We start from the raw sequence: 115343 nt of genomic DNA, 5'->3' as shown, positions 1-115343 counted from the left end.
AGATATAACAGCCGTAGCTTAAAGCGCAAATATGAGCTTTTTGAATGCCTTCTTTTTCGTATAAATTCAATAATTGATCAACGAGACGCTGTAATGAAAATTCGATAGCTTCTCCTTTATCATCGCCGTGACCCAATAAGTCATAAGTGATAATGTTGTAAGAGGCGGAAAATCGTTTATGCTCTTTTTTGAAAGCACGACGATTGCCGACTAAACCATGAATAAAAATAATTGTTTCCTTTTTAGAATGTATATTTGTTTGCAAAAAGGATACTCCTTTCAATAACTGGAGATTTATATAGTATTGTAAATTAGTTATCTATCATTCACATAGAATAATATTAAGTACCAGGTAATAATATCAGATATTTATATCTGTTGTAAAGATGAGTTTTTATGTATATTTTGTAAAAATAGAAAAAGTGTGTTTACATTCAGTTTACATTTGTATTGTATTCTATTTTTAGAAAGAACAGTTTTGTTTAACACGAGGAGATGACAGAAATGGAAGTTAGAAATGAAATAAAGAAAAAAGGGAGTTGGAGGCAGTTTTTACGCCTTATTCAAGATACAAATCCTCCGAAAGGGATTCTTGTTTTTGCGTTATTCATGAGTTTGCTTTCTACGGGAGCGAGTTTATTTATTCCGATGTTAACAAAAGGATTAGTAGATAATTTTTCACTTTCGTCAATTAGTACAGGACAAATTGTTGGGCTAGTTGCATTCTTTATTATGCAAACTATAGCTGCAGGATTATCTATATATTTACTAAATTATATAGGACAGAAGATTGTAGCCGGACTGAGAGAACGTTTGTGGAAAAAGGTACTTATATTGCCAGTATCTTATTATGATCAAAATAGAACAGGCGATACAATTAGCCGAATGACAAATGATACAGGTGTTGTGAAGACATTAATTTCTGAGCATTTGTCAAATTTATTAACAGGCGGTATTTCAATTGTCGGATCATTAATCGTATTATTTGTTTTAGATTGGAAAATGACACTTTTACTTTTAACGGTTATTCCATTATCAGTACTGATCTTAGTTCCACTAGGACGAAAAATGTATAAGATTTCAAAAGCACTTCAAGATGAAACAGCTTCTTTTACAAGTGTGCTAACGCAAGTATTATCAGAAATTCGTTTAGTGAAATCTTCGAACACAGAAAAAAGAGAATATGAAACTGGAAATAAAGGTATCGAGAAGTTATTGCAATTTGGTTTGAAAGAGGGAAAAGTGCAAGCGTTAATTTCACCAGTTATGTCGTTTGTTTTAATGGCATTACTTGTTATTATCGTAGGATATGGCGGGATGCGAGTTTCTAGCGGTGCATTAACAACTGGGGAACTAGTAGCGTTTATTTTATATTTAGTTCAAATTATAATGCCGATGAGTCAATTATCTATGTTCTTTACACAATTCCAAAAGGCAATTGGTGCAACGGAAAGAATTAATACTATTTTAGAATATGAAGTAGAAGACCATGAAACTGGTGTGAAAGTCACAAATGCTAAGCAACCAATTGTTCTTGAAAATGTACATTTCGAGTATAACGAAGAAGAGCAAGTGTTAAAGAATATTGATTTCACAATTGAATCAGGAAAAGTAACAGCGATCGTAGGGCCAAGTGGTAGCGGGAAAACGACATTATTTTCACTATTAGAACGTTTTTATGAGCCAACTAGCGGTGCTATTAAATTAGGGAAAGATGCAATTACGAACTATTCATTACAATCATGGCGACGTCAAATTGGTTACGTTTCACAAGATAGTCCGTTAATTGATGGAACGATTCGGGATAACATTTGTTACGGCGTTGAGGGAGAAGTGACAGATGAAGAAATTGAAAAAGTAGCAGCGATGGCATATGTGGATGCATTTATTCATGACTTACCAAATGGATATGCAACAGAAGTTGGAGAACGTGGTGTGAAACTTTCTGGAGGACAAAGACAGCGAATTGCCATTGCCCGGGCGTTACTTAGAAATCCACAAATTCTTATGTTAGATGAAGCAACTTCTAGTTTAGATAGTAAATCAGAGTCTGTCGTTCAAAAGGCATTAAATAACTTAATGAAAGGCAGAACAACGTTAGTTATTGCACATAGACTTTCTACTGTAGTAGATGCAGATAAAATTATCTTTATAGAAAAAGGAAATCTTACAGGAAGCGGTACACATGATGAATTGTTACGCACACATGACATGTATCGTGAATTTGCAACGCAACAATTGAAAATTAAAGAGGGCGTATTATAAAATGAATCATCAGTGGGGCTTATACTCCGCTGGTGATTCATTTTTAAAAGTTATATAAAAGATGCTACGTAGAAAGGAGAGGTTTTCTTTGCTACCAAAAATTTTAATAGTAGATGACGATCCACATATTAGAGAACTTGTTTCTGTATTTTTAGAGAGGGAAGGATTTCAAACATATGAAGCAATTGATGGTCTAGATGCACTTCAAAAAATAGATGAAGTGAAAGTTGATATGGTTATTCTTGATATCATGATGCCGAATATGGATGGATTTGATGTATGTTTTGAATTAAGAAAATACTATGATATTCCGATTTTGATGCTAACTGCTAAAGGAGAAACATCTCAAAAAGTAAAAGGGTTTCATCTTGGTACGGATGATTATCTTGTAAAACCATTTGATCCGATAGAACTAGTAGTGAGGGTTAAGGCGTTATTGAAACGTTACCAAATTACAGTGTCGCAATCAATTCAAGTTGGAACTGTACTGTTAAATCGTAAAACATTTGAAGTTACAATTGGAGAACAAACGGTTACGTTACCGTTAAAAGAATTCGAATTGCTCTTTACTTTAGGCTCTAAAGCGGGGAGAACTTGTTCGAGAGAGCAATTAATTGAAGATGTATGGGGATATGATTTTGAAGGGAATGAGCGTACACTAGACGTTCATATAAATCGGTTACGTGAGAAGTTCCAAGAAGAGAAGTCGAAATTTAGTATTAAAACGATAAGAGGCTTAGGATATCGCTTAGAGGTAAGTAAATGAGAAAAAGAGAACGAATGAGTAAATTCAAGATGCTGAAAGTAACGGGAGCGATAATAGCACTCTTTTCTTTTCTTACTATTATTTGGTCTACAGCATTTTATGTATTATCTAGTATATTGGATGCCCTTGCAATACATTTATCTCCTTTTGTTACCTATCTCATTAGTGACATACTCAGTTTTATATTTATGATTCTTCTTTGGATATTAATTGCAGTATTAATGAGACCGAAGCGAGAGGCGATGATTTGGACTATTATTGAACCGATACAAAAAATTGCAAAAGGGGACTTCTCCGTAAAAATACGAAATGAAGAGAAATATGATGGAGAAATTGGTGTGCTCGTAAAAAGCATAAATGATATGACAGATGAACTGAATGCGATGGAGAAAATGCGCCAGGAATTTGTATCGAATGTTTCTCATGAAATACAGTCACCATTAACTTCTATAAAAGGATTTGCTAGAGCACTACAAGATACTAATCTTCCTGAGGAAAAAAGAGAGCATTATCTTACCATTATTGAAACAGAAACGACGAGATTATCTAAACTAAGTCAAAATTTACTGAAACTAACTCTTTTAGAGTCGGAAGAATATACACCAGAAAGAGTAACTTATCGATTAGATCAACAGTTAAAACAAATTGTATTAAATAGTGAACCGCTTTGGGCTGAGAAAGAAATTGAATTAGACCTTGATTTAGAAAAAGTGCATATAACTGCTGACCAAGAAAGTATGAGTCAAGTTTGGATTAATTTAATTCATAATAGTATTAAATTTACTCCAAGTAGCGGTACGATTTCAATCAAGCTAAAAGAATATGAGACATTAGTGGAAGTGCGTATTCGCGATTCGGGAATTGGAATATCTGAAGAACAGAAACAACATATTTTTGAGCGTTTTTATAAAGCAGACTCTTCACGAAATCGTGCTTATGGAGGAAGTGGCTTAGGTTTAGCGATTGTGAAAAAAGTACTCGATCTTCATCAGGGGGAAATAAAAGTCGAGAGTGAGGAAGGGAAGGGTACGGAATTTATTGTTTGTATTCCTAAGTATAAAGAGAAATAGTGTTAGGGGCATATCTTCTAACACTATTTTTCTTTATACATACATTTACCATTGCTGCAGCTATACTGATAAGCTTTTCCTTCACTATTCATACGGTATGAGTAATCAGATTCTTTATCTTTTTTAAAGTCAACGTATGCTTCTGCACCGTTTTTATCATCATCAATATCAACGAATTGAACATGGCGTATAGAATAATCTTTCTTTTTACTTAAACCTCTTTCTTGCAAGTTTTTATGAATACCCTCTACTAACTCGTCAAACAATGACCAGTTTAAATTAAGATTTTCAAATGACTCAGTATGTCTTCCTACAATGCCGTTGTCTTGTATTATTTTATTATTATCGTATGTATAAGAGTATGTAAAATAAGGTTCGTCTTTATATACGACTTCCGCATAATAGCCGATATTATAAAGAGGAGTATATTTTCCGGTTATGCTTTGTATTTCTTTTTGCTTATATCCTTTTATAGTATGGAGATATTCGTTAGTATCTTTTTCTATTACTTTATAATGTAGTGGATTACCAAATATAAAGTACATAGCCAAAAATATGATGCATAGTCCGACTGCAGTTAGTGACAAGAACCACTTCTTTCTTTTCATACACATACACCCTTCTGTGTGGGATTTATTGCTATTTTACATGAATTATGGAAAAAACATGAGAATTATAAATAAAAAATTTCTGTAGTTACCTACAAGTAACCTACGCACATGAAAGTGCATCATTGCCTTTTTACATAAACATAGATACAATTTTAATATAATACATAATTGAGATGATTAAGGAGTGTTATACTTGGCAGAATTATTACAAGGCAAAAATGCTTTAATTACAGGAGCAGGTAGAGGGATTGGTCGCGCTGTAGCGATCGCATTAGCGAAAGAGGGCGTAAATGTCGGTCTTTTAGCTCGTTCAGAAGAAAACTTAAAAGCTGTAGCGAAAGAAGTAGAAGCAGAAGGCGTAAAAGCTGTTATTGCGACTGCTGATGTTTCCTCATATGAAGAAGTCACTACTGCAATTGAGACGTTAAAAAACGGTTTAGGATCTATCGATATTTTAATTAATAACGCTGGTATTTCTAAGTTCGGTAAGTTTTTAGAACTAGACGTTGCTGATTGGGAAAAAATCATTCAAGTAAACTTAATGGGTGTATACTATGCAACTCGTGCAGCTTTACCAAGCATGATTGAACAACAATCTGGTGATATCATTAACATTTCATCTACAGCGGGACAAAAAGGTGCACCTGTAACAAGTGCATATAGTGCTTCTAAATTTGGTGTTCTTGGCTTAACAGAATCGTTAGCGATGGAAGTTCGTAAACATAACATTCGCGTAACTGCTTTAACTCCAAGTACAGTAGCAACAGATATGGCTGTAGATTTAGGATTAACTGACGGAAATCCTGATAAAGTAATGCAAGCAGAAGATATTGCAGAGTTTATCGTAGCGCAGCTGAAATTAAATAAACGTACATTTATTAAATCAGCAGGACTTTGGTCTACTAATCCGTAAGGGATACATGTATAAACAAAAGAAGGGATATCTATTTTGTAATGAAGTAGATGTCCCTTCTTTATTTTTTGTATATGAGACAGAATTTTCGGTATAATCAAAAGTGGATAGTAGAAAAGCATGCTGACATTGCGCGTAGCAATATTGAACGCGCTAATTTGAATGATAGAGTTGAAGTGCGAACAGGATTAGCTTTAGATTCTTTACAACAAATAGAAAATGAGAAGTATGAACCATTTGATTTTATCTTTATAGACGCTGATAAAAAAATAACCCTGCTTATTTTGAATGGGCACTGAAACTATCACGCCCTGGTACTGTAATTATTGGGGATAACGTAGTACGTGAAGGAGAAGTTATTGACAATACGAGTAATGACCCTCGGGTACAAGGGATACGTCGCTTCTATGAGCAATAGCTACTGAGCCACGTGTAAGTGCTACGGCGCTTCAAACAGTCGGAAGTAAAGGGTACGATGGATTTATAATGGCAGTCGTAAAAGAATAACGAAAGGAGATAAATAGAATGAAAAAGATGTTTGAAAAGTTATAACATGTATCGTATACAACGCAGTTAGCTCGTGGACCTCCAACGTACTTCAAAATATAAGTTTATATTAAAAATTGGAGGTTAGGAATAGATGAGAACTGAAAAAGAAATGCTGGACTTAATTATAAATACAGCAAAAGAGGATGAAAGAATTCGAGCTGTCATCATGAATGGATCGCGTGTAAATCCAAATGTGAAAAGAGATTGTTTTCAAGACTATGATATTATGTATGTTGTAAAAGATATACAATCCTTTATGTCTAATCATAATTGGATTCATAGATTTGGAGAAATAATGATTGTACAAATGCCAGAAGAAATGTCATTAGTTCCACCAGATGGAGACGGGAAGTTTCCGTATTTAATGCAGTTCATGGATGGAAATCGGATTGATTTAACATTAGTTCCGGTTGATTTAATAAAAAAGTTCGTTGGACAAGATAGCTTAAGTAAATTACTTCTCGATAAAGATAATTGTATGGAAGAATTCCCGCCAGCAAGCGATAAAGATTACTTAATAAAAAAGCCTACAAAAAAAGAGTTTTTAGATTGCTGTAATGAGTTTTGGTGGTGTAGTACGAATGTGGCAAAAGGGTTATGGAGAGAAGAGCTTTCTTATGCAAAAGGAATGCTTGAAGGACCAGTGCGAGATATGTTCATCGTAATGCTAGAATGGCATATTGGTATGAAAACAGACTTTACAGTTAATGCAGGTAAATTTGGAAAGCATTTTGAGCAATATTTTGAAGAAGATATGTGGGAGCAATTTAAAAAGACATTTTCTAATGCAGAATATGAAAACATATGGGAATCATTCTTTGTCATGGGTAATTTATTTAGGGAAGTGGCGAACGAAATTGCTAACGCTTATGGATATCCGTACCCGCAAGGTGATGATGACAGAGTGACAAGTTATTTAAAACATGTGAAAGCTTTACCGAAAGATAGTACATCAATTTATTAATAATAGTCAGCAGTAAGACTGTCCAAATGACGGACAGTCTTATTTTTGTTTATGAATAACAATTTCTCTAACAAAGTGCAGAGGAATCACATATGAAAATTTAGGGAGGTTTTTATCATGTATTATTTTTATTCGCCACAAATGTTTACTCCATATCAATGGGGACTAGAACGAAATGTTTCGTATGCTTATATGCCATATAACTCATTTTATTATGGAGACTATATAAACTCATTGCCATACGCATATACCCCTCAAAATTATGAAGTACAAATGAAAGCAGATGAGCGTGGATCGTGGACGCCATTTTCTTGGGTTGAAAAATATGCGTACGCATTTTCAGGACCGTACAATAAAGCGGAAGTTGCTCTTACATTTGATGATGGACCGGATTTAGAATTCACGCCAAAAATATTAGATAAGTTAAAACAACATAATGTAAAAGCGACTTTTTTCCTGCTTGGTGAAAATGCAGAAAAGTTTCCAAATGTAGTAAAGCGTATTGCGAATGAAGGGCATGTAATTGGTAATCATACGTATAGCCATCCTAATTTAGCGAAAGTAAATGATGCTGAGTACCGTAATCAAATTATAAAAACAGAAGAGATATTAAATCGTTTAGCTGGGTATGCACCGAAATTTATTCGCCCACCGTATGGTGAAATACTTGAAGATCAATTGAAGTGGGCAACTGAGCAAAATTTTATGATTGTACAGTGGAGTGTTGACACGGTTGATTGGAAAGGTGTAAGCGCTGATACGATTACAAATAATGTGTTAGGGAACTCATTTCCTGGTAGTGTCATACTTCAGCATTCAACTCCAGGTGGACATTTGCAAGGGTCCGTAGAGGCGCTAGACAAAATGATTCCGCAGTTAAAAACGAAAGGGGCACGTTTTGTAACACTTCCAAGTATGTTCCAGACATCGAAAGAAAGAAAGTGAATGTGTTATGAATTGGAAAAAATAGGGTCGTATCGTATAATAAAAGTGTAAGTTAGGGGGGATATAATTGAGCTATGCATTAGTAAACATAGGAATGAGCATATTGATTGGTGTTATATTTATACTTGCTGCACTTATTCTTCGAAAAAATCCACCAACGGATATTAACGCTGCATATGGTTACCGTACGAAACGATCTATGAAAAATAAGGGACTATGGGATGCGGGGAACAGATATAGCGCAGAAGTGATGAAACAAAATGGATTCATTATGATGTTGATAGGAAGTTTTATTAGTATACTGTTTAAATATCCCCATACAACGTTAGCGATAATAATCTTTATGCTAGTACTAATCATTCGCTTATTCATACGAGTAGAGAAAAAGTTGAAGACACTTGAGCAATAATGAAAAATAGGACTCCCGACCGATATTAGTAGGGAGTCCTATTCTATTTACAAATCATTATTTTTTAGTAATTCTTTTCCTTGCTCTATAACAAATTCATAGTATGCAATATCATATGGATAAATATCTTCAAATGTTATCGTTATCGGTTTATTGTTTAAGACAGAAATAGCTGTAAAAGATGAAATCTCTCTTTTTAATAGTTGTAGAAAAGAAGTTGCATGTACTTTCATCACATCGTCTACTTCTTCACCTGGTGCGAATGGAAGTGGATCGATGACATTGTGAAAATACATATGGCAAAACTCGCGATCCGTAAGATTTGAAATTTCATAATCTATTGTAAAGATTCCTTTGTATGCTAAATCGGTCGTTTGAAAGGAAAGGCCTAATTCTTCTTCAATTTCACGAAGACCGCCAATTTGTACATCTTCATCATGCATTATATGTCCAGCTGAAGTAATATCCCATATAAGTGGAGCTTCTTTCTTATTTTTAGAGCGTAATTGGAAATATATAAAAATATCTTCATCATCTTTTTCTACAAACCAACAATGAAATGTTTCGTGCCAATCACCGTCACGATGCACTTCATCACGTAATTTCTTCCCAATTGTATTTCTTTCAGAATCAAATATCGTTAACCACTCTGTCATTTTAATTCCCCTTTCTGCAAATTTTATTATACAATATTTGTATTGAATTTTGGGAAAATAAAGAAAAAAGGGGGTCGGTATTAGTGGGAATAGAGAGTAAGGAAATAAAATCGATTATTTCAACTGAGGTAGAATTACGGAAAATATTAGGGGAACCAAGTGAGCGCGCTTTGAAAAAGGTTATTTCATCATTAGACCACCATTGCGTAGATTTTCTTTCTAAATCTCCTTTTCTAGTACTATCTACTGCAAATCAATTAGGAGAGTGTGACGCTTCGCCGAGAGGAGATGCACCTGGATTTGTATTCGTATTTAATAATAATAAAATTATCATTCCAGAAAGACCAGGCAATCGTCGTATAGACTCCATTTTGAATATTATTTCCAATCCACGTGTAGGATTAATCTTTTTTATCCCAGGCCTTGGGGAGACACTCAGAATAAATGGCCGAGCGTATATAACAAATGACGAAGAAATTTTGCAAGAAATGCAGGCAAATGGACGCAATCCGTTACTTGGAATTGTGGTTGAGGTAGAGGAATGCTATATCCATTGTGCAAAAGCTTTTATTCGTTCAAAAATGTGGGATCCAGAATTTTGGTTACATAAAAAAGAGTTACCTTCAGCAGCAAAAATGTTGCTGGAGCATGCGAAAGTAAATACTTCAGAAGAAGATGTTGCACGTTCTTTAGAAGAAAGTTATACGAAAAGATTGTATTAACAAAATTATATTAATATATTTTTTTGCAAGTATCTATGTGTTTTAAAATGGGATATTTATATATAAACTGTTAATTTATAAGTAGAGAAAATTACAAATAGGTAAATCAATCTGTAGATGAATAACGCTATTGTAAAATATAATAAAAGAAGTTTTTGAAAATAGTTAGTAAAAATAGGCTTGCTTTTTAAAAAGTTGATAACTATAATAAATTAACAAATAGACATGAACGAAAAAGTAACGATAAGGACACGAAATCATTTTTACGGTTTACAGAGAGGGAAGTCAAGGGTGTGAGCTTCCTAACACGAGAAATGATTTTACCACCTTTGAACTTCAATAGTGAACGAGTAATCTAGTAATTATTGACGGAATCAGCCGTTATCTGAACTTGAGCAATCTAGGGAGAAATATGTCTAGGTTGGAACAAGGGTGGAACCACGAAAACACATTCGTCCCTTTCCTAGGGATGAGTGTGTTTTTTTATAGTTTTAGAGATTGAAAATTGAAAATAATTAAAAAATAGTATTGATTTTGTTTTTTATGCGAGTATAATGAGTTAACAAATAAACATGAACGAAAAGTAACGATAAGGACATGAAATCACTTTTACGGTTTACAGAGAGGGAAGTCAAGGGTGTGAGCTTCCTAACACGAGAAATGATTTTACCACCTTTGAACTTCAATAGTGAACGAGTAATCTAGTAATTATTGACGGAATCAGCCGTTATCTGAACTTGAGCAATCTAGAGAGAAATACGTCTAGGTTGGAACAAGGGTGGAACCACGAAAACACATTCGTCCCTTTCCTAGGGATGAGTGTGTTTTTTTATTACTTTGAAAGGAGGTGCTGTAACATGAAACGATTTGTACGTACGGAAATAACCACCACCTGCATGATTGAAAAGCAGAGCAAGGTGATTGATAAAGATAAAAAATAAAATTGTAGGAGGAGATTAGAAGATGAATAATGTTGTTAATGTAGGGGTGTTAGGATTAGGTACGGTCGGAAGTGGTGTTGTCCATATTTTGAAAGAACATTGTAAAAAAATTGCACTTGATACAGGGTATGAAGTGAAAGTGAAGACAGTTGTTGTACGTGATTTAGAAAAAGAACGTGATGTTTGTATTGATGGAATCGTAGTAACAAGTCATGTTGATGAAGTTCTAAATGATTCAAATATTGATATTGTAGTAGAGGTAATGGGCGGAATTGAAGAAGCGAAGCAGCATATTGTTAAGGCTTTACGAAATAAGAAACATGTCGTGACAGCAAATAAAGATTTAATGGCTGTATACGGTGCAGAACTTCTCCAACTGGCAAATGATAATGATTGTGATTTGTGTTATGAGGCAAGTGTAGCGGGCGGTATTCCGGTGTTAAGAGGGTTAACAGACGGATTAGCATCAGATCAGATTGAAAAAATAATGGGAATTGTAAATGGTACAACAAATTACATGTTAACAAAGATGAGTCAAAATGGATGGTCGTATGAAGAAGCTTTACAGGAAGCACAAAAATTAGGTTTTGCAGAATCAGATCCGACAGCGGATGTAGATGGGCTAGATGCGGCGAGAAAGGTAGCGATTCTTGCAAACTTAGGTTTTTCGATGAATGTTTCTTTAGATGATGTGCAAGTAAGAGGGATTCGAAAGGTCGAAAAAGAAGATTTACAAATGGCTGAAAAGTTAGGGTTTACTATGAAGTTAATTGGTAAAGCAGAGAAACAGGGATCAGCTATTCATTTAAGTGTAGAACCAACACTTTTACCAAGTCATCATCCATTGTCAAATGTAAATAATGAATTTAATGCGGTATATGTTCACGGTCAAGCAGTAGGAGAAGTAATGTTTTACGGACCAGGAGCTGGGAAATTACCGACTGGTTCTGCAGTAGTAAGTGATATTATTTCAATCGTTAAAAATATGAATCAAGTTCCGAAAAATAAAAGTGCGTTAAAAGAGCCAGAACCATATGAATTACAGGGAGATGAAGAAGTTGTTTCGAAATATTTCTTACGTATTTCATTACGAGATGAACCTGGGATGTTGCAAAAAATAACAGAATGTTTCGTTAATTATTCTGTAAGTTTAAAAGAAGTTATTCAGTTACCTTTAAATCGTGAACTTGCAGAAGTCGTTGTTGTGACACATCAAACTTCAAAGTATCAATTCGAACAAGTTTTAGGAGCGATAGAAGATGTCGCAAGTGAAATAAACAGTTACTACATTATTGAGGAGGAAAAACAATATGTATAAAGGATTATTAAAACAGTATGCTTCTTATTTACCGGTCAATGAAAATACACCTGATGTGAGCTTAATGGAAGGGAATACACCACTTATCCCGTTATTAAATATATCAAAACAATTAGGAATTCAGTTATACGGTAAGTATGAAGGAGCGAATCCGACAGGTTCTTTTAAAGATCGAGGTATGGTAATGGCAGTTGCAAAGGCGAAAGAAGAAGGGTCAGAGGCAATTATTTGTGCATCAACTGGTAATACATCAGCATCGGCCGCAGCATATGCGGCACGCCTTGGAATGAAATGTATTATCGTAATCCCAGAAGGGAAAATTGCACATGGAAAATTAGCGCAAGCAGTCGCTTACGGAGCTGAAATTATTTCAATAGAAGGGAATTTTGATGATGCACTTAAGGCTGTAAGAAATATTGCTGCGGAAGAGCCAATCACATTAGTTAACTCGGTAAATCCTTATCGAATTGAAGGGCAAAAAACAGCAGCGTTTGAAATTTGTGATCAGTTGCAACGTGCACCAGATGTTCTAGCGATCCCTGTTGGGAATGCTGGAAATATTACAGCATACTGGAAAGGTTTCTGTGAATATGAAAAAGAAAAAGGCTATAAGAAGCCAAGAATTCATGGATTTGAAGCGGAAGGAGCAGCTGCTATTGTAAAAGGGCATGTAATTGACGAGCCAGAAACAATTGCAACAGCGATTCGCATCGGTAACCCAGCAAGTTGGTCATATGCAGTAGAGGCTGCTGAGCAATCTCACGGTGAAATAGATATGGTATCAGATGAAGAAATTTTACATGCGTATAGATTATTAGCAAAATCGGAAGGGGTTTTCGCTGAGCCAGGATCAAATGCTTCATTAGCTGGCGTAATGAAACATGTTCAATCTGGAAAAATCAAAAAAGGAGAAACAGTTGTTGCAGTTTTAACTGGAAACGGCTTGAAAGATCCTGATATCGCAATCTCTTCTAATACATTAGATATTGCAAGTGTTTCAAATAATATAGAACAAATTAAAGAGCATATTAAAGGGGTGATTATGTCGTGATACCATTAAGTATTCGTGTTCCTGCTAGTACAGCGAATGTTGGACCTGGATTCGATTCAGTAGGAATAGCTTTGTCATTATATTTACATGTAGTAGTTAAAGAAAAAGCTGATAAATGGCAAGTGATCCATTCCTTTGAAGATTCAATTCCGATAGACGATAAAAATTTAATTGTTAGCACGGCATGTAAAGTATGTCCTTCTTTATCACCCCATATAATAGAAGTTACTAGTAACATCCCACTAACAAGAGGTCTAGGAAGTAGTGCATCAGCAATTGTAGCTGGGATAGAGCTTGCGAATCAACTAGGCAAATTGAACTTAACGACTGATCAAAAAGTTCAAATTGCTACAAATTTTGAAGGTCATCCTGATAATGTTGCTGCTTCTATATTAGGAGGAACTGTAATCGGAGCACTTGATGGAAAGAATGTTTCGGTTGTAAGAATTGAAAGTAAGGAATTGGGCGTCATTTCTCTTATTCCAAATGAAGAGCTAAATACAGATGAAAGTCGATCTGTATTACCAGATGTATTCCCGTTTCATGAAGCTGTTAAGGCTAGTGCAATAAGTAATGTATTAGTAGCTGCTTTATGTCAAAAGAAATGGAAAGTTGTAGGCGAAATGATGGAAAGGGATCATTTTCACGAGCCGTATCGTTTAGAGCTTGTACCGTTATTACCATCTATTCGTAAATGTGCAAAAGAATTCGGTGCATACGGTACAGCGCTTAGCGGTGCAGGACCATCTATTTTTATATTAACGCCTTATGAGAAACGTCAAGAAATTGCTGAGCAATTAGCGAGAGTATTTACGTCTATGAAAGTGTGTGAGCTAGAAATTGATCATAGAGGGATTACTGTAAATAAAGAAGAACATATAGAACTATAAAAAAGCTAGCATCGCTAGCTTTTTTGCTATGAATTTTTTAGTTAGCATATAAAAGAAATAATGTATAATTTAGTAAAGTGTATATTCATTTGGAGGTGATCGTATGAAGCAAGAGTCACCGGAAGAAAAAAGAGAACGTATAAGGCAAAGTGAATTGAAAAACAATTCTACCGGTTCTTTACATGATGGGCTCAACAGAGCTGAAACGGGTAGTCCAGTTGATATGGCGGGTGGTATGAATTGGAAAGGTACAGCGCTAGTAATTTTAGTGCTAGTTTTAGCGTATATTATATACACTTATTTTTTTAGTTAAGAAATGCATGTTAAAGCTTTGAATGATTTGCTTTTATAATTAGTGAGGATGAAAAAACACGGTTATTGTACTATATATATTAAGCAGATTATAGTTGTCCATATATATTTATTTTTAATCCCAAAATAGAGCTAGCATTATGCTGGTTCTATTTTTTTGCCACATTCCTGTAACAAAGCCTCTGTATATTCAGTGGTGGAGGTGCAGAAGATGAAAAAAATGATAGCAATATGTCTTCTTACAACGATGTCATTTTCGACTTTAGTCGGATGTGATGTAAAAGGTAGCAATACTGTTCAAGAGTCTAAAATAAAGAAAGCAACGTATAAAGAATTTACTTATGATGTCAATCCAGAGACTTTCACGTTAATTGTAGAACATGATGGCGTAAAGGAACTGGCATCACAGTCCTTGCCGAAAATGAAGGTGTCGAATGTAAAAAAAGAAAAGGATCGTACATCTTGGGAATATCCAGATCAAAAAGTAAAAGTGAGTCTAGAGAAGAAAAAAGATCACTTAAATATTGAAGTAGAATCGACTGGTGCAGAAAGCTTTACTTGGCCGAAAGTACAAGCTGAAAATTATACACTTCCGTTATGGGAAGGGAAGCAAATTTCGAGTAATGATGAAAATTGGAAGAAGTTTTTAAAGGATGATGCATATTCATTTGCTGAATCATTTTCTATGAAGTTTTTCGCATTAAATGGGTTGAAATATTCAATTGTATATATCGCGAACAATATGTTTAATAATGAGGTGAAATTTCATTCGGATCCGAAAATCGGGTTTGATTTTATACATGAATTTCCGCGTATAAATAAAAATAAAACATATGGATTTCAAGTATATGTGACAAATAATGATGCAGTAAGTATTGCTAAACTGTATAAAGACAATATCGCTCGAAAAGGTGAATTTAAAACATTAAAAGAAAAGGCTAGAAAAAATAAAGAGATAGAAAAGCTTTACGGTGCAGCTCATTTTTATTTTTGGAATCAAAATGGCTTATCAGAAAGTAATGTAAATTGGCCAAAGCTAAGAGAGAAAATAAATAGCCCTTTGTTTAGCCATATAAAAGAGCTTATTCAAAAATATAGTTCAGAGCCTGGGGAATTGAATGTATTAGATCAAGTAAGTAAACAAGATTTCATTGATAAGTATCAAAAAAATGTTATTTTACGTTATATAAACGAAGTGTTATCAATGAAAGAATTTTATAAAGATGATATTTTTCAAAACGTTAATCAGGAAGCTAGTGTGCTATTAAAGAAAGGTGTAGGTCACTTAACGAATACAGAATTGTATAGCTTAAATAAGCATTTATTAAAGTCGCTACTTGGTGATGCGGTTGAAGAGGTAAGTAAATGGGGTAATGCAGATGGAACGGACATACTAAAGGAAATGAAAGAGGCAGGAATAGAAAAAGCGTGGATTGGTCTGCCAAACTGGGAACAAGGATTTATGCAACCTAATTTCGTGACAGAAGCTAAGGAAATGGGGTATTTAGTTGGTCCGTATGACTCGTATCATTCCATTCACGAAAAAAGTGATAAAAATTGGAACACAGCATCCTTTAATGACCCATCATTATACGAAGAGGCTACTGTAACGAAGAAAAATGGAGAAAAGGTGCAAGGGTTTTTAGGTAGAGGGCGAAAATTAAATCCAACTTTATCTCTGCCTAGTGTAAAAGAACGCATGAATGATATATTACAAAATGGTCCTAAATATAATTCATGGTTTATTGATTGTGATGCGACAGGTGAAATTTACGATGACTATTCAGCGAAACATATAACGACACAAGAGCAAGATTTAAAAGCACGTTTAAAACGAATGGACTACATTGCGCAAGAAAAGGGTATGGTCGTTGGTTCTGAAGGCGGAAATGATTTTGCTAGTAGTACGATTGCATTTGCTCATGGTATTGAAACGCCTGTAATTAAATGGGACGATGAAGATATGAGGAAAAACAAAACAAGTCCGTATTATGTAGGCGGATATTGGTCACCGAATCAAAATGTTCCAGAAAAATATGCAAAACAAGTACCGTTAAAAGAAGAGTATAAACAAGTGTATTTAAATCCTGTATATTCAGTACCGTTATATAAATTAGTATACAATGATTCTATAATTACAACGCATCACTGGGAATGGGGAAGCTTGAAAGTAAAAGATGAGGTCGGAAACCGTATGCTATACGAATTATTGTATAACGTTCCTCCGTTGTACCATTTAGATGAAGTAGAGTGGAATAAGCATAAACAAGAAATTACGCAGCACCTGAAAGTTTGGAATGAAGTTCATGAAAAGGCAGTAAAAGAAGAAATGACGAACTTTGCATATTTGTCAGAAGATAAGTTAGTACAATCAGCTTCGTATGGAAAAAACATTGAAATTATTGTGAATTTCTCAAATGAAGAGATAGAAACACAAAAGACGAAAATAAAAGCAAAATCAGCTTTCATTATTAATAATGGAAAGCAAACTATGTATACACCAAACTAATAAAATTATAATATATGAATTTAAAAACAATTTTATATAAATAGTGACTTGCCAAAAATAAGCACGAGAGTATAATGTGAAATGGAGTACATATTGGATTTGCGCAGTAACCTTACAAAATTGTAAGGTAATTGAAAGGAAATTCAATATGAAGGTTAATAGACTTGCATTATAATTGGGAAAGAGAAAGAGAGGCGAATGGATATGAGCTCTGAATTAGAACAGAATACGAGAAGCAGTAAAAAACGTTCTAAAAGAAAGTCAATAAAATGGTTCATTTTAATTCCGTTTTTCCTACTTATTTTTGGTGGAGTAGGATATGGATCGTTAATATATAATAAAGCAAAAGCAGTAGTAAGTGATGCATATGCAAAAATTGATAAATCATCGAAGCGTGATAAAGAAGTTGAACCTTTAAAGGATAACATTTCAATTCTAATCATGGGTGTTGATGGTAGTGAAATGAGAAAAAGTCAATACGGAGAAGCTGTTCGAACAGATGCACTTTTATTAGCAACAATTAATAAAGATGATAAATCAGTTAAATTAGTAAGTATTCCGCGTGATTCACGTGTATATATTCCATCTAGAAAGAAATTAGATAAAATTACACATGCACACGTATTTGGTGGTGTTGAAAGTACACGCGATACAGTGGAAAGATTTTTAAATGTTCCTGTTGATTATTATGTGAAGTTTAACTTTGAATCATTCGTACAAATTGTCGATTCACTTGGTGGTATTGATATTGATGTACCAGTTACTTTCACTGAACAAGATAGTAAAGACCAAGCAGGTATGATTCATTTAGAGAAAGGCTACCAACATTTAAATGGAGAACAGGCACTTGCGCTTGCAAGAACGCGTAAAATTGACAGTGATGCAATGCGTGGTCAAAGACAACAACTTGTAATTGAAGCAATTGCTAAAAAAGCGATGTCTGTTCAATCTATTAGCAAAATGGGCTCTTTACTTGATGCGGTTGATAAAAATATGAAAACGAACTTAACTTTCGATGATATGCTTGCTATTACGAAAAATATGGCAGGATCTAATTTGGAAATGGAAAAAATGCAAGTGGAAGGTACGGATAAACGTATCGGAGGCATTTATTATTACATTCCAAATGAAAAAAATGTGAAAGATATTTCGGAAAAATTAAATGAACATTTAGGTGTAACACCAAAGCCAGTTCGAAATGAATAATAAAAAAGATTGGCCTTTGCCAATCTTTTTTTATCGAGATGGATTTGTAACTTTTCTGTAACGATTTTTTATACTTAAATCATTTCAATTTATATAAACAAAAGGTGCAATTATACGATATACTAGAGGAGAAGATTTGGCAATTAACTCCTAATGCTGAAGAGAAGCAAATGCAATTCATCAAAACTATAGAACGAATCGATTTGATAGGAGATCGAAATAGACTAAAGTAAACTTTCTTGAATATTGTTCAAAATGCCATTAAATATTCACATAAAAATGGTAAAGTATATATTGAAGCGACTAAAAATAAAGGACAAGCAGTGATAAAGGTGAAAGACGAAGGGATTGGAATTGCTAAAGAGCATTTACCGTATATAGAACAGTCATTTTACCAGATTAATAATTATGCTACAGGTGCGGATCTTGGTTTAGCCATCGTTAAAAAAATGGTGGAGCTTCATGGAGGTACAATAAATATTATAAGTAAAGAAGGAATAGGAACGACCATTTTGATAAAACTCCCATTATAATACATATAAAATCTGTTTATATAGTGTAATAAAATAAATAGATGTATAATTATATTGGGTGATTTATATATAAGATTAATAGGGAGAGGAATTCGATAGAATGGAAAAAGTTTTTAAAATTAAACGAGTAGTATTCGTTTTAATAGCGATTGCAGCAGTAGCTATTGGGTATTTCATGTTTCAATCCATTACTTCACCAGCAAAGGCTGTTGCAAAACAAGAAAATGTAGTACAACTCGCAAGTGAACAACCGAAAGTAGAAATGAATAAAACGGCACCAAGTCGTTTTAATGGTAAGGAAAGAAAAGTTGCTTATCTTACATTTGATGATGGCCCGGGGAAATATACGGCTGAATTATTAAATACGTTAAAACAACATGATGCGAAGGCGACATTCTTTTTAATTGGAGCGAATGTAAAAGAGTTTCCAGATTTAGTGAAACGAGAAAATGCAGAAGGTCATTATGTAGGAATGCATAGTATGACGCATAATTTTGCAAAGTTATATAAAAATGGCGAGTATGTAAATGAGATGAAAGAAGATCAAAGCTTAATCGCCAATATTATTGGGAAATCACCTAAATTAACACGTCCACCATACGGTTCAATGCCTGGATTAAATGAAAGTCTTCGAAATAAAGTGGTAGAGGGCGGCTTTAAAGTGTGGGATTGGACAATTGATTCATTAGATTGGAAATATAATAAAATGCAAGTTGATGCAGCTGCAGCACAAATTGCTCAAAATGTATTAACAAATGCAACAAAACCACAAGAAGTCATTTTAATGCATGATATTCATCCGCAATCAGTTGCTGCTGTGCCAGCAATTTTAAAAGGGTTAAAAGAAAAGGGTTATGAGTTTGAAGCTTATCATGAAGAGAGTCACTTCCCAGTGAATTTCTGGCATGATAACCGTATGTAATGGAGGAATGAACGTTGAAGTATGGAAAAGTAGCAGTAGTTGGAGCACTATCAGTAGGACTATTAACAGGTTGTTTCGGTGAAAAACCAGAAGAAAACCTATATACAGCTTTTGAAACAGCGGCGACACAAGAGAAATCATTAGTTGATGAAGCGAAGAAATTAGAGAAGTTAGAGAAGGAAGGCCAAGAACTATATTCTCAAATTTTACAAGAAGGTAAAGATCATAATGACGCTGTTATGAAGAAAATAGAGCAGGCTACTGCCAATGTAGATAATCGTGAAAAAGCTTTGAAAAATGAGAAAGAAATGCTAGAAAAAGCTCAGAAAGAAACGAAATCTGTTCAAGGAAATATAGAGAAGCTTGAAGATAAAAAGTTACAAAAACAAGCGAAAGCAGTAGAAGAGTCGTATAAAAATCGTTATGATGCATTCCAAAAGATGAATGAAAATTATACGAAGGCGTTAGCGACCGAAAAAGAATTGTATGAAAAATTAAAAGTAAAAGAAACGAAATTAAAAGAGATTGGTGAAAAAGTTAAGGCTGTTAATGAATTAACTATGGAAGCACAAAAATCAAAAGAGCAATTTAACAATTTTACAAAAGAGTATAATGACAGTAAATTAGCATTCTACAAAGATGCAGAGATTAAGATTAAAGATAAGAAATAAAGAAGAGTTTTAAGAGTAATAAAAAGCCGGAGAAACATCGTCACAAATGTTTTTTCGGTTTTTTATGTTAAATGAATAGAAAAGACTGGAATTGATATCATAAAAGAGTTATAGTGAATTATTCCAAGGGAAACATTGTAAAGTAAGGAGACTGGAAATATGTCATATGAATTTTTACTCAAATTAGGTTTAGCACTCTTTTTAGGATTATTCATCGGGATAGATAGGCAGCTAAAGAATAAACCACTTGGTGTGAAAACAAGTATGGTTATTTCTGTAGCAAGTTGTTTAATTACGATGGTTTCAATTGAATCTGTACATGTATATTCTGTTCCAGGGCATACAAATATGGATCCCATGCGTTTAGCTGCTCAAATTGTGAGTGGAATTGGTTTTCTTGGAGCAGGTGTTATTTTAAGAAGAAGTAATGACGTTATTTCTGGATTAACGACCGCCTCTATGGTGTGGGCTGCTTCAGCTTTAGGTATTGCGATTGGAGCAGGATTTTATTTACAAGCGACGGTTGCTATGATTTTAATTATTTTAGCAATTAATGTACTTCCGCAACTTGTGAAAATTGCAGGACCATATTCATTAAGACAAAAGGACTTGTCTATTAAAATTACTGTAAAAGAGCATCATGAGTTAGATGGTATATTTAAGCAGATTAAAAATTTAGGAATGCATGTAAAACGCGTGAAGATTAAAGATATAGATAGTGGAGCATTTCAGCAATTAGAGATGGTTATTTTAGCTCCAGAAGATTTATATACAACTGAGCTATATAGTTCACTAAAAGAGATAGATCGTGTTGTTTCAGTTGAAGTGGAAAGTAGATAATTGTAAGAAAAAAGAGTGAAGTTGAAGTGAATTCACTCTTTTTTTGTTTGGATTTTTAAGGAAGTAAATTGATATAATGATGAGTAAGCAAGGGGGGAGAAATGATGGAAATACATATTAGAAGAGCGATAAGAGATGATATACCATGTATAGCAAAGGTCCACGCTGATAGTTGGAAAACGACATATAAAGGCATATTCCCTAACGAGATTTTAGAAAATATAACATATGAGCAACGGGAAAAACAATGGGAAAATATTTTTCAAAAAGAATGTAATCATCAATTTAGATTTGTAGCAGAGACGTTAAATGGAGAAATAGTTGGATTCATCGATGGAGGAGCAGAAAGAACTGGTACATATAATTGCGAGGGAGAATTATATGCGATTTACCTTTTACAAGAGTATCAAGGAATGAAAATAGGACAAAAGTTATTTCAAGCTTTCTTATCGGATTGTAAAAACAATGATATGCAATCACTTTTAGTATGGGTTGTTACGAATAATCCTTCTAAAAAGTTTTATGAAAAGTTTAATCCAGAAAAAATTGATACAAAATTTTTAGAAAGATTACAGGTGGAAGAGACAGCGTATTGTTGGAAAGATATTAATAATATTATTATGTAAAGTGTATGTTTGAAAGAGGTATACCAATTAAAGTATACCTTTTTTGTTTCACTCGAATGGTTTGGACATAATGCGAAAGATATATGAAAAGAAGAAATGAAAGTACTAACAAATAGAAATTTAGAAGTAGTAACTTCTTAGTATAAAATGATGTAAGAGTCTCTCATTGTAGAGACTCTTTTTTAAAAATATAAATAACCAAAAATTACCATGTATTTAAATTAAAATTTAACACAATTTATATATAAATAAGGAGGTGATTGGTAATGGCTAGAAATCGTAATTCTAATCAATTAGCATCACATGGAGCACAAGCGGCTTTAGATCAAATGAAATATGAAATTGCACAAGAGTTTGGTGTACAACTTGGCGCTGATACTTCTTCACGTGCAAACGGTTCTGTAGGCGGTGAAATTACAAAACGCCTTGTAGCGATGGCAGAACAACAACTTGGTGGCGGATATACTCGCTAATTGTAGAAGGTTATAGGAGAAAGGAAGGATTCTTCCTTTCTTTTTTTTTCAATTAATTGGTATGGATATATTGTGAACTGGATTCAAAGAATAGGAATAATACTATATTTTCCCCAATTTCTTTTGTTGTGAATGGAAAGTAGTAAAAATGTAATAGCCCTGGTGGAATGAAAAGTTACGTTCCAGCAGGGCTATTATATGGTAAGAAATATATGATGAAAGGTTTCGAAGCCAACATGTTAAAAAAAGAAAACTGTTGTTTGATTGCGCTTGCATCAGTTCCACTTGTTATGACATTAGGGAATTCAATGCTCATTCCAATTCTGCCGACTATTGAAAAGAAATTACATATTTCATCGTTTCAAGTATCCATGATTATTACCATTTATTCTATCGTAGCGATTCTACTTATACCGATTGCTGGTTATTTATCAGATAGATGGGGACGAAAGATGGTAATGGTTCCGAGTTTGCTGATTGCGGCTATAGGAGGAGCGATAACTGGTTGGGTATCTTGGAAAGTTGATAATCCCTACACTTGGATATTAATCGGTAGAGCGATTCAAGGTATTGGTGCTGCTGGTGCGATGCCAGTTGTTATACCGTGTGTTGGTGATTTATACAAAGATGAAAAACAAGTTAGCACAGGTTTAGGAATCATCGAAACATCCAATACGTTTGGGAAAGTGTTGAGCCCTATTTTAGGGTCTGCTCTGGCTGCCATTGTATGGTTCTTGCCGTTTTGGGCGATTCCAGTTTTATGCGTAGTATCAATTGTTTTATTACTTGTTCTAGTAAAGGCAAAGAAACAAGAAGGAGAAGTACCGCCACTTAAAGAGTTTATCAAATCTATTCTCGCTACGTTTCGAGAAAAGGGAAGATGGTTGATTGCCATTTTTGCATTAGGTGCAATTATTATGCTTATTTTATTCGGAATTCTCTTTTATCTGTCGACTATACTGGAATCAAAGTATGACATTCATGGTATATGGAAAGGGTGTGTACTTGCGATTCCGTTACTTGTACTGTCACTTAGTTCATATATGGCTGGCAAAAAAATTGGAGATAATCAAAATGTGATGAAGAAGTGTATTTATATTGGTTTTTTAATGGCTGCTGCATCAGTTATCATTCCTTTATTTATAAAAGGGATTTATTTACTACTTCTTTGTCTCGTTATTATGGGGATAGGAATTGGTATGGCACTCCCATGTTTAGATGCTCTTATTACACAAGGGATTGAAAAGGAGCAAAGGGGGACGGTTACGTCATTTTATAGTTCTATGCGATTTATCGGTGTAGCAGCTGGACCACCTCTATACTCTTTTTTCATGAAAGGTGCTGACCATGAAGTGTTTTATGTAACAAGTATATGCGCTGTTATCGGTGCTGTTATAGCGATCATTTGGATTAAACCAGCAAAAGATGCAAAGAACGTAAAACAGAAACCGGAACCTACTTCATAATTTGAAAGAGAATTGCATGATGTTTTCAGTAACATGCAATTCTCTTTCGTTCATTAAGAATAAATAACTTGTTTTAACATATAAAGCGCGACACCCCATATGATGAGACCAGAAAATTTATTTAATAACACGATTGTCTTTCCGGTTGAGTCCATTCTTTTTAGAAATTTCCCCGCGAAAGCTAAGCTTATAAACCAAATCCACGAAACGATAATAGTTGCAAGTGTGAAAGCCCATTTTTCACTTCCTATGTATTGAATAGAATTTGTTCCGATTACACCGATTGTATCTAAAATTGCATGTGGATTTAATAACGAAACCGATGCAGCAAAAAGGATTTGCTTTTTTAATGGCATGCTGTTTTCTTGTTTTATATCGTTGGAAGGGTTACTTCTCCAAATAACAAAGCCCATATATAGGAGAAAGAAAAATCCAATTATATATAACGAGTTAGTTAGCCAAGAAAAAGTAAGGAGTACAAGGGAGACACCTTGCACCGCAATCAATATGAGTAACGTATCACATATTGAGGCAGTTAATACGACAGGGGCTGTCCTCCAAATGTTTGGTTGGCTCGCACCTTGATTAAAGACGAAAACATTTTGGACGCCTAATGGAATAATAAGACCAAATGCAAGAATGATACCATGAATAATTGCCTCACTCATCATATTACCTCCTATTTAAATTTATTATGATAGTGTATATTGTATAGAAGAAATGAAAATTTGTATCCATAAGAGGAGAATATAATGAAACAATATGTAATTTGTCAAATTATCAATGGAAAAAAATATTTAGCTGCTTATGCGGAGACGAAGCAGGAAGCAATTGAAAAAGCAGAATTGTTAGGATTACGAACGGGAACTCGATACACCGTTATTACTGCAGAGGAAGCAGAAGGGTTAACTTATCCTTAAACAACGTATAATAATGATGCAGAAAGTAAATAAGCTTAGTAATATATTATATTACTAAGCTTATTTTTTTGAAAGCGTTACGTGTTCTCGTATAAAAGATAATAATATTATGAGTCAAGTTGGCGGAAATAACGATTTGATTTTCGATCCTGATTTCCGCTTCTATAGTTATCAATATATTGTCTGAAGTTCCACGATTGTAAAAACTTATTTGCGGCGTTATAACCAGAATTGTATAGCCACTCTTTTTCTTCCATTGTTAACTCAAAGTTTGTACTAGTAATGGACCCTGTTGGGATTGTAATTGTTCTTGCTTTTGATTCCTTGTCTAAATGACGTAAATCATGGGCTTGCATCATTGTTTTAAAAAGTCCTTTGAACATGGAGATAGGCTCGTTGTAGTGGGCTGGGTCAGCTTGAATCTCATCTTTTACGAAATGAAACCCAAAAGTCGGCCAGCGGGGAGAAGTAGGAGAGTCGAAAATCCAAATTGGATAATTGCTTAAAATTCCTCCATCAACCATATAACAAGGTTGCTTCCATTTAGGGGTTCTCCATTTTACGGGCTCAAAGAAGAAGGGGATTGTACTACTCATTCTTACAGCTTTAGCAATAGAAAAGCGATAATTTAAAAATCCGTAGTTTGGTAAGTCATCGGGAAAGATAACCATTTTACCATTACTTATATCAGAAGCAATAATTTTAAGCTTATTTAAATCAGGTAAATCTGTAAATAAGTGAACTCCTTTTTTTCGCAGTAATTCTTCAATCCATTCTTCTATAAAAATATTAGAGTAAATACCAAGACTAGTCCATGCGCTTAATCCTTTGCCGATAAATGGAATTCTGTCAATAAAGGTTTTCTTCGTAAATTTATTATAATCAATGTCAGTTATAATCGTTTTTAACTCTGAGCAAGAATATCCTGCTGCTAGGAGCGCGGCGATAATGGAACCAGCTGATGTTCCAGCTACACGCTCCCATTCATAGCCTTTTTCAGCTAACGCGCAAATTGCCCCTACATGCGCAATTCCGCGTACACCGCCTCCTTCAAAAACACCATCAATCTTCATCCATCATACTTCCTTTCGCATAAAGTATTTGAAAATGGCAAAAAAGCACGTATTGTACGTGCTTTTTTACAATAGTTTTTAAATTTACTAGCAGCCTACAAAGCCGCCCCAACAGCTAGCTCCAATGATGATTAGAAGGATAAATAAAACGATTAATAAAGCGAAGCCTCCATAACCACATCCACCACAACTACCGCCGTAACCGTAACCGCCGCAACTATATCCGTAACCCATGTGGAATTCCTCCTTAAATTAAAAATAAAAATGAACGAGGGGAAAATGTACTGGAAGAAATAATGAACTATCGTGTTTGTAGGAACAATGTATACTATGCTTTTTTAAACTTGTTCGCGTATGAAGGAAGAGCCCGTTTTTTTGGAGGCTTGTTGTTTTTATAAAGAATGGAGTATAATTTTTGTGCGATGATACAAATAAGTATGTAAATATAAGGAGAATGTATGAATAAACAAATTGAAGTATTAATTGATAAATATGGGCTGACGCATTTAAAAGAGGAACTTATGAATACTGTATTTCCTTGTATAAGAGTTGTGCCAAAGCAGGAGGAAACAGTAGCGATAGGTAGTTCGAAAATGGGAGGGATTCCTGACTTACCAGCTACATTTGAATACCCAACGCATAAAGGAAATCCGTTACAGTTTATCGCTCAATTTAATTTAAATGATTTACAAAATGTTGGTATGGATCATAATCTTCCTAAGACAGGGATGTTATATTTCTTTAGCGTTGAAAATTACTTTGAAGCAGATGTGAATCCAACCGAAGCGGGACGTGTACTTTATTATGATGTTCCTGTTGAGCAATTACGGAGAGCGGATGAATTGCAAACGAATTATAACCAGTGTACAACTACTTTTGAACTGACATATAAATTGCCAGAGCTTTTCATTGAAGATGAGAATGATTCAGATCGTTTCTTACAATTACTTGAAGAGCTAATCCCAGATAACTACGATAACCATCAAATATTTGGTGAGCCATTTTCTGTACAAGATGAGGTATTGTACGAAACTGGACAGTATATGGAAATAGACCCGCAGCAAATGACGCTTTTATTCCAAATTGACTCAGATACTAAAAATTGTAATATGATGTGGGGAGATTTAGGGATGCTTTATTTCTGCATTGGAAATGAAGACTTGAAAAATCGACGTTTTGAAAATGCATGTTGTGTATTACAAACTTGTTAATGAAGAAGGTTGTTCTTATAAAAAGAACAGCCTTTTTACAATGTTAAATATGCATAATCTCATATGACCTATACGAAAAAGTATTGTATACTCTGAAACTATACGATACTTTTTCGTATAGTTATAGAATGTAAGGAGTGACATGATGGGAAAGACAAGTAAGTATGTGACAGCTGCCGCACTTTGTTCAACGATAGTAATGGGGGGCTTACAGGCTTCATCTGTATCTTATGCTGCTACGAATTCAACTGTAGCGACATCACAATCAGATGCAAAGTTGTTAAATGATTTTAGAAAAGAATTAAAAAAACAGGTTGATAATCGAGAAGAAAATATTACAATCACATATAAAACAAAAGATGGAAATGCTAGAAATGTGATGGACCAATTGTACGGCGAGTTTAATAAAGTTGTAGATGCAGATGAGTATGTAAAATATAATGTAGCGTCTACTAGATATTCTATTAAAGGATTACCAGGAAACTATACGTTTACACTGCAAGTTAAGTACCGTGAATCAAAAGAGCAAACACAATATGTAAAATCTCAGGCGAAAGCGATTATAGGCTCGATTGTAAAACCAGGAATGGATGAACATGAGAAAGTAAAAGCTATTCATGATTACGTTGTAAAACATGTATCGTATGATACGTCTTATGGAGCATATACAGCATATGAAGCGTTAGCGAATCGTTCTGCCGTTTGCCAAGGATATACGTTATTAACATATGAATTACTAAAAGAAGCGGGCATCCAAAACCATATTGTAACAGGTACAGGAAATGGACAAGCTCACGCATGGAATTTAGTGAACATTGAAAACAAATGGTACCACCTTGATACTACATTCGATGATCCAGTGCCAGATAAAGCTGGACGTGTAACATATTCATATTTTAATATGTCTGACGAGCAGTTAAGTAAAGATCACGAATGGGATCGTAGCAAATATCCAGCGGCAACTACAAGTTATTTCAGTGAATTAACAAATAAAATAAAAGCTGGTAGCTCAAAAACTGTCGTATATGAGCAGATGTTAAAAGAAACAAATCTACAATACTTATCTGCAGAATACGGAGCAGAAAATTATAATGAATTTAAGAAAAAGTTACAGCAACAGTTTGCAGCTAAACCAGAAAAAGTAGAAGTGCGATATAAGCAGTCCATGGATGGGACGATGCAAGATATAAAGAAAGTATTAAATGAAATAAATTGGCCAAAAGGTGCAAAGCGTGTGTCTTATCAAGTAGCGCCTTATAGTGCATTGGCGGGTTATTCATTAGCTACAATTACGTTTACGTATTAAGCAATGGGAAAAAGCATCTGTAAAAGATGCTTTTTTTATTTATTGATTACTTTTTAATATTAAGAATTATGTGATAAAATAAAAGGATAAGGATGTGAATGCGGAATGAACTTGTTCGAAAGTAATATATTTACATTGATATATACTTGTTTAGTAATCGGACTTGTCGTTTTATTTTTCCTATCATTTACTTTGTTTATAAGAAGAGTATTGCAAAGCAGTGCTGCAAAAAAAACAACAAGTGATGCATATGAATCAGAAGCTAGATCGAATTATTGAATTGCTTGAAAAAGATAAGGAATAGCGATAAAAGAAGTATGAAAAGGGGAAAGAGAATGGCCAATTATATAAAAGAATTACGCGAAAAAGTAGGGCATGATTATGTTTTCTTAAACTTTGCCGGTGGTTTTGTATTTAATAAAGAAGGAGAAGTATTACTGCAAAAAAGAGGCGACTTTAACGCTTGGGGCTTTCCAGGGGGGGCCATGGAGATAGGAGAATCGGCTGCGGAAACTGCAATTCGAGAAATAAAAGAAGAAACCGGGTATGATGTAGAAATAAATGAACTTATTGGAGTGTATACAAAATATTTTCAATCATATCCAAATGGAGACAAGGCGCAGTCAATTGTGATGTGTTTTTCATGCTCAATAGTTGGAGGCGACAAAAAAGCAGATGGTGATGAAACGTTGGATTTGAAGTTTTTCCCGTTAGACGACATGCCACCGTTATTTTGTAAACAGCATGAAGATTGCCTGCAAGATTTATTGGAGAAAAGGGTAGGGGTATATCGTTAACATATAAAAAAGAAGCTAAATGAGATTAGCTTCTTTTTTATGTTTTATTTATTTCCACCAATCATCAAACATTGATGCTGGTACTTGTCTTTTATGCTCACTCACTGTGTAACGTTTTTCAATCTTTTCTGCAACGTCAGCTGGAACTGTTTTACCTTCTAAATAGTCATCAAGTTGATCATACGTAATACCTAACTCTGTTTCATCAGCTTGACCTGGCTTTTCATCTAATAAATCAGCTGTTGGCATTTTTAAGTAAAGTCGCTCGTCCGCACCTAATTCTTGCAATAGAGCGCGTCCTTGGCGTTTCGTTAATCCCGTTAATGGTAATAGGTCTGCACCACCATCTCCGAATTTTGTAAAGAATCCTGTTACAGCTTCTGCAGCGTGATCTGTTCCGATAACAAGGAGCCCTTTTTGTCCACCGATTGCATATTGTGTAACCATGCGGATACGTGCTTTTACGTTACCTTTATTGAAATCTGTTAACGATTCATCTAATAAGTTTTCGTATTGATTTGAGAAAGCATCAACAGTTGAAGCGATATCAAATGCAACAGATTGATCAGCTTGAATAAATTGTAATGCTAATTGCGCATCATCTTCATCTTTTTGCACTTTATAAGGAAGGCGCACGGCGATAAACGTTGCATTACCACCTTCATTACGAATTTCCTCCACTGCAAGCTGAGCTAAACGTCCCGCTAATGTAGAGTCTTGTCCGCCACTAATTCCAAGTACAAATCCTTTCGCACCTGTTTTTTTTACATAATCTTTTAAGAAATCAACACGTTTACGGATTTCTGCTTTCGGATCAATTACAGGCTGAACGTGTAATGCTTTCATAATCTGTTCTTGCAATGTCATTATGTTTTCCTCCTATTCATATTAAAGCGGTAAATAAGTTTATATGTATATTGGTACATACTTCTATCCTTTATTATTTCGCAAAATTAACGAATATACAATAGGATGTGTGTATGAATATGAATGTAGTCATTATAATGAAACTGCATCGTTTAAGCAATTTTTTTGAAACCTTTCAATAATGTAAGGTTTTTGTCATTTGAATCAATGGAAGGGATTTCCGTACTTTACTAATATAAGAACATAGTTAGTAGAAGGGCGGAGAAGTAATATGAATATTAGAGAACTCGCATATCGGAATGTGACGCGAAATAGACGAACATATTCAGCATATTTTTTAAGTAGTGCATTTGCTATTATGGCCTTTTTTGTTTATTCGTTTTTTGCGTTTCATCCAGCATTAAGTGCTGGAGAATTGGGACAATACGTGTTCGTAAGTATGTCGTTTGCACAGTCCATTATTTACTTATTTACATTTTTCTTTATTTTATATTCGATGGGAATGTTTTTAAAAACGAGAAAGCGTGAATTAGGAATTTTAATGATGTTAGGTATGACGAAATATCAATTAAAGCGTCTTATCTTCTTTGAAAATATTATGATTGGGATAGGGGCAATTATTTTTGGGATACTTGCTGGAATGCTATTTTCCGGAATATTACTATTTGTAGCTCCAATGATATTAAAGTTAGATATTTCCTTACCCTATTACATTCCAATGAAAGCCATTGTTGTAACGAGTATGATGTTTTTCGTATTATTTATGATCATTTCATTGTTTAGTGCAGGAATGATTCGAAAAAATAAAATTATGAAATTGTTTAGAGGATCGGCAGAAGCGAAGCCGGAACCGAAAGCATCCATTATTTCTTCTATATTAGCAGTTATATTGCTTAGTGCCGGATATGCAGGAGCGCTTATGTCACACGGTGCAATGGTATTTATCATGATGATTCCTGTTACAACGGTAGTCATTATTGGTACGTATTTGCTGTACAAGCAGTTGAGTGTTTTTACTATTAGACTATGTAAAAAAAGTAAACGTTTTTATTGGACACAGACAAATATTATTACGTTGTCAGATTTAGCTTACCGTATGAGAGATAACGCAAGAATGTTCTTTATTGTAACGATAATTTCAACTGTAGCATTTTCAGCAATAGGTACATTAGTTGGGTTTACATCAATGACAAAGGCGATTATGGAGAGACCAATTGCGTTTCACTATCATTCTAAGCAAGGAAATAGTAATGAATCACAGCATTTGAAGATGATTGACGAAGGGTTAAAGAAACATAGTATAGCAGCTTCAAAAACTAATATTTCAACGAAGAAAACGGAGGAGCAGTCGTTAAGAAGCGCCACGTTTATAAAGGAATCAGACTATAAGGAATATGCGAAGTTAACAGGAGAACCCTTTCATGCGGTATCAAAAAAAGAAGTTTTATTTTTGGCAGTTGATATACCAGGACCACCGATGAAAGAAAGAAAAGAAATTACGTTGCCGCATTTGAATGAACCTTTAAAAGTGAAAAAAATTAATACGTCTTCATTAAGTAAAATAATAAGAGGTAACGTTTATGTAATCTCTAACAAGCAGTATGATGCATTACAAGATGGATTTAAAGAGGAAAAAAATTATGTATACAAAACAGAGGGAACGAAAGATGAAGTTGAGGTTGGGAAAGAACTAACGCATCAGATGAAACCTTATGAAGAACATGCAACGTTTAGTGCAGAAGAGTACGCACAAAACCAAAGTTTACAAATTGCAGGACCAATTCTATTTGTAGGTTTCTTTATCGGTATTGTATTTTTCGTATGTGCAGGAAGCTTCCTTTATTTCCGTTTGTTTTCTGACTTGGAGGATGATACTCGTTTGTTTGAAATGATTCGAAAAGTAGGCTTAACAAGTGGAGAATTATCGAAAGTAGTTACAATCAGGTTGGGACTTTTATTCTTCGTTCCAATAGGTGTTGCAACATTACATGGGGCAGTAGCGTTAACTGCACTCGGACAGATGTTTGAGTACTCACTATTTAAAGAAAATGCGATTGTATTAAGTATTTTCATAGTAATTCAAGTTGTATATTTTTTACTGATTCGATTTCGTTATTTAAAACAATTGAAAGAGAGATTACGTATTCGTTAAATGTGTTTTTTTAACTTGAGTACAAAATTTTCTAAAAAGAGGCAGGTATTACCAAAAAGTGATAAAATGGAAAAAGCGAGGTGAAAAAATTAATAAATAGTAAGGGAGGAAGTAATATGAAAGCAACAGGAGTTATTCGAAAAGTAGACGAATTAGGACGAATTGTAATTCCTAAAGAATTACGTGATGTATTGGGAATACAAATTAAATCACCGCTTGAAATTTTCGTAGAAGAAGACAAAGTCATTTTACAAAAATATCAACCTTACAATGCTTGTCAAATAACAGGTGATGTTTCAAATCAAAACATATCATTAGCAAATGGAAACATTACTGTTAGTATAGATGGAGCGAAATATTTAATAAAAGAAATAGAGAAGTTTTTAAACAAGAGTGGGGCTTAGTCTTAATTTATATTATTTTAAAAATTTCATATCATTCTTGAAAGACAATAAAAGGACCAATTTAGTGGTCCTTTTATTTTGGTTATTGGTTGTACCAATCGGATTTTTGATGTCTACAAATTACGAGATAAATAAAAGAGTAGTATAAATTTCGTAAGCCTTATTGAGAAATATTTTTAAGGAAGGAAAACGAAACAACTAAAACGAATGTTACATGTAAGCATTTTCAAAAGTGGTCTGAAATGAAAATAATATATTTTCAGGAGGGATTACGATGAACAGTAGTACAGCGAATAAACAAAAAGGTATACAATTGATTCCTTTTACAGTAGATAAGGTAGTTGAACAAGTAAATGAAATTCCACCAGGTGTACAACTCATTCATGCTCCACAAGTATGGGAGAAGAGTGCAAAAGGTAAAGATATTGTTGTTGCCGTATTAGATACAGGGTGTGATATGAATCATATAGATTTAAAGGATCGTATTATCGGCGGAAGAAATTTCACGAAAGATTACGAAGGAGATCCAAATATTTATCTTGATAATAACGGACATGGTACTCATGTAGCTGGGACAATTGCAGCGACTGAAAATGGAGTTGGTGTTTTAGGAGTGGCACCACTTGCTAAAATGTTAGTGTTAAAGGTTTTAGCAGGAGATGGTTCTGGAAGTTATGAGCAAATTATTGAGGCGATTCATTATGCTGTAAATTGGAGAGGGCCTAATAAAGAAAGAGTTAGAGTCATTTCCATGTCACTTGGTGGCCCGCAAGATGTTCCAGAATTACATGAAGCAATTCAAAATGCGGTAAAGCAAGATGTTCTCGTCGTATGTGCTGCTGGGAATAATGGAGATTGTAATGATAATACGGAGGAACTAGATTTCCCAGGTGCATACTCAGAAGTAATTGAAGTCGGTGCCGTCAATTTAGAGCGGAAAATCGCATGTTTTAGTAATTCAAATCAAGAAATTGATTTAGTGGCACCAGGCGATGAAATATTATCTACGTATCCTGAAGGGAAATATGCGGTATTAAGTGGAACTTCTATGGCCACACCGCATGTCGCTGGAGCGCTGGCATTGCTCATAAAGCAGTGTGAAAGGGAATATGGTAGAAAGTTATCAGAACCAGAAATATATGCACAACTTATTAAAAGAACTGTACCTTTAGGATATGAACGTACATCTGAAGGGAATGGTTTATTAGATTTATCCCGCTTTAATGGGCAGTAAGACCCCCACCTCAAAATTCAGCGAAAGCAAAGAAGTTAGGTGGGGATCAACTGCCCATAAAAGTCCGATTGGTGAGGGCTGATAATCAGTGGGGGATGAAGAAAACCCCCACTGATTAAAGTTTCACTTTATTAAAAGAATAGAAAATACTAAAAACATTTCATATTCATATGAGATGTTTTTTAGTATGATTCTGTCGCATGTAACGGGAAATCTAGTCATGCATTCTTTTTCAAGAAATGTTTGTCGCAGCTACATCTATTTTTTGAAGTAGAAGTTATGCATACATTAAAAATGAAAAGATTGATTTACTTACGGGACAATTCTATCCGGATTTTTTTAAAAGACATTCGTCAATTATTACGTATACGTTGTTCAGTAGTGATATCGAAAAAGTGTGCTTTCGCTAAACTAAAAGCTAATAGAAGTGTATCGTTAGTTTTAATCTCGGAACGAGCGTTAATTCGCGCAATAAAGTTTTGGTTTGAAAGTTTTCCATGAATCATCGTTTCAGCACCTAATAATTCAGCAACTTCTACTGTAATTTCGACTGTGGATTCAGGAGAAGATTGAAGAACAATAGGTTCATCATGTATGTCTTCAGGACGAATACCGAGTATGATTTTTTGTCCATTATACCCTTTTTGGTTTAATGTTTTTAGTTGACCATCTGGTACTTTGAAGCGTATATCTTCCATGTGAAAATAGCTATCTTGTAATGTCCCAGTAAAGAAATTCATAGCTGGAGAACCAATGAATCCGCCAACAAATATGTTCTCAGGAGTATCATATACTTCTTTTGGAGTTCCAACTTGCTGGATGAGTCCGTCCTTCATAACAACAAGGCGTGATGCCATTGTCATTGCCTCTGTTTGATCATGTGTCACATATATAGTGGTCGTATTTAAACGGCGGTGAAGTTTAGAAATTTCTGAACGCATACTTACGCGTAATTTTGCGTCTAAATTCGATAGAGGCTCGTCCATTAAAAATACTTTTGCATCCCGGACTATAGCTCTTCCTAATGCAACACGTTGGCGTTGTCCACCTGATAATGCCTTCGGTTTTCGTTGTAAGTAATCTTCAAGCCCTAAGATTTTCGCTGCCTCTGTTACGCGGCGATTAATTTCATCTTTCGGAAGTTTACGTAGTTTTAAGCCAAACGCGATATTATCATAAACAGTCATATGCGGGTAAAGTGCGTAATTTTGAAATACCATCGCAATGTTGCGATCTTTTGGGGCAACATTATTCATACGCTCTCCATCAATGTAAAACGAACCATCAGAAATATCTTCTAAACCTGCAATCATACGTAGAGTTGTTGATTTCCCGCATCCAGAAGGACCGACAAATACGATAAACTCTTTATCTTCAATATGTAAATTAAAGTCTGAAACAGCAGTAGTTTTATTATCATAAACTTTAAAAATATGATCTAATACAAGTTCGGCCATACATATTCACTCCTTTTATATAATTAATCGAATTATAAGATTATTTAAAGTGTAAGTAAATTGGCAGTGTGCACAAAAAAATAAGGGACTTTTATGCAAGTTTACAGATTGAAGATACGAGAAAGCTTCTTTAGATATAAGTTCATCTATAGATAAGAGGAATAAGTGAAAAGAGCTTCCAAGTCATGCAAGAGTTTATATAACGATTATGGTATAAGAAAACTGAATATTGTCTTTCATGAGACATCTAAAGAAAGAAACGCCATATAAACTGCTACTGCACCTTCAAAAGTTTTAATATTAATTCCTGTTTTTTCAATAAATTTATCAATTCGATACTGTAAAGTATTACGATGTAAATATAATTGTTTCGCTGCAAGAGATACATTTAAGTTACATTCAAAGAATACTTTAACGCTATCTATTAGTTCTTTGTCATTAGAAATGTGAGCTAATAATTGATTCGTGTATTTTTTTCTTTCTTCTTTCGGTAATGAAATTATTAATTGATAAGGGAGCAGTTGTTCAATGTATGTAATTTTTTTATATAAATAGGGAGAGAGAATAGAAAATAATTTCCGCTCCCATTGATACAGATAAGCAAATTCAGTTGTTTGCGAATAGCGCTTTCCAACAAAAAAGGATAGGGATATAAAAAAGTCCGTTTCTAGTGTATCTAGAACTGTTTGCAATACAGATTCTAGCAAGTTTTCTTCTAAGATGAGGACGCCTGCTTGCGAAGTTTCCCATATCATTGTAGTAGGAAAAGAAAACATGGACTGTAAAGCATCTTGAAATTCATCTCTCTCTACTATAGGTTGTGTTGTGAAGAAGTGTAAAAAACGAACTGATAGTATAGAAATGTTGCTATTTTTGTATAATGCTTCATACCACAATTTTTCTTTTTTTGTTTTATAAAATGTGTCAGTATGAATAGGGGTTAAGATGGATGAAAGCAATTGATGTTCTCTTTGGTGTAATCGGATTTTTCGAATCCCGATTTTGTTTCCATCAACTAAAAACCAGCTATAATCTTCAGACAACACAGCTTCATTGATTTTGATATCCTCACCATAATATGCTTTTAATTGTTGAATCATAGGAACACTCTTCTTTCAAAAATTATAGTAACAATATAGTAAAGAAGTATAGATTCATTGTAATTATCTTTAAATTTTCGCACTAGAATCTAGTTTGTTTTTGCTAGAATTTATAGCATTTCTGTATTGTGAAGGTGATAGAGTCGTTTCCCGTTTAAATGATTGTGCAAAGAATGATTGGGAAGAAAAACCGGTAATAGTTGAAATGTTAGAAATCGAATAATTAGTAGTTTCTAACAATATTTTACTTTCTCTAATACGAGTTTGAATTAAATATTCAATGGGTGAAACACCGACGAATTTCCTGAAAGAATGGGATAAATAATATTTATTAATATGACTGATTCTTGCTAATGTATCTAGGCTAATATTTTCGTGAAAATGCTGCTTAATATAGTTTTTAATCAATTCAATATCTTTATTGATTTTTTGAGTAGATGTTTTCTCTACATTAAAAGATTTTTTTCGCATCATCTTAAGTAGTAAAATTTCCAGAATATTTTGTATAATTAAATCGTAATCTTCTTGGTGGTTTTCCACTTCCTCCACCAATTGCTGAAGATAGAAGAGAAAGTTTTTTTGATCCTGACTATAATTATGAATAGTGACTGGGCTAGGATTTTCTATGGATGAAAAGGACAGACCTTGAATACCAAGTGCGATATATTCAAGCGGGTAATCCGTATCAGACTTTTCCGTGTGCTCGATATTTGGATTAATGATAATCAAATTGTGTTCTTGGACAGGGATTTCTTCTTTATAAAAGATAAAAGTTCCTTTGCCCTTAGTAATATACAATAGCTCTGTAAAGTGATGAGCGTGAATGGTACTATGCCAATCTTTATCGTATTTTGATTTTGTTATATAAAGAAGTTTAACTGGAAGATGGTTTCGTTGAAATTGTGGAATCTCATATACTTCATTGGACAAATGAATCCCTCCTTCGTAGACTTTTTATTTATTTTATCCTTTATCAAAAGTTTGTTCAAATCCCATTTCAAAAATTGATTGCAGCAATTGAGAATAAATGTGCAAAAGAAGGCATTCGATTTTTGAAACAAGAAGAAAGCTATACTTCAAAAGCCAGTTTCTTAGACAAAGATCCAGTTCCAGTTTGGTCTAAGGATGATAGGACCCGTTATCGCTTTAGTGGCAAACGAATCACTCGTGGTCTGTACCAAAGTAAAGCAGGAACATGTATCCATGCTGATATTAATGGTGCGCTGAATACATTGAAAAAAATCAGGAGTTGTACAATTGTATGACAATCTCAAAGTGAAAACGCCAATTCTATTAGAAGTACAAAAACGTAAGGCTGTTGCTTCGTGCATAGCTTAGTGGGTGCGTCAACCATCCATGTGTACGCGACTCGTCGGGGCTTGTAGCACACGCCGGATCCATCTGAGTGGCGGCTTCTTCCTCAAGGGAAAACTGCTCTTTTTCGAAAGGGTGGTACAAGTGGGGAAACAATCGTTCGTTGTCAGTACCAACCAAAAACAGACTTGGGGTGTTACCATAAGGTAGCATGAATGCTAGAGCGTCAAACTGTCTAGCGTTCGAACTCAAGCTCCCACTGAAAGGCTTTATCTCAGTGGGGTAGTTGACAAAGATTTTAGTGGGATATTCAGTAAAAAGCAAGATATCTAAAAAACAGAACAAGATGTTTATTGTGAAAGCGTTATCTATTTTGTATTCTTTAATTATGAAAGGTAGATTAGGAGATGGGGGTCAGATAAAGATGAAAAAAAAGTTATTGTTGTCTGGGATGACAGCTTTGTTATCTTTTAGTTTAATAGCTTGCCAAGGTAATACTACAAAAGTTGATAACGCTAAGGATGGTAAGGGCTCCAGTGGAAAACAAACCCTTCATGTGGCAACACTTGAATCGGCTTATGGTAAAGAGATGTGGAGCAAAGTGATTGACGCATATGAAGCTGCTAATCCAAAAGTTGATGTTAAATTGACAGTGGACAAAAATCTTGAGGATGTCATAGGTTCAAATATGAAAGCAGGAAAGTATCCGGATGTTGTGTTGTTGGCAACCGGTAGAAAACAGGCGCTAACAGAAACCTTGATTAAAGATAAAGCATTAGAAGACATTACCGATGTTTTTGATAAAAATGTTTATGGTGAAGATGTTAAAGTTAAAGATAAGTTAGTACCTGGGCTTACTGGTACACCTGCCACTAATCCTTATAATGACGGTAAAATTTATATGGCACCGATGTTTTATAGTCCAACTGGATTATTTTATAATGCTAGTTTATTAAAAGAAAAAGGTTGGGAAGTGCCGAAGACTTGGGACGAAATGTGGGCTTTAGGAGATAAAGCGAAAGCAGAAGGGATTTCATTATTTACTTATCCTACTACAGGTTACTTTGATACATTCTTCTACTCTTTACTACTGGGGGTGGGTGGACCTGAGTTTTTTAATAAAGCTATGAAATATACAGATGGCGTTTGGGAAACTTCTGAAGCAACAAAAACTTTTGAAATTATCGGAAAATTAGGAAAGTATACAGAGCCAACTACTGTTGCGAATGCAAATGATAAAGACTACAAGAAAAATCAACAGTTGATTCTCGATAACAAAGCTTTGTTTATGCCAAATGGTACGTGGGTAGTTGGTGAAATGAAAGAAGCTCCTCGATCTAAAGGGTTTGAATGGGGCATGATGGCTTTACCGACAATTGATGCTAATAAGGACCGTTATGCATTTACTTTCTTTGAACAAATGTGGATTCCTTCTGCAGCTAAAAATAAACAACTTGCTAAAGATTTCATGACGTTTGTTTATTCGGATAAGGCAGCTGAAATTTTTGCTGAGTCGAGTGCTATTCAGCCTATCAAAGGCCTTTCTAATAAACTGACAGGTGAAAATAAATCATTCTATAGTATCTATGATAATGGAGTGAAAGTGGGAATAGGTGGATTTGCTGCAACGAAAGCTGTTGAAGGTGTAAGTATGCCAGATACATTATTTAGAACGATTGATAGTGTTGTTTCTGGTGATAAAAAGGTGAAAGATTGGCAAAGCTCTGTTGAAAAAGTGAGTGACCAATTACGGTCTGCATTAAAATAAATTCGTTTTCACTATGTACAATGGTGAGTCGTCTAGTCTCACCGTTGTACTTATTAACTGAGGTGATGGCATGAATAAGACGACAGAAAAAAGAATTTTTATTTTTGTTTGTACTGCACCCGCACTAATCCTGTTAGCCATTTTTATGATTGTTCCTACGATTGAGGTGTTCAGGATGTCCTTATATAAGTGGGGAGGATTTTCTAATAATAAGGTATTCGTTGGGCTCGATAACTTTAAGATTTTATGGAATGATATGAATTTCTTTCGATCTCTCCAAAACAGTATCGTATTAATTGTTATTGTGACAATTATCACGATGGTGATGGCGATCTTGTTTGCTTCTTTGTTAACGAGAGAAAAAATAAAAGGTAAAGGCTTCTTTCGAATTATATTTTACCTCCCTAATATCTTATCAGTTGTAGTTATCGCGGGAATATTTTCGGCAGTTTATGATCCGACTACAGGATTGTTAAATAATATACTTGCTTTATTTAACCTGGAAAATCTTCAAAAGATGTGGCTCGGCAATCAAAAAATTGCTATTTACAGCATTGGCGGGGCACTCATTTGGCAAGCAATTGGTTACTATATGGTCATGTATATGGCGGCAATGGCAAGTATTCCGGAAAGTTTTTATGAAGCATCCGCTTTGGAAGGGGCTGGACGGATCAGGCAATTTTTCAGTATTACTTTACCATTAATTTGGAATAACATTCGGACGACGTTAACTTTCTTCGTTATTAGTACGATTAATTTAAGTTTTCTACTCGTTCAAGCAATGACTGGCGGGGGACCTGACGGATCGACGGAAGTGTTTTTAAGCTACATGTATAAGCAAGCTTACACGAATTCTTCTTACGGTTACGGTATGGCTATTGGAGTGGTCATTTTCCTATTCTCATTCGCATTATCTGCAATTATAAGCCGTGTCACTAAAAGGGAAGTGTTGGAGTATTAAGGAGGTCCAAAACGATGGAAACACAAAAAAGAATGACTACAGAAACAGCTTATCGAGATCCCAAAATGATGGAAGCCGAAAAAGAACTGATTGTAGAAGCAGCTTATAAAGCTCCAAAAACAGTTAAGCCCCAAAAAGGTATGACTACAGAAGCAATATATCGCTGTTTTATATATGTAGCACTCATTACGTTAGCAATTTCTATCATTATTCCTGTTGCATGGGTTTTCTTAGCCTCAGTGAAGAAAAATTCGGAGTTTTATGGAAGTCCTTGGGCCATGCCGAAAAGCTTCTATTTTCAAAATTTTATCGATGCTTTCCAAAAGGCTAACATGGGTACTTACATGTTAAATTCAGTCATGGTAACTGCGTTGGCTCTGGTCATTTTATTGATTGTGGCCTTACCAGCAGCCTATGTGTTGGCAAGATATACTTTTAGAGGAAGCAAATTAATAAATACTTTTTTTAAAGCTGGGTTATTCATCAATGTGAACTACATTGTTGTTCCAATATTCTTAATGTTATTGGACGGAGATACCTTTTTACAAGGCCAGCTTGGTGAAGGATTTCTACTAGACAATTTATTTATTTTAGCTTTGGTATATGCGGCGACAGCGTTACCATTTACCATTTACTTGTTGTCTAGTTTTTTCCAATCCCTACCATCTACGTATGAGGAAGCGGCATTGGTCGATGGTGCCGGATATTTTAAAACAATGATTTCAGTCATGATTCCGATAGCTCGTCCAAGTATCATTGCCGTCATTTTATTTAATTTTCTTGCCTTTTGGAACGAATACATTATTGCCTTAACATTAATTCCAGGACCAAATAAAACGTTACCTGTTGGGTTAATGAACTTGATGGCAGCTCAAAAATCTGCTGCGAATTATGGTCAAATGTATGCGGGGATGGTTCTAGTCATGCTACCAACTTTGATTTTATACATCATTGTTCAAAAAAAATTAACACAAGGAATGACCCTTGGTGGTTTAAAGGATTAGAGGAGGATTTACATGAAAAAGAAAATAGGCCGTGTTACTTTACCGAGTGAAGAAAATTTCCTACAGGAAACAAAAGAATTGATGGAACGATGGGGGGCGGATGCGATTCGCGATAGTGATGGAACGAAACTAGATGATGAAATTAAACAGTTGGATGCGAAAATTTATACGACCTATTTTGTTGCACGAGCTCACAATGAGTTCGCAGAGAAGCACATGGACGAATGCCAGCAATTGTATTTAATGAGCTTGTTCAATACGGCGCTTACTGACACCCTTGAAATTGATTTTATGAAAGGCTACTTTGAGGAACAATTAAAGCCAGATTACATTCACAGTCCTAAAAAATACTGGGAGGTAATCGATCGGACAACAGGAGAAATTGTTGATGTTAATGATTGGGAAGTAAACGAAGAAAAAAATTGTGTTTTGATTACGAAGGCGATTCCTTGGCATGAATATACAGTTTCATTCCTAGTCTATGCGATTTGGGATCCAACTCAAATGTACAATCATATAACGAATAATTGGGGCGATAAGCCACATGATATTCCTTTTGATGTTAGGCAGCCACATTCTAACGAATTTATGAAAAACTATTTAAAACAATGGCTGACAGAAAATCCAGATACAGATGTGGTCAGATTTACAACGTTTTTCTATCATTTTACTCTTGTATTTAATAATCTTGGCAAAGAGAAATTTGTTGATTGGTTCGGATATGGTGCTAGTGTTTCAGTTGCTGCTTTGGATGCCTTTGAAAAAGAAAAGGGCTATCGCTTAAGGCCAGAGGACATAGTTGATCAAGGTTATTATAATACTGCATTTCGCATTCCAACTCCTGCATTTTTAGATTATATAGATTTTGTTCATAAGTTTGTTGCTGAAGAAGCAAAGAAACTTGTGGATATCGTCCATGAAAGTGGAAAAGAAGCAATGATGTTTCTTGGTGATAACTGGATTGGTACAGAGCCATATGGAAAATACTTTGAAAATATCGGATTGGATGCAGTTGTAGGAAGTGTGGGCGGCGGAGCTACATTACGTATGATTGCAGATATACCACATGTTCGTTACACAGAAGGGCGTTTCTTACCATATTTCTTCCCAGACACGTTTTACGAAGGTAACAACCCAACGATTGAAGCGAATGAAAACTGGTTAACGGCGCGAAGAGCTTTACTGCGGAACCCTGTTGATCGTATCGGCTATGGTGGTTATTTAAGTTTAGCTTATCAATTCCCGGAATTTATCTCCTACATTGAAAAAGTTACTGAGGAATTTCGTGAAATTCACGACACGATTAAAGGTGTTCAACCATACAGCGGTCTGAAAGTTGCAATTTTGAATTCATGGGGCAAGTTGAGAACTTGGCAAACACATATGGTTGCACACGCTCTATGGTATAAACAAATTTATTCTTATTTAGGTGTTTTAGAATCGTTAAGCGGGGCAGCCGTAGAAGTTTCGTTCATTAGTTTTGATGATGTCATTAACGAGGGGATACATGAGGATATTGACGTTATCATAAATGCCGGCGATGTAGGCACAGCTTTTTCAGGAGGTGCTAATTGGATTAATGAAAAGTTAGTCACTACAATTAGGGCCTGGATGTATAATGGCGGGGGGTTCATAGGTATTGGCGAACCGACAGCCTATCAGCATGAAGGACATTATTTTCAATTGGCGAACGTCTTAGGTGTTGACAAAGAATTAGGGTTTAGCTTATCAACAGATAAATATTTTATTAACCCTGTTGAAAATCACTTTATTTCTACTGATAGCACCCAATTTGATTTTGGTGAAGGAATGAAAAACATTTATGCGTTGTCAGATAAAACCGAAATAATCGAATATTCGAATGGAGAAGTCCACCTTTCAAGTCATTCGTTTGGAGAAGGCAGAGCTGTTTATATTGCAGGGCTGCCATACAGTGAAGAAAATACACGTTTGCTCATGCGCGCGTTATACTATGCTGCTAATAAAGAAGGAGAATTCCAAAAGTATCATGCGAGTAATATTTATTGTGAAGTCCATGCATATCCATCTATTCAAAAAATGGCAATCGTTAACAATTCAATGATTGAACAAACAACGGCTGTCTACGACGGACAAGGAAATAGGAAAGAAGTGACGTTAGCACCTAGTGAAATTAGATGGGAGGATTTTTCAAATGAAGGCTAATATTTTATTCATGATTAAAATTGTTGTGTTTATCGTATGCCTCTCTTTAATTATTTTTTACCAAAAGACAGCTGGTAAATTCGAACTAGGTATGATGTTGATTGGGGTAGCTGGTCTCTTAGGGCTACTGTATGACTACAATCGAAAATACGTATAAATTGACTAAGGCAAGTGAATTGATTAAGGAATCGCACATATATGTTCAACGATAACAAGTATAGAAATTTACTCAATACTTCAAATACAAACCTAGGGGTGCGGACAAATGAAAAAGGCAGTCGGCATTGATATTGGGGGAACGAAGATTGCAGCGGGAGTCATTTCGGATACAGGCGAACTGCTTGAACGCGTGGAAATAAAAAGTGATCCTTCAGACCGAGAAAAAATGTTTGGTAGAGTTGTAGAATCTGTGGAACAAGTTCTCAAAAAATCATCGATTTCCATCGCTAATATCGAGGGGATTGGCGTTGGGGTACCGGGAAAAGTAGATCGCGAGAAAGGAATTGCCATTGTTCAAAACAATTTACCTTGGAGACAGTTTCCCATTTCAGTTCGTTTACAAGAGCAATTTCGTATTCAGCGGATTACGATTGACAATGATGTCTATATGGCAGCTTATGCCGAATGGAGAGCAGCGCATGTAAAAAGGAATGAAACCTTTGTGTATGTGACTATAAGTACGGGAATATCTTGTTCCATCATTCATAAAGGCTCATTTTTTAGGGGGGCAGGATTTGCTGGAGAACTTGGTTTAATTCCTGTCCTCATGAAGGGGGGCAATGAACGATTAGAAAAAATTGCTGCTGGGCCTGGGATTCAGAGAATAGCCGAAAGGGACTTACAGGTAGATACGATTTCAACAAAGGATGTTTTTGCTAGTTATATAAATGGTGTACCAGAATATCAGCCCATCATTAATGAGGTAGCTGATTGTTTAGCACAAGGTCTTTATAAGATTTCCTGTTTATTAGATCCGCATAAAATGGTTTTTGGCGGAAGTGTTATTGTGAAAAATCCATTTCTACTGGAGTTGATTAAAGAGAAGTTAAAAAGTTATCAGCTTCCTGAGCAACAACATCTTTTGGAGCAGATGAGTATCAGTACATTGGCACAAAATAATGGAGTTGTTGGTGCAGGATTACGAGTATTTGAAGGAAAGTAATGGGATGGCGCCGGTCTTCATTTATGGAGAAAATGATGGCAAATAGGTAGAGGAGTGGGCGAATATGTTTACATTAAGTCAAGACAAATTAGTTTCGTTAGGCGCGTCGATAACAACGGCGGAAATAAGACGACAGCCTGATTTATGGGATGAAACATTTGCATTATATAAGGAGAAAAGCGAGGGGATTGATGAGTTTTTACAAAAAATAATAACGAAACACAACCGGGTTCGAGTTATTTTTACAGGGGCTGGAACGTCTGCCTATGTCGGTGATACAGTCACCCCTTATTTAATAGAAAAAGTCGATGAACAACAATGGGAAGTACTAAGTATTCCGACCACTACTCTAGTTTCAAATCCTTACCAATTTTTCAAAAAGGATTTTCCGACCTTACTCGTTTCATTTGCTAGAAGCGGAAACAGTCCGGAAAGTATTGCTGCTGTACAATTAGCTGAGCAAATAGTAACCGATTTGTATCAAATAACGATTACTTGTGCGAAAGATGGGAAATTAGCTAAAAGGGCTGTGAATAATGAAAAAAATTTATTACTATTAATGCCTGAAAAGTCAAATGATCAAGGTTTTGCAATGACAGGAAGTTATACTTGCATGGCTTTAACAGCATTACTTATTTTTGATTCTATATCGATAGAAGAAAAATCGATGATAGTGAAAAAAATCCATCAAATGGGTGAAAGTGTCATTCAAAGAGAAGACGTTATCCAAAAGATAGTAGATTTAGATTTTGAACGAATTATTTACTTAGGTTCCGGTAGTTTAGAAGGTTTAGCAAAAGAATCACAATTAAAAATATTAGAACTGACGGCTGGAAAAATTGTTACCGCATTTGATTCACCGCTTGGCTTCCGGCACGGTCCAAAATCATTTGTAAACGAAAAATCATTAGTTTTTGTGTTTGTTTCTAACAATCCGTATACACGTCAATATGATTTAGATATGTTAAACGAAATGCAACAGGACAACATTGCCAGCTATATATGTGCCATCGAGGTTAATGGAGAAACGAATTACGCTGGGAATAGGTTTGTATTTGGCAGCGAGGCACAGTCTGTACCAGATGCTTACTTAGCATTACCTTTTGTTATGATTGGGCAAACAATATCACTGTTAGCCTCCGTGAAAGTAGGTAATACACCAGATACACCTTCACCGACAGGAACGGTGAACCGTGTCGTTAAAGGTGTTACTATCTACGAATATGAGTAACTAGGTTAGGGGAAACATACATGTCTATTTTTATCTTTGCAGATAAGTTTTTTCTTGAAGAGATGGTCACAGGTCCTGGATTTTTAGAGATAAAAGACGGAAAATTCGGTGTTTTTTCAGAATACAGGCCGAAGGAAGCGGCAGAAATTATTGAGTATAGAGGGCATTGGATCGCTCCTGGTCTAGTAGACACACATATTCATGGATTTAGAAATCACGACGTTATGGACAATAATTTTGGAGGACTGAACCAAATTTCGGTAGGACTCCTTTCTTGCGGCGTTACATCCTTTTTACCGACAACTTTAACATCCTCAATAGAATCGTTGAATAATGTCGTTGAAATGATTGGTGCCAATTACAAAAAAGTACAGGGCGCAAAAATTAAAGGGATCTTTTTAGAAGGACCGTTTTTTACTGAAAAGCATAAAGGAGCACAAAACACGAAATATTTTTGTGACCCATCAGTTGATATGTTGAAAGATTGGCAGAAATTATCAAATGATTCTATTAAAAAAATTGCGATTGCACCTGAAAGAAAAGGAGCAGCGGAATTCATTGAATATGCTGTAGGAGAAGAGATTATAGTAGCATTGGCCCACAGTGATGCAACGTATGAAGAAGCAAAGCGAGCGGTTGAAAAAGGAGCTTCCATTTTTATTCATACTTTCAATGGAATGAGTCCATTGCATCATCGTGAGCCAGGGATGGTCGGAGCGGCCATGAATTTAAAAGATGTTTTTGCCGAAATCATATGTGATGGACATCATGTACATCCCGTTGCATCAAATATTTTAATGAATATCCGCGGTAGAGAAAAGGTTGTTATGGTGTCTGATTGTATGATGGCTGGAGGTATGCCTGAAGGAATGTATCAGCTGGGAGAATTTCCTGTGAAAGTAAAAGATGGGATGGCTCGTTTGGAAAACGGAAGTTTAGCAGGTAGCATTTTGCAATTAAAAGATGCTGTCAAAAATGTCGTCGAGTGGGGAATTGCCTCACCTGAGGAAGCAATTTACATGGCGAGTACGGCACCAGCTAAAAGTATGCAGCTCGATGGTGAATGCGGGAAGATTGCCGAGGGATATGATGCTGACTTTATTGTGATGACGCCAGAGATGGATGTAACTGCTACCTATCTTGACGGTGTATGCCGTTTTCAAGCTTAAACAAATTTCTGAAAGAGGGATTACCAATGATACTATCTGTCACCATGAATCCATCGGTCGATATTTCCTATCCGATTCATGAGTTAAAGTTAGATGTTGTTAACCGTGTAGAAGCGGTTCATAAAACTGCTGGTGGAAAAGGCTTGAATGTTGCGCGAGTGATCGCTCAAATGGAAGAAGGTGTCCTAGCGACAGGTGTGCTTGGTGGTACGATTGGGGAATACATTATTCAAGAATTAAATAAAGCCAATATTCCAAATGACTTTTTGAAAATCAAAAAAGAATCAAGAAATTGTATCGCCATTCTTCATGAAGGGATGCAAACAGAGATTTTAGAATCTGGGCCAACATTATCTAGAGAAGAAGGCGTTAGTTTTTTAGAGAAATTTGAATTTCTACTTACAACAGCTTCACTTGTGACAATTTCGGGCAGTTTACCGAAAGGATTACCGACTAACTATTATTATCAAATGTTAGAAATCTGTCATGAAAATGGAATTCCAGTAATTATGGATTCGTCAGGGGAATCTTTGAAACAAGCGATGCTTCATAAAGAAAAACCATTTGCCATCAAACCGAATAAAGCGGAATTATCACAACTGTTGGGCATTGATATGAAAGCGGGAATTATAGAACTAAAGCAAGCATTAAACAATGAATTATTTACTGGAATTGAGTGGATTATCGTGTCGATGGGTAGTGAAGGTGCATTTGTTAAGCATAGTGAGGACTATTATAGAGTTATGGTCCCGAAAATAGAAGTGGTTAATCCTGTAGGGGCTGGTGATGCAACAGTTGCAGGATTAGCTGTGGCACTACATCAACATCAAACGGTCGAGACTGTTCTGAAAACGGCGATGACTACAGGAATGTTAAATACGATGGAAGCTGAAACCGGTTATATTAATGTGAATAAGTTTAAGCAATACTTTGATCTCGTTAAAGTTGAAAAAATAGATTGATAGAGGAGAATGTTAATGCTAGAACTAACCAAAAATAAATTGGAAGCTCTAAAACGTTTATCTGCTGAAAATGGAATAATTGGTGCATTGGCTATTGACCAACGTGGATCGTTGAAAAAAATGATTGCGTCTGGCGGTGCGAGTCAAGTTGGAGATGAGGGCATTACCCGTTTTAAAGAAGTAGTTTCTGAGGAATTAACACCATTTACAACAGCGATCCTTTTGGACCCGGAATACGGTTTGCCAGCGGCTAAAGTCCGAGATAAAGAATCAGGCTTAATCGTAGCGTATGAAAAAACTGGATACGATGCGTCAGAAGTAGGACGGTTACCAGATTTATTACCAGAATGGTCAGTGAAACGATTAAAGGATGCCGGTGCCGATGCAATTAAATTCTTACTCTACTATGATGTCGATGAAGATGAAAAAATTAATAACTATAAACACGTTTATATGGAACGTATCGGATCTGAATGTGCAGCTGAAGACATACCATTTTTCTTAGAGATTGTTACGTATGATGCTGAAAGTGATGATGTGAAAAGTAAAGCATACGCAAAAATAAAACCTTATAAAGTGATTGAGTCCATGAAGGAATTCTCAAAGCCGCAATATAAAGTAGATGTATTAAAAGTAGAAGTTCCAGTAGATATGAACTATGTGGAAGGATATACAGAAGGTGAATTTGTTTACAGTAAAGAAAGAGCAGCTTCTTATTTCAAAGAACAGAGTGAAGCAACGAAGCTTCCATTTATTTTCCTTAGTGCCGGAGTAAGCGCAAAATTATTTCAAGAAACATTAAAATTTGCTAAAGAATCTGGTTCTACCTTTAATGGGGTATTATGTGGTCGGGCAACTTGGAAAGACGGTGTCATGCCGTTTGCTATAGGCGGTGAACAAGCAGGTCGCCATTGGTTAAAAGATGTTGGTAAAAGGAATATTGAAGAATTGAATCTCGTGTTGAAAGAGACGGCGAATTCATGGTTTGCTAAAGTAAAAGTAACAGCTGAGCTTCAAAGTTAGTACAATATCTTTTCTTTCATATGTCCTTCATTTCTTGAACAAATATTTGCACCAGAACGACTTTTTAAATGGAATGAATAAAAATGAGTAGACATTCGTCTGCTCATTTTTTAGTGCGTCCAGTATGGTCGCAAATCCTAGATTAAAAGCCCAGAACAGTTCATGACTATAGGGAGGAGAAGAACCTTTATATATAAACCGAAGAATAATAATTATCGTATAAAATTCAGTGAAAAACCCCCTTGAAAAGGTGATAATACCCTTGTTTTGTAAGCGTTTTAAAAAGACAATATAACTAAAAAAAGAAACAATATCTTTATTGAGTGGGCACTTAAAAAAAACTATTCTAAACATAAGTGAAAGCGGTACCTTTCAGGTTTTGGTCTATTTTTAAAAATGAATGTGCAGGTATTGTTTTTAACTAAATTTTAAAATCCAAAGGGGGAGAAGAATTGGAGAGTAAGCATTTCAAAAGAGCTTTTAATATCCTTCTTGCACTTGTGCTAATTGTGCCGACATTTTTAGTGAGCATGATTGTACCATTGCATGTAGGAGCAAATGTGTCTAATCCTTGGGTCACAATTTCATCTGGTGGAAACGAAATTAATGCATTAATAGAACAAAATGGAAAGTCCTATGCAAGGCTTGGAGCAGGTGCTGGAAACGATAACGGGGCTAAAGCTGCAATTTTTCAAGAACAAAATAAAGTCGCTAAAGAAGCGGGAACGATGGCGTATACCTTTACTCCAGAAACCAAGGGCGAAGATACTAGATTTGGTTTCTATCCTCATTATATTGACAATAATAACTTCGTTTTTGTAGGCTACGATTCACTTGGATGGTTCTATGAATACAAATATCAAGAAAAAGGTGATTGGTTAAGAACAAGACCGAATGTTCCACTTCCAGAGGCTGGGACCGCACATTCCATAAAAATTGATTATAAAGGAACCACTATGAACATTACTTTAGATGGAAAAGATTTATTTGGACCGGTTACTTTACCCAATGATGTAAATAACCTCCTTACAGGTAAGGAAGCAGTTAAACTTGGTGCTTTTGGAGATAAAAAAAGTCAAGTCCTCATTGAATTAGGAGATGCACCTGGGGATGGAGGCACGAATCCAGGAGATGAAAAACTTGTCGACATTACGGATAATAAACTAGAAGAAGGCGATTTGAAAATTATCTCTGGCGACGGAAAAGTTACCTATAATGAAGATGGTTCAGCAACTTTTAGTGTTACATCTACCCAAAAAAATCGAATTGTCTACAACCAAATGAAAGGGATTAAAAACGGTGTTTTTGAAGCGGATGTTACTACGAATACTGATAAGATGAATCGTTTTGGATTCATTTATCGTGTTCAAAATGCATCTGCATACACATATGTAGGAACAGGAGATACGAACGATCAGTATTTTGGTGAAACATTTGGACCTATAAACAATTGGACGTCGATGACTTCAAACGTGCCGTTACAAGCAAAACAAACATACCATTTACGTTTAGTATTCATGGACGATGTTGCGACGTTATACATTGATGATAAAAAGGTCGACTCTTGGACATTAACTGGTGGTGTAGATCAAGCAGGCGGACTTGGGTTTGAAAAAAGCAGAGGTGCTGCCGATATTACGATTTCTAATATCAAAATCAAAGAATACAGTGCGCCAAAACCTCCAGATACCACGCCAGTAGAAGATACATTAAAGTCAAAGTATATGGATGTTACTATTGACCAAGTATTCCCGCGAATTGTGAAATACAAGGTTGACGATAAAGTAATGAATGGACAAGAATCACCTGTGTACGGATTAAAAGTAAATGGTTCCTTATACTATCCTAAAGTAAGCTTTGAAAAGTTAAGCGATAGTGAAGCGCTATATACATTAAAAGTTGTGGATGAAATGAAAAACCTTGATGCTACATTTAAGGTATCTTTGAAAGTGAATGATAATAAAGTTATTTATAGTTTCGATGAAATTAAAAATAATGGTAGTGCTAAAATTGAAACAGTTGAGTTTGCTGATATGAACGTTATCTCAGTAAATTCGGAACAAAAAGGTGCAAAAGCTAAATTAACGAATATTAGTACTGATGTTAGGAAATCAGGTGATGTAGATGTAAGCGTAGATTCTTCTATGGGAGAAATAGGTACATCTACTAAAAATTATACAGCATTTTTGTCAACTGACGAATTGAGTGCAGGTGTATGGTCCAGTTCAGAAGTGGATGGCTATAAAAACTTAGTTGCGAATCGATATGTAAATAAAAAAGGTGCAAAAGCAATGGGAATAGGTTCTAGTGCACTCTATTACCAAAGAGAGTTTATGCCAGAGCCACAAAAAAATAAACCAACTATTAAAATAGCTATTGCTAAAGATTTGAATACTGATAATAAGACAGATTGGCAAGATGCGGCGATTGCATACCGTGATATTATGCAAGATATTAAAGGATATCAAGATGTAAATAATAATGTTGGAATGCGTATTGCAATGAACTTCGGATCACAAGCACAACAACCGTTCTTAAAAACAGCCGATAATATTAAAAAGGTTGCACTTGCTACAGATGAATTAGGGCAGGCTGTTTTATTAAAAGGATATGCAAACGAAGGACATGACAGCGGTCATCCGGATTACGGTAATGTAGGTGAGCGTATGGGTGGCGCTAAAGATTTGGATACGCTTATTAAAGAGGGACGTAAGTATAATACCCAATTTGGTGTCCATATCAATGCGCAAGAAGTTTATCCTGAAGCGAAAGCTTTCAACAATGATTTTATTGATCGTCCAAATTCTTTAGGTTGGGGATGGCTAGATCAATCTTATACAATTAATAAATTAAAAGATTTGTATTCTGGAGCGCGTGCGAAAAGACTAGATGAATTGAAAGCTGCTGTTCCAAATCTCGACTTTATTTATTTAGATGTATGGTATCAAAATCAATGGGAATCAAATAGAATAGCAGATCAATTTAAAGATAGAGGCTGGAGGTTAACAACGGAATTTGGTGGTTCTATGGCCAATTATTCAACGTGGCAACACTGGGCTACCGATAAAAACTACGGTGGACCGGAAAGTAAAGGTATCAACTCAGAAGTACTACGCTTTATTAGCAATCACCAAAGAGATTCTTGGGTGTTGAACTGGCCTGAAGTAGGAGGAACTGCTGATCATCCGTTACTTGGTGGATTTGAATTAGCTGGTTTCGAAGGATGGCAATCTGATAAGAATTTTGATAATTTTATTCGCATGACATTTGATACGAATCTACCTACTAAATTCTTACAAAAATATTATGTGACGAATTGGACAGCGGTAGAAGGGGATAAAAGCAAGACAAACTTAGAAAAGGAAATAAAATTGAAAGACCCAAGTAATGGGGATGTTGTCGATGTAACTAGAAAAGACAATTCTAGGGAACGTGTGATTAAACTGAATGGAAACGTTGTACTTGATGGACACACTTATTTAATTCCTTGGGTGAAACAAGATTTTAAAAATCCAACTTCTAATTCTGATAAACTATATCACTGGAATTTGGAAGGTGGTACAACTACTTGGGCACTTCCAGATGAATATAAAGATGTTTCTACTGTTTATGTATACAAGTTGACAGATCAAGGTAGAGCAGATATGAAAGAAGTCAAAGTTGTAAATAATAAGGTAACTTTGACAGCTAGTGCTGCAACTCCTTATGTTGTTGTACCAAAAAGAGATAAAGGTTTGGAAATCCTTGACTATGATTGGAGCAAAGGTGCTCATATATATGACGCGGGATTCAATACAGGAAAAGTAAGTGCTTATACAACTATTCAAGGTGATAATAAAGCTGTAAGCGCCGTTAGAACGAATCAAACTGGAAGCAACCGTAATGTAAGTAGTGGAGATTACTATTTGAATATCGATAGTCCGTCAAAAGATACAACTGTTTCTCGTGTTCTTACTGGTTTAGAACCAGGTAAAGATTATGTGGCAGAGGTATATGTTGAAAACAATAGTGATGTAAAGGCGGGAATTACAGTAACAGGTGGGAAAGAAGACGTTAACAATTACACACTTCGTAGCCTGCAAAAGAACTATGTTAAGGCAGATTCACATGCTTCAAATGATGGATACAATAGTAAAATGCAAATTATGCAAGTAAGCTTTACAGCTGTAACGAATAAAGCTAAATTAACTCTAAGCCGTGATGCTGGAAAAGGAAACACAAAATTTGATGATATTCGGATCGTTCAAAAGTCCTTAAAAAATTATGTCTCACCAACGGAATTCAAACAAGATTTTGAATCGGTAGTACAAGGTATTTACCCATTCGTTATCGGTAACACAGAAGAGGTAGAAGACAACAGAATTCATCTGTCTGAACTGCATGCTCCATATACACAAAAAGGATGGGCAGGTAAAAAATTAGTCGATGATGTATTAGGGGGGAATTGGTCCGTTAAAGTGAACACTGGAAATAAAGGTTTGCTGTACCGCACGATTCCTCAAAATTATCGTTTCGAACCTGGCGTAACTTATAAAGTATCATTTGACTACCAAACGACAGCAAATGCATTCCGCTTTATTTCAGGGGATCAAGAAATTGATGTTCGAGATATTGCGAGTGCAAAAGGATTGAGTGTGAATAACACTCTTACTGCATCTACTGACACAAAAACAGCAGAGTTTACTGTGACAGGTTCTGAGAACGGTCAAACTTATGTTGGAATTTTCAGTGATGGAACGAATTTAAACGGGGATACTGGAGCAGGTACGTTTATTTTAGATAATTTACGTATTGAAAAAAGGTGACTATAGTGGAAGAGACACAGAGATAAAGATCTCGAATTAAGATAAAGATAGTTTTATAGTTCCAGTAATATTGTGAATGGAAAAGAGGTTGACCTAAAAGTAGCTGAATAGCTATATGGGTTAACCTCTTTTTCATATAAGTATGTCACCACAACAAAATTACGGACGGAAAGGAACGATTCTCTTAAGTTTATAAAGTATAAAAAAGAAGTTGTCTCTAAAAGATCATTTTTAAGGACCTTTTGAGACAACTTCTTTTAATATAAAGTAACTGAATCTAGTTATTTGACACTACTTCAATAACTAGATTATCAAGCATAATATCTTTGTAACCGTTAAAGTTAGCTTGTGAGCCTTTCACACCGCTAGTATTAGCTGCTTTATTAGTGGAATAAATGCCAAACCAGCTTTGCCCCGATTTATCGCCTGTTAAAGTAAAGGAATATGTGCCAGCTTTTGCATTCTTATCACTGCTTGCGGTTGACTTTAATTCCTCTTTAGTTAATACCCCTTTTTCCTCAAATGGAGCATTACCTGTCACTACCGCATACGTTCCATCACTACCTGCTTCATAATCAAAGGTAATTTTATACGTTACTCCTGGTTTAAATGTGAAGTTTTGAGGGATCGTTTGGTACACAAGGGTATCGCCTTCCGTTAATCCATTCGTTTTAAGTGACCATTTACCTGAGATAACATCACTTACTATTTTTTGATTCCAACCTCTTTGCGTATATGGTGCATGGAATTCAGAAAGGTGGGTTCTATTATCTTCTACGCCTTCAATATTACCAATTACAAACGGATAGATGCCTTGTACAACATTTTCAAAGTCTTGTACGAATTTGGTATCGCTTACTTGGTTTGCGGCATTACTTTCCACGATGCAGATATCATCAAAGTAACTTGCCCCATTTCCAGCATCTCTTGATAAATCAATCGTTACATCGGATGTTTTTTTACCAGTTTCAAAAAACACATACATGTTTTGGAAGTAACTTGTTCCATCCACAGTTGAAGTCATTTGACCATCAGCTTTTGCTTGCTCTGAGCCTAATGTATTATGTGCGTATGCTCTTACATAGTTTTTAGCGATAGATTTACCAGTACTATTTGTATAATCTTTGCCGTTAGAAGTAATTGTGATGCTTGCTCGTGCTTCACTTCGGTTGTCTATACCAACATATGCAGCATACTTTGTATTAGGTTTTAGGTCTGTTAATTTTTGGGTAACATTTACTTTCTTTTTATTGTTGGAGATTGTTAGCATATTATTATTACCTTCACTCTTCGTGATCTGAACTGCTTTTGAGTCTCCTTTAATTTTCCAATCTTTAAGGGAATTGCTGTTAAATCCAGTATCTATAAGATGCATTCCTTCACTCCATTTAACATCTTTATTGGATTTTGGCCCTTTATAAATTACATATGCAGTAGATTTTTTTGCATCTAATGTGATTTTTCCATTTTCAATTTTAACATTTTTCATTTTCTCTTTACCTAATTCTGTTAACTCATACACTTTAACGGTACCTTGCCAACCAGTAGGGACAGTCCACGTTGTTTTTCCACCGTTTGTGTTCCAGTGATATAATTTTTCATTATCTGCTGATAATTTTTTACCATTTTGATCCCAAGACCATGGGAATAAATACTTTTCGTCACCAGGTTTACCTTCAAATATTTTCTTACCATTTAATGTCATAGTTCTTGTTCGATAGCCATCTTTATCATTTGCAAAATCATTTGATTTTCTTTCAATTGTAAGTGTATTTTCATTAGATTCGTCCTTTAATACTGTCTTCATACCTGGTACCCAGTTGTAAGTTTGTTGTTTATCATCTATCATTTCAACTGCTTTGCCATTCTCCCACTGTGTTACTTTATAATGTTGAATGAATTTGGTTGGAACATTCACCGCAAATAAGTTATCAATATAGGCTTTGTAGTCACTTCTACCTTGCCAACCTTCAAAGTCTTTCATACTGTATCCACCTAATAATGGAGCATCTGCGTCGCCTCCATACTTAGGATAGTTGCCAATCCATGCATCTTTTTGATGGTTTTTAATGAAACGAGTGATGGTACTATTAATGCCTTTTAAGGTATACCCGCCGTAAGTTAAATCGGCTGCCCAGTGTTGGAATGTGGAATCATATTCATTCGCATATCCCCACTCACTGCCTAAGCGCCAACCTAAACTATTAATTTCTTTACTTAATTGACGGCTCGGCCATGTACTATTATCACCTGACTGTCCATTACCCCAAACATCTACATAAATAAAATCTAATTCATTCTTCTTCCCACCAAGAGCATCATATAAATCTTTGAATCGTTGTGCTCTGCCATTTCTTAAATCATAATCAGCATTAATGTTTATTCCTTGATCGATCCAGTTCCAACCATACTTATAAGTTCCATCTGGATTTTTTAATAAACGATCTTCTTGGAAATATTTTGACTCTGGATACGTTTCACTTGCATTCACATGAACACCAAAAGTTGCCCCATATTCTTTACCCCTTGCTAGCAATGTTTTCATGTCCTTTGCCCCGCCAATTCGGGTTCCAATGTCAGCATAATTTAAATGACCAGAATCATGCCCTTCACTACCGTACCCTTTCAGGAGAATAGATTGTCCTAGTCCATCAGTATTTAAGTGGAATTTTTTTACTCCGTCTAAAGCCATTAAGAAAGGATTTTGGGCTTGACTGCCAAAGTTCATGTTAACACGATAACCAACTAAGTCTGGAACTTTTTCTGCTCCTAGAGGTTCGTTCATAATTTTTCTATAAGCAATTGCTCCATCTTGCCAGTTTATCTTTTTATCATCATTAGCGTCAGCAGTAATGATAACCTTCACAGACGGCATTTCATCTACTTTATTAACTGTCCCATCTTCTAGCTCTAGAGTGCCATCTTCTTTACGATGTTCTTCTGACTTTTGATACGTCCAGAAGGTACTACTTAGACCAATTGTTTTTTTACCTGCACTATTAGTTGTAGCATTTGCTGTAATTCTTTGAGCGTCAGTCTTTGCAGCATAGGAATCTGGAGCTAATTTTTTTGCTAAATTATTCTCTGTATTCGACCATATACTTGCACTTAATTCATCAGTAGAAAGAAAAGCATACATATATCCTTTTTGCTCTTCATCTTTCGTATTTAAATTTTCATCCACCTTTACTTGTCTGTCACCATTAATATGTGTATTTGTTGACATCTGCACGCCGTCTAGCACTGCATCTTTTTGACTGTTATTTACAGAAATTAAATGATGATTTGGAATTTCAATTGTTTTTACGATATTGTTGTCGATGATCTTTGTAATATTGAATTCTAATATATTTTCTTTAACAATCATCTCAGCAGTAATAACCGCAGAGATATTGTGAGTAGTGTCTATTACCGTCATCTCATATACGATTTTATCTGATGAAACTTTTGCTTTTATTTTTGGTTTTACTGCTACGTCATTAATAAGGATTGTATCTAATGCCTCAGTCTGTCCATAAAAAGTCTTTCCTGCTCCATTTCCAGATTTTAAATCGTATTGAATGACTCTTGGAAAATTTGCATCAACAAGAACGTTCATTTGATTAGATGAAATAACTGTATTAGGATTTTGAGAAATAATTTGATTTTCAGTTTGTATAGTTTCTGTGTTTCCCTCAGCTTGGATTAGGGAAGCATTTGTAAAACAAGTAGAACCTACGACACAACCCGATACAAGTGTTGCGATTGTCCTCCTGAAATTCTTTTTTGATTTTTTCATATGTACCCCCTCGTTTTCATTTTTGCACTTTTGACATTGATGATCCTTCAAAGGTATAGAGCACTTTTTTACCTTTGAAAATTAATATTTTGATAGAAAGTGAAACCAGCATAGTAGTTGAGAATCTATCAAAACCAGAAGTAGTTTCCAGTGTCTATCTGTACCACTAGATTACTTTTTGTAAAACGCTTACACAAGAGAGATATTGCTCTGTTTTTTAGAAATATTGTTTTTTGTAATGCTGAAAATAAGGGGGCGGTGATACTAAAGCAAGTACATTTATTATTCAAATGGTGGCTTTAGGGGGAGAGACAAAGAGGTAAAGAGCAAGCTTTAAATCGCCGGAAATCGTTCTTCAAAAAATGTTCCTTTTTATGTTTTAGTGAGATGTTAAAAGTGAAAAGCAAGATGTCTAAAAAATACGACAAGATGTTGATTGTAGAAGTTTTTTTACGTACGTATAATGTAACAGAATAGCTTGCTAAACAGGCGATTCAAGTATGCTAATAGCTTCTTTGGAGAAAGAAAAACGTATATTAGTATGGTGGCCCATACGTCTGTTCATAAAATGATAAAAGACACATAGAACTAGCATCGTGACAACATAAACAGCTAAAAGGTTAGAGGAGGTATATACTGATGATATATCAAGCTATCCAGCAGTTAATTGATCGAGCTATTGAAATTCAATTAATTGACCAAGAAGATGAAATATATACAAGGAATAAAATTCTTTCTTTACTTCGTTTAGGTGATTTTGTAGTGGAAGCGTCAGCGCCCACATCTACAAAGAAAGCAATTTCGGAGTTATTGGAAGAGTTGATTGAATATGCTTGTATGCATAAAGTCATTGAATCAGTAATGGACGAGAGGGAGATTTTAGCAAGTGCAATTATGGATATTTTTATGTCCAAACCGTCCATTATCAATGCTCTTTTTTATGAAAAATACGAACAAAATCCGAGGGCTGCGACAAATTACTTTTATGAATTAAGTAAAAACAGCAACTATATACAAATAAAGCAAATTGCCAAAAATATAAATTATAAAGTAAATACGGAATATGGTGCCATTGATATAACAATTAATTTATCAAAACCGGAAAAAGACCCGAAACAAATTGCTAGAGAGAAAGTATCGGAAAGTACAAATTATCCAAAATGTTTACTCTGTATTGAGAATGAAGGATATAGAGGCAGAACTGGACATCCAGCACGCTCGAATCATCGTATGATTCGTATGAATCTTACAGATGAAAGCTGGTTTCTACAGTATTCTCCGTATATTTACTTCAATGAACACTGCATTGTATTGTCTTCAGAACACCGTGATATGAAAATCGACCGTCAAACATTTTTACGTTTGTTAAAATTTGTAGAAAAATTCCCACATTATTTCCTTGGGTCCAATGCAGATTTGCCAATTGTAGGAGGATCTATTCTAACACATGATCACTATCAAGGTGGAAACTATGAATTTGCTATGGCAAATGCATCAAATGACTTCATTTTTGAACTCACTAAATTTCCAGAAATGCAATGTTCTATTATTAAATGGCCTATGTCAGTTATTCGCTTAAGAAGTAACGACATAGAACAAATAGTAAATGCAGGGGAGTACATATTAGAAAGGTGGAAGAGATATGATGATCCGTCTGTTAATATATTTGCATTTACGAATGATGTTCCGCATAATACGATAACTCCAATTGCTCGTTACCGGAATAGTATGTACGAATTGGATCTTGTTTTGCGGAACAATCGTACAAGTGAAGAACATCCTCTAGGTATTTTCCACCCTCATGCGGAAATACAACATATAAAAAAAGAAAATATCGGTCTAATTGAAGTAATGGGGTTAGCTGTACTACCTGCGCGTTTAAAAACAGAACTTCAGGAAGTGGAAAAATTTTTACTTAACATTCCAAGTGATATTCCAACGCCTCATATACGATGGGCAGAACAATTAAAAATCAAATATGACAATCGGATATATGAACAAAATGTACAGGAGATTATAAGAGAAGAAGTGGGCAGAAAATTTATACAGGCGCTTGAAGATGCTGGTGTTTTTAAACGAGATGAAGAAGGGATATCAGCGTTCAAACGTTTTATTCAAATTTTAATTTAGGAAGGGACTTGGTAGTTATAGTGAAGAACAAAATACTCAATGAATAAAACCTCACAGTATTAAAAGAATAGAAAAACTAAACAACATCTCATATTCCTATGAGATGTTGTTTAGTATGGTTCTGTCGCATGTATTATGACATCTAATAAACCGGGGAATCTAGCATTTAAGTCATCTTCACGAATTGAAATGAAACGTTGAGTTCCTTCAAGGCGTGTATACATAACACCGGATTCACGTAAAACTTTGAAATGGTGTGATAAAGTTGATTTCGCGATTGGAATGTTTAACGCGCCACAAGATTGTTCGTTTTTTTCTAGTAGCATCGTTACAATTTGTAAACGAATTTGATCGCTAAGTGCATATAGAACAGAAGAGAATTGAATTTCTTCTCGATTTGGATGATAGAGAGTACGCATTTTTTCACCTGCTTGTATAAGTTAATATATTTGCACTATAACATATAAAGTGGTATATTTCTATTGTTCGAATATATTCGAACAATAGAAATATAGGGGGAGAAAAAATGAAGTATACAAAATTGCAAAAGGCAGGACTACATATTTCAAAATTGGGGTTAGGAACAAACGCTGTAGGGGGACATAATTTATATGCTGATGTGAATGAGGAAGAAGGAAAACGATTAATAGAAGAAGCTATGGGGCAAGGGATTACATTTTTTGATTCAGCAGATTCATACGGTTTCGGTAGATCAGAGGAATTGGTGGGAGAAGTATTGAAAGGAAAACGCCATGAAGTTGTACTTGCTACCAAAGGTGGAATACAACCGTTATTAAATGGAGAGGTTTATATGAATAATGAACCGAGCTATTTAAGAAATGCTGTAGAAAATAGCTTAAGAAGACTACAAACTGATTATATTGATTTATATTATTTACATTTTACAAACCCAGAAACAAGTTACATAGATTCAATTGGAGAACTTACTCGCCTAAAAGAAGAAGGGAAAATTCGTTCAATTGGAATATCTAACGTAAACGTAGAGCAATTAAAAGAAGCGAATCAGCATGGGCACATAGATGTTGTACAATCGCCGTATAATATGTTAGATCGTACTGCTGGGCAAGAACTTTTGCCATATTGTATAGAATCAGGTATTTCATTTATTCCTTACGGGCCTCTTGCTTTTGGGATACTAGGTGGTAAATATACAGAAGATTTCAAATTGAATAAAGGAGATTGGCGTCAAAGTGTAAATCTATTTGAAGAGAATACATATAAGAGCAACTTTAAGAAAGTTGAAAAGTTAAAAGACATAGCTAAAGAAAAGGATCTCGAATTATCGCATTTAGCTTTAGCATGGTTATTAAACCAAAAAGGAATTGATACTGTTATTCCTGGTGGGAAACGAGCGGAGCAAATAAGAGAAAGTGTAAGAGCGGTGGAAGTTTCAATGAATGAAGATGTCATGAAAGAGATTGAATCTATTTTAGAAGATTAGTTGAAAGGAGAAGATTTAAATGAAAAGAGTACTAGCTGTATTCTTTACAATCATGTTTATGATCGGTACAGATACTTTCTTAATTTCACCACTGTTACCCACATTACAACAGGTGTATCATATTTCAACTGAGTTGTCAGGGTGGATGGTGAGTTCATATGCTTTAGGATATGCTGCATTTGCACTTATCGCTGGTCCTATATCAGATAGTTTAAACAGAAAAAAAGTGATGGTAATAGGAATGAGTTTTTTTGCGTTAAGTACGTTTTTATGTGGAATTGCACCGAGTTTTCGATGGATGCTAGCATTTAGATTTTTAGCAGGTGTAAGTGCAGCCTTTGTATCTCCACAAGTGTGGGCATCTATTCCGCTGCTTATAGAGAAGGAACAAATTGTAAAGGCAATTGGGATTGCAACAGCAGGATTGTCACTCTCTCAAATTTTAGGACTGCCAGTTGGATCATATTTAGCAATGATACACTATACAACACCATTCTTTATCATTGGTATATTATCAGCGCTACTTGTTATTGTTATTTATGGAGTATTACCAGAAATACAACCGGTTCATATAAGAGAAAAGAAAACAAATATCTTAAAGCGCTATAAACAATTACTTTCAGATTCTAAGGTTTCACTTTCTTATTTTGCATATTTTGTTTTTCAAACTGGTAATTTTGCTGCATTTTCATTCTTCGGTGTGTGGCTTTCCATTCAATTTGGCTTGCAAATTCATGAAATAGGAACAGCTATGCTCGTATTAGGATTAGGAAATTTAACTGGTAATATTTTTGGGCCTAGAATCGTAAATAAAATTGGTTATAACCTTTCATTCTATGGTGGAATTATATTTACAGCAGTTCTATATACATTACTTCCTCATGTAAACAACATTATAATTGTGGAGTTTTTATTCTTTGTTTTGTTTTTTGTGACAGGAATTTTGTTTGTATTAATGATGAGGCACTTACAAAACATATCTATCGTAGCCAGAGGAACAGGAGCGGCTCTAGCGAATGCTTCTATGTATATGGGTCAAATGATTGGAGCGGCAATGGCAGGAATGCTATTTGCAGCGTCTCACAATTTTATATTTGTAGGTAGTTTTACTGCGTTATTATATATTTTAGCTTTATTTCTGTTTAGAAAAAGTGAAAGACTAACTGAGAATCGTGAAACAGGAATTGCGTCATAAAGTCTTTACAAATAAAAAAAGCCCAAAAATAAAAATCCCTATAGAGATAGGGATTAATATATCGGCATATAGCTCCTTGGAAAAGGATATACTGAGTATAACATATAGGACTACTTATAATTGTGAAATAGATGTGAAAGTAATGTGAAAAATAACATAATAAAAAGCACTGTTTTAGCTAATGAACTAAAACAGTGCTTTTCTCTTTGATTGAACAGTTGCTGCATTTTCATCATGTATGCCTGCATCTTTAATAATTCGTTGTTTTGCTTTATTTAATAGATGGTTTACTGCTTCTCCAAAATAGTTAGCTTCGCTTTTTGTGCGGGCTTCTCGTAAACATTTATAGTTTTCTAGCAGTTCCTCTTTTTCAGTGTCTGTTAAGAAATCTTCTATTTTCTTTTTTGTCATACGAAACACCCTTTCTTCTGACAAACGACGCAATAGAAAATATTTATTGTTTATTATAGCAATAATTTTTAAAAAAAGTATAGACTAACGTCGCAATAATTTGTCAATTTCTTGAATCTTCTCATCAGCTTTCCCAATTTGTGTGTTTTTAGCCTGCTCACCACCAAGCGCTTGATGTAGTAAGAAAGTCTGACCAGAAATAGCAGTCACAATGGATACTTTAATAATTTCTTTTATTAAGGTGACATCGAATAAAACGAGTCCAAGAAGTGCAGCTAGACTGCCAGTGAAAATATCAGTCAAAAACCCAAAGTGAAAAAAAGTTTTCAAACGGCGTGGAAGCAATAACTTACCTTGGTTATTGATTAGATGGGAAACGAAACCGGTAATGCCACCAACGAGAACAGCAGTTAGCCATTGATACATTTCCATCGAATCCACTCCTTTTAGTGAATAAGATTCGATTATTTTATATCGATTCCTTTTAATATTTCATAGAAACATATTGAGAAAGTTTGTTTGGGGGTATTACGTATTCAATTTAGTTATAACAGAAAAATCTGATATATTTCAGTCTATTATATGAAGCTGTTATTCCTTAATATGAATACAGAAAGGGGTGCGTGATATGAATATAGATTACCGAATAAGAAGTGTGGATGGTTATACAAAAAATATAGGGGAATTAGTAAGCATGCTGGAGCATACAAGGGCTGTAACATTCCTGAAAATAAGAGATCTATCGGTTGAGCAATTAGATTTAATGATACCGAGTGGGGGGAATTCCATTGGAGCGTTACTAAAGCATATAGCAGCTATTGAAAAAGCACATCAGCTTATTTCATTTCAAGAGCGTGACTTTACAAAGGAAGAATTAGAAATATGGAAAGACGCACTCTATTTAGGAGAATCGAGGAAAACGATTCGTGGTCATGAAATAAAGTATTATGTACAGCTTCTACAAAGTGTTCGAGAAGAATCACTGAAGTATTTGAGTGAACAAGGTGATGATGGATGGCTTATGTCAGAAAGAAAGTGGCCTAATGGTGTAGCGGCATAACCAGTACTATTTGTAGTTTCACGTGCTAGAAGATGAGATTAGTCACCGTGGGCAAATTAGAATGATGAAAAATAAATTATTTGAAAATTACGTTAAATAAGGTAGCTTTTTAAATAAATATTCCATATAATGAGAGTAATTAAAATGAGAACGGGGTGATGTATTATGGCGAAAATAACTTATATGAATCATAAACCAAATACAAAGGTGGATGGAAAGGGCGATACTATATAAGTGAGCGCACGATCCTTCCACTTAGCTTACATTAGGGAGGATATCAATTTGAATCAAAATATTTTAGAATCGTTCGGCTGGGATTCTTTCTTTGAGGAACAAGCTGTAGAGAACTTTGAGGTAGGGCGTATTTTACTTGAGCATAAGCATATATATCGAATTATTTGTAATGATGGTGAATATATGGCAGAACTGTCTGGAAAGTTTCGGCATGAAGCAGTAATGAAGGGAGATTATCCAGCAGTTGGTGATTGGGTGTATATAAAGAAAATAGAGAATGAAAAGAAAGCAATTATTCATCGTATTTTTCCAAGAAGAAGCTCTTTTTCTAGACAAGAGGCTGGTAATCGAACGGAAGAACAAGTAATAGCGGCAAATGTAGATTATCTATTTTTAGTGAATGCACTTAATCATGATTTTAATGTAAGAAGAATGGAACGTTATTTACTATTAGCGTATGAAAGCGGTGCAATGCCTGTAATTGTTTTAACAAAGAGTAGCTTATGTGAGGACATAGAGCAGAAAATTGTTGAAACGGAAGCTGTGGCAATTGGTGTTCCAATCTTCGTCGTTGATAGTGTAGAGCATACCGGTATTGAATCGTTGCAGCAATTCGTTACTTCAGGAAAAACAATTGCTTTAGTCGGGTCATCAGGGGTTGGAAAATCCACTTTGTTAAATGCACTTATAGGAATTGAAGTAGCAAAAACGGGTGATATTCGTGAGGAAGATAGTAAAGGAAGGCATACGACAACTCATCGTGAATTGTTCCGATTACCGAGTGGTAGTTTAGTTATTGATACTCCTGGTATGAGGGAGTTGCAGCTTTGGGAAGGAAGCGATGCAATTCAAACGACATTTTCTGATATTGAAGAACTAGCAAAAACGTGCCGTTTTAGGGATTGCAAGCATGAAAATGAGCCAGGGTGCGCAGTGCATAATGCAATTGATAACGGAATGATTACGATAAATCGTTTGCAAAGCTATAAAAAATTACAAAGAGAACTGGCGTATTTTATGAGAAAACAAGATACTATTCTTGCAAGAGCAGAGCGTGACAAGTGGAAGAAAATTTCCAAACAACATAAAAAAATGTAAGAAACCAAAGGAATATTCCTTTGGTTTTTTACATTTGTAAATTTTATAATAATATTATTCAAATATATAGACAAATAGAATTTATTTGTTTAAACTTTACAAAGTATTCATCATAATAGGTTATGAAAATAATAATTCGGGAATGGGAAATATTTGCAATTAACAAGATTTACCTTATAAAATTGAAAAGCAGGAGGTTTGTAATGGGTAGACTATTAAATTCGTTTCGTGATATGAAAGTAGCAAAAAAACTACTAATTTCATTTTTCATCATTTTAATTGCGGCTGTCTCTATTATCGGAGGCATGTCTTATCAAACAGCTAAAAAGAATTTTGAATCACAAATTACGAGTAGTGCTCACGACAATATAAAAATATTAGATAATTTAATTAATCAAATGATTGAGGCGAAATTTAATGATGTAAATAATTTTGCGCGAGTGATTCAAGGTAATATGTATCAAGGGGATAATCAGGATGAATTAAGAAAAATGCTATCTCAATATATCAATTTGAATAAAGATGTGGAACAAGTATATGTTGCGGGCAATGATAAAAAATTTGTACAAGAACCAAATATACAAATGGCAGCAGACTATGATCCAACAGAACGTTCTTGGTATAAAGATGCAGTGGCAAAACAAGGTGGTATTGTAATTACTGAGCCGTATAAGGCAAAAGGAAATGGACATATTGTCGTAACGATTGCAAAACAAGCAGAAGATAAAAACGGTGTTGTAGCGATAGATTTAAGTTTAGATAATTTATTAAAAACAACGAAGTTAATTAATATTGGTAAAAAGGGATATGCTTTCATTTTAGATGGAAAACAAAAAATAATTGCACATCCTCAAGAAAAATCAGGAGAAAAAGCAGCCGATTCTTGGGCGAAGAAAATTTATGAAGATAATCATGGTGCTTTTTCTTATACGTATGACGGTAGCGAAAAACAAATGGTATTTGCTACAAATGTAAAAACAGGTTGGAAAATTGGCGGGACTATGTACTCAAATGAAGTAATTGAAGCTGCGCAGCCTGTATTTTATAATATGTTAATTGTTATGTTCATTTCATTAGTTATAGGTGGGGCACTTATTTATTTTGTGACGCTTTCTATAACGAAGCCATTAAAAAGATTAGTTGTCACTTCTAAAGAAATAAGTGAGGGAGATCTAACGCAAACAATTGATATTCATTCTAATGATGAAATCGGTCAACTTGCAAAAGGATTTAATGAGATGACAGATGCATTGCGAACATTAATCGGAAGAATTAATACTTCGGCTGGACATGTTGCAGCAGCATCAGAAGAGCTAACGGCAAGTGTAAGACAGGCGAGTGAAGCAACTGAGCAAATTACGATGGCAATGGACGAAATATCAAGCGGGGCAACAACGCAAACAACAAGTGTAGAAAATGGTGCAATGTTACTATTTGATGTAACAGAAGGCATTCAGCATGTAGCAAATAGTTCATCATCAATTAGTACGGCTTCTGCTCATACTCGTGAAAAAGCAGAGAATGGTGGAAAACTAGTCGGAAAAACAGTAAATCAAATGCAGTCAATTGCAGAATCTGTTTCACAATCAGATGAGGTTATTCAGTTACTAAATAATAAATCAAAGCAAATTGGTGACATATTAGAAGTAATTCAAAATATTGCAGATCAAACAAATCTTCTAGCTTTGAATGCGGCAATTGAAGCTGCAAGAGCGGGAGAACACGGAAGAGGATTTGCAATTGTTGCAGATGAAGTACGTAAATTGGCGGAGAAGTCTAGCGTATCTTCTAGTGAAATAAGTAAATTAATATGTGAAATACAAGATGACATGAGTAAGACGGTAAAGTCTATGGGTCATGTAAATGAAGAAGTTCAATCTGGACTTGTTATTGCAAATGAAACGAAGCAAAACTTTACTGAGATTTTACAATCTACAAACGAAATTGCCGATCAAATTAAAACGATGGTTGAAACGGCTAACGGGATGTCAAAAGGTGCAAATGAAGTGTCTATTTCGGTAGGACAAATTGCAATGACAGCGCAGAATAATGCGACGAGTACTCAAAACGTTGCAGCATCAGCAGAAGAACAATTAGCGTCCATTGAGGAAATTAGTTCTGCGGCGGGTACATTATCTCAAATGGCTGAAGAATTACAAGGGTTAATTGAAAGATTTAAAGTATAATAAAGGACAGACTACCCCAAAATAGCAGTATGCGATTTTGGGGTAGTCTGTTTTTACTATGTAACATGAAATGTGATAGAGAGTATGTTTATGATGTTTCAAGGTATATCATGTATAATATTTGTCGAAAAATAGAGGTATTTGTTAACTTTATGTATAATTATAATCATATAGAATGCAAATAAAGGAGATTATTAATATGGGAGTGTACTGGGGGACCAAAAGACATTCTTGGCTTAGTTATGTCTCATTTTGGTTAAGTATTTCGTTTTTCATTGTTTTTCTCATTGAAGTGTTTATTTTAAAAGCACTTTCAAATAGTTCGGTGCAAATTGTTAAATACTTTTATTTTATATTTGTACCAGTAAACATCTTTCTTAGTTTAAAGTTACTCTTTAAGAAGAATGAAAAGAAAGCATTACCTATTTTTAGTTTCATTGTATCATTAGTATTTACAATTTTAATACTAGTATTAGCATTAGCAGCTACTGGAAAGTTCTTTTAAGGAGAGTGATGTAAGTCACTCTCTTTTTTTGATGTGAGCAAATAATGATTGGGAATAGGTTTAAAATTTAAGGGGGATTAAGTAATAAAGTAAGCCACATAATAATGAAGACTGAATAAAGTGTTTTATATACTTATGAAGCAAATGAATACGGTAAAAACGGCGATATATGGTACAATACATATGGATATTGATAGAGATAAAGGGTATATAAAATACTCATCGTTTTTTAGTAAGAGAGGAGTTATCTTATGCTATACGAGGATTTGATGACATTGTTTCAAGCAGCTCCGAAAGAAGAAGGTAGAGGCGGCTGGAAATATATAATCCAGGAACGAAATGATAAATATGAAATTGTTAATGAAATGTTGAAAAATCAAATGAGTGTTGAATTGTATTTTAATGAATATGATGAGGTGAAAATCACTTTATATAAAGATGGAATGCCTATTTCGACGATGCAAAGAATTGCGATTTCAAAAGTTGAATTAGATGAAGAAGAAGAAGGGATTCAATTCGTTTTAGAACGTATGCCTAGTCGGATGATTCGGTTGCAATTAAAGCCGTATTTAGCACTCGAAATGGGGCCGTACTGGGAAGTGTGTGATGATTGTGAATGAACATATAAAAGAAGCATCCAATAACATGGATGCTTCTTTTATGTTTTTTGAAGTTGTTTAAAAGCAATAATCGGAAGTAAAACGATGCTGACCCACCCGATTATAGGATATAGAATGTGGAGTAATTCACTGTAACCAACGTAACTAAAGCAATAGCTTATTAGTAAAATGAAGAAAATAATATTGTTATTTTTCCAGCCAGTGATGGATTGCATTTGTTTTGTCATTCCGAACACATTGCCAACTAAAGTTGTGAATACTTCACCGAAAATGATAAGAACAAAGAAAAAGTGAAAAGTGGCATTGAATTTTCTTATGACTTCAGCCATTGGAATGTTATATTGATAAAATTGGTCGACGGATAAGATAGCTAAATGGCTACATAATAATATTAAAGAAAGTCCTGCCCCACCTAAAATACCGCCCCATAAAATGGCCTTTCGATCTTTTACTTCACTGGCTAACGGGACGAGGACGCTTTGGGCGAGAGAAAGATTTAAGGCGACATATGTAATAGGACTAGTTATCCACTTCATATTCCAGTTTTCTGCAGGAATAGTGTTACGAATAGGAGTTGTACCGTGAAAAAACGTTGTAATAGCAAGTCCGATAATGAAAATCATCATAATAGGTACGACAAGTGTATTAACTTCAAAAACCCCTTGTAATCCGCGACTACCTATAATGAGACAGGCGATTACTGTAATGAAAATACCGAGTTGTCTTGGTAAACGAAGTTGCTCTTCAAATACCGCTCCAGCGCCTGATAACATAACGCTCGTTACACCAAATAATACGAGTAATAATAGTGTATTTACAACATTTCCAAATACATCCCCAAATAAGTATTTGTTAAATTCTTGCGCTGAAAATGCACCGATTTGCGAGGAGAGTAACATCATTTTTGTGCCAAGCCAAATAAAAAAAAATCCACTTACACATATACCAATAGTTCCATAAAATCCGTTCACTGTAAAAAATTCAACAATTTCTCGTCCAGTAGCAAATCCAGCTCCAACGACTGTTCCAATATAAGTAGCAGCGACTTTCTTTGCTACTTGCCATTGTTGATTGTCCATGTTATCCCTCTTTCTACTACGATGAGCTTGATTTACTATTATGCATATGTATGAGCTTGGACAATTAGACGTATGAACTGTTAGAAAACATACATGAATGAAAAGATATTAGGGAAGTATTAAAGGTGTTAAAACTTTGTTACATATGAGCCAATCGTTCGAGAGGATAGGAAAAGTATGGTAATATGTAACTAGGTTCTTAAAAGACAAACATTATGAAATGATAAGAGGAGTGGATTGTATGAGTACGAAAACAAATGTTGTTGAAGTATTAAACAAGCAGGTAGCAAACTGGAATGTGTTATATGTGAAACTACATAATTATCATTGGTATGTGACAGGACCACACTTCTTTACATTACATGAGAAATTTGAAGAGTTTTACAATGAAGCTGGAACGTATATTGATGAATTAGCAGAACGTATTTTAGCATTGGAAGGTAAGCCGTTAGCGACAATGAAAGAATATTTGGCAACATCTAGTGTGAATGAAGGGACAAGCAAGGAATCTGCAGAAGAAATGGTGCAAACATTAGTGAATGATTACTCTGCATTGATTCAAGAATTAAAAGAAGGCATGGAAGTTGCTGGTGAAGCGGGCGATGAAACATCAGCGGACATGTTGTTAGCAATTCATACAACATTAGAACAACATGTATGGATGCTAAGTGCGTTCTTAAAATAAAGTGAAACTTTAATCAGTGGGGGGGCTTCCTGCCCATTAAAGCGGGATAAATATAAGAATATAAAGAAAAAAGTCATTGAAAAATTCTTTCAATGACTTTTTTGTGATTTTTCAGTTTTCTTTTATGCTATAATATAGTAAAAAGGAGGCGATGCGATGTTTCGCTTTTTCAAAACTGGAAAAGAAGAGCGTGAAATTACGAAAGATGAATTGGAACAAGCGATGGCCAAGTTTCTAGAAAAGAATGCTAATATCGTTTATACAGTATTAGTAAATGATGATTATACAGTGAATTATGATTTGTTAAAGCCGTATTTACCTGCATTTCCAACAAACCATTTTCTTATTACGAAGGAAACGCTTGAGGTATTTGAACATACAGAAGAAAATCTAAACCTAGTTAAAGAAATTGATATTGTACAAAAGGCAGTAGATCAATATGTAACAGAAAAAGAAATGTTTCCAATTGTAGAAGGTAGTGAAGATCGCCTCATATGCGGAATGAAACTAGGACCTTACTTAGATCGTATATTAAAAAGAGACTTATATATTTCAGAAAAACATTATTTAGTTTCAAGTAAACCAGATAGAAAAAAACAAAAGAGTGGGTAGATGTAGTGAAAACAACAATAAATATATTGTTGTCTTTTTTTGGGGTTATTAAATTATTGATTTTTCAGTTTATTAAACTTTTTACTAAACTTATTGGATAAAGAGGAGTAACGATTAAGTATCACGCCAAGAATAGAGTATTGTTAGCATGAGTTTTATACAAAGATTACAGAATGGTATAAAGGTTTGAAAAATAAATATTATAAAAGGTTACGGGGGATGGGTGCATGAAAAATAGTATGACTTACATTCAATTATTAAATGAAACGTTACATTGCTATGCAAGTAAAGGAAGTTTGGAAGCATATACTTATATAATGGAGCATGCTAAAGGTATAGTAGGGAATGAGGCTCAAATATATAATTTTAAATATGCATTAGCGAGTGCAGCAGGACTTGAAGAAGAAGCGTTGCATTTAATGAAGGAAGCTATTATAGAAAAGGGTTTTTGGTATGGAAATGAATATTTAATTTCGGACGACGATTTAAAACCACTACATAAATTTGAAGAGTTTCATCAAATGGTTCAATTATGTAAAGAAAGAGAAGAGTTAGCAAAGAAAACAGAACGAGCAGATGTGAAATATATAGACAGTAAGAAAAAAGAAAAACTATTTATTGCAATGCACGGAGATCAAGAAAATATAGGAATAGTAGAACCATATTGGAAATCTGTTTTGGATCAAGGTTATACGTTGGCTTTACCACAGTCTTCGCAAATTCAGTTTTCAGATGGGTTTGTTTGGGATGATATACATAGAGGGAAAGAGGAATTAAAAGAGCATTACGTTAATTTTAAAGAAAATTATACAGTAGAAAGTGTAATAATTGGTGGCTTTTCTGCTGGAGCAAGAGTAGCTCTATATACAATTTTACAAAAAGATATAGCTGTGGATGGGTTTATTTTTATGGCACCGTGGCTTCCAGAGGTTGAAGAATGGAATGAGTTGCTAGGAGTACTACAGGATAAACATATAAAGGGATATATAGTCTGCGGTGATCAAGATGAAGATTGTTTCGAATGCACACAGCAATTTGTACAATTATTAAGAGATAAGAATATAGAACATAAGTATAAAATTATACCTAACTTAAATCATGATTATCCTATTCACTTTGAAGAGGTATTGAAAGAAGCTATTGAATATATAGGGAATGAAAACAATAAGTAGTAAGAAAAGGAGATGCATCATATGTGATGTATCTCCTTTTTAAAATTATAAATTAAAAGCATTTGCCAATAAGCGATAAGAATTCAATTTATCTTCAAATCGATGAGTAATTGTGACAATCATAAATTCATCAGTATTGTACGCTTTGCTTAAGTTTACGATTTGTTCTTTCACAGAAGATGGATCACCGACAATCATACGTTGACGATTTTCTTTTATACGGAATAAATCATAAGCGCTGTATGAATAATTTTGAGCAGTTTCGATAGAAGGTGTACCAGTTGTACGCTTTCCTTGTTCTAGTAATAAGATTGATAAATCTAAACTAGAAGCAATTTTTTCCGCCTCTTCAGTTGTTTCACCGCAAATAACAAAAATAGCTACGATTGATTTTGGTTTATCTCCTAAATAGGAAGGTTGGAATTGTTTTTGATAGGCCTCCATTACCTCGGGTCCACCGTATCCGTTTATGAACTGTGCGAATGCAAAAGAAGCACCTTGTTGTGCGGCAATCTTTGCACTCTCTCCGCTAGAGCCAAGCAACCACATGTCAGGAGATGTGGGAATTACAGGAGTAGCCTTTAAATTTGCATAATGATGGTTTTCTGGTACTTGATCATGTAAGTACATTGCAACATCTGCAATTTGCTCTGGATATTGATCAAGTGAGAGCATTTTTCCTTCTTGAAGTGCGCGAGTTGCAATGGGCATACCACCAGGTGCTCTGCCGACACCAAGGTCAATACGATTCGGATAAAGCGCTTCTAAAACACGGAAATTCTCAGCAACTTTATACGGACTATAGTGTGGCAACATGACACCACCCGAACCGACTCTCATCCGCTCCGTTTTCGCTGCAATATGAGAAATAAGTATTTCTGGACTTGAGCCAGCAAGGCTTACAGAATTGTGATGTTCTGATACCCAAAAGCGTGTATATCCGAGTTTTTCAGCTTCTTGCGCAAGCGTAACTGTATGTGAAAAAGCTTTGGCTGCCGTACTACCATCTGAAATAGGGGATTGGTCTAATACACTTAATTTGATCATAGAATATACCTCTCAATCTTAATGTACATCCTATTATATATTTACTTACGAAAAATGCGTAATGAAATGCTCAAAATAAAAAGTGGATAAATTACATATCCACTTTTAACGTGAAAATCCTCGTTCATAATGATTCATTTCGACTACATTTAGAATATATTCGTAGTTATCAATCTCAAGTTTTAGTTGTTCACGTTCTTTTTTAGATAGATGCATATTACTAAGTTGGTTGCATAGCTGTTGTTTCTTTTCTTCTAAATACTTTTTTGTAGCATTGTAGTCGTAAGTTGGTTTCATTTTCAACCACTCCTTATTTGCTGTTGCTATATTATACGAAGCGTAAAGAGATGTGAGAGCTATCTCTTATGTATTTTTAGTGAATATTCAACTTGCTCTGTTGTTATGTTTATAGAAATTTATGAATAAAATGCACTAAACGACTAATGCCCATTTGATGAAGTAAGGGGTGGAATTGTGCAGAAAGATATAATGTATAACACGGAGATGGATGAAACATTAAAAATTATAAATAAAGGATTAAAGAAGACGACGAGCCCGAAGCAAATTATTGTAGTAGGGGCCGGCATGGCTGGATTAGTTTCGGCATCTTTATTAAAAGCTGCGGGACATGAAGTGAAGATTTTTGAGGCAAACAACCGGGTAGGTGGCCGCATAGAGACAGTTAGAATGGAAGATACCGGTTTATATTTGGATGTAGGGGCGATGAGAATTCCGTATTCGCATACATTAACGATGGCATATATAAGAAAATTTGGGCTACAGGTAAGCCCTTTTATTAATAGGAATGAGACTGATATTATTTACGTAAACGGCCGAAAAACGACATTAAAACAATATGAAAAAGAGCCAAATATATTAAAGTATCCTGTGGAAATGAATGAAGTTGGGAAAACGTCTGAGGAGCTATTATTGTTAGCGGTACAGCCTATTATAAATTTTATTAAAAAGAACCCAGAGAAAAATTGGGATGTTGTAGTAAAGGATTTTGGGAGATACTCTACAGGACAATTTTTAAAATATCACCCTTATCAATATAATACTTACTTTTCACCAGTAACAATTGAGATGATTGGCGTTTTGTTGGATTTAGAAGGTTTTTTAGAAAGGTCATTCGTTGAGACATTACGTTTTTTATACATTATGCAAGAGGAGAGCGGATTTTGTGAAATAATAGGCGGTAATGATAGATTGCCAAAATCTTTTTTACCACAATTAGAGGAAGATATTATATATAATCAAAAATTAATGAAGCTACATCAGCATGATAATGGTGTGACAGCTTTCTATCGAAACGAAGAAACGTTTGAATATAGTAGTATTACAGGGGACTTAGTTATTGTTACCATTCCGTTTTCGACAATGCGGTTTGTAGAAGTAGATCCATTTGATTCTATATCTCATGAGAAATGGAAAGCAATTCGTGAATTGCATTATATGCCAGCGACAAAAATAGGAATTCAATTTAAAAGTCGATTTTGGGAAGAACAAGGACAGTTAGGTGGCAGAATTATAACAGATTTGCCAATTCGTTACGCATATTATCCAAGTCATGGAATTGGAGAAAAAGGACCTGCTATAATGTTAGGCAGCTATACATGGTCTTATGATGCGTTGTTATGGGATGGGTTATCAAAGGGTGACCGTATTTATTACACATTACAAAACTTAGCAACGATATTAGGCGGTCAAGTATATGATGAATTCTTATCTGGTATATCAAAAAGTTGGACGTTGGATCCATATGCACTTGGAGGGTTTGCTCTATTTCAGGCAGGTCAAGAATCAGAGTTGCAACCAGCGATTGTCAAACCAGAGGAAAGAATATTCTTTGCTGGAGACCATACAACGTTATATCACGGATGGATACAAGGGGCAATTGAATCTGGCGTTCGTGTTGCGGTAGATGTAAATGAATTAAATGTATAAAATTCAGAAATTTCTTTACTGTATAGTTTGAGATGGATATTATTATATATAAAAGAATTATAAGGAGTGTTGAAAGTGAATCCGTTATTATTCGATTTTCCTTCTGAATTTTATACTGAAAGGCTATTGATTCGAATGCCAAAACCAGGTGATGGTAAAGCTGTATACGATGCCATTCAAGCTTCTATGAAAGAATTAAAACCATGGATGGTTTTTGCGCAAAAAGAGCAAACAGAGGAAGAAGTAGAAGTGAGCATTAGAAAATCGCATATTCAATTTTTACAGCGTGAGGATTTAAGGTTACTAGTATTTTCGAAAGAAACAGGCGAGTTTATCGCATCAGCTGGATTGCATCGCATTAATTGGGATATACCCCAATTTGAAATTGGGTATTGGATTGATTCGAGGTTTAGTGGAAAGGGCTATATGGTCGAGGCTGCAAAGGGGATAACAGATTATGCTTTTTCTGAACTGAAAGCAAATCGCGTAGAAATTCGTTGTGATTCTTTAAATAAGAAAAGTAGAGCGATCCCTGAGAAATTAGGGTTTAAATTAGAGGGTGTGTTAGAAAGTGCGAGTGTTGCAGTAGATGGAAATGGATTAAGAGATATGTGTGTATTTGCGATGACTAGAAATACATATGAAAAAGAAGAGCTGTAGAGAAACGGCTCTTCTTTTTGTGCATTATGGTACAGGATGTCCGTTAGAGCTTTCAAAAATTGTAAACCATTGTTGACGGTCTAAGTTAACTTTTGTAGCAAGAGCGGCCGTTTTAACACGATCTAATTTACCAGAGCCAACGATCGGCATCATATTAGCTGGATGTGCAAGTAACCATGCATACATAACAGTATCGATGCTAGTAACACCTAGTTCAGTAGCGACTTTTTGAACGGTTTCACGTACACGTACAGCGCGTTCTGATTGACCAGTAAAGATTTCTCCGCCAGCAAGAGGTGACCAAATCATTGGATTGATTCGTTTTTCCTGACATAAATCAATTGTTCCTTTTTCAAAATGCTCAAGCTGCAGAGCTGATACTTCAATTTGGTTCGTAATAAGCGGGAAATCTAAGTATGAACTTAACATATTGAATTGGGAAGGTAAAAAGTTAGATACCCCAAAATGACGAACTTTTCCTTCCTGTTTTAAGCGTGAGAACGCTTCTGCCACTTCATTTGGATCCATGAAAGGATCAGGACGATGGATAAGTAATACGTCAATATAATCTGTATGTAAATTTTTAAGTGATGCTTCTGCACTTTGAATAATATGTTCTGCACTAGTGTTATAGTGAGCAACATATCGCTCTGGAAATTTCGGTGATGGGGGAGCGATTCCACATTTTGTGATGATTTGCATGTTTTCACGTAAAGAAGGCTTTAGTTGTAACGCTTCTCCGAACAGTCCTTCACACGTATAGCCACCATAAATATCAGCATGATCAAAAGTAGTAATTCCCATATCCATACAATCTTCAATGAAAGAAAGTAATTCTTGTTTTCTCATATTCCATTCTGCTAAACGCCAAAAACCTTGAATAATACGAGAAAATTCTAGCGTTTCGGCCATTTGAACTCGTTCCATTATAGTACCCCCTTGATGAATGATTATTTTTGAAAAGGCTTTCTAACTATATATTATTATATAGTTAGAGGGGCGTACAAACAATAAATATGTTTTGCTACAAAAACGATTATTTCTATATGATATAATGTAGAAACATATAGCTATAAGGAGAGGTACAAAATGATTCCAGTAACAATATTAACTGGTTTTCTTGGATCAGGGAAAACGACATTATTAAATCGCATTTTATCAGAGAATCACGGTCAGAAATTAGCGGTGATTGTAAATGAAATCGGGCAAATTGGTATTGATAATCAGCTGATTATGAATGTCGAAGAAGAGATTATGGAGATGACGAATGGATGTTTGTGCTGTACTGTACGTGAAGATTTACTCGTTGCTTTAAAACAATTACTGGATGTAAAAACAGAAGGGAAAATGGACTTTGATGGATTAGTAATTGAAACGACGGGTCTTGCAAATCCAGGTCCTATTATTCAAACATTCTTTTTAGATCCTGTTATTCAATCTGCATACCAAATTAACGGTGTTGTAACAGTAGTAGATAGTTATCATATACATAAACATTTTGAAAAAGGACTAGAAGCAAAAGAACAAATTGCATTTGCCGATGTTGTATTAGTGAATAAGTTAGATTTAATTGAAGAGAGAGAAAAAGAACATCTCTTACATGAATTGCAAGGAATAAACCCGACTGCAAAGTTAATTCAGTCGACTAACTGTGATGTGGATATTCCATCGTTACTACAAATTCAAACGTTTAAAACGAAAGATACGTTACAAATTTATCCTCATACAGAGCATAATCATTTAGAAGGTGTAAAATCGTTTGTACTACGCGAAGAGCGTCCGTTAGATTTACAAAAACTAAATGAGTGGATGTCAGCTGTCGTTCAAGAACTAGGAGAATATTTATATCGCTACAAAGGAATTTTATCGATTGATGGAGTGGATAAACGTATCGTTTTCCAAGGCGTACATACGTTATTTGCTGCTTCGTATGATAGAGAGTGGCAAGAGGGCGAAGATCGAGTAAGTGAAGTTGTTTTCATCGGAAAAGATATTAATAAAGAATGGTTCCAAGCACATTTCGAGGAGTGTGTGAAATAAGTCTGCGCATATTGCAGGCTTATTTTTTGGATTAACTAAGCACTTTGTAGAAAAATGCTAGATTGCAAAAAATGAAGGATAATAAAAAAGCCTGTTTTCACAGGCTTGTATGTTCATCTAAAAGTAACTCCATTACAACACCTACAACAGGGCCTTCATCATCAATATCGCCATTTAAACGGAATCCAAATGATTCATATAATCCCATTGCAAGTTTGTTATCTGGATGTAAACTTAAATAAATTGTTTTACATTCAAATTTATTTTGTAAGAATTGAATGAGCAAGCGAAGGAACCGTTTTGCGTATCCTTTTCCTTGATATTGTTGGTCAATCATAAAGCGATCTAACCATACGCTTTTACGTTTTTCACAATACCATCCATACATTGCATATCCTACAAGTGTTTCTCCATCATATAAACCTACTGACGTTCCGTTTCCCTCATATAATGATTCTGCTAAAGAAAACGCATTGCTTTCAATAAATTGCTGCTGGTCTTTTGCGACGTTTAAAGCAGCTACCGAACGCCAATTTTTTTCTGTTACTTCACAAATGTGAAGAGTCATAATTCCAACTCACCTTCTAAATTGATATAGCTTGAAAGCTAATATGGATAATTTTACTTGTTATTTTGGTCAAGTCAAGCAGAAACACATAAAAAAGAAGCTGAATATCGTATTCAGCTTCTTATCAAAAGTTGGTTAGTTAGTAGCTTCTTTCAATGTGTTTACGTTTTCTTCCATTAAAGTGAAGTAATCTTTATTATTTTTCGCATCGTCTTCAGAAATAGTAGCTAAGTGATTTAAGCGTAAAATCTTTGTACCTGTTTCTTTTTGAATAACGGATGCTACTTTTGGAGTAGAAAATGTTTCAAATAAAATATATTTTAGATTATGTTCTTTTACTGTTTTTGTAATGTCAGCAAGTTGTTTTTGAGATGGTTCATCAGAAGCTGAAATACCGGCGATAGCAATTTGTTTCAGGCCATAGCGTTGTTCCCAGTATCCATAAGCCGCATGAGAAACTAAAATATCTTTCGTTTTTGCATTCGCAACTGCTGCTTTAAATTGATCATCTAAATCAGTAAATTTTGTTTGAAGTGCTGCAAAGTTTTTTTCGAACTCTTGTTTATGGTCAGGTTGTAATGCTACAAGTGCATTTTTAATTTTTTCTGCTTGTTTCATTGCTAGAGTAGGGTCTAACCAAATGTGTGGGTCTTTATCGTGATGATGTTCATCCTCTTTATGGCCGTCTCCGTGATCATGATGCTCTTCTTCAGTAGAAGTACGCAGTTCAATACCTTTTGATGCATTTACAATTTTAACGTTTTCTTTTTGTAATGTTTTTTCCATTTTTTCAGCAAATGGTTCTAATTCAGCACCGTTATAAACGAATAAATCGGCTTTTGCAACTTGTACTGTTTGTTTCTGACTTGGCTCAAATGTATGAGAATCGGCACCAGGCGGATAAATTGCTTCAACAGTTACATAGTCGCCACCAATTTTTTTTGCGAAATCTGCAAGAGGAAAAATAGTTGTATAAACAGTTAGCTTTCCGTCTTTCTTGGCATTACCTTCTTTTGTATTTGAGCAGCCAGTAAAAATTAAAGTGAAAATAAGTAAGAATGAAAATATAGTCAATCTTTTAGGCATGAAGTTCTCCTCTTTTCTTTTTTTACGGATATATTTTCCCCAATTATAGAAGAAAAATATCATTTTAATACAAAACGGAATAATTACGTTTTAGTTTGCGAACTTAGTATAATACATCTTTTATAAAGTTGCAATAAATAATAATCATTCCGATTTGATTTTGTTATAAAGTTGTCAAATATAGATGTGTTATTTTTGCAAATACATGCATATGTGACAACGCAGTGTTCATATATATATGAAAGGAGGGTTTAGAGGGGGATGAGTGTTTGGGTTACTTAATGGAAGCTATTTTATTGATATTAGCGGTAGTACTACCATTAGCCGTAGTCTTAATTTTTTTAAGAAGATTAATAAGTAATTTAGGAGATGCATCAACCGTAACAAAATTACGAGAGAAAGATGAGAAAAAAGAGTGAGTAAAGCACTATGCGTACGCATAGTGCTTTACTTGTGGTAAAATGAGAGAAGGAAACTCCTAAAAGTTGTATGTTACTAAAGGAGAGAAAAGTAAAATAAGAGGTATATGCATATATGAATAAGCGAACAGCGTTAGTACTTGGTGCAAGTGGTTTAGTTGGGCAAGAGATAACGCGTCTATTACTTGAATCAGATTACTACGATTCGGTTACTATTTTTGTAAGAGAACCAATGCAATGGCAACATGAAAAGTTACAGCAAAAGCAAGTAGATTATTTGGCATTAGAGGAATATAAAGAGTTCTTTGCTGTAGATGACGTATTTAGTTGTCTAGGAACAACAATCAAAAAAGCAAAAACGAAAGCTAATTTCAAAAAGGTAGATTATGAATATACGTTACGAGCGGCTTGTTTAGCTGAAAAACAAGGGGTGCAAAATTTCCTTGTTGTGTCCTCAATGGGAGCGAATCCTAAATCGTTTTTCTTTTATTCACAAGTGAAAGGAAGAATGGAAGAGGAATTGCAAAAGTTAGTAATTGGTGGTATTCACATTTTTAGGCCATCTTTATTAGTAGGAAATCGACAAGAATTTCGCTTTGGTGAAAGAATGGCGGAAAAATTATCTCGTATGATTCCTTTTATATTTAAAGGAGCCTTCAAAAAGTATAAACCAATTTCCGCTAAAGATGTGGCGAAAGGGATGTATATAACTGCATTGCGAGAAGAATCAGGTATCCACATTTATAATTCGAATGAAATTACAACGATAGAATAAATAAAACCGAGAAGAAAAGCTTCTCGGTTTTATTTATTTGTACTGATTTTCCCAGGCGCTCGCTCGTATTGATACGGTTCTTCTAATTCTAAGCCAAGTTCATTGGCGGCTATTCTTGGGAAGTAAGGATTGCGAAGTAACTCACGTCCGATAAAAATTAAATCTGCTTCGTTATTATTTAAAATTTTCTCTGCTTGTGCCCCGGTCGTAATCAATCCAACTGCACCAGTTGCAATGTTAGCATGCTCTTTAATATGTTTAGCATATTGTACTTGATACCCAGGATAAACATCGATGCGCGCAGGTACAACAGCCCCAGAGCTACAATCGATTAAATCCACTCCTTGTTCTTTCATCCATTTTGTATATTGTACATAATCTTGAACTGTTAACCCGTCAGGATGATAATCATTTGCTGAAATACGAACAAATAACGGTCCGTTCCAAACCTCATTTATCGAGTCAATGATTTCCCGTAAGAAACGATATCGATTTTCAGGTGAACCACCATATTCATCAGTCCGCTTATTGGTAAGTGGAGAAAGAAATTCATTAATAAGATAACCGTGAGCACCGTGTATTTCAATAACGTCAAATCCAGCTTGTTTGGATCGTACTGCAGCTTGCTGAAAAGCTAATACAGTATCTTTAATTTGGTGTTTGCTCATTTCTATTGGCATTTTCATTGTTTCATTAAATGGAATGGCTGAAGGAGCTAACGCATCTGTTTCTAATTCTGCTTTTCTTCCAGCATGAGCGAGTTGAATGGCAGCTTTTGCACCATTATCGTGTATAAAAGTTGTCGCTTTATGTAAGCCTTCAATTAAACTGTCATCCCAAATGCCTAAGTCTTTATTTGAAATTCGACCTTCAGGTAACACCGCTGTTGCTTCAATCATAACTAAACCAACTTGACCAGCAGCTCTTGTTCCATAATGAATAAGATGGAAATTCGTTACTTGGCCATCCTCGTTTTTCGATGAATACATGCACATAGGTGACATAACAATCCGGTTTTTTAATGTAACGTCTTTAATTGTATAAGGTGAAAAAAGTTTGTAATTCATCCAATAGCCTCCTAGATTGAATTTTCTTACATTGTATCATTCTCGTTTTTGTTTCTCGAATAAAACGCTTATACGAAAAATTTTGTCTATTCGTGTTACAATAATGAATATGAATTGAATTGGAGGATGACATATGTACCAAGCTTATTATGAAAGTGAATTAGGCTTGCTAGAAATTACAGCGAACGATAAAGGAATTACGTCTGTTATATTTGTTGATGAGAGACAAGAAGAACATACAAATGAAATGATAGATCAATGTATAAATGAGCTCGATGAATATTTTAAGGGGAATAGAAAAGAGTTCACAGTCCCGTTGTCTCCTGAGGGAACAGCATTTCAAAAAAATGTATGGGATGCGCTCTATACGATTCCTTATGGCGTAAGTGCTTCATATTTAGATATTGCAGAGAAAGTCGGAAATACGAAAGCTGTACGAGCAATAGGAGGAGCAAATAGTCGCAATCCGATTTCAATAATCGTTCCGTGTCATCGTGTAATAGGAAAGAGCGGAAAACTTGTTGGGTATGCGGGCGGTTTATGGAGGAAAGAGTGGTTATTAAAACACGAAGGTATTTTGAAATGACGTATGGATGGGAAGAGGGATTGTTTTGAAATGTATAAATTGTGGGCAACTTTGCGAGGGAAATCAGTTAAATTGTGAAAGTTGCCAGCGGACTTTGCATACTGAACAGGGTGAAGGAAGTTCGCTAATAGACAAGGAATTAGAAGTATATGTAGGGAGACAATATCCGTATTACAAAAGGAAATGGGAGCTTGAGGAAAAGCGGATTGCTAGGTGGAGCTGGAATGGTTGGGCAGCTATTTTCAATGTAGGTTGGCTCGGATATCGTAAGTATTATTTACCTGCAGCTTTATTTGTAGTGTTATTATTAGCGTGTGATGCGTTTTCTTATTATATGGGCTTCAACGTAGCATTGCCGATCATTAATATGGTGCCTCTTACGTTTCTATTACTTGTTTTTATTTTATTTGGAATGGCGATTTTTGCGAATGGATTATATTATCAATTTGCAGAAAGGCGTATATATCGAATAAAAGCAAGAGAAATTCAAGATGGATCGGTTGAAAAGTACCTCATTCGTGATAGTGGTGGAACGAGTAAAATGGGAGCAACAATTGTTACGATTTTAGCGGTTGCTAGTATTTTTATCAGCCATTTCTTCTTCCCGACTGATCGAGATATTATTCAAAAAGTTCGTACAAGCTCTCTATATGAATATCCGTTCTTTTCAATTGGTGAATCGTTTGAAAATTATTTTAGAAATCCGGGTTGGACATATTATCGTGGCACTGAAGGATTAGAATTGGTAGAGTTCCAAGGGGATAGTCCGGATATGCCAAGGAAAAAGGTTACGATCCAATTTGTTGTTGATTATAAATTGGGTGAGATTGAGCCATACTCACTTATGATTAATGGCGAATCTAAAAATGAGGAAGAATTTTTAAAGATAATGGACGAAATATTTAAAGTTCAAAATCCATTTGACATAGAGGATGGATTACAAGTAAAAGAAAAAGAAGTGGATAGTAGAGCTCTCTATCCGCTTCTTTTTTTGTATATACGAAAATAATATTTGAAATAATCTGAATCTTTTGTATAATAATATGTATTATACTGGCTTTCATTTATCCCGCTTTAATGGGCAGTAAGACTCCCATCTCAAAATTCAGTGGAAGCAAAGAAGTTAGGTGGGGGGGGCAACTGCCCATAAAAGCCCGATTGGTTCAACTAATAATCAGTGGGGGATGAAGAACCCCCCCACTGATTAAAGTTTCACTTTATATATATAGATTGGGGGAAGGAACAATGAAGAGAAAGGCAACAACGATTGCTGCAGTTGCATTATCGACTAGTGTATTAGTTGCAGGTTGCGGAAATGGGGAGAAGGCATCTACAACGAAGAAAGAAACAGGTAAGGGGGCAGCAGATAAGCAAGTATTAAACTTACTAGAAACAGCTGAAATTCCTTCAATGGATACGTCAAAATCAACAGACTCTGTATCATTCCGTGCCTTTGTAAATGCAATGGAAGGATTATATCGTTTAGATAAGGATAATAAACCAACTCCAGGTATGGCAAAAGACGTGAAAATTAGTGAAGATAAAAAGACATATACATTTGAATTACGTGATGCAAAATGGTCAAATGGTGATCCAGTTCGAGCGCAAGATTTTGTATATGCATGGCAACGTACATTAGATAAAGCAATGGCAGCTGAGTATGCATTTATTTTATTTGATGTGAAAAATGCACAGAAAGTAAATAAAGGAGAGTTACCGTTAGATCAATTAGGAGTGAAAGCGAAGGATGATAAAACGTTAGTAGTAGAATTAGAACAACCAGCACCATATTTCCTTGAGCTTACTTCATTCCCAACATTCTTCCCTTTAAATGAAAAATATGTGAAAGAACAAGGAGATAAATACGGATTAGAAGCAGATAAATTATTATATAATGGACCGTTTACGATGAGTGAATGGAAACATGAAAGAAGTTATCAGTTAAAGAAAAATCCTAATTATTGGGATAAAGATACTGTGAAGTTAGAAGAAATTAATGTGAATATTGTAAAGGAAACAAGCACAGGAGTAAATTTATATGATAGTGATCAAGCGGACCGTGTTATTTTAACTTCTGAATTTGTTGATAAATATAAAAAGAATAAGCCAGATGAATTTAAAACGAAGTTAGATCCACGTATGTATTTCTTACGATTTAACCAAAAAAATGCAACGTTTAAAAATCAAAAGGTTCGTGAAGCAATTGACCTAGCATATGATAAAAAAGGAATTGCAAATGTTATTTTAAATGACGGATCACTGCCAGCATATTTCTTAGTACCTGAAAAATTTACGACAGGACCAGATGGGAAAGATTTCCGTACTGTAAATAAAAATTTCCGTGACAGTAAAGATAATGCAGCAAAAGCGAAAAAATTATGGGAAGAAGCAAAGAAAGAACTTGGCCAAGATACAATTACAGTCGAATTACTAAATGATGATAACGGTAGTCGTAAAAAAGTAGGAGACTTTATTAAAGAAGAGTTAGAGAAAAATTTACCTGGTATTAAAGTGAATTTAAAACAACAGCCATATAAGCAGAAGTTGGATTTAGAAAAGAAATTTGAATATGAATTCTCTTTATCTGCATGGAGTCCAGATTATCCAGATCCAATGACTTATATTGATATGTTTGTTACTGGAAGCTCATTTAATGAAATGGATTATTCTAATCCAAAGTATGATGAGTTAGTAGCGAAATCAAAAGGAGAACTATTAAAAGATGATAAAGCACGCTGGAATGCACTTGCAGAAGCGGAAAAAATCTTAATTGGTCAAGATGCTGCCATTTCTCCTACGTATCAACAAAGTACCGCATACTTAGAGAAACCATACGTAAAAGGTATTGCAAATCATACGTTTGGTGGGGACTTCAGTTATAAATGGGCATATATTACAAAAAAATAGTATAATAAAAGATGAGTGAATTTTCGCTCATCTTTTATTTGTATAGGAGGAATTAGAGTTGTTAAAAGGAATCAATCACCTATGTTTTTCAGTATCTAATTTAGAAGATTCTATTACATTTTACGAAAAAGTATTGGAAGGAGAATTATTAGTTAGAGGAAGAAAACTTGCATATTTTAATATATGTGGAGTATGGATAGCGCTTAATGAAGAAATACATATTCCAAGAAATGAGATTCATCAATCTTATACGCATATTGCGTTTTCTGTTGAACAAAAAGACTTTGAACGTCTACTACAGCGATTAGAAGAAAACGATGTTCATATTTTACAAGGAAGAGAACGGGATGTAAGGGACTGTGAATCTATATATTTTGTTGATCCTGATGGCCACAAATTTGAGTTTCATTCAGGGACATTGCAAGACAGGCTTAATTATTATAGGGAAGATAAACCTCATATGACGTTTTACTAAGGGGGCAAAGAAAGTTGCATGCGCTAGTAATTGGTGGAACAGGAATGTTAAAGAGGGTGTCTATGTGGCTTTGTGAGCAAGGGTTTCATGTTTCTATTATTGGAAGAGATGAAGTGAAATTAGAAAATGTTAAACGAGAGAGTGCTATACCAGAAAATATCACATGCCTTCCGTTAGATTATCATAATGATGACGATGTAAAGTTAGCTATTAAAAACACAATTGGGAGGAATGGCCCAATAACATTGGTTGTCGCATGGATACACTCAAGTGCAAAAGATGCGTTATCACTTATTTGTAGAGAATTAGACTTGTCGTCTGAAACATACGATGTTTTTCATATTTTAGGCAGTAAAGCGTCGAGAATAGCCTCGCACAAAATAGGGGGTAAGCGATGTAGCTATCATAGAATAATTTTAGGTTTTATATTAGAAGATACATACGCAAGATGGCTTACTCATGAAGAAATATCGGATGGGGTAATAAAAGGAATTGAAAGTAAATGTGATGAATGGATTGTAGGACGAGTAGAACCGTGGGAATTACGGCCAACATGGTAAGGGGGAATTGAAGTGAAGACAACGGTATATGTAACAAGGCATGGTGAAACGGAATGGAATGTAGCGAAGCGAATGCAAGGGCGAAAAAATTCTGCTTTAACTGAAAATGGTATACTGCAAGCTAAGCAATTAGGAGAGCGAATGAAAGATTTATCTATTCATGCGATCTATAGTAGTCCGAGTGAAAGAACCCTTCATACTGCAGAGTTAATAAAGGGAGAACGTGATATACCGATAATCGCGGATGAGCATTTCTATGAAATTAGCATGGGTATATGGGAAGGACAGACAATTGATGATATAGAAAGGCAATACCCAGACGACATACAGTTATTTTGGTATGAACCACATCTTTTTCAGTCAACATCAGGAGAAAATTTTGAGGCTGTTCATAAAAGGGTAATTGAGGGGATGCAGCTTCTTTTGGAAAAGCATAAAGGAGAAAGTATATTAATTGTCTCCCATGCGGCAGCAGCAAAATTACTTGTAGGACATTTTGCGGGTATTGAAATAGAAAATGTATGGGATGATCCGTTTATGCATAGTGCTAGTCTAAGTATAATAGAATTTGAAGATGGTGAAGGTGAAGTGAAGCAATTTGCAGATATAAGTCATTTTCAATAAAGCGGGATAAACGTAAAAAAGGCCGCAAAACGGCCTTTTTTTGTAGGCATAAAAACTAGCAATTACGTTTTTTATACCAAAAGTGATCAAATTTCTTGTGTTTGCAAGATGGGAATTTATGTCTGCCACCTGTGCAGTCGTTCCGTTTATTTCCATCATCACACGAATCGTCGCAAGAGCCACCGTGTCCATTAGGGAAGAATTCGCATTTTTTACAGTAACATCGTTTTGTCCAGTAAAATTTCTTTTCAAAGCGTACACATTTTGTAACGAACGTACAATGCTTTCTGCGAGTGCGTTTTGTAACTAACACACATTCTTTTCTACGTGTTACTTTCGTAACGAACGTCCATTTTTGAACGCGCACACGCGTACATTTCGTAACAAATGTCCACTTTTTAACATGCGTACATTTTGTAACGAACGTACAATGTTTCACGCGAGTACATTTTGTTGTAGGGCAGTTACAATCTTCGCTACACTCTATTTTTGTAGTGCAATCATCATCACAATCAAACGTACTTGGATCTTGATGTAAGAAATCTTCCATCCCCGCACTTTTGATTTCCTCAACAGCTTTTCTAATATCACGTTTCATAGAAATCCTCCTTATCATGTATTCAGGTGAAAAGGTATTCTTTTTCATTAACAGGATATGTATATAGGTATCTTTCTGAACAGGACAAGAGTGTAATTTTATATAAATGGTTGATAGCGGATGTATGGACAAGGCAAAGTGCATACATTGAATGAAGAGAACTGAGAAGGGATGTGAAAATATGCTACCTTCATATGATTTTTTTATTCATCCAATGAACCTAGTGGAATTGAAAAAAGACATTTGGTCAGACAGTCCAGTGCCAGCAAAATTAACTTATGGAAAAAAGAAGTATGACATTGATATCGTATATCGGGGTGCTCATATTCGTGAATTTGAGAAGAAATCTTATCATGTTATGTTTTATAAACCGAAAAAATTTCAAGGTGCGAAAGAGTTTCATTTAAATTCTGAGTTTATGGATCCGTCTCTCATACGAAATAAATTATCTTTAGACTTTTTTCATGATATTGGTGTACTTTCACCGAAATCACAACATGTGTTTATAAAAATTAATGGTCAAATTCAAGGTGTATATTTACAGTTAGAATCAGTGGATGAAAATTTTTTGAAAAATAGAGGATTACCGAGTGGTTCTATTTATTATGCGATAGATGATGATGCGAATTTTTCTTTAATGAGTGAGAGAGATAAAGATGTTAAGACCGAGCTTTTTGCAGGTTATGAATTTAAATATTCGAATGAAAATAGTGAAGAACAGCTGAGTGAATTTGTATTTCAAGCGAACGCTTTGTCAAGGGAAGCTTATGAAAAAGAAATTGGAAAGTTTTTGCATGTAGACAAATATTTAAGGTGGTTAGCTGGCGTCATTTTTACGCAAAACTTTGATGGTTTTGTTCATAACTATGCACTATATCATAACGATGAAACGAACTTATTTGAAGTGATACCGTGGGATTATGATGCGACTTGGGGGCGAGATGTACAAGGGAGACCACTTAATCATGAGTATATTCGTATTCAAGGTTATAACACATTAAGTGCAAGATTGTTAGATATACCTATATTTAGAAAACAATACCGAAGTATTTTAGAAGAAATATTAGCAGAACAATTTACCGTTTCATTTATGATGCCGAAAGTAGAAAGTTTGTGTGAATCGATTCGTCCTTATTTACTACAAGATCCATATATGAAAGAAAAATTAGAAACATTTGATCAAGAAGCTGATATGATTGAGGAATATATAAATAAAAGAAGAAAGTATATACAAGATCATTTACATGAATTGGATTAATTTTGAAAGAGATTGGAACATTATCAATCTCTTTTTTTGTATAATAAAGATGTATTGGTAGAATTGACGTAATATGTACTTAATAAAGAATGGGGTGTGGAAACATGACAGTAAAATGGATTGAGTGGGCAAAACAAATACAATCTATAGCTCAAGCGGGTTTAACGTATTCTAAGGATGTGTATGATATAGAACGTTTCCAACAATTACGGGATATTTCCATTTCGATGATGTCACATTACACTAAGACAGATTGGGAAGTTGTAGAGAAGTTATTTGCAAGCGAGACAGGCTATCAAACACCTAAAGTCGATATAAGAGCAGTCGTTTTTCAAAATGAAAAGTTATTATTTGTGAAAGAAAAAAGTGATGGAAAATGGGCACTGCCAGGTGGATGGGCTGATATCGGCTATACGCCGACAGAAGTAGCAGCAAAAGAAGTTTTAGAGGAGACGGGGTTTATAGTAGATGATTTTAAGCTACTCGCTATATTTGATAAAGAAAAACATCAACCATCGCCTTCAGCAACGCATGTATATAAAATTTTTATTGGCTGTAAAATTATTGGTGGTGAAAAGAAAACTAGTATTGAAACAGATGATGTGGAGTTTTTTGGTGAGGATGAACTGCCTAATTTATCGATTGCTAGAAATACAGAAGAGCAAATTAAACAAATGTTTGCCTACATAAAAGAACCTCAGAAAGAAATAGTAATAGATTAATAATGCGTATGTCGGTGATATTGTCGGCATGAAGATATTGGCAGAATGCAACCTTTATGTAATAATGGGATGGTATGTGAAGAAAAAAGGAGATAGAAAATAAAATGTTAGCAAGCATAATAGATCAGTTATTGCAATTTTTTGCAAGTTTAGGTTACTTTGGAGTAGCACTAGCTTTAATGATTGAAATTATCCCGAGTGAAATTGTACTTTCGTATGCTGGCTTTTTAGTCGCAGATGGTAAAATTAGCTTTGTTGGTGCAGTTATTGCTGGAACAATCGGTGGTACTTTAGCCCAAATCTTTTTATACTGGCTTGGATACTACGGAGGACGTCCAGTTGTAGAGAAATATGGGAAATATCTGCTTATTAATAAACACCATTTAGACATAGCAGAAAATTGGTTTAAGCGTTACGGAGCAGGAGTAATCTTTTCGGCACGTTTTATCCCAGTCGTACGTCATGCAATTTCTATTCCAGCAGGATTAGCTAAGATGCCATTAAAACTATTCACACTGTATACAGTAGTTGCGATTATTCCATGGTCAATACTATTTATATATTTAGGTGAAAAGCTTGGTGGAAATTGGCGACATATTAAAGAGTATGCATCTGATTACACACATTACATAATTATAGGAGCGATTCTCTTTATTGCTCTATACTTCGGTTTAAAGTATTTCAAAAAGAAAAAAGCGGCACGTTAAAGTCAATGATTTTTCATTGGCTTTTTTGTTTGTTTCGGTTCTAAAAAAAAGGAGTTGTCCATAATGTGTAATAATAAAGCGTAGCGGAGGAATGTGATGAAAGGGTCACCGTTTATACGTGGAACGATATTTTTAACAATGGCAACGATGATATCTAAAATGTTAGGGTTTATATATGTTATACCATTTACAGCTATGGTCGGTACGAGTGGGTACGTGTTATACACGTATGCATATCGTCCATATACGATTATGCTCAGCATTGCGACGATGGGATTACCACTTGCGGTTTCAAAGATGGTATCAAAATATGATCAACTAAATGATTATCATACGGTTAAGAGAGTGCTGAAAAGTGGAATGGTGTTTATGTTTATAATGGGAGTTATTTCGTGTTTTACGTTATATATGCTAGCTCCGCATTTGGCTAAACTTGTAATCGATGGAAATGATCAAACGGGGAATAGTGTAGCGGCGGTCACTACTAATATTCAAATTGTCAGTTTTGCGTTAATACTTGTACCAGTAATGAGTTTATTAAGGGGCTTTTTTCAAGGGTTCCAATCGATGGGGCCTTCTGCTCTAAGTGTAGTTGTAGAGCAATTTTTTCGGGTATTAACCATTTTGATAGGAAGTTTTGTCGTTTTATATATTTTAAAAGCCTCTATCTCACTAGCTGTTGGTATTTCAACATTCGGTGCTTTTATGGGAGCGATAGGTGGACTCACTGTTTTAAGTGCGTATTACATAAGGAGAAGAAAGCACTTAAAGAAAAAAGAAATGGCAAGTATACCACAAACAACGAAATCTTTTTTCTCACTCTATAAGGAGCTCTTTACATATTCAATACCATTTGTTGTGGTTGGTTTAGCAATTCCGTTGTATCAGACGATTGACACATTTACAATTAATAAATTGCTTATACAAATGGGATATATGCAAGGAGAAGCAGAGAAGATTAATGCAATAATTGGACTTGTTCAGATGGTTGTACTTATCCCAGTTTCCGTTGCGACCGCTTTTAGTATGTCACTCGTACCTGAGATGACAAAAGCTTATACAGCAGGAAATGTGAAGTTACTGTACAAACATTTTACGAGGACGAATCTATTAGTAGTAGGTATTACGATACCCGCGGCAATTGGAATGATGGTGTTAGCAAAACCAGTGTATACTCTTTTATTTGGTGCCGGAAATGATCCGGGGATGGGAAGCGTTATTTTACAGTATTACGCTCCTGCTTGTATACTATTTTCGCTTTTTACAGTAACGGCTGCAATGTTGCAAGGAATTAATCAACAACAGAAAACAGTGTTAGGGTTAGTGATTGGCATTATTGTGAAGATAGTTTTAAATATTGTATTGCTTCCGTATTTTGATTATGTAAGTTTTATTATTTCAACATACGCTGGTTATACGATTTCAGTTGGCTTTAACTTGTGGATGCTTTCTAAATATGTTATAAAGGCAACATAAGCTTTTTAAGGCAGAGAGCACTCTGTCTTTTTCTTTGTTTATAATATTTTTCTTGTAAAAACGTTTTCAAAATAATTTTTCTATTGAAATTTAAACGTATGTTTCATATGCTGAGAATGGCGGTTCAAAAACTGTTGTTTAAGAGAGGTAGATTCCTACATGTAAAAAGAATCGGGGTGATAGTATGTTAAATATTTATTTAACAGACCGAAACGGAAAACTACAAGAGGTTGAGGAAATGCAAAAGGGTTGCTGGATTAATGTACTTCATCCAACGGAAGAAGAAATTCAATATCTAGTACAAACTTTAAATGTGGACTTAGATTTCATTAAAGACCCTTTAGATGATGAAGAACGCTCTCGTATTGAAAAGGAAGACAATAATACTTTAATAATTGTGGATATTCCAACAGTTAGACATGATGAAGAAGGAAATTCGATTTATGACACGATTCCAATAGGTATGATTGTAATGCCAGATTGCTTTGTGACAATTTGTTTAGAAGAAAATCCAATTTTTGAACGTTTTATTAATCAACGTATTAAAGAATTTTATACGTTTAAAAAGACACGCTTTGCACTTCAGCTCTTATATACAATTTCTACTTATTATTTAAGATACTTAAAGCAAATTAACAGAAAAACAATTGATTTAGAGCACCAATTAAATAAATCGATGAAAAATAAAGAGATTTTCACATTGCTAGGCCTTGAAAAAAGTTTAGTTTACTTTACAACATCATTAAAGGCGAATAAAATTGTAATTCAAAAATTAATGCGTAACAGTACATTTTTAAAAATGTATGAAGACGATCAAGATTTATTAGAAGATGTATTAATCGAAAATAAACAGGCGATTGAAATGGCGGAAATATATAGTCACATTTTAAGTGGAATGATGAATACTTTTAGCTCCGTTATATCAAATAATTTAAACAGTGTTATGAAGCTGTTAACGTCTATTACAATCATATTATCATTACCAACGATGGTCTCTAGTTTCTTTGGAATGAACGTAAAGGTTCCGTTTGAAGGTGAGGCTCAAGGTTTTGTAATTGTACTTATAATATGTGCAACATTATCTTGCGCTTTAGCATTTGTATTTTGGAAGAAACGTTACTTTTAACGGTAAGAAAGCTGCTCTAGCATAGTTGCATAACTGCGCTAGAGCAGCTTTTTTGCTATGAAATCGAAAGTTTCGAATAGAATAAAACCTATAAAATGTAATGTATATGAGAGGGCTGAATTCCGTATAAGTCTTGTTCAATTCATAAAATGGGGTTAAAATTACATATTGTTAATGAAAAGTTGGAGGAAATACATCATGGAATTGTTTCAATTACCGAAAGCATTCCTGCAAATGAATACAATCTTTATCTCCATATTGATCGAAGCACTTCCTTTTGTGCTCATTGGTGTATTTATTTCAGGATTCATTCAAATGTTTGTGACAGAAGATATGGTAGCAAAATGGATGCCGAAAAATCGATTTCTGTCTGTTTTAATGGCTACTTTTTTAGGGATGATGTTTCCGGGCTGTGAATGTGGAATCGTTCCGATTGTTAGGCGATTAATCGGAAAAGGGGTTCCGCCATATGCTGGGATTGCATTTATGTTAACTGGGCCAATTATTAATCCGGTCGTATTATTTGCAACATATGTTGCCTTTGGAAGTAGTATGCACATGGTATGGTATCGTTCTATTGTAGCGATTATCGTAGCAATTATCGTTGGAATTATATTATCATTTATGTTTAAAGAACATCAATTACGAGATGATCACTTCCCAGAAGTGAATCATAAGCGTCCATTACGTAAAAAAATGTGGGATGTATGTACGCATGCTGTTGAGGAATTTTTCTCGATGGGAAAATATTTAGTATTAGGTGCGTTAATTGCAGCGGCAGTTCAAACGTTCGTACAAACTTCAACACTACTTGCTATAGGGCAAGGGCCGTTCTCTTCACCTGCTGTTATGATGGGACTTGCTTACATTTTATCACTTTGTTCAGAAGCAGATGCGTTTATTGCTTCATCATTCCAAAGTACTTTTTCAACAGCATCACTTGTCGCGTTCCTCGTATATGGACCGATGGTGGATATTAAAAATATGTTTATGATGCTTGCGACATTTAAAACGAAATTTGTAATTGTCGTTACAGTTACAGTTACACTTGTTGTTTATGCAAGCTCACTACTCATTTATGCGATGGGGTGGTAGGTTATGTTTCGAGCATATATATTATTAGGTTTTACAATCTTAATCGCGCAGCTTCATATTTCAGGTAATATTACGAAGTATATCAATATGAAGTATGCCTATTTATCAACAACAGCAGCTATTATTTTAGGTTTCTTAACGATCGTTCAAATTATTATCGTTTTCCAAAAAGAACATGAGAAAGAACAAGGAAAACAGGATTGTAGTTGTGATCATAGCCATTGCGGGCATGACCACTCAAAAGATGAGAATACATGGTGGAAAAAAGTATTTTCGTACACATTGTTTTGTTTTCCGATTGTTTCAGGATTATTTTTCCCGATTGCAACGTTAGATTCTGATATTGTTAAAGCGAAAGGGTTTCACTTTCCTGTTGCACAAGCGGAAAGTACAGATCCATTTATGAGAAGGCAATTTTTAAGACCTGACACGAGTATATACTACGGAAAAGAAGGATACCGTGGTGTAATGGAGAAAGGGAAGAAAGAGTTTGTAACGAAAGATAGTGTTACTTTAAATGATGAAAACTTTCTAAAGGGAATGGAAACAATTTATAATTATCCTGGCGAATTTACTGGGAAAAAATTATCATTTAAAGGTTTTGTTTTCAAAGATGATTCTTCTAAAAAAGAACAATATTTCTTATTCCGTTTCGGTATTATACATTGTGTAGCAGATTCGGGTGTATATGGTATGTTAGTGAAAAAACCAGAAGGGGTAGAATGGAAAAACGATGATTGGATTCAAATAGAGGGAGAAATTTCTACTGAATTTTATCAGCCGTTCCATGCGAATATTCCTGTTTTAGAAGTAACGAAATGGAATAAAGTTGAACAGCCGAAAGAGCAATATGTATTTAGAGGAGCCGATTGATCACATCGGTTCTTTTTTATGGACTAAGAGTTCTGAATGTTGTTAATATTAAATGAGTAGTTGTAATAGGCTCATACTGTTCAAGTGTGAATGGGGAAGGGAACTCTTGCCAAACTTCTTTGCTCTAGCCGAATTTTGTGGTGGGATTCTTATTGTCTACAAATAGCGGGTTAAATAATTAAAGAGGTGATAACAATGACTGAAGTAAAGGGAAAAACAGCTAATGAGTCCAGAGTGTTTAAAACGAGCCGAGTATTTCCAACAGATTTAAATGATCACAATACGCTATTTGGTGGAAAGATATTAGCCGAGATGGATATGGTTGCTTCTATTTCAGCAACGAGGCATGCAAGAAAAGAATGTGTCACAGCCTCTATGGATTGGGTAGATTTCTTACATCCTGTTCGCTCTTCAGATTGTGTTAGTTATGAATCCTTTGTAATTTGGACGGGTAGAACTTCTATGGAAGTATTTGTGAAGGTAGTAGCGGAAGATTTAATTTCAGGTGAGAAGCGTATCGCAGCAACGTCTTTTGTTACTTTTGTTGCACTGAGTAAGGAGAATAATCCAGTTCCTGTGCCGCGAGTAATCCCTGAAACAGAGGAAGAGAAAGAATTGCATCGCATTGCAGTGTTACGTGCAGAACAACGTCATATACGTAAGGCAGAGAGTAAGAAAGTAGCTACATTACTAACTTTTTGAATTGAATATTTAGTTGTTAAAGGTATTATAACAGAGCGAAATGTTCTTCATATGAAAAGCGGACACCTAAAAATAGGTGTCCGCTTTTATAGTTTTTCTATCCGCATATCATGTGACAATAACTACTTAGCAGAAGCAAGCAGCACCGACGATGATTAAGAGGATAAATAATACGACTAATAGCGCGAATCCATTACCATGTGCGAAGCCCATTGTTATTTCCTCCTTTTATTTTAAGATACAACATACAATATGCAAATGAGCTATCGTTTGATATGGACATATATCATGCAATGACATATTTTCTTGAATGATATTGTATTAAAAAAGGGAAGATATAGAAATAACAGTAAGTGGAGAAAGGAAAATATCCATGAAACACTTTTTCGTTGTAATCCTTTGTGTAATAGGTGTATTCATTTGGATGAACATCGATGTGGAAATGGGGAAAAAAATGGCTAGTGAATATGAAGTAGGACAAGTTCGATTAGGTGAATTTCAACTGTATACGAACGGTGAAGAGTTATATACGAATTTATTTGAGGATATACGTAATGCGGAGAAGTACATATATATCCATTTTTATATTGTAGGTAAAGATGAAATAAGCAAAGAGTTTTTGCAGTTGCTCGAGAAAAAGGCATCTAGCGGAGTAGAAGTGAAATTGTCAGTCGATCGAATAGGTGGATATAAGCTGAAGAAAAAGGTAATTCGTCAACTACAAAGCAATGGTGTCCAGTTTACGTTTAGTAAAAAACCTAAATTGAAACATTTATTCTATTCGTTGCATCAGCGAAATCATAGACGAATTGTTACGATAGACGGAAAAGTATCATATATCGGCGGCTTTAACATCGGAAAGGAATACCTTGGACAAGATCCGAAATTTGGCCAGTGGCGTGATTATCATGTGCGAGTTAAGGGGAATGGTGCCACGGATATGGAAAGAAAATTTGCTGCTGACTGGAAAGAAGATACGGGAGAAAAAATGCCTGTACATGAAAGTCTACCTGCAATTGGGAATGTAAAATATCAATATTTATTTTCAGATGGAAAAGGGTTATGGGAAAAATATGGAGCGTTTTTAAAGCAGGCTAAAAAGTCTTTAATTATTGCTACACCATATTTTGTACCAAGTAAAGAAATGATGAAAGAGTTAAAAGGTGCATTAAACCGCGGTGTCAATGTGAAAATTCTCGTACCATTTAAAAGTGATGCAGTATTGTTAAAACAAGCTGCCTATCCGTATTTGAGAGAGATGAACCATGCTGGGGCGGAGATCTATCAATATCGGAATGGTTTTTTTCACGGGAAAGTAACAATCATTGATGGAGAAATTGTTGATATAGGTACAGCGAATTTTGATAATAGAAGTTTTTATTTAAATTGTGAATCTAATTGTGTCGTATATGATAAAACAGTTGTTGCTGACGTATGGGATCGACTAAAAGAAGACTTCCATAAATCAAAAAGATTTTCGGAAGAAGATTTTGAGAAAATTAGTAAATGGGATTGGTTTTTAGCAAGAATAGCAAATGTTATAGCATCATATTTATAGCATATAGACAAAAAGTAGGGAGGCACTTTCATGGATTGTATGAAAGAATTGATGAGGTATAGTTATATGCTTATATATAAGGTTGGGGAGTATACAGGACAGGTAAGAGACGAAGAATTAAAGGAGCTATTACAGCATCATTTACCATATATGTTGCAAGCATATAATGAACAAGTGAATTTTCAAGAAGGAGAGAATGTACAGCATATAACTTGTGAACCAATTTTATTTCATTTTCATGAAATGGAAAAGGAAACTGATAGTAAATATACAGGTGATATTTATATTGCAACTTGTTATATTTCGCATTTGAAACGGTTAGCGTTAAAGTTTGCTCAAGTGGCAGTTGAAGTTGCAAATCCAGAATTTCGCTCGTTTTTAGAAAACTGCTTCCTGAAAATGAATCGTTATGCCTATAGTGTATGGCAATATGTCGTGAAGAAAGAGTATAAGATTAAACATGTATATGAAAATGAGAAGTTTGCATAAGAGACTAAGGCGGAAAGATAGGCGCCTTAGTTTTTTACTTTTCGTGGAGAAAAATGACTATATGTACATAGTTATTATCAGAAAATTTACAAATATTTACCGTTTATTTACTATTTTTCAATCTTTCCTTTAAAAATAGAGAGTAATATGGGATTGTACATATTCTATCAAAAGGAGGAAACGCAAATGAACAAATGGGTTAAATCATTAACTGCTATGGCACTTGCAAGTTCTTTATTAATGGTAGGTTGTAGTAAAGGTGAGGACAAGAAGAAAGAAGACGATACAACAACACAACAAGAGGATAAAAAGGATAAAGAAACAAGTGGAACTGAGAAGTCTACGGATTCTAAAGAAAAGAAATAATGTAATAATAGAGCTTCCTCTTTTATGTGAGGAAGCTTTTTTGTTGTAAATTGATTGAGATTATTGAAAAATAGAGAAAGAATGAAAGAGGGGGAAAACAAATGAAAGTATGTATATTGGGAGCAACAGGGCGAGTAGGTTCAAACATAATTAAATTAGCATTAAAAGATTCAGCAGAAGTGACTGCATTAGCGCGTGATTCAAGTAGAGTAGAAATAAATCATGAAAGATTACGAGTTATAGAAGGTAATGTATTAAATGAAAATGATATAAAGAAAGCGATAGAAGGAAGCGATATAGTAATTAGTGCACTTGGAACGGATCAAAATGGGACGTTAGCGAAGAGTATGCCACAAATTATAAAGAAAATGGAAGAAGAAGGAGTTCGTAAAATCATTACAATAGGAACAGCCGGTATTTTACAAGCAAGAACAAATCTAAATTTATATCGTTTTCAATCAACGGAATCAAAGAGAAAGTCGACAACAGCAGCAGAAGATCATTTAGCTGCATATAAGATACTTAGTAGTAGTAATTTATGCTGGACGGTCGTTTGTCCGACGCATTTAATTGACGGTGATGTGACAGGTATATATCGAACTGAAAAAGATGTATTACCAGAAGGAGGAGAAAAAATAACAGTTGGTGATACAGCGCAATTTACGTGGAATCTGTGTAGTGAAAACCAATATGAGAATAGCCGGGTAGGTATTTCCTATTAAAAAACCATCCCGAAATTGGGATGGTTAAAAGACGATATAACATACAAATATGATAATCATAATGATTTGGAGAATGGCTTTCGCTACTGTACTGCTTAAAAAACCAACTACAGTAGCAACTCCTACTAGAAAGGCGTCTTTTGGCGCTTTTTTATGCATGAGTTCTGTAATAAATACAGATAAGAACGGTATGATAATTAAACCGAATGGTGGGAAGAAGAAAGATCCGACAATGATAGAAATCATACCGACACGTTCTCCCCATTTAGAACTTCCATATTTTTTTAAGAAATATCCATTTGCAATAAAATCAGCAACGAAAATGAATAGTGTGAAAATGACTTGAATAATCCAAAAAGAAGTTGTTAGTTCTCCACCATTTATACCGAAATGGTAAATGAAATATCCAGCCCAGACGGCTAGGATGCCCGGGATAATAGGATAAATAAAAGCTAGGAATGAAATAATGAAACAGGCAATGATACAGATTGTTAAGAAAACAGTCACTTTATAACTCCTTTTTTATATCTAATTTATGTACAGCAATTTTTTTCACTTGATGTCCATCAAGTTCTAATGCCTTAAATTGAAAACCGGCATATTCGATGGAGTAGCCAGCTTCAATATTTACGTCAACTGCTTGCGATAATAGCCAGCCTCCAATTGTATCTAAGTCGCTTTCATCAATATGTAAGCCAAACATATCATTTACTTCAGAAATAAGTACTTTTCCATCTAGAACAGTAAGTTTAGGCGTACGTTTTTCAATCATAGGTGATTCATCTGCATCAAACTCATCTTGAATTTCTCCAATGATTTCTTCGAGAATATCTTCCATTGTTAAAAGGCCAGCAGTACCACCATATTCATCCATGACGATTGCCATCTGAACGCGATTCTTTTGTAGATGAACTAACGTTTTGCGAATGGGAACAGTTTCAAAGACAGTTAGTACTGGATGTATGTAAGATTCAAGTGGCTTATGAATGCCTTTCGTTTGATCATGAAATACTTCTTTCGTATTGATCATACCGATAATATCATCTTTATCTTTTTCGATGATAGGGTAGCGTGTATACTTTTCAGTTGCGACGATATCCATATTTTCTTCTAACGTATTTTCAGTAGATAAGCAAATCATTTCTGTACGAGGGACCATAATTTCTTTCGCAACTCGATCATCAAATTCAAAAATATTATTTACATATTTATATTCGGCTTGATTTATTTCGCCGCTTTTGAAACTTTCACCTAAAATGAGTCGTAGTTCCTCTTCAGAATGGGCCAGTTCATTTTCTTTCGCAGGTTCTAAACCGAGTAGTTTTGTGAAAAAGATAGCCGTACTATTAAGTAACCAAATGAACGGGTACATAATTTTATCAAATAAAATAAGTGGTCGTGCAAACTTAAGCGTGATTGCCTCTGCTTTTTGAATTGCAAAAGACTTTGGAACTAATTCACCTAATACAACATGGAAAAATGTAATCACGCTAAAAGCGATAATAAAGGATAAAGTATTTGCCATTGTTCCAGTAATATTAATCTTTTCAAAGAGCGGTCGTAGTAAATGTTCCACAGTCGGTTCACCAAGCCAACCAAGCCCTAAAGAAGTGATTGTAATCCCGAGCTGACAAGCTGATAAATAAACATCTAAATTAGATATGACACTTCTTGCAGCTAAAGCTTGTTTATTGCCTTCATTTGCAAGCTGGTCAATTCGACTTTTTCGTACTTTTACAACAGCGAATTCTGATGCAACGAAAAAGCCGGAAATAAGGATAAGTATAATGATGAGAAAAATATTTAATATGTCCAAGTGTATTCTCTATTCCGTCGCTTGGAATAAAGATGTCACCTCCTGCAATTATGTTATACTTTTATAATAAATCCAAATGAAAAGAATAGTCAAAGAAAAAGGGTAAATATTGGTATGTTTCTGCAATGGTTTTTGAATTTGCTGTTATTTTGTCCGCTATACAAAAGGAATAACCCCCTACTTTCAGATTATAGAGGGTTATTTCAAATTAAGGTTTTGGAATACTTCTCGTTAAAGCGTATGATTGTTGTTTAAAGTAGTTTGTCGTCCACAGTGTTTGAAGGAACGAGAGTATGCAATACGGGATATACAAAAGCAATAAGCTAATTGTAACAATAATAGGTGCATTCCCGCCGAATTGAACGATAAATTGCAATAGTCCACTTGCGTGAAAAATGCATTCCATAAAAACGAATGAAAGTATAATGGAACCTAAAATAGATTTATGATTCGAAGTAAGTGCCAAAAACAATGTATCTACAAGGAAAGAAGATTGTTTTATTTCATATTCATTTGTATTACTTAAGAAAGGAATCCATTTTTTTATTGCTTGCATAACGATAATCATGGAAGTACTACAAACGATGATAAAAGATGAGTAGTAAGGAAGCTTTATAAAGTTTGCGATGTATAGGAGTAGTAATAAGACTGAGCATTGTAATAATACAGTACAAAAAGAGTACGGTATCCATCTTAATAAAGAAGTGAACCTCTTTACCGAATGAGGTGCTTTAAAAAATAAATGGCCGATGCCTAAGCTGATGAAGAATCCAATCGCTAGAGTAAAGGTAAAACGAACAATCGATAAAAAATATACTTCCCATATGTAAGGGAATAACGGTGTTGAATGATTAGCAGTATGTACCATCTGATTTGCTGAGAAAAAGATAGATTCGTGCATCCAATCAATCTTTGGAACTGTCATCGAAGAAAGTTGTGCGAAGTTATGGAAAATGCTTATAAAGCCGGTGATGTATGAGTATTTATGTGTAATGAATAAAGTTGGAATAGGACTAATGATAAATATAATGAGAACACCAACGATAAATTTATATATATGTGAGCGCAATAAAGACATGTAATCACCTACTCTTTGAATATTCAGAAAATTCTTATTCTTATTTTAGCTTTTTTCGGAGTAAGTTACAATATATTTTTCTTAAAGAAGTTTAGTATTGTAGTGGATAGAATTGAATGAAACGTGAATAAATTATGACAAGAAAACGAATAATTTTCAGAAAAATAAAATAAATTATTTATTTTTTTCTGAAAATATAATATAGTTATGGCACAGAAAGTATTTTAACATAAGGAGGCTGTTTATGAGGATTAAAGGGAATTATGTGCCGAAAAGGGAAGTTTTATTTTGCTCAAGTTCAATTACAGTAGGGGAAGCGCTAGAGCATTTAAATAAAACTGGTTATCGTTGTGTACCAGTTTTAGATGAAAAAAAAGAGAAATATTTAGGGAATATATATAAAGTAGATATTTTAGAATATAAAGGTTCACTGGAAGAGAGTGTATTACAACTATTAAACGATAAAGAAGGATATGTCAGAGAAGATTCTTCGTTCTTTAAAGTATTTTTTACAATAAAAAAATTACCTTATTTATCAGTAGTTGATGAAAAAGGAGTCTTTCTTGGGATTTTAACGCATAAAAAAGTTTTTGAGCTATTAGAAGATGCTTGGGGCGTTCATTCTAGTAAATATTCTGTCATGATAGGGACACAGGATTATAACGGGGCCATTCAAAAATTATCGACTGTATTAAAAAAATATACAGGTATTCAAAGTTTAATGACTTTTGATAATGATGCCTTATTAGTTCGTAGAATCATGTTTACATTAGGAGAAGAGTTTAACGATGGTGAATTAGAGGTGTTATTGAAAGATTTAGAAGATCACGGATTTAGAGTTGTGTATGTGGAAGAGATGAAAAATCCACGTGAAGTTGAAACGATAGAATAATATGCAAAAGCCGTCTAATTATGTTGGATGGCTTTTGTTATGTTACAAATTATTTGAAAATAACGATAGGATAATAAGTGAGTCTGAAACAATATTTGTGCAAAAGAATAAAAAATGTAGATAATTTTGATTTTCAAAAAAGTCAATTTGAAAATATGTTTTTATTTTTCAACTAAATATGTTACTATATGTGTGATAAAAACAAAGAGGTCTGACAACTATACTCCACGCAATACCACTCTAATGATTTAAAAATTCAAAAAAATCAAAAATCAAAATTAATAATTAGAGTAAAAATAAGGGGACTGGAGAAATTATGGAGAAAGACACTGCTTTGTAAGGGGCATATTTTATCAGCTTGAACAGAGAGGAGGATGCATAGCATATTGTGAAAATAGAGATAAACAATGAAAAAGTGCTATGCAAATGAAAAGCATGAAGGGACGTTTAAGGCCAGGTGATACGGTAGCAATTGGTTTAATGTTATTTGCACTATTTTTAGGGGCAGGAAATTTAATTTTTCCACCAGTTTTAGGGCAACAAGCTGGAGAGAATGTTTGGGTTGCTACAATTGGATTCCTTGTAACGGGAGTCGGATTACCCCTATTAGCTGTAACAGCTGTCGCGTTTGTAGAGGGGGACTTGAAAGCGCTATCTTCTAGAGTTCACCCTATATTTGCGTTTGTTTTCCCATTAATTAGTTATTTAGCGATTGGACCTTTTTTCGCGATTCCGCGTACGGGAGCCGTTTCATTTGAAATGGGTATGAAGCCATTTTTATCAGAAGCATTAGTTTCCGAATGGTACATGCTATTTCTTTTCACTATAATTTTCTTCGGAATAACTTGGTATTTATCTTTAAATCCATCAAAATTAGTGGATTGGTTCGGGAAATTTCTTACACCATTGTTAGTATTAATTGTTGCTGTAATTGTCGGAAAGGCAATTGTTGATCCGATTGGAGAACCAGCTGCACCGCTAGAGGCATACAAGGAAAATGCTTTCTTTGGTGGATTTATTCAAGGATATTTAACGATGGATGCAATTAGTGCGCTTGTATTTGGAATTGTAGTTGTACAAGTTATCCGCTCTAAAGGAATAAAAGAGAGTAATCAAATTGCAAAAATAACAGTAGTATCAGGTATTATCGCTGTACTTGGTTTAACGTTAATCTATTTATCACTTGCTTATCTTGGTTCAACAAGTACATCACTTGGGGTATCAGAGAATGGTGGGCTTATTTTAACAAATGTTGTAAATGAGTTATATGGAACAAGTGGTAAAATTTTATTAGGACTTGTTATTGTACTTGCTTGTTTAACAACTTCTGTTGGATTAACATCAGCTTGTGCGGGCTTCTTTACAAACTTATTCCCAAAACTTTCGCATAAAACAATTGTAACAATGGTATGTGTATTTAGTTTAATTGTATCTAACCTAGGTTTAACACAATTAATCGCAGTTACTTTACCAGTGTTAATGATCATTTATCCAGTTGCAATCGTATTAATTGTACTTTCTTACTTCCATAAATGGATTGGGAAGCGTAATACCATTTATATTGGAGCTATTTTAGGTGCGTTGTTAATTAGTTTCTTTAACGGTTTAGAAAGTGCGAATATTAAAATTGACGCGATTTCTAACGTACTACAAATGTTACCATTATATAAAGAAGGAATAGGATGGTTAATCCCATCATGTATTGGCGGGATCCTCGGTTTCTTCTTCTATAAATCAAATGAATCAAGTGAATTACAAAAGAAAGGTGCTTAGGCGCCTTTCTTTTTTTAAAGGGGATTTTTTTGTTTTGTCTAAGTAATAAATGAAAGGAGTGATAAAATGGCTAATTTTGAAGATTTTTTAACTTTGGATTTACGGATTGGGACTGTAACACATGCAGAGGAATTTAAAGAAGCGAGAGTGCCAGCGATTAAACTAGAAATTGATTTTGGAGAGCTTGGAATGAAGCAGTCAAGTGCTCAAATTACGAAGAGATATAACCCGGACGATTTAATTGGTCAGCAAATCGTTGCTGTTGTAAATTTCCCGCCAAAACGTGTAGCTGGATTTAAATCAGAAGTGCTTGTTTTAGGAGGAGTACCTGAAGCTGGTGATGTTGTATTACTGCAGCCTAATATGGAATTACCAAATGGAACAAAAATTAGTTAATGTAAAGGCGGGAGAACATGGATATTGGACAAGAATATTTACAATGTGCCATTTCAAATTTTAAAGCAACAAAGAAACAAGGGGAACGGGTGCTTTCACAATTATCATATGAACAGATTGAATGGTCTTCTCATGAAGAAACAAATAGCATAGCAATTATAATTAAGCACTTGCGCGGTAATATGCGTTCTAGATGGACGGATTTTTTAACATCTGACGGTGAAAAAATAGATCGTAACCGAGATGCTGAATTTGAAGGTGGTTATTCTTCTAAGGAAGAGGTACTCGCAGCATGGAATGAAGGATGGGAATATGTTTTTAAAACGATGAATATGCTAACGCCGGAACATTTATTACAGACGGTATATATTCGCGGTGAAGCGCAAACTGTTATGCAAGCAATTGAAAGACAAATTTCTCATTATGCTTTGCACATAGGCCAAATGATTTATATCGGTAAAATGTTAAAAGAAAATGATTGGGAATGTTTAAGTATTCCTAGAGGAAAGTCTAACTTTCATTTAGAGAAAAAACGTTCAACATAATAATAGGAAAGAAACCGATATAAAATTGGAAGTAAGAAAACAAGCCAAATGATAGATGGCTCTACAGTCATAAGAATGCTACCAACAATCAGCCCATATATAATAAGAAAGAAATTAATAAGTGTATTCACAGGGATAAATCGTGAGAGAAACACTTGCTGTCGTTTAAAACAATCACTATGAAATACATAAAAGCGGAAGTACCATGTGGTAGTAATAAGATCTTTCTTTCGCGTAATTCTTTTTTTGCAGTTATGACAGATGAACGGTGGTCGCATCTCATTACACTCCATTTTTTATATTTGTAATAGTGTAAGACAATAGTAGGTATAAAGTGTATATCCCTATATATGCTCCTGAAATAAGAAAAAATGGATTTAATAAAATTCCATGAATGCTTGTCATAAAAACTAAATCTTGCATTAAAACATCATATATATGAATAGAAATAATTGTACCGAGTACATAAAGTGCGAAGTACGCTGAAATATGTAACACAACGCGGATTGTAGAATGCTTAGCGAGCCAATAAAAAATAAATGATAATACAATGGGTAATGTTCCTATTAGTAGCTTCAATTCATTTCACCTCATTAACAATATAGCCTGAATTTAGACGGTCTATTCTCTAGAGCTTGTACATAACTTGAAATAGAGAGGTGATAGTATGAATCGAGGCTTTTTTTATGTGAAATTCACGAGTGTACGTAAGTTAGTATTATTTATTATTGCTACAGTACTAGCGACTTTTTTTCTTATTAGTATGATGGTAACCTCTATGAAAGAGACAAAGTCAACGTATTTATATAATTGGTTAAATGAGTTATCAATGAATGGTTACATGTACGTTCTTGGGAAAGAGAATCATTATTTTACACAGGAATATCGAAATTTAAATCAAGATTTTTCAATATCTTCGTTTCTCTTTTCTATGGCTACGAATATTCGTTTTAACGATGTATGCAGTTTTGTCGGTAAAGAGCTACCTGGTTTCGGTAAGTACGATACAGAAATTGTTATTGCGGGTGAAGGAACAAATTATTCTAACTTGCCTATAGAGTCGAGCGTTCCACTTGAAGAAGTAGTAAAAGAACGGACTGGAGAAGGTGGACAGGCTCAAAAGCCGGATACGAATAAAGAGAAAAAGCAACCAGCTCAAACGACAGGAAAACGACAAGTTGCATTTATTTATCATTCGCATAGCTGGGAATCTTATTTGCCATTATTGAATTTAACAAATGATCCAAATCCGAATAAAGCAACAAGTTCCGTAACGAATATTTCAATAGTCGGCGACCGATTTCGTGAACAATTAGCAAATGAAGGAATCGGAGCAACTAACGACAAGACTGACGTTGGGCAAAAGTTGATTAGTAAAGGGTTAAATAGTAATAGTTCTTATAAAATGTCACGGGAAATTGTACAAGAAGCAATGGCCGGCAATAAAGAATTACAATACTTCTTTGATCTACATCGTGATAGTGCTCGGAAAAATGTCACGACAAAAATAATCGGTGATAAATCATATGCGAAGCTTGCGTTTGTAGTAGGGAAAGGTAACAAAAACTATGAAAAAAACTTGCAATTAGCAACGGCATTACATGAGACCATTAGTAAGAAATATCCAGGCGTTAGTCGTGGTGTCATTCAAAAAGGATTCCAAACAGGAAATGGTGTCTACAATCAAGATTTGTCAGGACAAGCGATATTAATTGAAGTTGGTGGCGTAGATAATACAGAGGAAGAACTAAACCGATCGATTGATGTACTTGCTAAAGCGTTTGGTGAATATTTTTGGCAGGCAGAAAAGGTGAATGGATAAAGTGATCTTAAATTAGTGGGAGAGTCTGAAAAACGTGAGTGTAATGCTTGCGTTTTTTTGTAATGATGAGACGTCACAGAATAGACATAATTTGTCGTTGTTATAGTAATATCGAAATTTGTCAAATTATACTGGGAGATTTATAAAGGGATTTTCGGGAAAGTAGAGAAAATCTTTTTACAAGGAAAGCTTTTTATCATGAAACTGGTAGGGTGATTGAAGTGATTAGGGAAATCCAAATAGAAGATGCAGCATCATTTTTGCAATTAAGTAAGCAATTAGATGAAGAAACGAAATTTATGTTATACGAACCAGGAGAAAGAAAATTTACAGCCAAGCAACAAGAACAAATGATTCATCGCTTTATAGAAAATAAATATACAACAATATTCGTAGCAGTTGAAGAAGAGAGAATAGTAGGATTTATTTTAGTGAATGGAAATCATATTCAAAGAAAGCGACATGTAGCAAGTATTGTAATTGGTATTTTGCAAGAGTATAGCGGGCGAGGTATTGGGACTAGATTGTTTAAAGAGGTCGAGAAGTGGGCAAGATTACAAGATATATGGCGTTTAGAATTAACGGTAATGGCCCACAATACAAGAGCTCAGGCACTATATAAAAAAGCTGGATTTGAGAAAGAAGGTGTCAAAAGAGCTTCTCTTATTATCGATGGAGAGAACATCGATGAGTATGAAATGGCCAAATTATTAAAATAAGAGGTCGTTATATGAAAAAAAGATGGATACTACTTGGTATCGTAGCGATGATACTCATTGTTGGAGTAGCAGGAATTAATTATAAAATGTATAAGGATAAGCAGGCGCACGAGGTGAATGTAAATAACATATTTCCGAAAGCGAAAGAAACGATTGCGAATATGGATGGGGATATTGCGGTAATTAGTAATCCGAATTCGATGCTTGTGCTTGTGAATAAAAGTAGGCGTTTACCAGATGGGTATAAACCGCCAGATTTAGTTATTCCGAAAGTGCGCTACTCAAGTGAAGGTGATCAAGAAAAGAAAAAAATGAGGAAAGAGGCAGCTGGTGCGCTTGAGGAAATGTTTCAGCAAGCGGATAAGGAGCGTGTTTTCTTATTTGCAGTTTCTGGATTTAGATCTTTTGATCGACAAAAAGCGTTAAATACAATGTATAAAAAACAAGATGGAGAAGCAAAAACAGCAATGTCGAGTGCAGTTCCTGGAACGAGTGAGCATCAAACGGGGCTTGCTATGGATATTACATCGCAATCTGCTAAGTTTCAGTTAGAGACAATTTTTGGTGAAACGAAAGAAGGGCAGTGGCTTTCTGAAAATGCCCATAAATTTGGTTTTGTCATTCGATATACGAAAGAGAAGGAGTCGCTTACTGGTTATCGATATGAACCATGGCATGTGAGGTATGTGGGGAATCCACAAGCTACATATTTATATGAAAATCAACTCACGCTTGAAGAAGTAGCGCAGTGAACAATTGAGGGGAGAGAAGGGTTATGACGGTGTTATATAATAAAAAAGTACACGCATATGTGACAAGAGAAAAAGAAGGAGTTATGCAACTGCTTGTTTTTAAACATCGTGATATACCTGAAGCTGGTATACAAGTGCCAGGGGGAACGGTTGACGAAGGGGAAACGCTAGAAGCAGCGATTTTACGTGAAGTACAAGAAGAGTCTGGGTTACGTCATTTATGCATAGAACGATTCCTAGCTGATTACATCATACATGTGAAAGAAAAAAAGGAATATCAAAAACGTCATTTCTTCCACGTAACATTACTAACAGATGTAAAGGATAGTTGGGAACATATTGTAAGTGCCGGTGAGGAAGATGAAGGCTTAGTATTTTGCTACGAATGGATTGATATTGCGAAATACCCTGAATTAGCAGGGAAACAAGGTGAGTTTTTACATTTGTTAGATGAAGTATACGCACAGTAATAAAAGAGTCTGAAACGTAAATTCATTCGTTTCAGACTCTTTTTATTTTTCAGGAAATAAAAGGGTTTTATATTAGTGAGTTGAATTCTATTAAAGGAATTGAAGTTGTATATGCGAGGGGCGGAGAAAATGAAAAAGTAATAGAGTCATGTTATTAATAAAAGGACTTATAGAAGGAGAATGAAAATGGAGATGCAGTTCAATGCACTATTACACAAAGAATTAACAATTTATGATATACAAGCAATGATGGAAGCTGGGCAATTAACTTCAAAAGAATTAGTTATGTATTACCTTCATAGAATCGCAAAGTATGATCAAGACGGACCGAAAATCAATTCTATTTTAGAAATCAACCCAGACGCTATCTTTATTGCAGAAGCGTTAGATCATGAAAGAAAAACAAAAGGTGTAAGAGGTCCACTACACGGTATACCTGTTTTACTTAAAGACAATATTGAAACGAATGACTCTATGCATACAAGTGCAGGTACAATTGCGTTAGAACAAAATATAAGTAGTGAAGATGCATTTCTCGTTACGAAGCTGCGAGAAGCAGGAGCAGTGATAATAGGGAAAACAAATATGACAGAATTAGCAAATGCAATGTCATTTGAAATGTGGGCTGGATATAGTGCAAGAGGTGGGCAAACAATAAACCCTTACGGTACGGGTGAGGATGATATGTTTGTTGGTGGCTCAAGTACAGGATCTGCCATAGCAGTTGCTGCTAACTTTACAGTAGTATCGGTTGGAACAGAAACAGATGGTTCTATTTTGAGTCCAGCTGTTCAAAACTCTGTAGTCGGTATTAAACCGACTGTTGGTTTAATTAGTCGTAGAGGTATTATTCCATTTACGTATTCGCAAGATACAGCGGGGCCATTTGCTAGAACAGTAACAGATGCTGCTATATTGCTAGGGAGTTTAACTGGGGTAGATGAGAAAGATGTAGCTACTCATAAAAGTGAAGGGATAGCAGAGCGTGATTATACGAAATACCTTGATGTTAATGGGTTAAATGGAACAAAGATTGGTGTATATAACAAAGCACCAAAAGAATATTATGAAACTGGTGAGTATGATGAAAAATTGTTTAAGGAAACGATTGAAGTATTGCATAGTAAGGGTGCGACAGTCGTAGAGGATATCCATATTCCATCTTTTCATAGGGAATGGAGCTGGGGAGTATCGCTCTATGAACTAAAGCATAGTTTAGATAACTATCTTTCGAAATTACCTTCTACTATTCCAGTACATTCTATTTCAGAGTTAATGGAGTTTAATGAAAATATAGTAGAAAGGGCTTTGAAATATGGACAAACTAAGTTAGAAAGAAGAAAAGATTTTCCTAATACGTTAAGAAATCCAGAGTATTTGAATGCGAGATTAGAAGATATATATTTTTCTCAAGAACAAGGCATTGATTTTGTATTGGAAAAATATGATCTTGATGCGATATTGTTTCCTTCTTACATAGGTTCTACTATATGTGCAAAAGCAGGTTATCCGTCTATAGCAATACCTGCGGGATATATGGATAACGGGAGACCATTTGGAATTACGCTTGCAAGCACTGCTTTTCGTGAGGGGACTTTAATTAAACTCGCATACGCTTTTGAACAAGCGACAAAGCATCGGAAATCTCCTAACTTATCATAAATAAATAGGGCAGGAAATCCTGTCTTATTTATTTTGTTCATTAAAGTAACATGTTTTTTTGCTTTGTCTTATCATATTTTAATAAGTTAAATGATAAACAAGCAGAGCACAATATAAGGATTGAAGCGAGAATATAGATTGTACGAACACCGAACAAATCGGTAATAATGCCAACACTCAGCATAGAAAGGCCAGAAGCTGTTGAGAGAAGAGCGCCGTGAGCTGTATACATCTTTGATAATAAAGATGGAGCAACGCTGGATTGTAAAACAGTTGTTTGAGAAATATCTCTAATTTGGTAACATGGGCCCATTAGAATGCATAGGAATAGCGCAATAAACCCGCTACTTGTTATACCATATAAAAATGTAAGAATACTAAACAGAAGAGAGCCTATCGCCATAGAGCGTATTAAATTGTTTTGAATGTATGTACTCATTTTCCACGCTAATAGACCGCCAATTAACGTCCCAACATAATAACTTGTATTAATAAATCCCCACCATTCTTCTCCTTTATGAAGGACAGTTGTTACATAAGCCATCGTAATAGCACCGATCCATATCGTCCCTGCAAAAGTTTCAATTAAGTCCATACATGTAACAGTACGGAGAGAAGGGTTTTGAAATAAGAGCTTCCAACCTTCCAATAAAGTATCACCTTTTGAAGAAGAAGGCTCTATTACTCGTTCAGTATGTATGGATCGTAATGAAAAGTGTAGTGCAACACATCCGAAAATCATCAAAATATTATTCATCATGAGTGTAGAAGAAGCACCGATAAGAAGCACAATAACACTTGTAAATGAATAAGCAGCGGCTTGGGCAATTTGTGTGGAAAAGGAAAAAATACTATTTACTTTTACTAATTTTTCTTTCGGTGTAAGGCGCGGAAGAATACCGTATAGTAATGGAGCGCTCCAGCCACTACATAATGAAATGAAAAAAATGAAAATGAATAGTACTACAATGTTTGTGGAAAGGACCGGGAATAATATCATTAATAAAAATAATAGAGCAGTTTTTATCCATTGTAGTGTAAACAGTAATGAATAAGATGGAAAACGATTCATTATAAGTGGTGCAGATGTATTTGCTATAAGATTAGTTATGACTTGTAATAATGGAAAAAGAGCAGTTAATGTAGCTGATTTCGTTGTGATATACATATGAGTTGTAATAATCATTATGTATACGATGTCTGCGAGAGTAATGCATATTTTCGATCCTAAATAGTAAGTCAATGAACGTTTTTGCAATAAGTACACACCCTTTCTGGGGAAAATATGACAGTAGTTATAATAATTATAATTTGAAAAATAAATTTTGAAAGAATTAAATTTTTTGTCACTTTTTGAAAGGGATTTTCATGTATAATGAAGAATATATTGATATATTATTTTAATAATACTCATTGTAACAGTGAAAATGTACAATAGCTTGTAGTAAGCGCCCACGTATGAGAAAGGGCGGATAAACCATTCTTTTCTTCATATACATATAGAAAATGAGAAAGAAAGTGAGGGTTGCATATGGCTGCTTGGGTAATTTGGTTTATAATAGCTGGTATTTTATTTATTGCGGAAATGTTGTCGATTACATTTTACATGCTTTGGCTTGGAATTGGAGCTGTTGTCGGAGGTCTTATTGCTTTGTTTGTTCCTGAAGCACTACTGTTACAAGTTATTGTTGGTGCGATTGTAAGTTTAACATTGACTTTCTTTACGAAAAGAATTTCAAAAAACTTTCGAGAAGCAAAAGGTTTTACTGATACAGTAGATATGCTTGCAGGTAAAAAAGGGATTGTTATGCAAGCGATTACAAATGAGGCGAACGGCATTGTGAAAGTGGATGGAGATACTTGGACAGCTATTGCAGATGATCCAATTGATGCCGGAGAAAAAGTTATTGTTATAAAGAGGCATAGTACTATATTACAAGTAAAAAAGGAGAGTGAATAAATATGGTAGCATTAACGTTAACGATTATTTTTGCACTAATTGTTGTTACATTTATCGCATTAACAATTAAAATTATTCCACAGCAAAAAGTTGGAGTCGTTGAAAGATTTGGTAAGTTTCAGCGCGTTATGCAGCCGGGATTAAATTTATTAATTCCGATTGTGGATCGCGTTCGCGTATATCACGACTTGCGTATTCAACAAACGAATGTACCACCGCAGAAGGTAATTACGAAAGATAATGTACAAGTGGAAATTGATACGATTATTTTCTATCAAGTCGTTGAACCTGAACTTGCGACATATGGTATTTCGAACTATGAATATGGTGTTCGTAACATTACTTCAGCAACGATGCGTCAAATCATTGGTAAAATGGAACTGGATGAAACGTTATCTGGTCGTGAAAAAATTTCAACTGAAATTCGCTTAGCGCTTGATGAAGCAACAGAAAAATGGGGCGTTCGCATTGAACGTGTTGAAGTTGTCGATATTAACCCGCCAAAAGATGTGCAAGCGTCAATGGAAAAACAAATGAAAGCAGAGCGTAATAAACGTGCGATCATATTAGAAGCTGAAGCTGCAAAACAAGATAAAGTCCTTCGTGCTGAAGGGGAAAAGCAAAGTAAAATCTTAATGGCTGAAGGGGATAAAGAAGCACGTATTCGAGAAGCAGAAGGTATTAAAGAAGCAAAAGAATTAGAAGCGCAAGGGGAAGCAAGAGCGATTGAGGAAATTGCAAAAGCAGAACAAAATCGAATTGAATTACTTCGCGAGGCGAATTTAGATGAACGTATACTTGCTTACAAATCATTCGAATCATTAGCTGAAGTTGCGAAAGGGCCAGCAAATAAAGTCTTTATTCCATCTAATGCAATTGAAACACTGGGTACTCTCGGGGCAATTGGAGAAATCTTTAAAGAAAAACAAGCGAAGAAACTGCCTTTAAATAATACAGAAAAAGAACAATAAGAGTGAAAAAGAGAAATGGGATGCCATTTCTCTTTTTTATTATAGAAAATTCAGAGTATGATATAATGGAATTTTTCGGATATTAAAAAAGGGAGTGAAGAAACATGCAAATACTACTAATACGCCACGGAGAATCAGAAGCTGATATTTTAAACGTACATGAAGGACGAGCTGATTTTGAATTAACAAAAAAAGGAAGAAAACAAGTGCAAAGACTTGTACAGAAAGTGAAAGCAGATTTTCCGCCAGATTTCATTTGGGCAAGTACATTAAAACGTGCTCGCGAAACTGGTGAAACGTTAGCAGAAGGAATTGGGTGCCCAATTCAATTAGAACAGGAATTAATGGAGTTTAATAATGGAGTGCAAGCAGGTCTTTCATTTGAAGAAGCTAAGAAATATCCAGAGCCAAAGTTTCTTCATGACCGATTTGAAAACGGGGAATCATTTATTGAATTTAGAATGAGAATAGAAGGCATCTTTTCTAAAATCGTAACAGAGAATACATATAACCGAATTGCAATTGTTGCACACGGTGGTGTAATAAATAGTCTATTACGTGCGTTTTTCAAAATGCCAATTTCAATGGACTATTATTTTAAAATAGGAGATACGGGAATAAGCTTAATTGAAATTGACGGTGAACAAAAAACGGTACATTTTATTAATGATACGAATCATTTGCACGGGATGTAGAGAATTATGTACAAAGTTGTATTTTTCGATGTTGACGGTACACTTTTAAGTGAGATTGATAGAAGTATGCACGACAGCACAAAGGAAGCGATACGAAGATTAATGGATAAAGGGATTCACGTAGTTGTTACTACAGGGAGACCATATAGCTTATGTTCGCAATTTAAAGAGCTGGGCATACATACAATTATTTCTGCAAATGGTGCACATATTAAGTGTGAGGAAACGGTTCTACATAAATCAGTACTTTCAAGTGAAATCGTTCATGATATCTCAGAGTTTGCAGAATTACATGGTCACGGTGTTTCTTATTTTACAGAGGATTTTGCAATGAACGGAATAGCCTCGGATAATGAGCGTGTAATGCAAGCGCTTAGCGAGACGTTGAATTTAGAGAAGTATCCAGAAAAAAGCAGGGATTTGTCAGAAGAAATCTATTGTTTATGTCTGTATGCAGATGAAATAGAAGCTCAAAAATTTCTTAAAAGATATCCGATGCTTACATTTGATCGTTTTCATAATTACGTTATAAATGTATTGGAAAATAGTAAAGTATCGAAGCTAACTGCAATTCAAAAAGTATTGGAGCATTTAAATATTTGTAAATCAGAAGCGGTTGCTTTTGGTGACGGTAGAAATGATATTGAGATGTTGCAGTATGTAGAATTAGGTATTGCGATGGGGAATGCTGGAGAAGAGTTAAAAACAAGAGCTGATTTTGTTACAAAGAAGGCGAGTGAAGGTGGTATTTTATTTGCCTTAGAGAAGTTTCATATCGTCTAACATACCTTTATTGAAATAAAGGTATGTTAGGATCTTTTATATGCTCACATAGTAAAATATGAACTTGTCCACGATGATGATAAAAGTGTGTAACAATTTCCAGCAACCATTCAAAGCGTGAATAAGAAATACCCCAATAAGCAGTCTTAATTTCTGCTAATTGTTCATTGGAATAAGATAAAAAAGTTTTAGAAAGTAAATCGTAGCCCTGTATCATCGTTTGTTGTATTTGCATAATTGTTTCGGGTGTTTGTTCTTTATAGAAAGTATGTAGCTCTTTTTCTGTAATACCATTTAAAATGAGTAAATCAGCATGGCAAATAAGAGAAAGATGTGCACACATTTCAAATAATGATCGCTTCGAGTGAATTGGTTGTATTTTTAATTCGTCTTCTTTATATTGGTTAAGCATTTGAATAGAAGTATCGACAGCAACTTTAAGTTGATGCAATGCAGATTGTACAAACATTGTAATTCTCCTCTTCTCCGTATATAATAGTTTCTTGAGGGTATTATATCGTACTCAAAATTCCGAAAATTCTAGTAGTTTGACTAGCATATTGAAAAGTATTATATTGTAAAAGGTCATATGAAACG

At 34.8% G+C, this 115343-nt stretch carries 114 protein-coding genes, 5 pseudogenes and 2 other annotated features (1 of these 121 running past the window's edge); of the genes and pseudogenes, 89 read left to right on the top strand and 30 right to left on the bottom strand.

Annotated elements, in window-relative coordinates; all coding sequences use genetic code 11:
• Positions 1–265, bottom strand: partial view of an alpha/beta fold hydrolase gene (locus FH036_RS07110; protein WP_001194311.1) — the start only. The gene continues 500 nt to the left of window position 1, outside the view; only the first 265 of its 765 coding nucleotides appear in the window; the start codon lies at positions 263–265; its stop codon lies beyond the left edge, outside the window.
• Positions 266–504: 239 nt separating this feature from the next.
• Between FH036_RS07110 and FH036_RS07105 the strand changes: the two genes are divergently transcribed.
• From FH036_RS07105 to hitS, 3 genes are all read left to right on the top strand, one after another.
• A complete protein-coding gene (locus FH036_RS07105; protein ID WP_044790397.1) occupies positions 505–2265 on the top strand; it encodes an ABC transporter ATP-binding protein in 1761 nt (586 codons plus the stop codon).
• An 88-nt stretch (positions 2266–2353) separates the two neighbouring features.
• Entirely contained in the window at positions 2354–3031 is a 678-nt protein-coding gene (hitR, locus tag FH036_RS07100) for an envelope stress response regulator transcription factor HitR (protein ID WP_048557535.1), read from the top strand.
• Positions 3028–4101 carry an envelope stress sensor histidine kinase HitS gene (hitS, locus tag FH036_RS07095; RefSeq protein WP_139895568.1) on the top strand — a complete coding sequence of 358 codons (1074 nt, stop codon included), beginning with the start codon at positions 3028–3030 and terminating at the stop codon, positions 4099–4101. The genes hitR and hitS overlap by 4 nt, the downstream gene beginning before the upstream one ends.
• 23 nt (positions 4102–4124) lie before the next feature.
• On the opposite strand, the gene FH036_RS07090 is transcribed toward hitS, so the two are convergent.
• The gene (locus FH036_RS07090) at positions 4125–4709 is read right to left on the bottom strand and encodes a DUF3139 domain-containing protein (RefSeq protein WP_139895567.1); all 585 of its coding nucleotides are present in this window, start codon (positions 4707–4709) and stop codon (positions 4125–4127) included.
• A 196-nt stretch (positions 4710–4905) separates the two neighbouring features.
• On the opposite strand from FH036_RS07090, the gene FH036_RS07085 reads away from it, so the two are divergent.
• From FH036_RS07085 to FH036_RS07065, 5 genes and pseudogenes are all read left to right on the top strand, one after another.
• Entirely contained in the window at positions 4906–5625 is a 720-nt protein-coding gene (locus FH036_RS07085) for a 3-ketoacyl-ACP reductase (protein ID WP_000818985.1), read from the top strand.
• Between the two features lie 113 nt (positions 5626–5738).
• A pseudogene (locus FH036_RS07080) lies at positions 5739–6132 on the top strand (O-methyltransferase); the annotation flags it as partial.
• 133 nt (positions 6133–6265) lie between these two features.
• Positions 6266–7138 carry an aminoglycoside 6-adenylyltransferase gene (locus tag FH036_RS07075; protein WP_139895566.1) on the top strand — a complete coding sequence of 291 codons (873 nt, stop codon included), beginning with the start codon at positions 6266–6268 and terminating at the stop codon, positions 7136–7138.
• A 117-nt stretch (positions 7139–7255) separates the two neighbouring features.
• Positions 7256–8083: a peptidoglycan-N-acetylglucosamine deacetylase gene (locus tag FH036_RS07070; RefSeq protein ID WP_044790390.1), complete on the top strand. Its 828-nt coding sequence runs from the start codon at positions 7256–7258 to the stop codon at positions 8081–8083.
• 94 nt (positions 8084–8177) lie between these two features.
• Positions 8178–8492 (top strand): SdpI family protein, encoded by a 315-nt coding sequence (locus FH036_RS07065; RefSeq protein WP_041184205.1) that lies wholly within the window; start codon positions 8178–8180, stop codon positions 8490–8492.
• 47 nt (positions 8493–8539) lie between these two features.
• Here the strand turns inward: FH036_RS07065 and FH036_RS07060 are convergent, their stop codons facing one another.
• Entirely contained in the window at positions 8540–9148 is a 609-nt protein-coding gene (locus FH036_RS07060; protein WP_000141371.1) for an NUDIX hydrolase, read from the bottom strand.
• Between the two features lie 83 nt (positions 9149–9231).
• On the opposite strand from FH036_RS07060, the gene FH036_RS07055 reads away from it, so the two are divergent.
• The 14 genes and pseudogenes from FH036_RS07055 to bcbE all read left to right on the top strand — a co-directional run bounded on the left by FH036_RS07055 (position 9232) and on the right by bcbE (position 23628).
• Entirely contained in the window at positions 9232–9870 is a 639-nt protein-coding gene (locus FH036_RS07055; protein ID WP_044790388.1) for a pyridoxamine 5'-phosphate oxidase family protein, read from the top strand.
• A gap of 231 nt (positions 9871–10101) precedes the next feature.
• Positions 10102–10333 (top strand) — a binding site (T-box leader).
• Positions 10334–10447: 114 nt separating this feature from the next.
• Positions 10448–10679 (top strand) — a binding site (T-box leader).
• Positions 10680–10833: 154 nt separating this feature from the next.
• Positions 10834–12129: a homoserine dehydrogenase gene (locus tag FH036_RS07045; RefSeq protein WP_001067137.1), complete on the top strand. Its 1296-nt coding sequence runs from the start codon at positions 10834–10836 to the stop codon at positions 12127–12129.
• The gene (gene thrC, locus FH036_RS07040) at positions 12122–13180 is read left to right on the top strand and encodes a threonine synthase (RefSeq protein WP_139895565.1); all 1059 of its coding nucleotides are present in this window, start codon (positions 12122–12124) and stop codon (positions 13178–13180) included. Before FH036_RS07045 ends, thrC begins: the two co-directional genes overlap by 8 nt.
• Entirely contained in the window at positions 13177–14070 is an 894-nt protein-coding gene (gene thrB / locus FH036_RS07035; protein ID WP_139895564.1) for a homoserine kinase, read from the top strand. The genes thrC and thrB overlap by 4 nt, the downstream gene beginning before the upstream one ends.
• 103 nt (positions 14071–14173) lie before the next feature.
• The gene (locus FH036_RS07030) at positions 14174–14383 is read left to right on the top strand and encodes a DUF6366 family protein (protein ID WP_139895563.1); all 210 of its coding nucleotides are present in this window, start codon (positions 14174–14176) and stop codon (positions 14381–14383) included.
• A gap of 210 nt (positions 14384–14593) precedes the next feature.
• On the top strand, positions 14594–16891 hold the full coding sequence (locus tag FH036_RS07025) for a glycoside hydrolase (RefSeq protein ID WP_139895562.1): 2298 nt from the start codon (positions 14594–14596) through the stop codon (positions 16889–16891).
• A gap of 204 nt (positions 16892–17095) precedes the next feature.
• On the top strand, positions 17096–18097 hold the full coding sequence (locus FH036_RS07020) for an LCP family protein (RefSeq protein ID WP_044790787.1): 1002 nt from the start codon (positions 17096–17098) through the stop codon (positions 18095–18097).
• A gap of 68 nt (positions 18098–18165) precedes the next feature.
• A pseudogene (locus FH036_RS07015) lies at positions 18166–18630 on the top strand (sensor histidine kinase); the annotation flags it as partial.
• A 100-nt stretch (positions 18631–18730) separates the two neighbouring features.
• Positions 18731–19552, top strand: coding sequence for a peptidoglycan-N-acetylglucosamine deacetylase (locus FH036_RS07010; RefSeq protein ID WP_000416558.1), 822 nt, complete (start codon positions 18731–18733; stop codon positions 19550–19552).
• A gap of 14 nt (positions 19553–19566) precedes the next feature.
• Positions 19567–20223: a YkyA family protein gene (locus tag FH036_RS07005; protein ID WP_000873557.1), complete on the top strand. Its 657-nt coding sequence runs from the start codon at positions 19567–19569 to the stop codon at positions 20221–20223.
• A gap of 159 nt (positions 20224–20382) precedes the next feature.
• Positions 20383–21063, top strand: coding sequence for an MgtC/SapB family protein (locus FH036_RS07000; protein ID WP_000119508.1), 681 nt, complete (start codon positions 20383–20385; stop codon positions 21061–21063).
• A 101-nt stretch (positions 21064–21164) separates the two neighbouring features.
• Positions 21165–21689: a GNAT family N-acetyltransferase gene (locus FH036_RS06995; RefSeq protein ID WP_044790732.1), complete on the top strand. Its 525-nt coding sequence runs from the start codon at positions 21165–21167 to the stop codon at positions 21687–21689.
• A 266-nt stretch (positions 21690–21955) separates the two neighbouring features.
• On the top strand, positions 21956–22162 hold the full coding sequence (locus FH036_RS06990; RefSeq protein WP_000113545.1) for an alpha/beta-type small acid-soluble spore protein: 207 nt from the start codon (positions 21956–21958) through the stop codon (positions 22160–22162).
• A gap of 236 nt (positions 22163–22398) precedes the next feature.
• Positions 22399–23628 (top strand): bacillibactin exporter BcbE, encoded by a 1230-nt coding sequence (gene bcbE, locus FH036_RS06985; RefSeq protein WP_044790788.1) that lies wholly within the window; start codon positions 22399–22401, stop codon positions 23626–23628.
• Positions 23629–23681: 53 nt separating this feature from the next.
• On the opposite strand, the gene FH036_RS06980 is transcribed toward bcbE, so the two are convergent.
• A complete protein-coding gene (locus FH036_RS06980; RefSeq protein WP_044790733.1) occupies positions 23682–24296 on the bottom strand; it encodes a LysE/ArgO family amino acid transporter in 615 nt (204 codons plus the stop codon).
• Positions 24297–24380: 84 nt separating this feature from the next.
• Between FH036_RS06980 and FH036_RS06975 the strand changes: the two genes are divergently transcribed.
• Positions 24381–24548 carry a DUF3933 family protein gene (locus tag FH036_RS06975; protein ID WP_000816386.1) on the top strand — a complete coding sequence of 56 codons (168 nt, stop codon included), beginning with the start codon at positions 24381–24383 and terminating at the stop codon, positions 24546–24548.
• A gap of 107 nt (positions 24549–24655) precedes the next feature.
• On the opposite strand, the gene FH036_RS06970 is transcribed toward FH036_RS06975, so the two are convergent.
• Both FH036_RS06970 and FH036_RS06965 read right to left on the bottom strand, forming a co-directional pair.
• The gene (locus FH036_RS06970; RefSeq protein WP_000686800.1) at positions 24656–25621 is read right to left on the bottom strand and encodes a patatin-like phospholipase family protein; all 966 of its coding nucleotides are present in this window, start codon (positions 25619–25621) and stop codon (positions 24656–24658) included.
• Positions 25622–25708: 87 nt separating this feature from the next.
• Positions 25709–25855, bottom strand: a complete 147-nt coding sequence (locus tag FH036_RS06965; RefSeq protein WP_000540425.1) for a YjcZ family sporulation protein — start codon at positions 25853–25855, stop codon at positions 25709–25711.
• A gap of 224 nt (positions 25856–26079) precedes the next feature.
• Between FH036_RS06965 and FH036_RS06960 the strand changes: the two genes are divergently transcribed.
• The 4 genes and pseudogenes from FH036_RS06960 (at position 26080) to FH036_RS06945 (ending at position 28935) form a co-directional block, all read left to right on the top strand.
• Positions 26080–26832: a YwqG family protein gene (locus tag FH036_RS06960; RefSeq protein WP_001041266.1), complete on the top strand. Its 753-nt coding sequence runs from the start codon at positions 26080–26082 to the stop codon at positions 26830–26832.
• A gap of 145 nt (positions 26833–26977) precedes the next feature.
• Complete coding sequence (locus FH036_RS06955; protein ID WP_000520870.1) at positions 26978–28138, top strand: transglutaminase domain-containing protein; 1161 nt, start codon at positions 26978–26980, stop codon at positions 28136–28138.
• A gap of 105 nt (positions 28139–28243) precedes the next feature.
• Positions 28244–28442 (top strand): annotated as a pseudogene (locus FH036_RS06950) (DUF4083 domain-containing protein).
• 31 nt (positions 28443–28473) lie between these two features.
• On the top strand, positions 28474–28935 hold the full coding sequence (locus tag FH036_RS06945; RefSeq protein WP_000035004.1) for an NUDIX hydrolase: 462 nt from the start codon (positions 28474–28476) through the stop codon (positions 28933–28935).
• Between the two features lie 48 nt (positions 28936–28983).
• On the opposite strand, the gene nadE is transcribed toward FH036_RS06945, so the two are convergent.
• Entirely contained in the window at positions 28984–29802 is an 819-nt protein-coding gene (nadE, locus tag FH036_RS06940; protein ID WP_000174879.1) for an ammonia-dependent NAD(+) synthetase, read from the bottom strand.
• A gap of 271 nt (positions 29803–30073) precedes the next feature.
• On the opposite strand from nadE, the gene FH036_RS06935 reads away from it, so the two are divergent.
• From FH036_RS06935 to FH036_RS06925, 3 genes are all read left to right on the top strand, one after another.
• Complete coding sequence (locus FH036_RS06935) at positions 30074–31954, top strand: ABC transporter permease (protein WP_139895561.1); 1881 nt, start codon at positions 30074–30076, stop codon at positions 31952–31954.
• Positions 31955–32070: 116 nt separating this feature from the next.
• Positions 32071–32358, top strand: coding sequence for an AbrB/MazE/SpoVT family DNA-binding domain-containing protein (locus FH036_RS06930; protein WP_000648332.1), 288 nt, complete (start codon positions 32071–32073; stop codon positions 32356–32358).
• Between the two features lie 274 nt (positions 32359–32632).
• A complete protein-coding gene (locus FH036_RS06925) occupies positions 32633–33592 on the top strand; it encodes a serine protease (RefSeq protein WP_001089037.1) in 960 nt (319 codons plus the stop codon).
• A 353-nt stretch (positions 33593–33945) separates the two neighbouring features.
• Here FH036_RS06925 and FH036_RS06920 read toward each other — a convergent pair whose 3' ends face one another.
• The 3 genes from FH036_RS06920 to FH036_RS06910 all read right to left on the bottom strand — a co-directional run bounded on the left by FH036_RS06920 (position 33946) and on the right by FH036_RS06910 (position 37079).
• A complete protein-coding gene (locus FH036_RS06920; protein ID WP_000829436.1) occupies positions 33946–35049 on the bottom strand; it encodes an ABC transporter ATP-binding protein in 1104 nt (367 codons plus the stop codon).
• Between the two features lie 236 nt (positions 35050–35285).
• Complete coding sequence (locus FH036_RS06915) at positions 35286–36149, bottom strand: PucR family transcriptional regulator (protein ID WP_000615932.1); 864 nt, start codon at positions 36147–36149, stop codon at positions 35286–35288.
• Positions 36150–36218: 69 nt separating this feature from the next.
• The gene (locus FH036_RS06910) at positions 36219–37079 is read right to left on the bottom strand and encodes an AraC family transcriptional regulator (protein WP_000064376.1); all 861 of its coding nucleotides are present in this window, start codon (positions 37077–37079) and stop codon (positions 36219–36221) included.
• A gap of 44 nt (positions 37080–37123) precedes the next feature.
• Between FH036_RS06910 and FH036_RS06905 the strand changes: the two are divergent.
• The 12 genes and pseudogenes from FH036_RS06905 to FH036_RS06850 form a co-directional block, all read left to right on the top strand.
• Positions 37124–37487 (top strand): annotated as a pseudogene (locus FH036_RS06905) (zinc ribbon domain-containing protein); the annotation flags it as partial.
• Positions 37488–37887: 400 nt separating this feature from the next.
• Positions 37888–39231: a carbohydrate ABC transporter substrate-binding protein gene (locus tag FH036_RS06895; protein ID WP_139895596.1), complete on the top strand. Its 1344-nt coding sequence runs from the start codon at positions 37888–37890 to the stop codon at positions 39229–39231.
• A 70-nt stretch (positions 39232–39301) separates the two neighbouring features.
• Entirely contained in the window at positions 39302–40192 is an 891-nt protein-coding gene (locus FH036_RS06890) for a carbohydrate ABC transporter permease (protein WP_001044587.1), read from the top strand.
• Positions 40193–40206: 14 nt separating this feature from the next.
• Positions 40207–41196, top strand: a complete 990-nt coding sequence (locus FH036_RS06885) for a carbohydrate ABC transporter permease (RefSeq protein ID WP_080776405.1) — start codon at positions 40207–40209, stop codon at positions 41194–41196.
• 12 nt (positions 41197–41208) lie between these two features.
• Entirely contained in the window at positions 41209–43380 is a 2172-nt protein-coding gene (gene gnpA / locus FH036_RS06880; RefSeq protein ID WP_139895560.1) for a 1,3-beta-galactosyl-N-acetylhexosamine phosphorylase, read from the top strand.
• Entirely contained in the window at positions 43370–43537 is a 168-nt protein-coding gene (locus FH036_RS27015) for a DUF6903 family protein (protein ID WP_180358377.1), read from the top strand. Before gnpA ends, FH036_RS27015 begins: the two co-directional genes overlap by 11 nt.
• Positions 43538–43645: 108 nt before the next feature.
• A complete protein-coding gene (locus tag FH036_RS06875; protein ID WP_044790744.1) occupies positions 43646–44542 on the top strand; it encodes an ROK family protein in 897 nt (298 codons plus the stop codon).
• 64 nt (positions 44543–44606) lie between these two features.
• Positions 44607–45773: an SIS domain-containing protein gene (locus tag FH036_RS06870; RefSeq protein ID WP_000494691.1), complete on the top strand. Its 1167-nt coding sequence runs from the start codon at positions 44607–44609 to the stop codon at positions 45771–45773.
• A gap of 20 nt (positions 45774–45793) precedes the next feature.
• Positions 45794–46942: an N-acetylglucosamine-6-phosphate deacetylase gene (nagA, locus tag FH036_RS06865; protein WP_000021535.1), complete on the top strand. Its 1149-nt coding sequence runs from the start codon at positions 45794–45796 to the stop codon at positions 46940–46942.
• Between the two features lie 26 nt (positions 46943–46968).
• Complete coding sequence (gene lacC, locus FH036_RS06860) at positions 46969–47904, top strand: tagatose-6-phosphate kinase (protein ID WP_139895559.1); 936 nt, start codon at positions 46969–46971, stop codon at positions 47902–47904.
• 15 nt (positions 47905–47919) lie between these two features.
• Complete coding sequence (gene lacD / locus FH036_RS06855; RefSeq protein ID WP_044790745.1) at positions 47920–48927, top strand: tagatose-bisphosphate aldolase; 1008 nt, start codon at positions 47920–47922, stop codon at positions 48925–48927.
• Between the two features lie 452 nt (positions 48928–49379).
• Positions 49380–53732, top strand: a complete 4353-nt coding sequence (locus FH036_RS06850) for an endo-alpha-N-acetylgalactosaminidase family protein (protein ID WP_139895558.1) — start codon at positions 49380–49382, stop codon at positions 53730–53732.
• Between the two features lie 277 nt (positions 53733–54009).
• Here the strand turns inward: FH036_RS06850 and FH036_RS06845 are convergent, their stop codons facing one another.
• Entirely contained in the window at positions 54010–57510 is a 3501-nt protein-coding gene (locus tag FH036_RS06845; RefSeq protein WP_139895557.1) for an endo-alpha-N-acetylgalactosaminidase family protein, read from the bottom strand.
• 639 nt (positions 57511–58149) lie between these two features.
• Here FH036_RS06845 and galT point away from each other — a divergent pair.
• Positions 58150–59640, top strand: coding sequence for a UDP-glucose--hexose-1-phosphate uridylyltransferase (gene galT, locus FH036_RS06840; protein WP_044790748.1), 1491 nt, complete (start codon positions 58150–58152; stop codon positions 59638–59640).
• 110 nt (positions 59641–59750) lie between these two features.
• Here galT and FH036_RS06835 read toward each other — a convergent pair whose 3' ends face one another.
• The gene (locus FH036_RS06835; protein WP_001259915.1) at positions 59751–60059 is read right to left on the bottom strand and encodes an ArsR/SmtB family transcription factor; all 309 of its coding nucleotides are present in this window, start codon (positions 60057–60059) and stop codon (positions 59751–59753) included.
• A 107-nt stretch (positions 60060–60166) separates the two neighbouring features.
• Between FH036_RS06835 and FH036_RS06830 the strand changes: the two genes are divergently transcribed.
• Together FH036_RS06830 and FH036_RS06825 are read left to right on the top strand one after the other, a co-directional pair.
• Positions 60167–61102: an aldo/keto reductase gene (locus tag FH036_RS06830; RefSeq protein WP_000877942.1), complete on the top strand. Its 936-nt coding sequence runs from the start codon at positions 60167–60169 to the stop codon at positions 61100–61102.
• A gap of 19 nt (positions 61103–61121) precedes the next feature.
• Positions 61122–62297: an MFS transporter gene (locus FH036_RS06825; protein WP_139895556.1), complete on the top strand. Its 1176-nt coding sequence runs from the start codon at positions 61122–61124 to the stop codon at positions 62295–62297.
• 186 nt (positions 62298–62483) lie between these two features.
• Here FH036_RS06825 and FH036_RS06815 read toward each other — a convergent pair whose 3' ends face one another.
• Together FH036_RS06815 and FH036_RS06810 are read right to left on the bottom strand one after the other, a co-directional pair.
• Positions 62484–62708, bottom strand: coding sequence for a hypothetical protein (locus FH036_RS06815; protein WP_000162601.1), 225 nt, complete (start codon positions 62706–62708; stop codon positions 62484–62486).
• An 84-nt stretch (positions 62709–62792) separates the two neighbouring features.
• Positions 62793–63140 carry a DUF4257 domain-containing protein gene (locus FH036_RS06810; protein ID WP_000426320.1) on the bottom strand — a complete coding sequence of 116 codons (348 nt, stop codon included), beginning with the start codon at positions 63138–63140 and terminating at the stop codon, positions 62793–62795.
• 196 nt (positions 63141–63336) lie between these two features.
• On the opposite strand from FH036_RS06810, the pseudogene FH036_RS06805 reads away from it, so the two are divergent.
• The 5 genes and pseudogenes from FH036_RS06805 to FH036_RS06785 all read left to right on the top strand — a co-directional run bounded on the left by FH036_RS06805 (position 63337) and on the right by FH036_RS06785 (position 68411).
• Positions 63337–63868 (top strand): annotated as a pseudogene (locus tag FH036_RS06805) (DinB family protein).
• A gap of 182 nt (positions 63869–64050) precedes the next feature.
• Positions 64051–65100, top strand: a complete 1050-nt coding sequence (rsgA, locus tag FH036_RS06800; protein ID WP_001073048.1) for a ribosome small subunit-dependent GTPase A — start codon at positions 64051–64053, stop codon at positions 65098–65100.
• A 203-nt stretch (positions 65101–65303) separates the two neighbouring features.
• Positions 65304–67286, top strand: coding sequence for a HAMP domain-containing methyl-accepting chemotaxis protein (locus tag FH036_RS06795; RefSeq protein ID WP_139895555.1), 1983 nt, complete (start codon positions 65304–65306; stop codon positions 67284–67286).
• 199 nt (positions 67287–67485) lie between these two features.
• The gene (locus tag FH036_RS06790) at positions 67486–67791 is read left to right on the top strand and encodes a hypothetical protein (RefSeq protein ID WP_000539567.1); all 306 of its coding nucleotides are present in this window, start codon (positions 67486–67488) and stop codon (positions 67789–67791) included.
• Between the two features lie 251 nt (positions 67792–68042).
• Positions 68043–68411 (top strand): DUF3979 family protein, encoded by a 369-nt coding sequence (locus tag FH036_RS06785; protein WP_000965086.1) that lies wholly within the window; start codon positions 68043–68045, stop codon positions 68409–68411.
• A gap of 38 nt (positions 68412–68449) precedes the next feature.
• Here the strand turns inward: FH036_RS06785 and FH036_RS06780 are convergent, their stop codons facing one another.
• On the bottom strand, positions 68450–69490 hold the full coding sequence (locus FH036_RS06780) for a YkvI family membrane protein (protein ID WP_139895554.1): 1041 nt from the start codon (positions 69488–69490) through the stop codon (positions 68450–68452).
• Positions 69491–69731: 241 nt separating this feature from the next.
• Here FH036_RS06780 and FH036_RS06775 point away from each other — a divergent pair, with 241 nt between their 5' ends.
• The 3 genes from FH036_RS06775 to FH036_RS06765 all read left to right on the top strand — a co-directional run bounded on the left by FH036_RS06775 (position 69732) and on the right by FH036_RS06765 (position 71959).
• The gene (locus FH036_RS06775) at positions 69732–70175 is read left to right on the top strand and encodes a Dps family protein (protein WP_000105198.1); all 444 of its coding nucleotides are present in this window, start codon (positions 69732–69734) and stop codon (positions 70173–70175) included.
• 156 nt (positions 70176–70331) lie between these two features.
• Positions 70332–70787 carry a DUF3939 domain-containing protein gene (locus tag FH036_RS06770; RefSeq protein ID WP_000488187.1) on the top strand — a complete coding sequence of 152 codons (456 nt, stop codon included), beginning with the start codon at positions 70332–70334 and terminating at the stop codon, positions 70785–70787.
• 227 nt (positions 70788–71014) lie between these two features.
• Entirely contained in the window at positions 71015–71959 is a 945-nt protein-coding gene (locus FH036_RS06765; RefSeq protein WP_048552125.1) for an alpha/beta hydrolase, read from the top strand.
• A 45-nt stretch (positions 71960–72004) separates the two neighbouring features.
• On the opposite strand, the gene FH036_RS06760 is transcribed toward FH036_RS06765, so the two are convergent.
• Both FH036_RS06760 and FH036_RS06755 read right to left on the bottom strand, forming a co-directional pair.
• Positions 72005–73006 (bottom strand): LLM class flavin-dependent oxidoreductase, encoded by a 1002-nt coding sequence (locus FH036_RS06760; protein ID WP_070805829.1) that lies wholly within the window; start codon positions 73004–73006, stop codon positions 72005–72007.
• A 105-nt stretch (positions 73007–73111) separates the two neighbouring features.
• Entirely contained in the window at positions 73112–73303 is a 192-nt protein-coding gene (locus FH036_RS06755) for a DUF3896 domain-containing protein (protein WP_000805519.1), read from the bottom strand.
• 177 nt (positions 73304–73480) lie between these two features.
• On the opposite strand from FH036_RS06755, the gene FH036_RS06750 reads away from it, so the two are divergent.
• Both FH036_RS06750 and FH036_RS06745 read left to right on the top strand, forming a co-directional pair.
• Positions 73481–74953, top strand: a complete 1473-nt coding sequence (locus FH036_RS06750) for a flavin monoamine oxidase family protein (RefSeq protein WP_139895553.1) — start codon at positions 73481–73483, stop codon at positions 74951–74953.
• A gap of 75 nt (positions 74954–75028) precedes the next feature.
• Positions 75029–75613, top strand: coding sequence for a GNAT family N-acetyltransferase (locus tag FH036_RS06745; RefSeq protein WP_139895552.1), 585 nt, complete (start codon positions 75029–75031; stop codon positions 75611–75613).
• 24 nt (positions 75614–75637) lie between these two features.
• Here the strand turns inward: FH036_RS06745 and FH036_RS06740 are convergent, their stop codons facing one another.
• Positions 75638–76540 (bottom strand): aldo/keto reductase, encoded by a 903-nt coding sequence (locus tag FH036_RS06740; protein ID WP_000442778.1) that lies wholly within the window; start codon positions 76538–76540, stop codon positions 75638–75640.
• A gap of 162 nt (positions 76541–76702) precedes the next feature.
• On the opposite strand from FH036_RS06740, the gene FH036_RS06735 reads away from it, so the two are divergent.
• The gene (locus FH036_RS06735; RefSeq protein WP_139895551.1) at positions 76703–77653 is read left to right on the top strand and encodes a CobW family GTP-binding protein; all 951 of its coding nucleotides are present in this window, start codon (positions 76703–76705) and stop codon (positions 77651–77653) included.
• A 97-nt stretch (positions 77654–77750) separates the two neighbouring features.
• Here FH036_RS06735 and FH036_RS06730 read toward each other — a convergent pair whose 3' ends face one another.
• Both FH036_RS06730 and FH036_RS06725 read right to left on the bottom strand, forming a co-directional pair.
• Positions 77751–78221: a GNAT family N-acetyltransferase gene (locus FH036_RS06730; RefSeq protein ID WP_000172424.1), complete on the bottom strand. Its 471-nt coding sequence runs from the start codon at positions 78219–78221 to the stop codon at positions 77751–77753.
• 135 nt (positions 78222–78356) lie between these two features.
• A complete protein-coding gene (locus FH036_RS06725) occupies positions 78357–79307 on the bottom strand; it encodes a metal ABC transporter substrate-binding protein (protein ID WP_001126173.1) in 951 nt (316 codons plus the stop codon).
• Between the two features lie 269 nt (positions 79308–79576).
• Between FH036_RS06725 and FH036_RS27010 the strand changes: the two genes are divergently transcribed.
• Entirely contained in the window at positions 79577–79726 is a 150-nt protein-coding gene (locus FH036_RS27010) for a hypothetical protein (protein WP_000540927.1), read from the top strand.
• 115 nt (positions 79727–79841) lie between these two features.
• Positions 79842–80501, top strand: coding sequence for an oxidoreductase (locus FH036_RS06720; protein ID WP_001042754.1), 660 nt, complete (start codon positions 79842–79844; stop codon positions 80499–80501).
• A 29-nt stretch (positions 80502–80530) separates the two neighbouring features.
• On the opposite strand, the gene namA is transcribed toward FH036_RS06720, so the two are convergent.
• On the bottom strand, positions 80531–81568 hold the full coding sequence (namA, locus tag FH036_RS06715) for an NADPH dehydrogenase NamA (RefSeq protein ID WP_098227867.1): 1038 nt from the start codon (positions 81566–81568) through the stop codon (positions 80531–80533).
• 133 nt (positions 81569–81701) lie between these two features.
• On the opposite strand from namA, the gene FH036_RS06710 reads away from it, so the two are divergent.
• From FH036_RS06710 to FH036_RS06685, 6 genes are all read left to right on the top strand, one after another.
• A complete protein-coding gene (locus tag FH036_RS06710; RefSeq protein ID WP_000283894.1) occupies positions 81702–82154 on the top strand; it encodes a methylated-DNA--[protein]-cysteine S-methyltransferase in 453 nt (150 codons plus the stop codon).
• 25 nt (positions 82155–82179) lie between these two features.
• Positions 82180–83163: a DUF2628 domain-containing protein gene (locus FH036_RS06705; RefSeq protein ID WP_139895550.1), complete on the top strand. Its 984-nt coding sequence runs from the start codon at positions 82180–82182 to the stop codon at positions 83161–83163.
• 236 nt (positions 83164–83399) lie between these two features.
• On the top strand, positions 83400–85061 hold the full coding sequence (locus FH036_RS06700) for a peptide ABC transporter substrate-binding protein (RefSeq protein ID WP_044790756.1): 1662 nt from the start codon (positions 83400–83402) through the stop codon (positions 85059–85061).
• A gap of 58 nt (positions 85062–85119) precedes the next feature.
• Positions 85120–85536 (top strand): FosBx1 family fosfomycin resistance bacillithiol transferase, encoded by a 417-nt coding sequence (gene fosB / locus FH036_RS06695; RefSeq protein ID WP_000911692.1) that lies wholly within the window; start codon positions 85120–85122, stop codon positions 85534–85536.
• A 14-nt stretch (positions 85537–85550) separates the two neighbouring features.
• Entirely contained in the window at positions 85551–86096 is a 546-nt protein-coding gene (locus tag FH036_RS06690) for a short-chain dehydrogenase (protein ID WP_139895549.1), read from the top strand.
• A 12-nt stretch (positions 86097–86108) separates the two neighbouring features.
• Positions 86109–86720 carry a phosphoserine phosphatase 1 gene (locus FH036_RS06685; RefSeq protein WP_000859179.1) on the top strand — a complete coding sequence of 204 codons (612 nt, stop codon included), beginning with the start codon at positions 86109–86111 and terminating at the stop codon, positions 86718–86720.
• A 55-nt stretch (positions 86721–86775) separates the two neighbouring features.
• Here FH036_RS06685 and exsB read toward each other — a convergent pair whose 3' ends face one another.
• Entirely contained in the window at positions 86776–87318 is a 543-nt protein-coding gene (gene exsB, locus FH036_RS06680) for an exosporium protein ExsB (RefSeq protein ID WP_139895548.1), read from the bottom strand.
• Between the two features lie 181 nt (positions 87319–87499).
• Here exsB and cotH point away from each other — a divergent pair, with 181 nt between their 5' ends.
• The 8 genes from cotH (at position 87500) to FH036_RS06640 (ending at position 95277) form a co-directional block, all read left to right on the top strand.
• Positions 87500–88576 carry a spore coat protein CotH gene (cotH, locus tag FH036_RS06675; protein ID WP_000937980.1) on the top strand — a complete coding sequence of 359 codons (1077 nt, stop codon included), beginning with the start codon at positions 87500–87502 and terminating at the stop codon, positions 88574–88576.
• Between the two features lie 104 nt (positions 88577–88680).
• Complete coding sequence (locus FH036_RS06670) at positions 88681–89298, top strand: NUDIX hydrolase N-terminal domain-containing protein (protein WP_138322118.1); 618 nt, start codon at positions 88681–88683, stop codon at positions 89296–89298.
• Positions 89299–89402: 104 nt separating this feature from the next.
• Positions 89403–90005 (top strand): undecaprenyl phosphate transporter UptA, encoded by a 603-nt coding sequence (gene uptA, locus FH036_RS06665; protein WP_000881205.1) that lies wholly within the window; start codon positions 89403–89405, stop codon positions 90003–90005.
• A gap of 96 nt (positions 90006–90101) precedes the next feature.
• Positions 90102–91481, top strand: a complete 1380-nt coding sequence (locus tag FH036_RS06660) for a putative polysaccharide biosynthesis protein (protein ID WP_139895547.1) — start codon at positions 90102–90104, stop codon at positions 91479–91481.
• A 184-nt stretch (positions 91482–91665) separates the two neighbouring features.
• Positions 91666–92607 carry a magnesium transporter CorA family protein gene (locus tag FH036_RS06655; protein ID WP_000932394.1) on the top strand — a complete coding sequence of 314 codons (942 nt, stop codon included), beginning with the start codon at positions 91666–91668 and terminating at the stop codon, positions 92605–92607.
• 198 nt (positions 92608–92805) lie between these two features.
• Positions 92806–93702 (top strand): permease, encoded by an 897-nt coding sequence (locus tag FH036_RS06650; protein ID WP_000418724.1) that lies wholly within the window; start codon positions 92806–92808, stop codon positions 93700–93702.
• Positions 93703–93705: 3 nt separating this feature from the next.
• Positions 93706–94575: a TIGR03943 family putative permease subunit gene (locus FH036_RS06645; RefSeq protein WP_000488049.1), complete on the top strand. Its 870-nt coding sequence runs from the start codon at positions 93706–93708 to the stop codon at positions 94573–94575.
• A 195-nt stretch (positions 94576–94770) separates the two neighbouring features.
• Positions 94771–95277, top strand: coding sequence for an acyl-CoA thioesterase (locus FH036_RS06640; RefSeq protein ID WP_000141167.1), 507 nt, complete (start codon positions 94771–94773; stop codon positions 95275–95277).
• Positions 95278–95403: 126 nt separating this feature from the next.
• Here the strand turns inward: FH036_RS06640 and FH036_RS06635 are convergent, their stop codons facing one another.
• The gene (locus FH036_RS06635; protein ID WP_000505094.1) at positions 95404–95490 is read right to left on the bottom strand and encodes a YjcZ family sporulation protein; all 87 of its coding nucleotides are present in this window, start codon (positions 95488–95490) and stop codon (positions 95404–95406) included.
• 160 nt (positions 95491–95650) lie between these two features.
• Here FH036_RS06635 and cls point away from each other — a divergent pair, with 160 nt between their 5' ends.
• The 4 genes from cls to FH036_RS06615 all read left to right on the top strand — a co-directional run bounded on the left by cls (position 95651) and on the right by FH036_RS06615 (position 98412).
• Complete coding sequence (gene cls, locus FH036_RS06630; RefSeq protein WP_000680142.1) at positions 95651–96835, top strand: cardiolipin synthase; 1185 nt, start codon at positions 95651–95653, stop codon at positions 96833–96835.
• Positions 96836–96865: 30 nt separating this feature from the next.
• Positions 96866–97324: a spore coat protein gene (locus tag FH036_RS06625; RefSeq protein WP_139895546.1), complete on the top strand. Its 459-nt coding sequence runs from the start codon at positions 96866–96868 to the stop codon at positions 97322–97324.
• Positions 97325–97510: 186 nt separating this feature from the next.
• Positions 97511–97690, top strand: coding sequence for a hypothetical protein (locus FH036_RS06620; protein WP_001045960.1), 180 nt, complete (start codon positions 97511–97513; stop codon positions 97688–97690).
• Between the two features lie 101 nt (positions 97691–97791).
• On the top strand, positions 97792–98412 hold the full coding sequence (locus FH036_RS06615; RefSeq protein ID WP_139895545.1) for an NAD(P)-dependent oxidoreductase: 621 nt from the start codon (positions 97792–97794) through the stop codon (positions 98410–98412).
• Between the two features lie 24 nt (positions 98413–98436).
• Here the strand turns inward: FH036_RS06615 and FH036_RS06610 are convergent, their stop codons facing one another.
• From FH036_RS06610 to FH036_RS06600, 3 genes are all read right to left on the bottom strand, one after another.
• The gene (locus tag FH036_RS06610; RefSeq protein ID WP_044790764.1) at positions 98437–98919 is read right to left on the bottom strand and encodes a DUF456 domain-containing protein; all 483 of its coding nucleotides are present in this window, start codon (positions 98917–98919) and stop codon (positions 98437–98439) included.
• 1 nt (position 98920) lies between these two features.
• A complete protein-coding gene (locus tag FH036_RS06605) occupies positions 98921–100228 on the bottom strand; it encodes a hemolysin family protein (RefSeq protein ID WP_103626181.1) in 1308 nt (435 codons plus the stop codon).
• Between the two features lie 208 nt (positions 100229–100436).
• Complete coding sequence (locus FH036_RS06600) at positions 100437–101306, bottom strand: hypothetical protein (protein ID WP_044790766.1); 870 nt, start codon at positions 101304–101306, stop codon at positions 100437–100439.
• Positions 101307–101550: 244 nt separating this feature from the next.
• On the opposite strand from FH036_RS06600, the gene cbpA reads away from it, so the two are divergent.
• The 4 genes from cbpA (at position 101551) to FH036_RS06580 (ending at position 104912) form a co-directional block, all read left to right on the top strand.
• Positions 101551–102198 (top strand): cyclic di-AMP binding protein CbpA, encoded by a 648-nt coding sequence (gene cbpA, locus FH036_RS06595; RefSeq protein ID WP_044790767.1) that lies wholly within the window; start codon positions 101551–101553, stop codon positions 102196–102198.
• A gap of 435 nt (positions 102199–102633) precedes the next feature.
• A complete protein-coding gene (gene brnQ4 / locus FH036_RS06590) occupies positions 102634–103971 on the top strand; it encodes a branched-chain amino acid transport system II carrier protein BrnQ4 (protein WP_014297788.1) in 1338 nt (445 codons plus the stop codon).
• Between the two features lie 66 nt (positions 103972–104037).
• Positions 104038–104367, top strand: coding sequence for a chaperone CsaA (gene csaA / locus FH036_RS06585; RefSeq protein ID WP_139895544.1), 330 nt, complete (start codon positions 104038–104040; stop codon positions 104365–104367).
• 17 nt (positions 104368–104384) lie between these two features.
• Positions 104385–104912: a DUF1572 domain-containing protein gene (locus FH036_RS06580; RefSeq protein ID WP_139895543.1), complete on the top strand. Its 528-nt coding sequence runs from the start codon at positions 104385–104387 to the stop codon at positions 104910–104912.
• On the opposite strand, the gene FH036_RS06575 is transcribed toward FH036_RS06580, so the two are convergent.
• Both FH036_RS06575 and FH036_RS06570 read right to left on the bottom strand, forming a co-directional pair.
• Positions 104885–105190, bottom strand: coding sequence for a permease (locus FH036_RS06575; protein WP_139895542.1), 306 nt, complete (start codon positions 105188–105190; stop codon positions 104885–104887). The two genes, FH036_RS06580 and FH036_RS06575, sit on opposite strands and share 28 nt — an antisense overlap.
• A gap of 4 nt (positions 105191–105194) precedes the next feature.
• On the bottom strand, positions 105195–105491 hold the full coding sequence (locus FH036_RS06570; RefSeq protein WP_078420058.1) for a hypothetical protein: 297 nt from the start codon (positions 105489–105491) through the stop codon (positions 105195–105197).
• 88 nt (positions 105492–105579) lie between these two features.
• Here FH036_RS06570 and spoIIP point away from each other — a divergent pair, with 88 nt between their 5' ends.
• The 5 genes from spoIIP (at position 105580) to FH036_RS06540 (ending at position 110337) form a co-directional block, all read left to right on the top strand.
• Positions 105580–106734: a stage II sporulation protein SpoIIP gene (gene spoIIP / locus FH036_RS06565; RefSeq protein WP_139895541.1), complete on the top strand. Its 1155-nt coding sequence runs from the start codon at positions 105580–105582 to the stop codon at positions 106732–106734.
• 221 nt (positions 106735–106955) lie between these two features.
• Positions 106956–107453: a GNAT family N-acetyltransferase gene (locus FH036_RS06555; RefSeq protein WP_139895595.1), complete on the top strand. Its 498-nt coding sequence runs from the start codon at positions 106956–106958 to the stop codon at positions 107451–107453.
• Between the two features lie 11 nt (positions 107454–107464).
• Positions 107465–108205: a M15 family metallopeptidase gene (locus FH036_RS06550; RefSeq protein ID WP_139895540.1), complete on the top strand. Its 741-nt coding sequence runs from the start codon at positions 107465–107467 to the stop codon at positions 108203–108205.
• Between the two features lie 23 nt (positions 108206–108228).
• A complete protein-coding gene (locus tag FH036_RS06545) occupies positions 108229–108675 on the top strand; it encodes an NUDIX hydrolase (RefSeq protein ID WP_044790773.1) in 447 nt (148 codons plus the stop codon).
• Positions 108676–108861: 186 nt separating this feature from the next.
• Positions 108862–110337 (top strand): amidase family protein, encoded by a 1476-nt coding sequence (locus FH036_RS06540; RefSeq protein ID WP_139895539.1) that lies wholly within the window; start codon positions 108862–108864, stop codon positions 110335–110337.
• Positions 110338–110377: 40 nt separating this feature from the next.
• On the opposite strand, the gene FH036_RS06535 is transcribed toward FH036_RS06540, so the two are convergent.
• A complete protein-coding gene (locus FH036_RS06535; RefSeq protein ID WP_001172131.1) occupies positions 110378–111595 on the bottom strand; it encodes an MFS transporter in 1218 nt (405 codons plus the stop codon).
• A 273-nt stretch (positions 111596–111868) separates the two neighbouring features.
• Here FH036_RS06535 and FH036_RS06530 point away from each other — a divergent pair, with 273 nt between their 5' ends.
• The 4 genes from FH036_RS06530 (at position 111869) to FH036_RS06515 (ending at position 114746) form a co-directional block, all read left to right on the top strand.
• Positions 111869–112297 (top strand): NfeD family protein, encoded by a 429-nt coding sequence (locus tag FH036_RS06530; protein ID WP_000741988.1) that lies wholly within the window; start codon positions 111869–111871, stop codon positions 112295–112297.
• 2 nt (positions 112298–112299) lie between these two features.
• The gene (locus tag FH036_RS06525; protein ID WP_000226261.1) at positions 112300–113268 is read left to right on the top strand and encodes an SPFH domain-containing protein; all 969 of its coding nucleotides are present in this window, start codon (positions 112300–112302) and stop codon (positions 113266–113268) included.
• 104 nt (positions 113269–113372) lie between these two features.
• A complete protein-coding gene (locus FH036_RS06520) occupies positions 113373–113963 on the top strand; it encodes a histidine phosphatase family protein (protein WP_139895538.1) in 591 nt (196 codons plus the stop codon).
• Between the two features lie 6 nt (positions 113964–113969).
• The gene (locus FH036_RS06515; protein WP_139895537.1) at positions 113970–114746 is read left to right on the top strand and encodes a Cof-type HAD-IIB family hydrolase; all 777 of its coding nucleotides are present in this window, start codon (positions 113970–113972) and stop codon (positions 114744–114746) included.
• Between the two features lie 7 nt (positions 114747–114753).
• Here FH036_RS06515 and FH036_RS06510 read toward each other — a convergent pair whose 3' ends face one another.
• Positions 114754–115215, bottom strand: a complete 462-nt coding sequence (locus FH036_RS06510) for a DinB family protein (RefSeq protein ID WP_000498022.1) — start codon at positions 115213–115215, stop codon at positions 114754–114756.
• Positions 115216–115343 lie beyond the last annotated feature (128 nt).

Origin of the sequence: Bacillus sp. CD3-5 (assembly GCF_006349665.1) — a bacterium.
Taxonomy (GTDB): Bacteria; Bacillota; Bacilli; order Bacillales; family Bacillaceae_G; genus Bacillus_A; species Bacillus_A paranthracis.
The sequence above is the reverse complement of the archived record's forward strand: the minus strand, read 5'-3'. Positions and strand labels throughout refer to the sequence as shown.

What these genes read in the sequence shown, in the direction of transcription:
- FH036_RS06955 (WP_000520870.1), top strand. Translation starts at nt 26,978, where the DNA reads ATGGGAAAGACAAGTAAGTATGTGACAGCTGCCGCACTTTGTTCAACG.
- nagA (WP_000021535.1), top strand. Translation starts at nt 45,794, where the DNA reads ATGTCTATTTTTATCTTTGCAGATAAGTTTTTTCTTGAAGAGATGGTC.
- FH036_RS06945 (WP_000035004.1), top strand. Translation starts at nt 28,474, where the DNA reads ATGGCCAATTATATAAAAGAATTACGCGAAAAAGTAGGGCATGATTAT.
- FH036_RS06625 (WP_139895546.1), top strand. Translation starts at nt 96,866, where the DNA reads ATGGATTGTATGAAAGAATTGATGAGGTATAGTTATATGCTTATATAT.
- FH036_RS06795 (WP_139895555.1), top strand. Translation starts at nt 65,304, where the DNA reads ATGGGTAGACTATTAAATTCGTTTCGTGATATGAAAGTAGCAAAAAAA.
- FH036_RS06835 (WP_001259915.1), bottom strand. Translation starts at nt 60,059, where the DNA reads ATGCGTACTCTCTATCATCCAAATCGAGAAGAAATTCAATTCTCTTCT.
- FH036_RS07020 (WP_044790787.1), top strand. Translation starts at nt 17,096, where the DNA reads ATGAGCTCTGAATTAGAACAGAATACGAGAAGCAGTAAAAAACGTTCT.
- FH036_RS06810 (WP_000426320.1), bottom strand. Translation starts at nt 63,140, where the DNA reads ATGGAAATGTATCAATGGCTAACTGCTGTTCTCGTTGGTGGCATTACC.
- hitS (WP_139895568.1), top strand. Translation starts at nt 3,028, where the DNA reads ATGAGAAAAAGAGAACGAATGAGTAAATTCAAGATGCTGAAAGTAACG.
- FH036_RS06515 (WP_139895537.1), top strand. Translation starts at nt 113,970, where the DNA reads ATGTACAAAGTTGTATTTTTCGATGTTGACGGTACACTTTTAAGTGAG.
- FH036_RS06780 (WP_139895554.1), bottom strand. Translation starts at nt 69,490, where the DNA reads ATGGACAATCAACAATGGCAAGTAGCAAAGAAAGTCGCTGCTACTTAT.
- FH036_RS06525 (WP_000226261.1), top strand. Translation starts at nt 112,300, where the DNA reads ATGGTAGCATTAACGTTAACGATTATTTTTGCACTAATTGTTGTTACA.
- FH036_RS06720 (WP_001042754.1), top strand. Translation starts at nt 79,842, where the DNA reads ATGAATAAGCGAACAGCGTTAGTACTTGGTGCAAGTGGTTTAGTTGGG.
- FH036_RS06550 (WP_139895540.1), top strand. Translation starts at nt 107,465, where the DNA reads ATGAAAAAAAGATGGATACTACTTGGTATCGTAGCGATGATACTCATT.
- FH036_RS06730 (WP_000172424.1), bottom strand. Translation starts at nt 78,221, where the DNA reads ATGACTCTTCACATTTGTGAAGTAACAGAAAAAAATTGGCGTTCGGTA.
- FH036_RS06825 (WP_139895556.1), top strand. Translation starts at nt 61,122, where the DNA reads ATGAAAAGAGTACTAGCTGTATTCTTTACAATCATGTTTATGATCGGT.
- FH036_RS06615 (WP_139895545.1), top strand. Translation starts at nt 97,792, where the DNA reads ATGAAAGTATGTATATTGGGAGCAACAGGGCGAGTAGGTTCAAACATA.
- spoIIP (WP_139895541.1), top strand. Translation starts at nt 105,580, where the DNA reads ATGAATCGAGGCTTTTTTTATGTGAAATTCACGAGTGTACGTAAGTTA.
- FH036_RS06770 (WP_000488187.1), top strand. Translation starts at nt 70,332, where the DNA reads ATGTTTCGCTTTTTCAAAACTGGAAAAGAAGAGCGTGAAATTACGAAA.
- galT (WP_044790748.1), top strand. Translation starts at nt 58,150, where the DNA reads ATGATATATCAAGCTATCCAGCAGTTAATTGATCGAGCTATTGAAATT.
- FH036_RS06965 (WP_000540425.1), bottom strand. Translation starts at nt 25,855, where the DNA reads ATGGGTTACGGATATAGTTGCGGCGGTTACGGTTACGGCGGTAGTTGT.
- FH036_RS06710 (WP_000283894.1), top strand. Translation starts at nt 81,702, where the DNA reads ATGTACCAAGCTTATTATGAAAGTGAATTAGGCTTGCTAGAAATTACA.
- csaA (WP_139895544.1), top strand. Translation starts at nt 104,038, where the DNA reads ATGGCTAATTTTGAAGATTTTTTAACTTTGGATTTACGGATTGGGACT.
- FH036_RS06530 (WP_000741988.1), top strand. Translation starts at nt 111,869, where the DNA reads ATGGCTGCTTGGGTAATTTGGTTTATAATAGCTGGTATTTTATTTATT.
- FH036_RS06970 (WP_000686800.1), bottom strand. Translation starts at nt 25,621, where the DNA reads ATGAAGATTGATGGTGTTTTTGAAGGAGGCGGTGTACGCGGAATTGCG.
- FH036_RS06960 (WP_001041266.1), top strand. Translation starts at nt 26,080, where the DNA reads ATGAATAAACAAATTGAAGTATTAATTGATAAATATGGGCTGACGCAT.
- FH036_RS07045 (WP_001067137.1), top strand. Translation starts at nt 10,834, where the DNA reads ATGAATAATGTTGTTAATGTAGGGGTGTTAGGATTAGGTACGGTCGGA.
- lacD (WP_044790745.1), top strand. Translation starts at nt 47,920, where the DNA reads ATGCTAGAACTAACCAAAAATAAATTGGAAGCTCTAAAACGTTTATCT.
- FH036_RS06640 (WP_000141167.1), top strand. Translation starts at nt 94,771, where the DNA reads ATGACTGAAGTAAAGGGAAAAACAGCTAATGAGTCCAGAGTGTTTAAA.
- FH036_RS07075 (WP_139895566.1), top strand. Translation starts at nt 6,266, where the DNA reads ATGAGAACTGAAAAAGAAATGCTGGACTTAATTATAAATACAGCAAAA.
- bcbE (WP_044790788.1), top strand. Translation starts at nt 22,399, where the DNA reads ATGTTAAAAAAAGAAAACTGTTGTTTGATTGCGCTTGCATCAGTTCCA.
- FH036_RS06870 (WP_000494691.1), top strand. Translation starts at nt 44,607, where the DNA reads ATGTTTACATTAAGTCAAGACAAATTAGTTTCGTTAGGCGCGTCGATA.
- FH036_RS06980 (WP_044790733.1), bottom strand. Translation starts at nt 24,296, where the DNA reads ATGAGTGAGGCAATTATTCATGGTATCATTCTTGCATTTGGTCTTATT.
- thrC (WP_139895565.1), top strand. Translation starts at nt 12,122, where the DNA reads ATGTATAAAGGATTATTAAAACAGTATGCTTCTTATTTACCGGTCAAT.
- FH036_RS06740 (WP_000442778.1), bottom strand. Translation starts at nt 76,540, where the DNA reads ATGGAACGAGTTCAAATGGCCGAAACGCTAGAATTTTCTCGTATTATT.
- FH036_RS07010 (WP_000416558.1), top strand. Translation starts at nt 18,731, where the DNA reads ATGGAAAAAGTTTTTAAAATTAAACGAGTAGTATTCGTTTTAATAGCG.
- FH036_RS06755 (WP_000805519.1), bottom strand. Translation starts at nt 73,303, where the DNA reads ATGAAACCAACTTACGACTACAATGCTACAAAAAAGTATTTAGAAGAA.
- FH036_RS06725 (WP_001126173.1), bottom strand. Translation starts at nt 79,307, where the DNA reads ATGCCTAAAAGATTGACTATATTTTCATTCTTACTTATTTTCACTTTA.
- FH036_RS06930 (WP_000648332.1), top strand. Translation starts at nt 32,071, where the DNA reads ATGAAAGCAACAGGAGTTATTCGAAAAGTAGACGAATTAGGACGAATT.
- FH036_RS06645 (WP_000488049.1), top strand. Translation starts at nt 93,706, where the DNA reads ATGTTTCGAGCATATATATTATTAGGTTTTACAATCTTAATCGCGCAG.
- gnpA (WP_139895560.1), top strand. Translation starts at nt 41,209, where the DNA reads ATGAAAAAGAAAATAGGCCGTGTTACTTTACCGAGTGAAGAAAATTTC.
- FH036_RS07000 (WP_000119508.1), top strand. Translation starts at nt 20,383, where the DNA reads ATGTCATATGAATTTTTACTCAAATTAGGTTTAGCACTCTTTTTAGGA.
- FH036_RS06895 (WP_139895596.1), top strand. Translation starts at nt 37,888, where the DNA reads ATGAAAAAAAAGTTATTGTTGTCTGGGATGACAGCTTTGTTATCTTTT.
- FH036_RS06815 (WP_000162601.1), bottom strand. Translation starts at nt 62,708, where the DNA reads ATGACAAAAAAGAAAATAGAAGATTTCTTAACAGACACTGAAAAAGAG.
- FH036_RS06660 (WP_139895547.1), top strand. Translation starts at nt 90,102, where the DNA reads ATGAAAGGGTCACCGTTTATACGTGGAACGATATTTTTAACAATGGCA.
- cls (WP_000680142.1), top strand. Translation starts at nt 95,651, where the DNA reads ATGAAACACTTTTTCGTTGTAATCCTTTGTGTAATAGGTGTATTCATT.
- FH036_RS06520 (WP_139895538.1), top strand. Translation starts at nt 113,373, where the DNA reads ATGCAAATACTACTAATACGCCACGGAGAATCAGAAGCTGATATTTTA.
- FH036_RS06635 (WP_000505094.1), bottom strand. Translation starts at nt 95,490, where the DNA reads ATGGGCTTCGCACATGGTAATGGATTCGCGCTATTAGTCGTATTATTT.
- FH036_RS06975 (WP_000816386.1), top strand. Translation starts at nt 24,381, where the DNA reads ATGAAACAATATGTAATTTGTCAAATTATCAATGGAAAAAAATATTTA.
- FH036_RS06830 (WP_000877942.1), top strand. Translation starts at nt 60,167, where the DNA reads ATGAAGTATACAAAATTGCAAAAGGCAGGACTACATATTTCAAAATTG.
- FH036_RS06925 (WP_001089037.1), top strand. Translation starts at nt 32,633, where the DNA reads ATGAACAGTAGTACAGCGAATAAACAAAAAGGTATACAATTGATTCCT.
- FH036_RS06700 (WP_044790756.1), top strand. Translation starts at nt 83,400, where the DNA reads ATGAAGAGAAAGGCAACAACGATTGCTGCAGTTGCATTATCGACTAGT.
- FH036_RS07105 (WP_044790397.1), top strand. Translation starts at nt 505, where the DNA reads ATGGAAGTTAGAAATGAAATAAAGAAAAAAGGGAGTTGGAGGCAGTTT.
- FH036_RS07030 (WP_139895563.1), top strand. Translation starts at nt 14,174, where the DNA reads ATGAAGCAAGAGTCACCGGAAGAAAAAAGAGAACGTATAAGGCAAAGT.
- exsB (WP_139895548.1), bottom strand. Translation starts at nt 87,318, where the DNA reads ATGAAACGTGATATTAGAAAAGCTGTTGAGGAAATCAAAAGTGCGGGG.
- FH036_RS06540 (WP_139895539.1), top strand. Translation starts at nt 108,862, where the DNA reads ATGGAGATGCAGTTCAATGCACTATTACACAAAGAATTAACAATTTAT.
- FH036_RS06915 (WP_000615932.1), bottom strand. Translation starts at nt 36,149, where the DNA reads ATGATTCAACAATTAAAAGCATATTATGGTGAGGATATCAAAATCAAT.
- FH036_RS06845 (WP_139895557.1), bottom strand. Translation starts at nt 57,510, where the DNA reads ATGAAAAAATCAAAAAAGAATTTCAGGAGGACAATCGCAACACTTGTA.
- lacC (WP_139895559.1), top strand. Translation starts at nt 46,969, where the DNA reads ATGATACTATCTGTCACCATGAATCCATCGGTCGATATTTCCTATCCG.
- FH036_RS07090 (WP_139895567.1), bottom strand. Translation starts at nt 4,709, where the DNA reads ATGAAAAGAAAGAAGTGGTTCTTGTCACTAACTGCAGTCGGACTATGC.
- FH036_RS07070 (WP_044790390.1), top strand. Translation starts at nt 7,256, where the DNA reads ATGTATTATTTTTATTCGCCACAAATGTTTACTCCATATCAATGGGGA.
- FH036_RS06655 (WP_000932394.1), top strand. Translation starts at nt 91,666, where the DNA reads ATGTTAAATATTTATTTAACAGACCGAAACGGAAAACTACAAGAGGTT.
- FH036_RS06785 (WP_000965086.1), top strand. Translation starts at nt 68,043, where the DNA reads ATGCTATACGAGGATTTGATGACATTGTTTCAAGCAGCTCCGAAAGAA.
- FH036_RS07060 (WP_000141371.1), bottom strand. Translation starts at nt 9,148, where the DNA reads ATGACAGAGTGGTTAACGATATTTGATTCTGAAAGAAATACAATTGGG.
- brnQ4 (WP_014297788.1), top strand. Translation starts at nt 102,634, where the DNA reads ATGAAGGGACGTTTAAGGCCAGGTGATACGGTAGCAATTGGTTTAATG.
- nadE (WP_000174879.1), bottom strand. Translation starts at nt 29,802, where the DNA reads ATGACATTGCAAGAACAGATTATGAAAGCATTACACGTTCAGCCTGTA.
- FH036_RS06670 (WP_138322118.1), top strand. Translation starts at nt 88,681, where the DNA reads ATGACAGTAAAATGGATTGAGTGGGCAAAACAAATACAATCTATAGCT.
- FH036_RS27015 (WP_180358377.1), top strand. Translation starts at nt 43,370, where the DNA reads ATGAAGGCTAATATTTTATTCATGATTAAAATTGTTGTGTTTATCGTA.
- FH036_RS06545 (WP_044790773.1), top strand. Translation starts at nt 108,229, where the DNA reads ATGACGGTGTTATATAATAAAAAAGTACACGCATATGTGACAAGAGAA.
- FH036_RS07025 (WP_139895562.1), top strand. Translation starts at nt 14,594, where the DNA reads ATGAAAAAAATGATAGCAATATGTCTTCTTACAACGATGTCATTTTCG.
- FH036_RS06920 (WP_000829436.1), bottom strand. Translation starts at nt 35,049, where the DNA reads ATGGCCGAACTTGTATTAGATCATATTTTTAAAGTTTATGATAATAAA.
- FH036_RS06735 (WP_139895551.1), top strand. Translation starts at nt 76,703, where the DNA reads ATGATTCCAGTAACAATATTAACTGGTTTTCTTGGATCAGGGAAAACG.
- FH036_RS06885 (WP_080776405.1), top strand. Translation starts at nt 40,207, where the DNA reads ATGGAAACACAAAAAAGAATGACTACAGAAACAGCTTATCGAGATCCC.
- cbpA (WP_044790767.1), top strand. Translation starts at nt 101,551, where the DNA reads ATGAGGATTAAAGGGAATTATGTGCCGAAAAGGGAAGTTTTATTTTGC.
- FH036_RS06790 (WP_000539567.1), top strand. Translation starts at nt 67,486, where the DNA reads ATGGGAGTGTACTGGGGGACCAAAAGACATTCTTGGCTTAGTTATGTC.
- FH036_RS06890 (WP_001044587.1), top strand. Translation starts at nt 39,302, where the DNA reads ATGAATAAGACGACAGAAAAAAGAATTTTTATTTTTGTTTGTACTGCA.
- FH036_RS06990 (WP_000113545.1), top strand. Translation starts at nt 21,956, where the DNA reads ATGGCTAGAAATCGTAATTCTAATCAATTAGCATCACATGGAGCACAA.
- FH036_RS06600 (WP_044790766.1), bottom strand. Translation starts at nt 101,306, where the DNA reads ATGTCTTTATTGCGCTCACATATATATAAATTTATCGTTGGTGTTCTC.
- FH036_RS06995 (WP_044790732.1), top strand. Translation starts at nt 21,165, where the DNA reads ATGATGGAAATACATATTAGAAGAGCGATAAGAGATGATATACCATGT.
- FH036_RS06760 (WP_070805829.1), bottom strand. Translation starts at nt 73,006, where the DNA reads ATGATCAAATTAAGTGTATTAGACCAATCCCCTATTTCAGATGGTAGT.
- FH036_RS07065 (WP_041184205.1), top strand. Translation starts at nt 8,178, where the DNA reads ATGAGCATATTGATTGGTGTTATATTTATACTTGCTGCACTTATTCTT.
- namA (WP_098227867.1), bottom strand. Translation starts at nt 81,568, where the DNA reads ATGAATTACAAACTTTTTTCACCTTATACAATTAAAGACGTTACATTA.
- FH036_RS06775 (WP_000105198.1), top strand. Translation starts at nt 69,732, where the DNA reads ATGAGTACGAAAACAAATGTTGTTGAAGTATTAAACAAGCAGGTAGCA.
- FH036_RS06580 (WP_139895543.1), top strand. Translation starts at nt 104,385, where the DNA reads ATGGATATTGGACAAGAATATTTACAATGTGCCATTTCAAATTTTAAA.
- FH036_RS06650 (WP_000418724.1), top strand. Translation starts at nt 92,806, where the DNA reads ATGGAATTGTTTCAATTACCGAAAGCATTCCTGCAAATGAATACAATC.
- FH036_RS06765 (WP_048552125.1), top strand. Translation starts at nt 71,015, where the DNA reads ATGAAAAATAGTATGACTTACATTCAATTATTAAATGAAACGTTACAT.
- cotH (WP_000937980.1), top strand. Translation starts at nt 87,500, where the DNA reads ATGCTACCTTCATATGATTTTTTTATTCATCCAATGAACCTAGTGGAA.
- FH036_RS06620 (WP_001045960.1), top strand. Translation starts at nt 97,511, where the DNA reads ATGAACAAATGGGTTAAATCATTAACTGCTATGGCACTTGCAAGTTCT.
- FH036_RS06935 (WP_139895561.1), top strand. Translation starts at nt 30,074, where the DNA reads ATGAATATTAGAGAACTCGCATATCGGAATGTGACGCGAAATAGACGA.
- uptA (WP_000881205.1), top strand. Translation starts at nt 89,403, where the DNA reads ATGTTAGCAAGCATAATAGATCAGTTATTGCAATTTTTTGCAAGTTTA.
- FH036_RS06510 (WP_000498022.1), bottom strand. Translation starts at nt 115,215, where the DNA reads ATGTTTGTACAATCTGCATTGCATCAACTTAAAGTTGCTGTCGATACT.
- FH036_RS06575 (WP_139895542.1), bottom strand. Translation starts at nt 105,190, where the DNA reads ATGCGACCACCGTTCATCTGTCATAACTGCAAAAAAAGAATTACGCGA.
- FH036_RS06875 (WP_044790744.1), top strand. Translation starts at nt 43,646, where the DNA reads ATGAAAAAGGCAGTCGGCATTGATATTGGGGGAACGAAGATTGCAGCG.